Source organism: Acidovorax sp. SUPP3334, from assembly GCF_030159055.1.
Lineage (GTDB): Bacteria > Pseudomonadota > Gammaproteobacteria > Burkholderiales > Burkholderiaceae_C > Paracidovorax.
Map to the genome: position 1 here is coordinate 1 of NZ_BQXQ01000022.1, position 89087 is coordinate 89087.

Here is an 89087-nt window from a genome sequence, read left to right on the forward strand (position 1 = left end):
CGCCGCCCTTGCTCGATTTGGTCTTGATACCCGACTGCGTGGCGTTGCCGGGCAGGCCCCAGGGAGGCATGTTGTCGGCGTTATAGACGCAGCCCAGGATGATGGGGTAGTCGGGATCGCCGTTCAAAAAATCGACGATCACCTCCATGCCGATGCGCGGGATGAACACGTTGCCGAACTGCGGCCCGGCCCAGGTGGAGGACACGCGCACCCAGCAGCTGGAGTTTTCGTTCATGGCGCCGATGCGGTCCCAGTGGAACTGCACCTTGACGCGGCCGTATTGGTCGGTCCAGATCTCCTCGCCCGGCGGGCCGACGACCACGGCCGTCTGCGGACCCGTGGTGCGGGGCCGGGGCGTGGCGACGACGGGGCGGTAGGGCATGGCGGTGGGATGCACCTCCATCGAAAAGCGCTGGATGGAGCCGCCCTGGGTCTGGCCCACGCCATTGAGGCCCTGGCTGGCCTGGGCGTTTTCTTCCAGGTAGTACTCCACCGACACCACCAGGTACTGCTGGTTCTGGTCTTCGCGCGGGTAGTTGTCCAGCACGATGGTGTAGCCGGGGGCGATGCTGCGTTTGTTCAGCCTGGCCTGGGCGCGGTGGTGGCCGGCAAGGCCGGTTTCCATCTGCAGCCGGGTGTAGGTCTCGCCATCGGAAAACTCGGTGTAGCCACCCGGCCATTCATACATCTCGTAGCTGTCGTGCGCGTGGCCAGGAGGCGACTGGCGCATGTCGGACAGGTCGGCACGGGGTTTTTTGAAGTCGTAGTCGTTCAGGTAGGCGCGCCCGGGCTGCACGGCCTGGCCCATGTGCCAGGAAAAGATGTGTTCCCGGTCTGCCAGCGCGGTCTTTCCCGGCGGATGGAAGGGAATGACATGGCCGCCCGGCAGCGGGCTGTGCGAGCCCATCACGTCGTCGGCAAACACCAGCGTGTGGCTGCCGGCCTGGTGTTCGAAATACCAGTAAATGCCTTCCGATTCGCACAGCCGCGCAATGAACGCGAAATCGGTTTCATGGTATTGAACCGTGTAGGGCCGCACACGATAAGCCCGCGAGAGCTTTTTCTGCATCGGCTGCCCATATTTCTGCAGCACGTTTTCGACGATATCCGGGACGGTCATTTCCTGGAAGATCTTGAAATCGCTGCGCCGCGTGGCAAGCCAGAGCCAGGGTCGCAGCACCAGCCGGTAGGAGTAATTGGACGAGGTGTCCTGGCCCTGCATTCCAAAACCCGTGGCAATGCCGTCCAGATACCGCCTTCCCAGCCCCTCGGTTTCCACCACCACCGTGCTGCCCAGGCCCAGCAAGGCTTTCGGGTCGATGCTCCTGCTCTTGGAGATCAGGTCGATCTCGAATTCAAACAACCCGGACAGCGCCTCGCTTCCTTTCAATTGCCTGAATTGCAGCGCCTCTCCCAAAGGCGTTTGAATTGTTACGCGGCGATTGGTCATGCGAAAAAATGTTTCTGAGCGTTGAATCGGGTCCGAATTATGCAGTGCCGTTTTCAGTGACAGCGCACGCCGTTTGTGCAGCGCAACACCCTAATTGCATCCAGATGTATTTCATTGATGGATGCTTCGTGCCGGTTGTGATTTACGCCGCGTTGTGGTGGACTGCGGGGCGCCCGATGGCACCTTTTTTTGAACGCCTCGCCATCACAACGAAGGGATATCGATGAGCGCAGTTTTCGGACCGCAGCGGACCTGCTCTGTGGAACTCAATGGCGACAGCATTCTTTTCGGGTTCGACCCGGCCTCGGCGACCGGGCGGCATGCGCAGACCCCGGCGCAGCGCATCGTTTTCAAGCGGCCGGGCTGGGTGGTCGATGACCGGACTGCCGCGGGCCTCAGGGTGTATGACCTGGTGCGGGGCTACGAGGAACCCTTCGAAGGCGCTCCGCCCAACCTCTTTCCGCGTGGCCCGCAGGGGCCTTTCGACACCGAACCCCATGCCTCGCGGATCGTGGTCTTCCAGGCCGGTGTGAACGACCATGCCCGCCCGGGCTTCGATCTGGAGCAATTCGAGGCGGATTACCGCGGCCTGATCCGGGTGGCTCGCTCGCTGGGGCGCGCTGCCGTGGTCACGGGCCTCACGCCCGTATCGGACAAGATCTTCGGCCCCGAGGCGCTGGCCACCATGCACGCGATCAACGGGGTGATCCACCAGGTGGCCACCGACACCCGTACCCTGCATGCCCGATGGGATTCGATGCCGTTTTCGGTCGATGCGGATACGACCGATGGCATTCACCCGACGCAGGCCGCCTCCAACCGGCTGGCCGACCGCCTGACGGCCACGCTCGACCGCGCCTTTCGCCTCGGGGCTTGATTCGTGTCTGCGTTGCCAAACCGGCACAAACCCGGGGGCTGGTGAATTCCCTGCCCGGCAGGGGGCAAGACGGTGATACAAAAACACCAGCGGGCTGGAAGGCCGGTCTGCACGCAACCCCACGAAAAGGTCTTCTCGCATGCCCGCACTCGCCGCTTTCCTTCAGGAGGTCAAGCTGCCCACCATGCCCGAGGTGGCCCACAGCCTGATCCAGACCCTGCACGACGACGACATTCCCTTCGAGAAGGTGCGAACGGCCATCTCCAAGGATCCGTCGCTCACCGCCAAGCTGGTCCGCATGGCCAACAGCGCACGCTTCGGGCTGCCGCGCCAGGTGTCCTCGCTGGACGATGCCATCAACATGGTCGGGCTCAACCAGGTGCGCACGCTGGCCCTGGCGGCGTGCATGACCGGCTCGTTCGCCGATGCGCCGGGCGTGGACCGGCAGGAGTTCTGGAAGGAAAGCATGGCCTGCGCCGGCTACGCGCAATGGCTGGCGCGGGCCCTGGGCACCGATGTGCAGCAATCGTGGCTGACCGGCTTCATGGTGCGGCTGGGCGAACTCATCATCGCGCAGAAGGCGCCGCGCGAGATCGTCGAGATCGAACGCCTGCCCCATCTGCCCGGCGGCCGCTGGCAGCGCGAGCAGAGCCTGCTGGGCTTCACGGAGGGGCAGATCACCGCCGAACTGGCGCGGCAGTGGAGGTTTCCGGACGAGGTGGTGCGCGCGCTGGAAACCGCGTCCGACCCGCTGGCCAGTCCGTCGTTCTGCCGGCTGGGGGCCATCGTGCACGTGGCCACGCTGCTGGCCGAGATCGCCGTAGGCCCCAAGGCGACGCTGGCCGAAACGATCGGCGCCCTGCCGGACGAACTGCTGCAGGCGCTGCAGCTCGACCCCGGCTGGCTGGCCGACCATCTGCCGGACCCGGCCGTGTTCACCGACACTTCGGCGTTGTAGCCGCCTGCATCCCGACGACAGCCCCCAATGAAAAAGGCCGGCGAAAGCCGGCCTGATGGGATGGGTGACACCCGAGGGGGTGGGGCGGCAGCGCGTGCCGCCCTGAAGCCTTGGCGGCACTTCAGCGGGGGCCGCTCGTGTCCATGCGCTCGGTCTTGGCGTCCAGCAGCACCTCGGGGGCGTCGGCGTCCACCCAGTTGGGATCGTTCAGGCGCTGCTTGAGCTTGTTCTCGTCGAGGTCGCCGGTCCATTTGGCGACCACGATGGTGGCCACGCCGTTGCCCACCAGATTGGTGAGCGCGCGCGCCTCCGACATGAAGCGGTCGATGCCCAGGATGAGGGCCAGTCCCGCCACCGGCACATGGCCCACCGCGGACAGCGACGCTGCCAGCACGATGAAGCCGCTGCCCGTGATGCCGGCCGCGCCCTTGGAGGTGAGCAGCAGCACCAGCAGCAGCGTGATCTGGTGCGTGATGTCCAGCGGCGTGTTCGTGGCCTGCGCGATGAACACCGCGGCCATGGTCAGGTAGATGGACGTGCCGTCCAGGTTGAACGAGTAGCCGGTGGGAATGACCAGGCCCACGGTGGTCTTCTTGGCGCCCAGGTTCTCCATCTTTTCCATCATGCGCGGCAGCACCGATTCGCTGGACGACGTGCCCAGCACGATCAGCAGCTCTTCCTTGATGTACTTGATGAACTTCCAGATCGAGAAGCCGTGAAAGCGCGCAATCGAGCCCAGCACGATGAAGATGAACAGCAGGCAGGTCAGGTAGAACGAGCCCATCAGCTTGCCCAGCGACAGCAGCGAACCCACGCCGTACTTGCCGATGGTGAACGACATGGCGCCGAACGCTCCGATGGGCGCCACCTTCATGATGTAGCCCACGATGGTGAACAGCACGTGCGAGGTCTTCTCGATGAAGTCGAACACCAGCGTGCCGCGGCCGCCGAAGCGGTGCAGCGCGAAGCCGAACATCACGGCGATCAGCAGCACCTGCAGGATCTCGCCCTTGGCGAACGCATCGACCACCGTGGTGGGGATGACGTTCATCAGGAAGTCGGTGGTCGTGCCCATCTTGCCGGGCGCGGTGTAGGCGGCGATCGACTTGGTGTCGATGGTGGACGCATCCACGTTCATGCCGGCGCCGGGCTGCAGCACGTTGACCACGATCAGGCCGATGACCAGTGCGACCGTGCTCAAGATTTCGAAATACAGAAGCGCCAGGCCGCCGGTGCGGCCGACCTTCTTCATGTCTTCCATGCCCGCGATGCCGATCACCACGGTGCAGAAGATGATCGGCGCGATGATCATCTTGATCAGCTTGATGAAGCCGTCGCCCAGCGGTTTCATCTGTTCGCCCAGCGCTGGGTAGAAGTGCCCCAGCAGCACGCCGACGACGACGGCGAACAGCACCTGGAGGTACAGCGAGCGGTAGAAGGGCTTCTTGCGAGGGAGAGTGCTTGTCTCTTGCATGGGTTCTGCGCGTACCGTCGCCAGCAGCGCTCGTTTTTGAAGGTGGGTGAATGTATCTCTAGTCAAGGCCGTTTCGATTGTGGAAAGCCACATTCTGGAAACTACTTACGAATTTCGCCACTCGCCCCGTTTCGAGAAAATGCTTGCGGGCGCAAGAGAGCGCAGGACTCCGCTTCGGTGAACGAAGGGGGCCTTCTGCAGGCCGTACTGGTGAGCGCACCGGCGCCGTCGTCAGCCGCGTGACAGCCTCCGGTGGGCACTGCTCGCCGGCACCCAGAGGCGCATGCATGGCTTCAGCGGGCCGGGCACTGAGCCTGGTGCGCAGGGGAATCGCATGAAATTAGGCTCCAGCGCAATGAATACGGCGGTGTATAGCTATTTATTTGATAGCAATGGAGCGTGGGCCTGTTTGCCACCCGGCCATTCGTTCGAAGCCCGCGTGCCCGCCAGCCCGAGCCCCCCGCGTACGCCACTTGGCGTATTGGCGGCGCGGGGTGCGGTCTCCAGAATCCATTCCATCGACCGATCACAGGCCCCGTCCGGGGCCCCGGGCGAAGCGGTTTGACCCCCATCCATTGGAGATGCACCCCATGCAACGTCGTTACTCTCTCAAGGCCCTCGCGGCCGTCGCCACGCTGGCGGGCCTGTCGGCACTGCCGGCCCATGCCGCCGACACCATCAAGGTCGGCGTGCTGCACAGCCTGTCGGGCACCATGGCGATTTCGGAGACCGTGCTGAAAGACACGGTGCTCATGGCCATCGACGAGATCAACGCCAAGGGTGGCGTGCTCGGCAAGAAGCTGGAACCCGTGGTGGTGGACCCGGCCTCCAACTGGCCCCTGTTCGCGGAGAAGACCAAGCAGCTGCTGGGCCAGGACAAGGTTTCGGTCATCTTCGGCTGCTGGACCTCGGTGAGCCGCAAGTCGGTGCTGCCCGTGGTCGAGGAAATGAACGGCCTGCTGTTCTACCCCGTGCAGTACGAAGGCGAAGAGCTGTCCAAGAACGTGTTCTACACCGGCGCCGCGCCCAACCAGCAGGCCATTCCCGCGGTGGACTACCTGATGAGCAAGGACGGCGGCGGTGCCAAGCGCTGGGTGCTGCTGGGCACCGACTACGTGTACCCCCGCACCACCAACAAGATCCTGCGCGCCTACCTGAAGTCCAAGGGCGTGAAGGACAGCGACATCGACGAGAAGTACACCCCCTTCGGCCATGCCGACTACCAGACCATCGTGGCCGACATCAAGAAGTTCAGCCAGGGCGGCAAGACGGCGGTGGTCTCCACCATCAACGGCGACTCCAACGTGCCGTTCTACAAGGAACTGGGCAACGCGGGCCTGAAGGCCAAGGACGTGCCGGTCGTCGCCTTCTCGGTGGGCGAGGAAGAGCTGCGCGGCGTGGACACCAAGCCGCTCGTGGGCCACCTGGCGGCATGGAACTACTTCATGTCCATCAAGAACCCCACCAACACCGCTTTCATCAAGCAGTGGAGCGACTATGCCAAGGCCAAGAAGATCCCCGGCCACATGGACAAGCCGCTGACCAACGATCCGATGGAGGCCACCTACATCGGCATCCACATGTGGAAGCAGGCCGTCGAGAAGGCCAAGAGCACCGATGTGGACAAGGTCATCGCCGCCATGGCCGGCCAGACCTTCCAGGCGCCCAGCGGCATCGTGAGCAAGATGGACGAGAAGAACCACCACCTGCACAAGAGCGTGTTCATCGGCGAGATCAAGGCCGATGGCCAGTTCAACGTGGTGTGGAAGACGCCCGGCCCGGTCAAGGCCAAGCCGTGGAGCCCGTACATCGAAGGCAACGACAAGAAGAAGGACGAGCCGCAAGGGAAGTGACACCCCCCTGAGGCGCTGCTCGCCTTCACCCCTCCTTCTCTCGCTGCGCTGCGCTGCGCGGGAGGGGGGACGACGCCAGCGGCCCGGCAAAGCCGGTTCCGCGGCGTCTGCTGGCTTCGGGCCGCGCGGGTGCACGTGGCATGACGAAGCAGTCCGTGATCGCAATCCTTTCTTGTTCGTGACGACCTTCCCCTCACCATGCTTCCCACCTTCTTTCACCGCCTGATCGCCTGCCTGCTGCTGTGTGCGGCGGTGCAGGCGCACGCGCTCACGCCGCAGGCCGCGCGGGCCATGGCGGCGGGCGATACCGACGAGCGCATCGCCGCGCTGCAGCAGGCCACGGCCACGCCCGACGATGCGACGCTGGCGTTCATCCGCGCCATGGCCGACGACGCGGTCAAGATCGCGGGCGACCGGGCCATCGTGTTGAAGGACGGCAAGGGACTGGACCCCGCCACCGGCGCCCAGGTGCCGGTGCCCGACGATGCAGAGGACATCGTCAACAACAACCGCATGCGCGGCGAGTTCGACGCGGCGCTGGCCTCGCTGCAGCTGCTGTCGCCCGATGCGGCCCAGCGCCGCGCCGCCATCGAGTCGCTCAAGGAAGAGACCGACGCCGCGCGCCTGCCCCTCATCGAAAAGGCCCTGGCCGCCGAGAAGGACGCCGGCCTGCGCGGCCGGCTCGAAGCCATTCGCGCGCGGGTGCTGCTGGCCAGCAGCGATGCGGGCCACCGCCTGGAAGCCGCCCAGCACCTGGCGGCCAGCGGCAACCCCGCCACGCGCACCGTGCTGCTGGAGCAGTTGCGCCAGGAGGCCGACCCGAAGGTCAAGGCCGCCATCCAGTCCGCGCTGGCCTCGGTGGAAGGCCGGCTGCAGTGGGGCGAAAAGCTCGCCGCGCTGTTCTCGGGCGTGAGCCTGGGGTCCATCCTGCTGCTCGTGGCGCTGGGCCTGGCCATCACCTACGGGCTGATGGGCGTCATCAACATGGCGCACGGCGAGCTGATGATGATCGGCGCCTATGCCACCTACGTGATGCAGGGCCTGTTCCAGAAGTACCTGCCCGGCGCCTTCGACTGGTATCTGGTGGCCGCCGTGCCCGCCGCGTTCTGCGCCTCGGCACTGATGGGCGCGGTGCTGGAGCGCAGCGTGATCCGCTTCCTCTATGGCCGGCCGCTGGAGACGCTGCTGGCCACCTGGGGCATCAGCCTGATGCTGCAGCAGCTCGTGCGCACCGTGTTCGGCGCGCAGAACGTGGGCGTGGAAAACCCCGCGTGGATGAGCGGCGGCGTGCAGCTCATGGACAACCTGCAACTGCCCTGGAACCGCGTGATCATCGTGGCGTTCGCCTTCGCGGTGCTGGGCGGCGTGGCCTACCTCATCGGCCGCACGCGGCTGGGCCTGTTCGTGCGCGGCGTCACGCAGAACCGCCCCATCGCCTCGTGCATGGGCGTCAATACCGCCCGCGTGGACACCTATGCCTTCGCGCTGGGCTCCGGCATCGCCGGCCTGGCCGGCTGCGCCCTGAGCCAGGTCGGCAACGTGGGGCCCGACCTGGGCCAGGGCTACATCGTCGATTCGTTCATGGTGGTGGTGCTGGGCGGCGTGGGCCAGCTGGCCGGCACCGTGTACGCGGCGCTGGGCCTGGGCGTGCTCAACAAATTCCTCGAAGGCTGGACGGGCGCCGTGCTGGCCAAGATCGCGGTGCTGGTCTTCATCATCGTCTTCATCCAGAAGCGCCCGCAAGGCATCTTCGCCATGAAAGGGCGTGAAGCATGAACGCCACGACCCGTCTTCCGATGGCCTTGCCCGGCGCCGCGCCGCTGCTCACCCGCTCCGGCTGGTCGGCCTTCATCGCCGCGCTGATCGCCGTGTGCGCCGTGGCGCCCGCTCTCAACCTGTGGCTGCCCGCCGGCAGCCCGCTGCACCTGTCCGACTATGCGGTGGCGCTGCTCGGCAAGATCATGTGCTACGCCATCTGCGCGCTGGCCATGGACCTCATCTGGGGCTACACCGGCATCCTGAGCCTGGGCCACGGCCTGTTCTTCGCGCTGGGGGGCTACGTGATGGGCATGTACCTCATGCGCCAGATCGGCCGCGACGGCAACTACCAGAGCGACCTGCCCGACTTCATGGTGTTCCTGGACTGGAAGGAGCTGCCCTGGCACTGGGCGCTGTCGGACAGCTTCATCGCCACGCTGGTTCTCGTCGTGGCCGTGCCGGGGCTGGTGGCCTTCGTGTTCGGCTACTTCGCCTTCCGCTCGCGCATCAAGGGCGTGTATTTCTCGATCATCACGCAGGCCATGACGTACGCCGCCATGCTGCTGTTCTTTCGCAACGAGACGGGCTTCGGCGGCAACAACGGCTTCACCGATTTCAAGCGCATCCTGGGGCAGCCGATCGCCACGCAGAACATGCGCATGCTGCTCTTCGTGCTCACGGGGCTGGCGCTGCTGGGCGCGTTCCTGCTGGGGCGCTGGCTGGTGCGCAGCAAATTCGGCCGCGTGCTTCAGGCGGTGCGCGATGCGGAAACGCGCGTCATGTTCTCGGGCTACTCGCCGCTGCCCTACAAGCTCACCATCTGGACCATCAGCGCCATGATGTGCGGCGTGGCCGGCGCGCTGTACGTGCCGCAGGTCGGCATCATCAACCCGGGCGAAATGAGCGCCGCCAACTCCATCGAAATCGCCGTGTGGGCGGCGGTGGGCGGGCGCGCGACGCTCATCGGCCCCATCGTGGGCGCCTTTCTGGTGAACGGCGCCAAGAGCTGGCTCACCGTGACCGCGCCGGAGTTCTGGCTGTACTTTCTGGGCGCGCTGTTCATCGCCGTCACCCTGTTCTTGCCGCAAGGCGTGGTGGGCCTGCTGCGCAAGCCGGGCGGCGCCATCGACGGGGTCAAACGCCTGCTGCGGAAAGGCGGTGCGCGATGACCCCCGACCTGATGGAAGCGGGCGCGCACCGCCTGAAGGCCCCCGCCCGATTCGCCCCCACCGGCCAGACCGAATCGGACGGACGCGCCGCCGGCTTCTCGCGCGTGGCCGTGCCCGGCGAGGTGGACGTGGTCCACGGCCGCATCCTGTACCTGGAAGACGTGCACGTGAGCTTCGACGGCTTCAAGGCCATCAACGGCCTGAACCTGGACATCGCCCCCGGCGAACTGCGCTGCGTGATCGGCCCCAACGGCGCGGGCAAGACCACGATGATGGACATCATCACCGGCAAGACCCGCCCGGACCGGGGCACCGTGTTCTTCGGCAGCACCATCGACCTGCTGCGGCACAACGAGCCGGAGATCGCAGGGCTGGGCATCGGCCGCAAGTTCCAAAAGCCCACGGTGTTCGAGCAGCTCACCGTGTTCGAGAACCTGGAGCTGGCGTTGAAGACGCACAAGGGCGTGGCGTCGAGCCTGTTCTTTCGCCTCGACTCCGCCCAGGCGGACCGGCTGGCCGAGGTGCTGCACACCATCCACCTGGCCGATAGCGTGTCGCGCATGGCGGGGAACCTGAGCCACGGGCAAAAGCAGTGGCTGGAGATCGGCATGCTGCTGATGCAGGACCCCAAGCTGCTGCTGCTGGACGAGCCGGTGGCGGGGATGACCGACGAGGAGACGGCGCGGACCGCGGAGCTGTTCCTGACGCTGAAGGGGCGGCATTCGCTGATGGTGGTGGAGCATGACATGTCGTTCATCCGGACGATTTCGGAGAAGGTGACTGTTTTGTGCGATGGGGCGGTGTTGGCGGAGGGGACGTTGGATCAGGTGCAGGGGGATGAGAGGGTGATTGAGGTTTATTTGGGGCGGTGAGGCCGTGAGCTTTTTTGCAAAGTTGCTTGCTGGTTACGTTCCGGGGCCGGGTCTCGGCCCGGCGGCCGAGGTACTTTTCTTTGCTTCGCCAAAGAAACGTACCCAAAAGAAAGGCGACCCTACTGTCCGTGTCCCCTGCGCTGCGCTCCGGGGCAACCTGCGGTGCTCGCGGTTGGCGGGGTCCGCGCAAACTCGCTTCACTGCGTTGCGCTCAGACAGCGCGCGGCCCTTTTTCCGCCAGCCGCTGCGCTCCTCGGCACGGCCAGAAGGGAACCCTGCAGTCCGACATCCCACACGGGCCATCGCTGCGCTCGGCCAGGTGTGCGCGGCGCAACGCGCTCGCGCACCGAGGGCCGAGCGAAGCAATGGCCCGCCTGCTGAGTGCCCTTCTGGGTGCGCCGAGGAGCGCAGGGTGCGGGGTGGGCAGGTGTGCCGCAGGACACACCTGCTTCGTGAACTGACTCGCCGTGGCTGTCCGAGCGCAGCGCGCAGCGCGAAGCGAGTTCCACGGCGCACCCCGCACCCGAGCACCACAGGTTGCCCGAAGCGCAGCGCAGGGACGCACCCAGCAGGGTCGCCTTTTCTTTGCTTACTTTCTTTTGGCGAAGCAAAAGAAAGTGAGTGCGCCGCCGGGCGCATACCCCGGCCCCGGAACACAATCATCCAAAAGCTACAAAAACAATAGCAACAAGGCCAATCAACACTAGGGCATCAAACCCAAAAGACATCAAAAACCCATGCTCACCGTCCAAAACCTCCACCAGTACTACGGCGGCTCCCACATCCTGCGGGACGTGAGCCTCACCGCCTCCCCAGGCCAAGTCACCGTCCTCCTGGGCCGCAACGGCGTCGGCAAGACCACCCTGCTCAAAAGCCTCATGGGCCTCGTCCCCATCAAGAGCGGCACCATCACCTGGGAAGGCCACCCCATCCAGACCAAGACCCCCTACGACCGCGCCCGCGCAGGCATCGGCTTCGTCCCCCAGGGCCGCGAAATCTTCGGCCGCCTCACCGTCGAGGAAAACCTGCGCATGGGCCTGGCCTACCAGAGCGGCTCCACACCCATTCCCAGTCACCTGTATGAACTCTTTCCCGTGCTCAAGCAGATGCTCGGCCGCCGCGGCGGCGACCTGTCGGGCGGGCAGCAGCAGCAGCTCGCCATCGCGCGGGCACTGGCGCCCAGCCCGCGCCTGCTGATCCTGGACGAGCCCACCGAAGGCATCCAGCCCAGCATCATCAAAGACATCGGCCGCGTCATCCGCCAATTGGCCAGCGACGGGCTGGACGGGCACCCCGTGTCCATCCTGCTGTGCGAGCAGTACTACGACTTCGCCGAGGAGCTGGCCGACGAGTACCTCGTGATGGAGCGCGGCGAAGTCATCGCCCGGGGCCCGGGCAGCGAGATGCAGGCCAAGGGCATTCGCAACCTCGTGGCGATCTGAACCCCGGCCCTGGCCCTGCGGCGCCGCAGCGGCACCCGCAACAGCATCTTCATCCGCATCCCCGGTGGAGGAAACCAGCGCCTCCACAGGAGCTGCGTGAACGTACCGTGCAGTGGCGATGATGCCGCCGTGGGGGAGAATGGCTGCGCGCCTTGACCATGGCAACGCGGGCCCTCTATGCTTGCCGTGCGAGCGCCTGCCGCGCGGCGGCGTGCCGTCCCGCCCCGACTGCCGGGCAGGCCGGCGCGTCGCCCGCAGTTCCAAAAGGCCACCCCGAAGAGAAAGCACCGCGCTCCCATGTCCTCTTTTCCCCCTGGCGACTCCCCGGCAACCACCCCGCACGCGCTGACCTCCGCTTCGCCTTCTCTGCCATCCGCCGCCGGGCCGCACCTGCAGCCGCGCGAGGTGACCCTGCTGAAAATCGGCCTGCGCGACTTTTCCCAGATGGCGGCGCAGCTGCCGCCCGAGCAGTCCCTGCCGTGGGTGGAGCGCATCCTGGCCTGCCTGCACGGCGTGATGGCCCGCTACGGCGCCGAACTGGATCACCTGACGGGCGACGCGGGTGCCGTGGTCTTCGGGCTGAACGGTGGCGGCAGCCCGGCCGAAGACGACGTGCATCGCGCCGCCATGTGCGCCCTGGCCCTGCAGATGGCCGTGCGCGATTTGAACGACGCTTTTCTGCAGGACCGCCTGCCTTGCATCTACCTGGGCATCGGCATCGCTTGCGGTCCCGCGCTGGTGGGCGGCTTCGGCCGGCCGGCCGGTGTGCGCCAGTCGCCGGTGCTGCTGGGCGACGTGGTCATCGAGGCCCAGCAGCTGCGCGCCTTCGCCCTGCGCGGGCAGGTGCTGGTGAGCGAGGCGGTGTACCAGCGCTGCTGGAGCATGGCCTCCGTCGCGCCGCCCGTGCAGGTCTTCGTGAAGGGGCGCTCCGAGCCTTTGTCCATGCGCGAACTCGTCGCCGTCCCCAGCCGCAAGCTCAAGGTGCCGCGCCAGGAGTTCCGCCGCAGCCACCGCGTGGAGGCGCGCCTGCCGTGTACCTGGCAACGGGTGCAGGACGGCATGGTCATGCCCCACGCAGAGCCCTGCATCCTGCGCGACATGGGCTACCACGGCGCGCTGCTGGAACTGAGCGGCGCTGCGCCGCTGCTGCACGGGGAACTGCGGCTGTCGTTCGACCTGCCTCTCGTCCAATACCAGGCCCGCGATGTCTATGCCCGCGTCGTCACCCTCAAGCCAGCGGGCGACCAGGTGCTGGCGGGAGTGGAGTTCACCGCGACGAGCGCGGAGTTCGATGCGCGGGTGCAGCGGTTCGTGCAGGGGATGGTGGCGGGTTGAGCATCGGGTGATCCCAAAGAGGCCGCAGCCGGCAATTCATCCGCCGTCTTTGTCTTGGTCCAAAAGGTGGCCAAAACTCTGCGAAAGAAGATAAGGAACCATGGACCCCGCCACCCACCACCAGCTCGACTGCCAGTAGGCAATGGCCCAGCAAGCCCAGGCAAACCAGATCGTTGCCGTTTGAAGAGAGTCGGAGGGTTTCCGTTTGCTCATCGGGCGACCTTAACGCCGTTGAGTCCCCATCTCACATACACCAGGTAAGGAAGGATACGTGCCGTGCCCGCTGGCGTTGCCAGCATGATCGGAATCCGGGCCTGCGCTGCCACGATCAGATTGATGGGGCGCCCGATGCGCGCCATATAGACACCTGGGCCATAGATGCCATGGCGGGGGAAAGCGCTGGCTCGGATCACTCCGGTGCGCGCTATCCCTGCAGCACCGGCTGTCGTCGTGAAGTGAATCAGGTTCTTGGGCAGAGCGGCGAAGCCATAACCTGCTGTTCCGAGCGTGAGCGCGGTGGTTGGTGCTATTTCGGGTGTCCATAGCACCGCGACAGCGCCGGGGATGTGTGCCAATGGAGCCCACGGGCTCCTGGAGTTCACCGCGATGTTGGCCCAAGTTGGCCCAATACTGTGCCGCGTTGTCACCGGCCAGCGTCGAGGCCTGGTACAACTGCTGGAGTTGGAGGATGAACCGGCGCATCGGGCCTGGATCGGATATTTCAACGGGTTTGCTGCAGCCGTCGCGTCGACACATCAACGTTTGTTCGGTCATTCATCCCTCGGCACTGTGGTTATGCGGCGAGTTTACCTGCCGCGTCCCACAAGCGATGCTGGCGCCTCGCATGCCCGCTTACGCGCCCAATCGCTCCGCCAGCCCCACCAGACTCTCCGCGTGCCAATCATTCCCCGCATGCGGTGACACGTCCTTCGGCCGTGCCTTCCCGAATTCCCAAGGCCGTTCGATGTAAGCGGTTCGCAGCCCGCATTCCCGCGCCGCCGCCAGGTCGTCGTGGTGGGCTGCCACCAGCATGACCTGATCCGGCGCGAGGTCGAACGTGCGGGCCACGCCCAGGTACACCTGCGGGTCGGGCTTGTAGGCGCGGAACACCTCGGCGCTCAGGATGCAATCCCAGGGCAGGCCGGCGCGCTTGGCCATGTGGGTCAGCAGGCCGATGTTGCCGTTGGAGAGCGTGGTGATCGTGTACTGGCGCTTCAGGCGCTGCAGCCCCTCCACGCTGTCGGGCCAGGGGGCGAGCCGGTGCCACACGCGGTTCAGGTGCTGGCGCTCGGCCTCGGTCAGGTGCTGCAGGCCGAAGCGCGGCAGCAGGCCATCGAGGATGAGGCGATGCAGTTCGTCGATGCGGGTCCAGCCCAGTTCGCCGCTGCGCACGCGCTGCATGGCAGGCTGGTAGCCGTCGCGCCAGGCGAGGGCGAAGGCGTCGGCATCCACTTGCGGGTACAGGGCCTCGACTTCCCGCACGATGCTGCCGTGCCAGTCCACGACGGTGCCGAAGATGTCGAAGGCCAGCACGCGCACGCCGTGCCAGGGATGGTCGCTCATGGGGGTTCCTTGGTTGGGGTCGCGGTGATGAACAGGACGATCCGCAGCCGCTGCCACAGCTTAGCGGCGGTCGGCGAAACCGGCTGTTCCCTGGGCAAAGTCTGCCGGCCCTGGCGCGCAGGCCTGGCGTGATATGGTCACTGGCCTGCGGGTTTACCCTGATTTTTTATCCCGCCTGCCGCCCGGATCGCTTTGACGGATGGGCATGCAGGCATGCACGCCGCGCTTTCCATGACCACGCCTTCCCTGCCTTCCCGCTCCGCCGATGCCACGGCGACCGATTCTTCCGCCGCCCCGGCGCGCGACGACCGCACGCTGATGCGCGCCGTGCTGGCGCTGGGCCTGGGGGGCTTTTCCATCGGAACGGGGGAGTTCGTCATCATGGGTTTGCTGCCCGAGGTGGCGCGCGACATCGGTGTGAGCATTCCGCAGGCGGGTCACGTGATCAGCGCCTACGCGCTGGGCGTGGTGATCGGAGCGCCGGTGCTGGCCGTGCTGGCGGCAGGCTGGGGCCGGCGGGCATTGCTGATCGCGCTGATGGGGGTGTATGCGCTGGGCAATTTCGCATCGGCGATGGCTCCGGGCTACCTGTCGCTGAACGTGATGCGCTTCGTGACCGGGCTGCCGCACGGCACGTATTTCGGCGTGGCGGCGCTGGTGGCGGCGTCGCTGGCGCCACCCGGCCGGCGCGCCCGTGCGGTGGGGCTGGTGATGCTGGGGCTGACGGGCGCCACGCTGCTGGGCGTGCCGATCGCGGCGTGGCTCGGGCAGGTGTTCGGGTGGCGAGCGGCTTTCGTGTTCGTGGGGCTGATCGCGGTGGCGGCCATGGCCATGGTGCGGCGGGGCGTGCCCTACCAGGCGCCGGCCGAGGGCGCCAGCCCGTGGCGCGAACTGGATGCCCTGCGGCGCAAGCAGGTGTGGCTCACGCTGGGGATCGGGGCGATCGGCTTCGGGGGCATGTTTTCGGTATTCAGCTACATCAAGCCCACGCTGACGGAGGTGGCCGGGCTGCCGGTGTCCGGCGTGCCGTTCGTGCTGGCGCTGTTCGGCGCGGGCATGGTGGCGGGCAACCTGGTCGGTGCGCGGCTGGCCGACAAGTCGCTGATGCGCACGATCGGCGGGCTGCTGCTGTGGTCCATCGCGGTGCTGGGCGGCTTCGTGTTCGCGGCGCACCATGTCGCGACGGTGGCGCTGGCCACGTTCTTGCTGGGCACCATCGTCGCCATCGGCCCGGCGCTGCAGATCCGCCTGATGGATGTGGCGGGCGACGCGCAGACGCTGGCTGCGGCCCTCAACCACTCGGCGTTCAACTGCGCCAATGCGCTGGGCGCCTGGCTGGGGGGCGTGGCGATCACGGCCGGACTGGGCTGGACGTCCACCGGCTGGGTGGGCGTGCTGCTGGCGCTGGGCGGGCTGGCGGTGTTCGGGCTGTCGCTGGCGGCAGACCGGTCCGGGCGCGCCGCCAGTTGACGGCTTGGCGACGCAGGCTGCAGGCGGCCTGTTGCGTTACCGGCCCGTCAAGCCAAGGTGGCCGACCGGGACCGGGACCGGTGCCAGTGCCCCACGCCGGACATCACCATCACGCAGCAGGCCAGCCATGCGCCGCCGGTGAGCCAGCCGGCGAGCACGTCGCTCGCAAAATGCACCTGCAGCACCACACGGCTCCAGCCCACGGTGAACACGGTGGCCACCGCCAGCAGCACGGCGGGCAGATGCCATCGCGCGGGCAGCAGGCGCAGGACCAGATAGGCCAGCATTCCGTAGGCCACGAGCGAGCTGCTGCTGTGCCCGCTCGGAAAGCTGAAGCCGTCTGCCACGGCGATCTCGTGCGTGTGCACGGGCCGCACCCGTTCGAAGGTGTGCTTGAACCCCCGCGTGATCAGCCCGTTGCCGGCCAGCGCCGCCGTCCAGCCCAGTGCGAGCAGGCGGTACCGGCGCAGCCATAGAGCGGCTGCCACGGCCACGGCCAGCACCGCGAGCATGGCCGTGTCGCCCGCGTGGGTGAGGGTGGCGAACAGCGTCAATGTGGCCACGCTGGCGGTGGCGCGCAGCGTGTCGGCCAGCGTCTGGTCCAGCAAGGCCCAGACGGTGGGAGCCGCCCATTCTTCGGCCAGTGCCGCAAGGGCCTGTGCGCAGGCCAGCAGCAGCAGCGCCGCCACGAGCAAGGTGCCCAGCAGCCGCAGGCCCGCATTCCGGGGCGCGGTCCAGCGGTCCGCCCAGGGCGCTGTCCATCGGGCGCCATGGGTGTGCAGCGGCCCGGCGGCGGCCCAGGCCGCAGCGGCCGCCATCAATGCGATGGCCATGCCGCCTGCCCAGACGGTCAGCGGGTGCGATGCGGCCCACAGGGCGATGGCGTGCGCGTCCATCAGGCATGCCTCCCGAGCACGGGCGGCGGTGTGTCGTGAAAGCCTGGCGAGCGGGCAGGGCGGTGGCGGCAAGGCAAGGGCATGGATCGCGCGAAAAAGAGATGGACAGGGCGCCAATGGTGGCAGGCACGGATGCGTGAGCGCCCGTAATTCCCGGCGCCGCGCCGGGGTTTGCCGGCACGGCGGACGAGGGCGGGACGCCTGTCGGCCATGGCTGACAAGGGGTGCGCCTGCCTGCCGATGCATGTGCGGGAGCGGCTGTGTGCAGAATCGGGCGTCCCGCCCCGCAGGTGTACGCTGCGAGCCCGGTGCGGTTCAGCCCCGCCTGCGGATCTTCTCCCCCGAAAGCCTTCTCACATGCCATCCAACGACCTGCCAGCGTCCATGCCCCGAGGGCGCCGCCCGATCCACCTGGTGGTGCCCCACCGGCCCGGTGCCGATCACGGCCAGTTGCGCGCCCGGCTGGAGGCCCTGGCGCCCTTGCAAGGCAATGCCGTGCAGTGGCATGTGCCCGCGCTGCGCGCCGGCATCGTGCAGGCGGCCGAAGAGGCCGCGCTGGCCGCCAAGGCGAGCGGGGGGCTGGTGGTGGCCGCCGGCGGAGACGGCACCATCAACGCGGTGGCCACCGCCGCATGGAAGCACCAGGTGCGCATGGGCGTGATTCCGGTGGGCACCTTCAATTATTTCGCGCGTGAACAAAGCCTGTCGCTCGATCCCGAGCAGGCCGCCAACGACATCTTCGATGCGATGGATGCGGGCGATGTGCGGCCGGTGAACGTGGGCTTCGTCAACGACCGCATGTTCCTCGTCAATGCCAGCGTAGGGCTGTACCCGCGCCTGCTGGAAGAGCGCGAACTGGCGTCGCGCCGCTTCGGGCGCTCGCGCTGGGTGGCCATCGTGTCGGCGGTGTGGAGCTTTTTCAGGCCGGCCTCCGCAAGGCGCTGGCGCGTGGCGCTGCGCCAGCACGGCGTGGCAGCGCCCACGCGGGAAGAGTTTTTCGCCTCCACGCTGTTCGTGGGAAACAACCCGCTGCAACTGGAGCGCCTGGGCATTCCCCAGGCGCAGGACGTGGCCGAGGGCGACCACCTGGCCGTGCTGCTGCTCAAGCCCCAGAGCCGAGCGGCCACCGCCCGCACGGTGTGGAACGCGGCCATCGGCCAGTTGGCGCGCGATGAAGCCGTCATCAGCCTGGCCTGCGCCGAGATGGTGGTGGAGCCCACCTGGCGCCCGCACCGCGTGAAGGTGGCTTTCGACGGGGAGCGCGAATGGATGGTGCCGCCGTTGCGTTTTCGGGTGGAAGACCGGCCGCTGTGGCTGGTGGCTCCCACCGCCACCGTGCGCGACGACGACCCCGCCATGCAAGGCGCCGTTCCGGTCGCTGCCACTACCGCCCCGGCCACCGAACCCGAGCCGGAACCCGAAGCAGCTCCGGTCCCCGCACCGGGCCTGGCCCCGGCGGGCTGAATGCGCAGCGCCTGCGAGCCGCGATGAGCGTTCTCATGCACTTGTCGGACCTGCACTTCGGTGCGCACGACCCGCGCGTGTGCGCGGCGGTGGGCCGGCTGGTGCAGACGCTGGACGTGTCGCTGCTCGTGGTGTCGGGCGACCTCACGCAGCGCGCCACGGCGCGGCAGTTCGCGCAGGCGCACGAATTTCTGACCGGGCTGGGCGTGCCGCAATTGCTGGTCATGCCCGGCAACCACGATGTGCCCCTCTTCGCCTGGTGGGAGCGCCTGGGCCGGGCATACCGCCGCTACGAGCGCTGGTGGGGCCGCGACCTGGAGCCGGTGTGCGACGTGGCGGGCTTCCTCGCCGTGGGGGTGAACACCACGCGCCCCTGGCGGCACGAGCGCGGCAGCCTGTCCCACGCGCAGATCGATGCGGTGGCCGAGCGTTTGGCTGCGGCGCCCCGCGACCGTTGGCGCATCGTGGTCACGCACCACCCGCTGGTGGTCCACCCGACCAGCGACACCGAACACCGGCCCCACCGCGCCGGCGAGGCGCTGGCGCGCTGGCGCGAGGCCGGGGCGCAACTGCTGTTGTCCGGCCACGCGCACGAGCCCGGGCTGGCCGAAGTGCTGCCGGGGCTGTGGGCGGCGCGGGCGGGAACGGCCGTGTCGGTGCGCCTGCGCGCCCATGCGCCCAACAGCCTGGTCACCCTGGAACGGCGCGATGCCGGCCCGCCCGGGCTGGGCGCGTTGCCGGCCCGCCACCGGCTGACGCGATGGGATTACGACGCCCGGGTGCAGGCGTTTTTGCCGCTGCCTGCGCGCGACCTCGCAAGCTCCGGAACCTAGCGCCGGCATGGCAAGATCCAGCCTGTTGCCAAGGAACTGGACTGCCCCCCGATGCTGATCAATTGCGTTGCCTACCAAAACGGGGCCAAGCTGGCCGATATCTCGGTCGACCACATCAGTGATTACGTTTCCCTGCCCGGATGCTTCGTCTGGGTGGCGCTGGCCGATGCCACGCCGCAGGAACTGGACGAGATGCAAAAGGAGTTCGGCCTGCACGAACTCGCCGTGGAGGATGCGCAGCACGGCCACCAGCGACCCAAGATCGAGGAATACGGCAACTCGCTGTTCGCGGTGCTGCACCTGGTCGAGCCCGATGCCGGGCACGGTGGCGTCAACGTGGGCGAGGTCGATGTGTTCGTGGGCGCCAACTACGTGCTCTCGGTGCGCAACCGCAGCAAGCTGGGTTTCCTGGGCGTGCGCGAGCGCTGCGAGCGCCAGCCCGAACTGCTGCGCACCGGTGCGGGCTTCGTTCTGTATGCATTGATGGACGCGGTGGTGGACCGCTACTTTCCGGTGATCGATGCGCTGGAGGTGGAGCTGGAGCAGATCGAGCAGCAGATCTTCACCAAGGGCGCACCGCACAACAACATCCAGCGGCTGTACGAGCTCAAGCGCCGCGCCATGGTGCTCAAGCGCGCCGTCGCGCCGCTGCTGGAAGGCGTGGGCAAATTGCACGGTGGCCGGGTGCCCCAGGTGTGCATGGGCTCTCAGGATTATTTTCGCGACGTGCTCGACCACCTGAGCCGCATCAACGGCTCCATCGACGCGATGCGCGACACCATCGGCACGGCCATCCAGGTGAACCTGTCGATGGTGACGATCGAAGAGAACGAGATCACCAAGCGCCTCGCGGCCTGGGCCAGCATCTTCGCGGTCTGCACCGCGTTCGCCGGCATCTGGGGCATGAACTTCGAAGGCATGCCCGAACTGAAGTGGACCTATGGCTACCCGGCGGCGCTGTTGCTGATCCTGGGCGTGTGCGGCTACCTGTATTACCGCTTTCGGCGGGCGGGCTGGCTCTGAGCCGCGGCCGGGCCGGGAACGCCGTCTGCCAGGGTGTTGTAAACCACGGCGCGCCGAGAGCACGCCCCCATTGGTCAAATCGAAGCAAGATGGTACAAAAGCCGGGGATGGAGAAATCTCTGGCGGCGACACGGCAACAAGAACTACGGCGTTCCTTCATGCAACACCATTTCCTGACCCGCGCACTGTGCCGCCTGGCACTGGCCTGGCTCTGCTGCACCCCTTTGCCGGGAGTCGCGCAAAGCCCCGCGCCGGCCAAGGCCGGTACGGGGGAGGGCTCCACGGCGGCGAAGGGCCCGGCGCCCGCGCCGGTGTCGGCACCCTTCATGCTGCGGGTGGTGGGCAGTCTCGGGGCGTTGTCCCAGTATCAGGAGCGCGAGGCCCCGTTCTGGACGCAGGAGCTGGCCAAACTGAGCAACGGCCGGTTTTCCGCCACCATCGTGCCGTTCGATCGGGCAGGCGTGCCGGGCATGGAGATGCTGCGGCTGGTCGAGCTGGGCGTGGTGCCCTTCGGCACCACCCTCATGAGTTCCCTCACGGCGCAGTACCCGCAGTACACGGCGCCCGATCTTCCCGGCCTCAACCCCGACATCGCCAGCCTGCGCGCCACGGTGGCGGCCTTTCGCCCCTATCTGCAAAGCGCGTTGCGGCAGGAGCACGGCATGGAGATGCTGGCCATCTATGTGTATCCCGCCCAGGTGATCTTCTGCAAGAACGCCATGACCGGGCTCTCCGACCTGTCGGGACGCCGCATCCGGGTGGCGTCGGCCTCGCAGGCGGACTTCATCAGCGCCCTCGGTGGCATTCCGGTGCACACGGGCTTCGGCCAGATGGTGGCGAGCCTGAAGGCCGGCGACAGCGAGTGCGCGGTGACCGGCACCATGTCGGGCAACACCATGGGCCTTTATGAAGTGACCCAGTACGTCTACCCGATGCCGCTGACCTGGGGCCTGTCGATCTTCGGCGCCAACCGGGACATCTGGAACTCGCTGCCTGCCGACCTGCGCGCCCTGCTGCAACGCGAGCTGCCCCGGCTGGAGGCCGCCATCTGGGCCGATGCCGAGCGCGAAACCTCCGAAGGCCTGGCCTGCAACACCGGCCGTCCCTCGTGCCAGAAGGGCGCTCGCGGCTCGATGATGGTGGTGCCGGTTTCGGCGGCGGACGACATGCGCCGCGCCGAGATCCTGCGCACCACGGTGCTGGCGAACTGGCAGCGGCGCTGCGGCCCGGCCTGCGTCGATCTGTGGAACCGTACGGTCGGCCCTGCGCGCGGCATCCCCGCTCCCCGGGCGCCTTGATGAAGGCCGTTCCCCGACACATTCAGGCGGCCATCAGCGGTGTGGTGGCCGTCTTCCTGCTCGCCCTCGCCGTGTCCGCGGTCTGGCTGGTGTGGACCACGCGCCACTCCGCGCTCATGGAGAGCGAGGCGCAGGTCACTCGCTTCACCACCGGCGCCGAAGCCGCGGTCAACCGCGCGCTGCTCGGGCTGGACGTGCTGCTGGCCAGCACCGCCGACTTGATGGCGCTGCGCGAACAGATGCACGAGCCCGGCGGGCCCGGCTCGGTGAGCCAGCTGCTGCGCACGGCGGCGCGCCAGAACCTCATGGTGCGCTACGTGGCGCTGATGGACGGGCAGCGCAAGGTGGTCGCCTCGTCGGACGCGGCCGGCGTGCGCGTGGGGCTGGACCTGCCTTCGGGATTTTTCGATGAGGTCATGGGGCAGGCCGTGCCCACGCTCGCCATCAGCGTGCCCACGGTGAGCTTCTCCAGCTCCGAGCGCGTGGTGTACGTGGCCCGCCATGTCCGGTCGCCGGTCGGCACGCGGCTGGTGGCCATCGCCCAGGTGCCGACGAGCATGCTGGTGTCGGTGCTGACGCAGGCGGTGGACATCTCGGGCCTGGAGATCACGCTGGAGCGGGGGCAGGGGCAGATGCTGCTGGGCTTTTCGGGCCGGGGCGATGCACGCCACCGTGCCCGCGTACACCCCTTGAGCGAGGTGGGAACGCCGATCAGCGCCTGGGGGCAGGGCGCGCGCATTACCGGCGTCTCGGCGCTGGTGGTGGCGCGGCCCATTCTGTATCCGGACTTCTGGATTTCGGCCAGCCTGCCGCAGGAAGCGGCGCTGGCGCCGTGGCGCAGCGAGCGCAATGCCATCGTGCTCGTGGCCGTGCTGTTCGGCGCCACCGTGGCGGCTGCGGGGCTGGCCACCATCGCGTACCTCAACCGCATGAACCGCGCGCGGTTCGCCCTGGCCAGTTCCAAGTCCACGCTCGACCAGGCGCTCGGGTCCATGGTGACCGGCTTCGTGCTGCTGGGCCGCCAGCAGGAGGTGCTGCAGTGGAACCGCCGCTTCGAGGAGATCTTTCCGTGGCTGCGCGGCGTCATGGCCGAGGGGCTGCCGTTCCGCACCCTGCTGGAGGCGACCGTGCTGCACCACCTGCCCGACAGCGGCGAAGGCCAGCGTCGCGAATGGGTCGAGCAGCGCGTGGCCCTGCAGCACCACCCCGACGGCACGCACGAGCAGATGCTGCCCAACGGCCATTTCATCCAGATCACCGAGCGCGCCACGCCCGAAGGCGGGCTCATGATTTCGTACCACGACGTCACCGACCTGCGCCTGGCCAGCGCCGAGATCGAGAACCTCGCCTTCTACGACCTGCTGACCGGCCTGCCGAACCGGCGCCTGCTGCTGGACCGGCTGAACCAGGCCGCCGCCACGGCATCGCGCTCGCGCGAACTGGGGGCGCTGCTGTTTCTCGATCTGGACCACTTCAAGACCCTCAACGACACCCAGGGCCACGAAGTGGGCGATCTGCTGCTGCAGCAGGTGGCATTGCGCCTGAAAGAGTGCGTGCGCACCACCGACACCGTGGCGCGGCTGGGCGGCGACGAGTTCGTGGTCATGCTGTGCGACCTGGCACGCGATCCGCAGGAAGCCGCCACGCTGGCGCGGCGCATCGGCGAGAAGATCCTGCTGGCGCTCAGCAAGCCCTACCAGCTGCGGTCGCAGACGCACCACAGCAACTGCAGCATCGGCGCCACCGTGTTCGGCGATTCGCGGCAATCGGCGGCCGAGCTGCTCAAGCAGGCCGACATCGCCATGTACCAGGTCAAGGCCCGCCGGGGCCATGGCCTGTGCTTTTTCGACCCGCAGATGCAGGTGGTCATCACCCAGCGCGCGCAGCTCGAATTGGACCTGCAGACCGCCATCCAGCAAAACCAGTTCGTGCTGCACTACCAGCCGCAGTTCACCTTGCCCGGCACCGTGGTGGGCGCCGAAGCGCTGCTGCGCTGGCAGCACCCGGAGCGCGGCCTGGTGGCGCCCGGGCACTTCATCGCCGTGGCCGAGGAAAGCGAGCTGATCGTGCCCATCGGCATGTGGGTGCTGCGCACGGCCTGCGAACAACTGGCCGAGTGGCAGCGCGACCCGCGCCTGCGAAACCTGCACGTGTCGGTGAACGTGAGCGCGCGGCAGTTCCGCCATCCCGACTTCGTTGCGGGCGTGGTGGAGGTGATCCAGGAAACCGGCGTCCGCCCGCACCTGCTGGAACTGGAGCTGACCGAATCGCTGGTGCTGGACAACGTGGAAGACTCGGTCGCCAAGATGCACCTGCTGCGCACCAAGGGCGTGCGGTTCTCGGTGGACGATTTCGGCACGGGCTATTCCTCGCTGGCCTACCTCACCCGGCTTCCGCTGCACCAGCTCAAGATCGACCAGTCGTTCGTGCGCAACCTGGGCGTGCGGCCCACCGACGACGTGATCGTGCAGACCATCATCGGCATGGCCCGCAACCTGGAACTGCAGGTGATCGCGGAAGGCGTGGAAACCGCCGAGCAGAAAGACTTTCTGGCCCAGCACGGCTGCGATCTCTACCAGGGCTACCTGTTCGCGCGCCCCCTGCCCGTGGCCGAACTGGTGGAGCGCTTCGGCGACAGCGCCACGCCGATCTCACCGGCGCCCGGTCCGCTCTGAGCGGCCTGGCGGCAGGCCATGGACCCACGGCATCACAGAGATTTGCTATTTTTTATATAGCAATATGCCGTTGATTTGATTGCGCTGGAGGCCTTTTTGACTCCAAGTCTCAAACTCCAGCCCTCCAGCCCTCCAGCCCTCCAGCCCTCCAGGCGCTGTCAGGCCTTCAAGGCCTCGCCCCCCGGTACCTTCTGCGGCCGTGACGAAGCCACGATGCCGCTCACGATCAGCAAAAACGCCAGCGGCAGCAACACCAGAAACGCCAGGGCCCAGCGGATGAAGTTCAGCGTGACGGGAGGCACCAGGGTGTGGACCATCCGCCCCACCACCGCATTGCCGGCCCACAGGAGCGGCGCGGTGGCCAAAAGGGCGATGGTGCCGGGGGTGAGTCGTTGCGTCATGGGGCTGGACTGTAGCGTCTCGCCTTCGGCAAAACGGGGGGAAACATGGCAGGATTCGCGGGCTTTCCGTTGCCCGGTTTTTCATCTTTCCTCTTTCTCGCAGGAGTGTTTCCATGAGCCTTGCCGTTCAGATCCGCCAGCATGGCGGCCCCGAAGAACTTCAGATCGTCGATGTCACCGTCGGCGAGCCCGGTCCGGGCGAAATCCGCATCCACCACCATGCCGTGGGCCTGAACTTCATCGACGTGTACCACCGCACCGGGCTGTATCCGCTGCAGATGCCGGCCGCCATCGGCATGGAAGGCGCCGGCATCGTGGAAGCCGTGGGCGAGGGCGTCACCCACCTGAAGGCCGGCGACCGTGCCGCCTACGCCAGCAACCCGCCCGGCAGCTACGCCGAAGTGCGCCTGATGCCCGCCAAGACCGTCTGCAAGCTCCCCGACGCCATCGGCTTCGAGACCGGCGCGGCCATGATGCTCAAGGGCCTGACGGCGCAGTACCTGCTCAAGAAGACGCTGCCCGCCGAGGGCCTGCAGCCGGGCGATCACGTGCTCTTTCATGCTGCGGCCGGGGGCGTCGGCCTCATCGCCTGCCAGTGGGCCAAGGCGCTGGGCCTGCAGCTCATCGGCACCGCCGGCAGCGACGAGAAGTGCCGGTTGGCCCTGGCCAACGGCGCGGCGCATGCCATCAATTACCGCACCGAGGACTTCGCCGCCCGCGTGAAGGACATCACCGGCGGCAAGGGCGTGAAGGTGGTGTACGACTCGGTGGGCAAGGACACCTGGGAGAAGTCGCTCGAATGCCTGCGGCCGTTCGGCCTCATGGCCACGTTCGGCAATGCGTCGGGCCCCGTGGCCCCATTCGCGCCCGGCGCGCTGGGCGCCAAGGGATCGCTCTACGTGACGCGGCAGACCCTGTTCACCCACATCGCCACGCGCGAAGCCACGCAGGCCATGGCGGACGATTTGTTCGCGGTGGTGCAAAGCGGCGCCGTCAAGATCCACATCGAGCAGCGCTATGCCCTGCGCGACGTGGAGCAGGCACACCGCGACCTGGAAGCGCGCAAGACCACGGGCTGCACCGTCCTCACCCTGTCATGAGCGCCCTCGCGCCCACCGCCCCGGGCTGGCTGCCGGCCGCGCGTGCGCTGGCCCAGCGGCCTGCTGCGGCAGCGCGCCTGCCCTTCGCCGTGGCCGGCCGGATCGTCGGCAGCGTGGCCGAGGGCGTTCTGGATGAAATCATCGCCATGCCGCCGGAAAACATGCCTGTAATGCTATCGAAAAGAGAGCATTACGGTGTGGCAGGCTGGCACCTCGACAGCGCGGCCGGTGACGCCAGCGCCGCCCTCGCGCTGCTGGCCGATGCCTTGCGCCGCGCAGGGCGCTGCGGCCCCTGGCGCGATGAGCAACTGGCGGTGTGCAGCGCGGCGGGCGAGCGCATCGGCACGGTGGAACGCGGCGCAGTGCGCGTGCTGGGCATCGCCACCCGCGCCGTGCACCTCGTGGCCATCGCGCCGGATGGCCGCATGTGGGTGCAGCAACGGGCCTTCGACAAGCCCACCCACCCCGGCCGATGGGACACGCTGATGGGAGGCATGGTCAGCGCCGCCGATACCCTGGATACCGCGCTCGAACGCGAAACCTGGGAAGAGGCGGGCCTGCGCATCGCTGCGTTGCAAGACGTGGTCCACGGCGGCCATGTGGACTTCGCCCGGCCCAGCGACGACGGCGAGGGCGCGGGCTACATGGTCGAGCGCATCGACTGGTTCCACGCCACCGTGCCCGAGGGCCTGGCACCCGAGAATCAGGATGGGGAAGTGGAGCGGTTCGAGCTGCTGGCCGCTGCCCAGGTGCATGCGCGGCTGGCGCGCTGCGACTTCACGCCGGAAGCGGCGCTGGTGCTGGCAGGGTTCTACTGGCCGCAGAAGTGAGGCCAAGCCCAGCCGGCTGCGTTTGGCAATGCACTGTTTCGCATGGCCTCAGCGCTCATCGGGCGCATGCATAAAGTGAAGGCATGTTCCACACTCCGCGCAAGGATTCCCATGTTCAACGGCATCACCCATAAGTTAGGCATAGGCCGCAAGTCGAGCGACACGCAGGCCCATCCGAAAGAGGGGTCGGGCAAATCCTCCGGGAGTTCGTCGGGAAAGACATCGCGCCATTCGCATGCCGCTCCATCGGGAATGCCCTCTTCTCGTGCCCAATCGGGCGTCATCGCGTCGGAGCAGGGTGCTCGCCCCCGCACGCGGATCGATGGGGAGCCGTCTTCGGACCGCCCGCTCAGCGTCAAAGAGCAACGGCATCAGCAGTTGATGGCGCAGGCGGCCGCGATGGGGGGTGAATATGCGCCCAGCAGCTATACGCCCAAACCGAAAACGGAAAGGCCGACGGCCTCTGTGCCTTCTGCGCCGCCGAGGCTCGAGCGTCAGGATTCTTTCGACCCCAACCTGCAAACCATGATGTTCGACACGCCCGCTGCAAAGGAGTTTTATCAACACATGGTGAACCCAGGCGCGAACGCCCAAGGCGGCGCTTCCGCCGAAGCCGCCACGCCAGCGAGCGGGCGTACCTTTGGACGCAGCGGGCCCATCCAGGACCGCAATTACGACGCGGGGCCTGCGCCTCGGCGTTAGGGGGCCGACGCAAACGGTCGAGAGCGGGTTTCGAAGGCCTGGCGCTGCAGGTTTTACGGCGTCGCGCGGGTCGAATGCCTCGGCTCTGCCCGGGACGGATTTTTTGCCTGCCGCTCCTGAGCCACCGTTCGCACCAAGTCCCACGCGGCCTTCGCCACCGGCGCCAGTGCCCGGTTGCGGCGGTGGATGAGCACGATTTCCCGGTCCACGCGCGGGCGCAGCGGGCGCACGGCCACGCCGGGCAGGCCCTCGGGCGGCAGGGCGAGCGTGGGAACCACCGAAATGCCCAGGCCCGCACCCAGCATGCGAAAGATCGTGGTCGGGTGGCCGACTTCCTGCGCCACGGTGGCCGTCACGCCATGCGCGGCCAGCGCCTGGTCGATGAGGCGGCGGCTGCCGGAGGCGTGATCGAGCAGCACCAGCGGCTGGCCTTCCAGGTCGGTCCAGCGCACGCTGCGCCTGCGTGCCAGGGCGTGCCCGGGCGGGCAGGCCACGCAAAAAGGCTCGGTCAGAATCGCCTCGCAGGTGAGCGCCTCGCGGTCGCCGGGATCGACCACCACGCCGAAATCCACCTCGCCCGACAGCACGCTGGCCAGCACGTCGTTCTGGATGCGGTCCAGCAGCACGATCTGCAGGCCCGCAATCTCGCGCTGGCAGCGGGCGATGCAATCGGGCATCAGGTGCGCCGAGAGCGTGGGGCTGCTGGCCACGCGCACCCGGCCCCGCCGTTCGGACGCCATCCCGCGAACGTCCAGCAGCACGGTGTCCAGGTCTTCCAGCACGCGCTCCAGGCGGGCCGCCAGGCTGCGGCCCGCTTCGGTCAGTTCGACCTCGCGCGTGGTTCGGTTGAGCAGTTGCAGGCCCAGTTGCGCTTCCAGCTCGGTGATGCAGCGGCTCACGGCGGGTTGCGTGAGGCCGATCTGCTCGCCCGCACGGCTGAAGTGGCGCGTGGCGGCGACCGCGCGAAAGACATGGAGTTGGCGCAGCGTGATATTCATGATTCGGAATCATAAAACCATCAGATAAATCCATTTCTCTTTGGATGGTTGCGCTGGCCTAATGGCGGCCAATTCGATTGCAAAGGCTCCGCTCTCCATGGCCCGCTCCCGCTTCCTTCCCGACAATTTCACCCTCGCGCTGCTCGGCACGGTGGCCCTGGCGAGTCTGCTGCCCGCCTCAGGGGGCGTGGCCCACGGCTTCGAACAGGCCACGGTGGCTGCCGTGGCGCTGCTGTTTTTCCTGCACGGCGCCAAGCTGTCTCGCGAGGCCATCGTGGCCGGGTTGTCGCACTGGCGCCTGCACCTCGTGGTGGTGGCCTCCACCTTCGTGCTGTTTCCGCTCATCGGTTGGGCGCTGCGCCCCGTGTTGCAGCCGCTGGTGACGCCGGAGCTCTATCTGGGTGTGCTCTTTCTTTGCGTGCTGCCCGCCACCGTGCAGTCCGCCATCGCCTTCACGGCCATGGCGCGGGGCAACATGCCGGCTGCCGTGTGCGCCGCGTCGGGCTCGACGCTGCTGGGCATCGTGATCACGCCGCTGCTGGTGGGCGTGCTGCTGCCCGGTGTTCCGGCGGCGCACGGCGCTGCGGGCGGCGCTGGCGGCTCGCATGACCTGCTGGCCAGCATCGGACGCATCACGCTGCAGTTGTTCATGCCGTTTCTGGCGGGCCATCTGATGCGCCCCTGGATCAGCGGCTTCATTCAGCGCCGGGCGGCCGTGCTGAAGTTCGTGGATCAGGGCTCGATCCTGCTGGTGGTCTATACCGCCTTCAGTGCCGCCGTGATCGAGGGCCTGTGGCGGCAGATTCCGCTGCCGGCTCTGGCGGGCCTGCTTGCCGTGTGTGCGGTGGTTCTGGCGATTGCTCTGACGGCCACGACCTGGATCAGCCGGCGCCTCGGGTTTTCGAAGGAGGACGAAATCACCATCGTGTTCTGCGGCTCCAAGAAAAGCCTGGCGAGTGGCGTACCCATGGCCAAGGTGCTGTTCGCCTCGCATGCCGTCGGCGCCATCGTGCTCCCGCTGATGGTGTTCCACCAGATGCAGCTCATGGTGTGCGCGGTACTGGCCCAGCGCTACGCCCGCCGGCCGGAAGGGATGGCCGCCGCGGACCGCATCGCCGCCAATGCGGCGACGGTCCGCGCGGCCGAAACCTCCAAGGCCCCGTAACGGGATGAGTGGTGTGCCAGGGCCTGCACCGCTCAAACCCCGTCAGTCCTGTTCTTCGCCGGGCGGCACCTTCAGGCGGTCGTTGCGGACCTGTTATAGCGCAGTGCCACCACGGCGCTGAACCTCGCCGGCGGCATCGTCGCCAACGGTTCCGACGATGGCTTCACGGGGCCTGCCGCAGGCCGCTGCTGCTGCGGCGGCGGTGGCCATCGGAGGGGTGCTTGCCCTGGGGCGAACCCGTCATTTTCCGATCGCGGCATCCTGCGCCGCGCCAGTGGCCGTGCGCAGGCGGTTGGGCGCGAGGGCGCCGGCCGAGTCCAGGATGGGGTAGGCGATGGAGCAGATGTGCGAGTTGATGCGCTTGAGCTCGCTGATCAGGTCGATGTGCAGCGAACTCGTCTCCATGCTTTGCAGCGTCTTGTCGGAGAGTCTGACCAGGTGGGTGGCCGCATACGCGCGCTCCAGGTCCCGAAAGCGGGCTTTTTCTTCCAGCAGCTTTTGCGCATCGCGCACGGTGCCGTTGAGGAACACGCTCATGCCCAGCCGCAGGTTGTTGATCAGACGCTCGTGCAGCTCGGTGATCTCGGCCATGCCGGCTTCGGAGAACTGGCGGCCCTTCTTGATCTTCTTGTCTTCGATGTCCAGCAGAACGCGTTCGATGATGTCGCCGATCTGCTCCATGTTGATGGTGAAGCTGATGATGTCGGTCCAGCGGCGGCTTTCTTCCTCGCCCAGGGCTTCGCGAGAGATCTTGGTCAGGTAGTACTTGATGGACGAGTAGAGCTCGTCCACCTCGTCGTCCATCTTGCGCAGCCGCTCGGCCAGCTGGACGTCGTTTTTCTTGATGACGTCGAGCACGCCCAGCAGCATGGTCTCGACCACGTCGGCCTGGTGCAGAGCCTCTCGGGCAGCGCAGGAAATGGCGAGCGAAGGCGTGGAAAGGGCGGACGGGTCCAGGTGATGCGGCCGCAGGCTCTGGGCGCCCGCCGGCTTGGGCAGCAGCCGTGTCACCCAGGTGGCCACCCACTGCGTGAACGCGATGAACCCCAGGCTGATGATCACGTTGAAGCCCAGGTGGAACAGCACCACACCCTGTGCCGTGCCCGGCATCTGGGGCTGTACGTAGCGCAGCCACAGCCCGACGAAAGGCGCCACCAGCACGACGCCCATCAGCTTGAACACGAGATTGCCCACCGTGACCTGCCGCACTTCGACGGCCGACTTGGCGGTGGTGAGCACCGCCAGCAGGCCGCTGCCCAGGTTGGCTCCGAGCACCAGGCCCAGGGCCACGTCCAGCGGCACCACGTGCGAGGCCGCCATGGCCGAGATGAGCAGCACGATGGCCAGGCTGGAATAGGCGATCACCGCCAGCACCGCACCCATGACGATCTCCATCACGATGTCGCTGTTGAGCGAGCCGAGCATGGCCTTGATGATGGGTGACGCGAGCATGGGGCCGCTGGCCTGCACGACCATTTCAAGCGCCAGCAGCATCAGCCCCAGCCCGATGAGCACGCGCCCCACGCGCCCGGCCGAGCTGGACTGGCGGGTGATGAACAGCACCACCCCCACGAAGATGAACAGCGGCGACAGCCAGGAGAGATCGGTGGAGAACAGCACGGACATGAGCGCCGTGCCCACGTCGGCCCCGCGCATCACCGCCAGTGCGGCGGGCAAGGTGATGAGCCCCTGGCCCACGAACGACGAGGTCATGAGCGAGGTCGCCGTGCTCGACTGGACCAGGGCCGTCACGCCGATGCCCGAGAGCGCCGCCGTGAAGCGGTTGCCCATGCTGCGTGCCAGCATGGTGCGCAGGTTCGCGCCGAACACACGCAGCACGCCGGTGCGCACCAGGTGGGTGCCCCAGACCAGCAGTGCCACGGCGGCCAGCAGATTCAACAGGTGCTTCATGAAATGGGTCGGATGCTTCATCCGGGGGCGCTGCGCAGGGCTCCTCGCCCGGCTGCCTTCCCGAGAGTGACAGCATACTCCTGAATCCATAGCAATCGGCCAGCAACCGCAGGCTGCGCCGGGTCTGAGGCGCGGGCGCGCGGCGGTGAAGTGGATTCGCCTTTCCGGCATCGGCTTCGGGGTTGGGGTGCGGTTGGGAATCCTTGTTCCTACGCTCGGCCTTCCAACTCAAACATTCAAAGGGAGAAGCACAAGCCATGGTCCACATCGTCGATATCACACCGTCCAAGCCGGTGGTACGTTCCGACCCGGTGCGCGGCAAGGAAGCCGTTTCATCGCGCAAATCCAGTTCCATGCCAGGGGCGGGGCCCTTGAAGGGGCGGGTCGGTGCGCAGGGCACGCCAGCCAAGGACTCCGGGACGGCCACATTGCACTCGGCGCCCCATTCCCGCCCCCGGTCGAATACCGGGATCTGGATTCAGTCTCCGAAGTCGGGGGCCGAGCAGGCTTCGAAAACGCCTGCGGTCGGCGTAGCGAAGCCGTCGGCAAATGACATCCCCCGACTGGACCTGGCTGCAAAGGGGATTCTCAAGATATCGGGACAGCCGATGCGGTATGTCGATGACAAGGAGAAATCGGCTCAGGAAAACTTTGCGGCCTTGCGGGGCCATGTCGAGAATCTGCAAGGCATGCTGAAGCAAAGAGACGCAGCCTTCACGGCGCAGGCAAAGCTGCGCATGCAGCTGAATCACCTGGACGGCCACGCGGAACCTGAGCGATATGAAAGCTGGGCTCAGGCGGCGTCGGTCGAGCTGGAAGCGGCGTTCCAGGCGGCTGCGGCAGCCGTCAGCAGCATGCAGGTACGTCTTGATGCAGGTCCTGACTCCGGCGGCGATGGGTCGGATACCGAGGACTATCTGGACGCTCAGGCGGACTGGAGTTCTGACGTGGACAGCGATACCGAAATCGCTACGCCAGCCAAATCCGAAGTCAGCCCTCAGAAGAACGAGGATGCGCCAGTGAAGGCGGATGCCTTGGCAGCGCGTTTAGAGCCACAGACAAAGGCTGCCGATCTGGCTGCCGTTGAAACATCACTTCCCAAAGGGCCCGAGTCCACACCGATCGATAAAACGACAGCGGCTGAATCTCCCGCCGAGTTGGCCTTGGAGGAAGCCGACAGAAGCCGGCATGAAATGGCCACGGACCTGCTGGCGCTGAGCCGCTTGAACATGGGCCACCACACCAGTGGGGCGCTGGACCTCGTTGGAAACGTGCGTGCGATGCGCCGGAAAATCGATGCGCTGGAAAAGGTGCTCGCCACGAAAAGCCACGTACTGCAAGGCCATGCCGATCTGGTGGCGCAGTTGAACGGTGAAGCGCCGGCAGGCCGATTGGACTGGCCTCAGTTCAAAAAGTGGGAGGCCGCCGCCGCCGTCAGGCCCGATGAAAAGTTCGATGAACTGGCAAAGTCGGTCAGTGCGATCAAAGCCCGGATGCGCAACGGTATGGAACATCTGACTAGGATCGAAGGCTACACCGAGGCTGAAATTTTTTCGAAACCATGATGAACGGCCGAGTTTTTTTGAAAGCCTCGTCCAGCCGCTGCGGCCTGGACGCCGAGGCGCTTCATCGACCAATCGATCAATCGATCAACTGCCCCGCTTCGTGGAACGGGTAAGGCCCAGGGTAGGAACCGCTGGCCACGGTATGTCTCACCATGCGGCTGCCTCGGGGCAGGGCATGCAGCGCAAAGCCAGGTGGCTCCAGCGTCCAGGCCGATGCCGCATCCTCCGCCAGGTCCAGGCAGACCTGGTGCGCGGGCCAAGGCACGGTCGTTGCCAGGGTGCCCCGAACCTCACCTGGATGGCGCGGTGCAGGTGGCCGCAAACGACCCGTTCCACATTGGGGTGCCGTACCACGATGGCCTCCAGGGCCTGGGCGCCTTCGAGCAGGCCGATGGCGTCCATGTGGCCGATGAGCGTGCGAAAGGGCGGGTGTGCATTGCGATCACGACCGGCTGTCCGTGGTACGCCTCCAGCTGCTGCTCCAGCCAGGCGAGCCGTGCCTGGCAAAGGCCTCCTTCGCTGGCGCCCGGCACCACGGTGTCGAGCGCGATGAGCTGCAGTCCGCCCACAGGCACCCTGTATTGCACGAACCCTTCTTCGCCCAGGTACGCGTGCTCGGGAAAGCTCGCGCGCAGTTGGGTGCGGTCGTCATGGTTGCCGGGCAGCAGGTAGAGCGGCACGGCTCCGAGCGGTGCCAGCAGCTCGCGCAGGTGGGCATACTCCGCCGACCGCCCGAAGTCGGTGAGATCGCCGGTAATGACGATGGCGTCGGGCCGCTGCGGCAACCGCAGCACCGTTTCCACCGCCTGGTGCAGATAGGGCGCGGTATCCAGCCGCCCGTAGGCCAGCCGTTCGGCCACGCCGAACACCAGGTCGCGTGTGGCGGGGATGACCTTGTCCGGCAGGTTGAAGGCGCGGGATACGGTGGCGACCGAAACCCCTGCTTCGCGGGCGACGTCCTGAATGGTCAACGGGGAAGAGCGGGGTGAGGTCATGCCATGTAATCGATTTCATGGTGTTGGAGCTGGGCGGCGTGACGGCGCTATGACAGCGTGGGTGCAATCAAGCAATTTCACTTCGCAAGGGAGTGGGCGCGTTCGCAGGATCGCTTTCGCGAAAGTCCCCATTGGGGCCAAGCTCATGCGGCACTGAGCTATTTACGAATCGGAGCAGCCATGGTCACGCCTCTTTCGGCCCGCAACGCACAGCATGCACACCGTGCTGCAGCCCCTGCTGCCGATACGGCGCGAGCCCTCACTTCGGCCCCTGCCGCGCCTGCCGCCCCTGCCCGCGCTGCTTCTGCTGCAGCGCTGTCTGCGCGCGCGCCCTCGTCGGAAGGGCTTCCTCCGCGTCAAACCATTGCCCCGTCCCGCGAGCTGATGCCTCCGCGAAATGATGCCCGGCTGCGCGCCTACGTGATGGCCCGCGCCATCGACGGCCGGGTGGTGGAAGGCCAGGATCTGGCACGGCTGCGGCTGGCCAATCGCACGGTCGATATGGTTCGCGGCATGCTGCCCTGGGGACGAGGCAACGTGGCCGCCGATGTCGAGCGCACATGGGGCGAGAGTTCACGCAGAAGTCTGGCGTGCCACTCCATGACCTATCACCTGACGCAGTTCGCCGGATGGCCGCCTGTTCAGGCACGGGCGACGGCTGCACTGTTTGCGCAGGCGGGCACATGTGACGATCAAGCTGCGCTGAGCGTGATGTTGCACGCACCGCACCTGCAGCAAAATGAGGCGCTCTACCAGGTGATTTCTCTCCAGATCGGCCATGTCTGGGCGGAGTGGCGCGAAGAAACCCACCCCGGCAATGCGTTCGCGCTGGTCATGGACCCCTGGATGGACGGTCCAGCGGTGTTCGCGTCCGACGGCCAACTGTCGGACATTCCCCGAAGCACCCGGCCTCAATTCAACTTTTCTCAAGCCTCCGGACTGGCTGCCAAAGCCGAGACGGATTGGCTCATCGCGAATTCTGCCAATGGGTTGAGCGCGATGTTTTTGCAAGCCCGCACGACGATTGCGCCCGATTACCGCTGTCCCCCCGAGCTCACCTATCGAGGCATGCCGGTCATCAGCCGGGCTTTCGAGTTGAGGGTTCAGACGAAGCTCGACCGAACGGTCGACACCGCCAAGGCTGTGCGATTCGGAGTACCCAGCGATGCGCTGGCGGCATCTCCCAGCCTGCTGAGGGCTCGGCGCAGCCTGCTCAATGACACGCTGGCCGTGGGTGTGGCCCGCGAGATGACGCCCGGCCTGAGCCTGCGGGCTGCGCAAGAGGAAGTGCCTGAGCTGCTGGACGGCGCAAGGCACCGGCTTCGCAAAACGCTGTGAGCCCGCAAGGACAGGCGCCGCACTTGGGCGCCGACCCGGTCACGGCTTCAGGAGGACCGTTTCACCCGCAGCAATTCATCCAGGATCAGGCAGGTCGCCCCCACCGTGATGGCCGAGTCCGCCAGATTGAAGGCCGGAAAGTGCCAGCCGCGGGCGTGGAAGTCGAGAAAATCGACCACATAGCCGTGCATCATGCGATCCACCACGTTGCCCACCGCACCGCCCAGAATGCTGGACAGTGCAAAGCAGAACAGCTTCTGCCCCGGGTGCGCACGCAGTTGCCACACGATGAACAACGTGGCCGCTACGCCGATCCCGGTGAACACCCAGCGCTGCCAGCCGCCGGCATCCGCCAGGAATGAGAAAGCCGCGCCCGTGTTGTGCGCACGCACGATGTTGAAAAAGCTGGTGATGTAGGTCGCATCGCCCAGCCGGTAATAGCCCAGGATCAGCGTCTTGGTGAACTGGTCCGCGATCAGGATCAGCACGGCCCAGAGGAGCCAGGGCCACATCTTGCCGCCCGAGGCGGACGACGACGAAAAGCTGCTGCGGGCCATCACGCGTGCTCCCGCGCTTCGCCGGCGCCGAACAGGTTGCTGGTGCAGCGGCCGCACAGGGTGGGATGGGCCGGGTCCTGGCCCTGGCCCACATCGCCTCGGTAGTGCCAGCAGCGCTCGCACTTGGTGTTTGAACTGGGCTTGACGCTGATATGCAGCGCTTCTCCAGATACCAATTCAATAGCAGACGTGATGAACACGAACTTCAGGTCTTCACCCAGGCTTGCCAGCAACGCGTGGTCCTCGGGGGCAGCCGCCAGCGTGACGGTGGCTTGCAGCGACGAGCCCACCTGGCCTGCGGCGCGCAGTGCTTCGATCTCCTTGTTCACCGCATCGCGGATCGCACGCAGGCGGGCCCACTTGGCCAGCAGCCCTTCGTCGGTACCCGCGATGGAGCCGTAGGTTTCCAGGAAGATGGATTCGGACGCGCCGAACACCTTCCACGCCTCTTCCGCCGTGAACGACAGGAAGGGCGCCATCCAGCGCAGCATGGCATGCGTGATCTGGTAGAGCGCGGTCTGTGCGCTGCGGCGCGCGAGGCTCTTGGGCGCCGTGGTGTACAGGCGATCCTTCAGCACATCGAGGTAGAAGCCGCCCAGGTCTTCCGAGCAATACAACTGCAGCTTGGCGACCACGGGGTGGAACTCGTACACCTTGTAGTGGGCCAGTACCTCGGCCTGGAACTCGGCGGCGCGCGTCAATGCATAGCGGTCGATCTCCAGCATCTGGTCGAACGGCACGGCGTCGGCCTGGGGATCGAAATCGCTCACGTTGGCCAGCAGAAAGCGCAGCGTGTTGCGGATGCGGCGGTACGCATCCACCACGCGCGCCAGGATCTTGTCGTCGCCCGCGATATCGCCCGAGTAATCGCTCGCGGCCACCCACAGGCGGATGATTTCGGCGCCGAGCTTCTTGTTGATTTCCTGCGGATCGATGCCGTTGCCCAGCGACTTGCTCATCTTGCGGCCCTGGCTGTCCACGGTGAAGCCGTGGGTCAGCAGGCCCTTGTAAGGCGCGCGGCCCTCCAGGGCGCTCGCCAGCAGCAGCGAGCTGTGGAACCAGCCTCGGTGCTGGTCGTGGCCTTCCAGGTACAGATCGGCTTCGGGGCCGGTGTCATGGTGCACGCCGGGGTGCGTGCCGCGCAGCACGTGGAAGAACGTGGAGCCGGAGTCGAACCACACTTCCAGGATGTCGGTGCTCTTGGTGTAGCAAGCTGCGTCCTCGGCCCCCAGGATTTCTTCCGGGGTCACGCGGCTCCAGGCCTCGATGCCGCCCTTTTCCACGATGTCGGCCGCCTGGTCCATGATTTCCATGGTGCGCGGATGCAACTCGCCCGAATCCTTGTGCAGGAAGAAGGGGATGGGCACGCCCCAGCTGCGCTGGCGCGAGATGCACCAGTCGGGCCGGTTGGCGATCATGTCGTGCAGGCGGGCCTTGCCGTTCTCGGGATAGAAGCTGGTGTGCTCGATGGCTTCCAGCGCGGTCTGGCGCAGGGTCTTGGGCGCCTTGTCCTTGGTGAACACGCCTTCGCCTTCGTCCATGCGGATGAACCACTGTGCGGCCGCGCGGTAGATCACCGGCGTCTTGTGGCGCCAGCAGTGCGGGTAGCTGTGGGTGATGTCCTTGGTGGCCATCAGGCGGGAGGCTGCGCGCAGCGCCTCGATGACGACCGGCACGGCCTTCCAGATGTGCTGGCCGCCGAACAGCGGAAAGTCGGCCGCGTAGGTGCCGTTGCCCTGCACGGGGTTCAGGATGTCGTCCAGCGCCAGTCCATGCGCGCGGCAGGAGTTGAAATCCTCCAGGCCGTAGGCGGGCGAGGAGTGCACGATGCCGGTGCCGTCGTCGGCCGTGGCGTAGTCGGCCAGGTACACGGGCGACAGGCGCCGGTAGCCGTAGCTGCCGTCTTCGTTCTTCACGTCGTACAGCGGGTGTTCGAATTCCAGCCCGCCGAGCTTTTCGCCCAGTGCCGTGGCCAGCACCTGGCCGGTGAGGCCGTAGCGCGCCATGCAGTCTTCGACCAGGGATTCGGCCAGCACCAGCAGGCCGCGCTCCGTGTCCACCAGCGCGTAGGTGATTTCAGGGTTCAGGTTCAGCGCCTGATTGGCCGGGATGGTCCAGGCGGTGGTGGTCCAGATCACCACGAACGCGTCTTTGGACAGGCTACCGGAGGGGCCTTCCTGTCCTTGCAGGCCGAAGGCGGCGGCCAGCCTGGTGGGCTCGTGCGCCTTGAAGGCCACATCCAGCGTGGTGCTCTTCTTGTCCTGGTACTCGATCTCGAACTCGGCCAGCGAGGAGCCGCAGTCGAAGCACCAGTACACGGGCTTCAGGCCCCGGTACACGAAGCCGCGCTCCATCACGCGCTTGAATGCGCGGATCTCGCCTGCCTCGTTGGCGAAGTTCATGGTCTTGTAGGGGTTGTCCCATTCACCCAGCACGCCCAGGCGCTGGAAGTCGGCCATCTGCTGGGCGATCTGCTCGCTGGCATAGGCGCGGCTCTTGGCCTGCATGTCGTCACGGCTCAGGTTGCGTCCGTGCTTTTTCTCGATGGCGTTCTCGATCGGCAGGCCGTGGCAGTCCCAGCCTGGCACGTACAGCGCATCGAAGCCTTCGAGCTGGCGCGCCTTGGTGATCATGTCCTTCAGGATCTTGTTGACCGCGTGGCCCATGTGGATCTGGCCGTTGGCGTAGGGCGGGCCGTCGTGCAGGATGAACTTCGGCGCGCCGCAGCGGGCGTCGCGCAGCTTTTTGTAGATGCCTTTTTCGTCCCATTCCTTCACCCAGCCCGGCTCGCGCTTGGGCAGGTCGCCACGCATCGGGAAGGCGGTGTCGGGCAGGTTGAGCGTGGCGCGGTAGTCCTTGCCGGTGGAAGGGGTGGGGTGGGCGTTCGTGTTCTCGGACATGGCGGGACCTAAGGAGCGGGCCGTTCCGGGCCATGGCCCGGAACGCTGGGAGACAAAAAAGAGAGAGGAGCGGACGGGGCCGCAGGGCTGCGCTGCGGCACGGGGACCGTCAAATTCGGTCGCGCGTGGTCTGGCGACGGGTCTCGGCGTGCGTGGAGGCGGAGAAATACGCCCGCGCGTCATCGCAGTCCTGGGCGATGCCGCGGGTGAGGGCGTCGAAGCTGTCGTATTTCAGCTCGTCGTGCAGTTTGTGCAGAAGTTCCACGCGGACGATTTTACCGTACGCCCCTTCGGGCCCCAGATCGTCCGGCCACTCCAGGCAATGCGTTTCCAGCAGCACGCGGCCGCCGTTGACATCCTGCGGGTCGAGCGATGGGCGCACACCCAGGTTGGCCACGCCCGGCAGGGGATCGGCAGCCAGGCCGTGCACCCGCACCACGAAGATGCCACCTGCAGCGGGCTTCCAGTGGGCAAAACGCAGGTTGAGCGTGCGAAAACCGTCGCCCGCACCTTCGCGGCTGGCGCCCAGTTCACGGCCGAGCTTGCGCCCGTGCACCACGTGGCCCGAGATGGCATAGGGCCGGCCCAGCAGCCGTGCAGCGTCTTCCATGCGGCCGGCGGCCAGGGCCTCGCGCACGGCAGAGCTCGATACGCGCAGGCCATGGACCTCGTAGCTGTTCATGCGGGCCACTTCGAAACCCTGGCTGCGTCCCGCGCCGTCCAGCATGGCGTAGTCGCCCGCGCGCTGCGCGCCGAAGCGAAAGTCGTCGCCCACCAGCACGTAGCGTGCGCCCAGGCCGCGCACCAGCACGTCTTCGATGAAAGCCTGCGCAGGCTGGCTGGCCAGCCGCTCGTTGAACGGCAGCACCACGGTCTGCTGCACGCCGCAAAGGCTCAGTTCGTCCAGCTTGTCGCGCAGGGTGCCGATGCGGGCGGGCGCCAGTTCGGGGCGCTGGCGGGCGCCCGCGAAGTAATCGCGCGGATGGGGTTCGAACGTCAGCACGCAACTGGGCACGCCGCGGTGCGCCGCTTCGTTGTTCAGCAGTGCCAGCATCGCCTGGTGCCCCCGGTGCACGCCGTCGAAATTGCCGATGGTGAGGGCGCAGGCCGATGCGATGTCGGGGTGATGGAAGCCTCGGAAGATCTTCATCGGAGTGCTTTACTTTTGATAGCGCCTTGCGCAGGTGCAGCAAGCGCTGGACGCCAATTTGTCATGAACGGAGTATATTGTGAGCCACTGCGCGGCCTTGGCACGCCGCCCGTGAGACATCAGCGTTCCGAATCCTTGTGTGCATCGTTGTAGCAGGAGGCGAGTTGTGAAGGTCTTGAAGTTGTCGGCCCAGGGGTTGCCCCAATCGTGGATTTCGCTCGAGCAGGCGGTCATTCACTATGCCGCGGGCGAGGTGCGCTGGGAATCCGGCGGCCAGATCGCACGGTTTCGCGGCGGCCACAACGCGGTGACGGGCGAGCAGTCGGTCATCGGCATCAACAGCATCATCGGCACCAAGGGCGTGCCGGCCATCAATCCGTTCAACCTCAAGCCCAGCCTCACCAACAGCAAGCTCTTTGCGCGCGACCGCAACATCTGCGCGTACTGCGGCGGGCATTTCCACGAAGAAGACCTGACGCGCGAGCACATCGTGCCCTACGCGCGCCAGGGCGTGGACCACTGGATGAACGTGGTCACCGCCTGCCGCCCCTGCAACCACCGAAAGGGCCCGCGCACGCCCGAACAGGCGCACATGCCGCTGCTCTACGCCCCCTATGTTCCCAGCCTGTGGGAAGACTTCATCCTGCGCAACCGCCGCATCCTGGCGGACCAGATGGAGTTTTTGATGGCGCACGTGCCCAAATCGTCCCGCCTGCTGGACTGATCGAAAAAAAGCGCCCGCGCAGGTATTTTCCCCGAGGGCAGGGCGAAGTGGCTGCGGGAATAATCCCTGCCTCGTTTGCCACAACGCTCCCCGGGGCCCAAGATCGGACCGTTCCCATGCGCATTGCCTCCCGCCGCCTGTTGTTGGCCGCCGCCGTCGCCGGCCTGCCCGCCATTTCCGCTTTCGCCCAGCAGGCCAAGGAAGTCAAGGTCGGCTATGCGCTGGCGATCAACTCGCACTACGGGGCTGCGGCCCAAGCCTGGGCCGATACGGTCGAGAAGGGCACCAACGGGGCCTTCAAATTCAAGCAGTTCCCCTCCAGCGCCCTGGGCGGCGAGCGCGAATTGATCGAGGGCCTGCAACTGGGCACCGTGGAGGCGGTGATCGTCTCCACCGGCGCCTTGAGCAACTTCGTGCCCGATGTGGGGGTGGTGGACATTCCCTTCCTGTTTCGCGACACCGCCCACGCCCGCGCGGTGCTGGACGGCCCGTTCGGCCAGGACCTGCTGGGCAAGTTCAAGGCGCGCGGCCTGATCGCCCTGGCCTGGGGCGAACAGGGCTTTCGCCACCTGACCAACAACAAACACCCGGTGAGCACGCCGGCAGACCTCAAGGGCCTCAAGATCCGCGTGACCGAGAACCCCGTGCACATCACGGCCTTTCGCACGCTGGGCGCTTCGCCCACGCCGATGTCCTGGCCCGAGGTGATCGGCGCACTGCAGCAGGGCACGATCGACGGACAGGAAAACCCCATGTCGGTGATCGTTTCCGCCAAGCTGCCGCAGGTGCAGAAGTACCTTTCGCTGACCGGCCACGTCTATGCACCCATGGCGCTGATCGTGTCGCCCAATTTCTGGTCGGGCCTCACCGATGCGCAGAAGGCCACGTTCACCCAGGGCGCCAAGGCGGGCGCGGCGGCCTCGCGCAAGTTCGTGGACGACGTGGAGCAAAAGGGCCTGGCGGACGTCAAGGCGGCTGGCATGCAGGTCGTGGAGTCGGTGGACAAGTCAGCCTTCCAGAAGGCGCTGGAGCCCGCCTACAAGCAATACGCCGCCAAGTTCGGCCAGAAAACGCTGGACCACATCACCGGCACGAAGTGATCGAGGCCTGCACGCCCCGAGCCCTGGGCGGCGTGCTTTTCCTTCTGCCCGGTCTGTCCGGGCTTTTTCCTTTTATGACCATTGGATTTCTGCCCCCATGCTGAACCGATTCGAGCGCGTTCTGGTCGCCGGCAATCGCTGGCTGCTCATCATCTTGCTGCTGGCGATGGCCTGCATCGTCTTCGCCAACGTGGTGCTGCGCTACACCACGGGCGACTCCATCGTGTGGGCGGAAGAGGTGGCGCGGCACCTGATGATCTGGGGCACATTCCTCGGCGCGGGGCTGGTGCTGCGGTTCGGCGGGCATGTGGCCATCGACAATCTGCACCACACCCTGGGGCCGGCCGGCGCGCGCTGGATGCGCGGGCTGATCGTGGTGGGACTGGGAATTTTCTTCCTCGTGATGGCGTGGTTCTCGATGCAATACGTGTGGGCCACGCGGTTCCAGACCACGCCGGCCACCGACATCGCGTTCGCCTGGATCTATTCGGCGATGCCGGTGGGCTTTCTGCTGCTGTTCGCTCATTTGCTGTTCATGGCGCGGGGCTACGTGCGCGACGGGCGCTATGTCGAGTCCGACGAAATGGACGCCGAGTCCGCAGCCTCGCTGTGATGTTCACGAGAACCTGACCCATGGCCATCACCCTGTTCGTTTCCGCCATCGTCCTGATGGCGCTGGGCTTTCCCGTCGCGTTCGCGCTGGCCATGTCGGCCGCCATCGCCGTGTTCGTGGGCGGGCGCTATCCGCAGCTGATCGTGTTCAAGGAGATGTTCACCGGCATCGACAGCTTTCCGCTGATGGCGGTGCCTTTCTTCATCCTGGCGGCCGAGATCATGTCCGGCGGTGCGCTCACCGTGGTGCTGCTGCGCTTCGCGGCGCAGTTCGTGGGCCATCTGCGCGGCGGGCTGGGGCACGCCAACATCCTGTCGCTCACGCTGTTCTCCGGCATCTCGGGCTCGGCGCTGGCCGACGCGGCAGGCCCGGGATCGATGATGGTCAAGATGATGGACAAGGCCGGCTACTCGCGCGCCTATGCTGCCGCGCTCACCGCCAGCACGGCCATCGTGGGCCCCATCATTCCGCCTTCGATCATCATGATCATCTACGCGCTGCAGGACGAGCAGGTGTCGGTGGGCGGGCTGTTCATCGCCGGCTTCGCGCCGGGATTGCTGATTGCCGCCGCCATGGCCTTCGTCAACTGGCGCGTGTGCGTGCGCCGTGACTACCGCTCGCGCGAGCCGCGGCCGAGCCGGGCGGAGATGCTCACCAACAGCATCCGGGCGATCCCTGCGCTGATGCTGGTCGTGCTGATCCTGGTGGGTATCCGCTTCGGGATCTTCACGCCCACCGAGGCTTCGGTGGTGGCGGTGTTCTATGCGCTCATCTGCGGCAAGTGGATCTACCGCACGCTCGAGTGGAAGGCCCTGCCGCACATCGCCGCACGCTCGGCATTGCTCACCGCGTCGGTGCTGCTGGTGGTGGCCGCTTCGGCCGCGTTCGCCTGGGTGCTGACGATCGAGGGCATTCCCCAGCAATTGGCGGAAACCATCGTGGGATGGAACCTGTCGCCGGTCACCTTCCTGATCGCGGTCAACATTCTGCTGCTGCTGTTCGGCATCTTCATGGAGCCGCTGCCGGGCGTGATGATCCTCGTGCCGATCCTGGCACCCATCTCGGCGGCGCTGGGCATCGATCCGATCCACTTCGCCATGGTGGTGATCGTCAACCTCACGCTGGGCATGATCACGCCGCCCGTGGGCGGGCTGCTGTTCGTGACCTCCGTGGCCACCAAGGTGCCGCTGGCGGCCCTCACGAAAGAGTTGCCGCCCTTCTTGCTGGCGCACCTGGTGGTGCTGATTTTGCTGACCTTCGTTCCCGCGATCTCGACCTGGCTGCCGCACGCACTGGGGTTCTGACCCTGCGGCGGGCATGAAAAAAGCGCGGCATTGGCCGCGCTTTTTTTTGGAAAGGCGCCGTGGGCACCCCTTCGTCAGACCGCCTTGCGCGCCGTGACGATGAAGCCTTGCACGGGCTCGTTGTTCTCGTAGCGCAGCACGGTGTCTTCCACTTCCACGGTTTCGAAGCCTGCGGCCTTGCACAGCGCCACCACATGGCTGCGCTTGTGGGCATAGCGCCCATTCAATTGCAGCACCATGTCCGGGCCTGTTTCGTCCGAGGTCTCGCACGAGAAGATCAACTCGCCCTGGGGCACCAGGATGCGCAAGGCATTCGGAATGGTTTCGGCCAGGTCGCCGGTGTAGATGAACACGTCCAGCGCCGCCAGAACGTCATAGAGCGAGTCCGGAGTCTCTTGCAGGGCGTCCAGCAGATTGACGTTGTGGAAACGGTCGTACACGTTGTGGCGGCCGGCCTGCTCGATCATCTTCATCGAGATGTCCACGCCGATCAGGAACCCGTCGATGCGCCCCAGGCAGACGCCCAGCAGGCCCGTGCCGCAGCCCAGGTCCAGCACGTTGAGCTTCTTGTCTGGAAAGCGCCCGAGGATCTTGTCGGCCACCCGCTTGGGCAGCTGGTAGCGCAGGCCGCGCACCATGTGCTGGTCGTACATCTCTGCCAGGCTGTCGAACAGGCCGCGGTTCAGCTCCGGGGGCTGGTGCCTGGGCGTCACGCCATGGGCCAGAGCGGCGTAGTAGGCATAGACCGAGTCCCCCGGCGCCAGCTCCAGCAGCGTGGTCGTGTCGGCGATGGCGCGCGATGGTGTGCCGGCGGCGATATGGGCGTTCACGCGGCCGAGTAGCGATTCGGTGTCGGCGGCGTTTTCAGCGATCAGGCCGCTCCACATTTCGATGGATTCGGCATGCGCTCCCTGGCTGCTGAGGTCGCGCGCCAGCAGGCGGCGCAACTGCGGATCGCCAGGCACCAATTCGAGCCCGCGGCGCAGGTGGCGAATCGCCATTTCCAGATGCCCTGCGCGGTGCGCGATGTCGATCACGCCGGCCAGTGCCACCAAATTGGTGGGCTCGAGTTCTGCGACCTTCTCGGCCGTGCTCAGCGCTTCTTCGAACTGGTTCTGGCGGGCCAGGAGCCCGCCCAGTTCCAGCAATCCGGGAGCCCAGTCGGGAGAGATGGCCACGGCATGGCGCAGTGCTTCGAACGCCTTGGGCAGGTTGCCGGCCTTCTCCGCCATCAGGCCGGCGAGCATGAAGACGCGCGGGTCGTTGGGGGATTGCTTCTGGGCCTTGTTCAACGTGAGCGCTGCTTTTTGCAGCTCGCCCTCAAGGATCTGCGTCCTGGCGGTTTCAAGGTGTTTGCGATTGGGGTCTGCGAGGGGTGTTGCGCTCATGTCGGGAGGGGCAATTTGAGGGATGCGCGCGATGCTCGGCGCCTTCGGAATGGTGGGATTATCCCGGATTCGCCGTGCGCCCCTCCTGGGCCTCGGCCACATGGCGGCGAGGGCGGCGCGAAGGGGTGTGAAGAGGGGCGAAGAGGGGCGAAGAGGCGCTAGGAGGCGTGAATCGCGCCGTGAGTGCCCCGCCCGTACCCCGCCAACCCTTGCGCTGGCATGGCAACAACGAAAAGGCCGCTGGCACCAATCGCTGGCTGCGGCCTTCGGCCGGCTGGGATCAGTGGTCTGCCCGGTGCGAAAGCTCGTTCGCCACGGCACGAACCAGCTCGCCGCCGTCGCCGGACAGCTCCCAGAACATCATGCCGCGCAGGCGGGCCAGTTTCACGAAACGCGCCTTCTCACGCAAGGTCTGTGCATCGTCGAAGGTCCAGAACGTGGTGCCGTCGAACAGCCAGGCCGAGCGTGCATGCGCATCCCAGTAACGGGTGAAGCCTGGCTTGGCCTTGAGCGTCTGGTAGTCCTCGATGCCCGCTTCGTAGGTGCCGGCGGGAATGCCCGTGGCTGGCTGGTACAGGCCGCGCTGCGCGTTGTTGACGCCCGTCCAGCCGCGCGAATACAGCGGCGCACCGACGACGATTTGGTGAGCGGGCACGCCTGCCTGCAGATAGCGGCCCACGACTTCGGCCACCGAGAGCTTTTGCGCGCGGGCCGGATCGTTCGGGTTCGGCGCGAGCGCGGCCTGGTGGTTGGTGGTGGTCTCCCAGGAGCCATGCAGGTCGTAGGTCATGACGTTGATGAAATCGAGCGACTTCGCGACCTCGGCCAGTTCGATCTTGGCGGCGGTCTGCGGACCGGCCGGCGCGGCGATGGTCAGGCGCAACTGCGGATCGATCGCATCGAGCTGGCGCCGGAACTCCTGCAGCAGCAGCGTGAAGTTTCGGGTGTCTTCGGGCCGCACGGTGTTGCCCTCGGCGCCTTCTGCGGCTGGGTATTCCCAATCGATGTCGATGCCGTCGAACACCCCGGCGGCCGGGCCGTCGCCCGTCGTGGTGCCGTCGGTGCGGCCTTTGATGAAGAGGTCGATGCAGGAGGTGACCAGCGCGCTGCGGGACTCGGCCGTCAGGGCGGCGTCGGAGAACCACTTCGAGCCGCTCCAGCCGCCCAGCGCGATCAGTACCTTGGTGCCGGGATGAATGCGCTTGAGCGCACGCAGTTGCTGGAAATTGCCGCGCAGCGGCTGGCTGGCATCGACCGCCTGGCCGTCCACGCTCTCTTCGGCGGTCCACGCGCGCTCCACGTCGGCGTAGGCATCGCCCAGTTGGCAGACCACCGGGCCGGTGCCGCCGGCCTGCGCGGGCTGCACGTTCCCGAACGCGTAGTTGATGGTGGTGGCCGCGGGAACGCCGCCTTGTGCAGCCAGGTCCTTGACCTTGAAATTGCGCGCGTAGATGCCCCACGAGGTGAAGTAGCCGACGACTTCGCGCGGCGGGGCGTTGTCACCCGCGCCCGGACCATGGCCCGGCCCGTGGCTCCAGGCATTCGTGGCCATGAGGGCCATCAGTTGGATGGCGGCGATCTGCTTGATCAAGGTGCGCATGGCGGGGAAACCTCCGGAAGATGTGTTGATCGGGGCGGCTACTATAGCCAAATTCCGTCCTTTGGAATTTAAGAAAATCCCTGCGGCTGGCTGCCACGCCTTTCGGGCGGTGAGCGCCATCAGCCTGTCATGCGCGGCCGCTAAGGTGCGGCGCTGTCATCCCCTTGCTCCTCCATCCGTCCAAAGAGCCGCCCATGTTCCGATCCCTTGCCTGCGCTGCCGTCCTCTCCGTGTGCCTTGCCGCTTGTGGGGGCGGCGACGGCGGCGCCCGTGACATCAGCGTGCGCCTGATCGGCGAGCAGACGGTGCCGAACACGTTGCAGGTCGGCGGCACCCTGGTCGGAGGCCTGTCCGGCATCGACTACGACGCGGCCCGCGATACATGGGTGCTGGTCAGCGACGACCGGTCCGATAAGAACCCCGCCCGGTTCTACACGGCGCGCCTGCAGTTCGACCAAGCCACGTTCGCGCCCGTGCAGTTCCTCGCAACGGCGCCCTGGCGCCAGGCGGACGGCAGCACGTATCCCGCCCGCACCGCTTCGACAGCGGCCAGCCCGGTTCCCGACCCCGAGGCGATCCGCATCGACCCGCGCGACGGCAGCCTGTGGTGGACCAGCGAGGGCGATCGCGCCCTGGGCCTGGACCCGTTCGTGATGCATGCGGATGCCAGCGGCCGTGCGCTCGGAGCGCTGCCTCTGCCGCCCGCGTTCCGGATGTCGCCGACGCAGGCGACCGGCACCCGCAACAACCTGGCGCTGGAGGGGCTCAGTTTCTCGGCCGACGGTTCTTCGCTGTGGGCTGCCATGGAGGCGCCGCTCTATCAGGACGGCCCGGTGCCCACGCCCACGGCGGGCGCGTATTCACGCATGCTGCAATACAGCCGCAACGGCGCACTGCTGCGGCAGGTGGCCTATCCGGTCGATCCCATCCAGGCGGTGCCGGGCACGGGCAAGAACGCGGACAACGGCGTGTCGGAAATGCTGGCGGTGGACGACCACCGCTTTCTGGTGCTGGAGCGCTCGGGCGTACAGGGCAGCGACGACCAGTACCGCATGTACATCCGCCTGTACGAGATCGACACCGAAGGCGCGAGCGATGTGAGCGGCATGGCCTCGCTGGGTGCGGGCGGCTTCACGCCGGTGCGCAAGCGGCTGGTGCTCAACCTGAACACGCTGGGCCTGCGCACGGTGGACAACATCGAAGGCATGACCTGGGGGCCACGGCTGGCCAACGGCCACCGCAGCCTGGTGATGGTGTCCGACAACAATTTCAACGACACGCAGATCAGCCAGTTCCTCGCATTCGAGGTGCTGTCCGAATAGCCGGCCGCGCGGGCCGGCCCCTGGCGGTCAGGCGTCAGGCGAAGACGCCGGCCGAGTCCTGCATGCGCACCGACACCTCGCCCAGGTGGTGCAGCGTGTCGCCGTAGGTCATCTCCAGCTGCGTGAGCCGCTTGAAGTAGTGGCTGCCGATGTACTCGTCGGTCACGCCGATGCCGCCGTGCAGCTGCACCGATTGCTGGCCCACGAAGCGCATCGACTGGCCCAGCTGCACCTTGGCGCGGGCGATGGCGCGGCGGCGCTCGTCGGGCGGGGCGGTGAGCTTGAGGCTGGCGTAATAGCTCATCGAGCGCGCCAGTTCCAGCTGCATCTTCATGTCGGCCACCCGGTGGCGCAGGGCCTGGAAGCTGGCGATCACCACGCCGAACTGCTTGCGCTGGTTCATGTAGTCCACGGTGAGCGACACGGTCTGGTCCATCACGCCCACCGCTTCGGCGCACGCGCCGGCAATGCCGGTGTCCACCGCCAGTGCCAGCGCGGCCAGACCGTCCGTGGTGACGAGCGTAGCGGGCGCGTTTTCCAGCTGCACTTCGGCCGCGCGGCTGCCGTCCTGCGTGACATGGCCGCGTGTGGACACCCCCGGCGCGCTGCGTTCGACGAGGAAGAGGGCGATGGCGCCCTCCAACTGTGCGGGCACCAGGAAAGCATCGGCCTGGTCGCCGGCCGGTACTATGCTTTTAATAGCTGTCAGTGCATGTCCTGATTGCGCTGGAGCCGCTTTTGCCTCGCACACGTCCAGGCGATAGCGGGCCTTGCGTTCCTGCTGCGCCAGCACCACCAGCGCCTCGCCGCTGGCGATGCGCGGCAGCCAGTCGGCCTGCACGGCTTCGGGGGCGCAGTGGCCCAGCACCGTGCTGGCGATGAAGGCCTGCGCAAGCGGCTCCAGCACGATGCCGCGGCCCAGTTCTTCCAGCGCCACCATGGCGTCCACCGGGCCCTGGCCCAGGCCGCCGTGCGCCTCGGGCACGGTCAGGGCGGTGAGGCCCAGCTCGGCCAGTTCGTTGTAGGCCGCGCGGTCGAAGCCGCCGGCGGCCACGATGCCGCGGCGGCGCTCGAAGGTGTAGCCCTTTTCGACCCAGCGGCGCACCGCGTCGCGCAGCGATTGCTGGTCATCCGAGAAATCAAAGTCCATGTTTTCTACTCCTGGCGGAAGCTCTTGCGGCGGGTGCCGGGATCAGCCCAGAACGGTCTGGGCGACGATGTTGCGCTGCACTTCGTTGGAGCCGCCATAGATGGTGGTCTTGCGCAGGTTGAAGTAGGTCGAGGCCAGCGGCGCATTGGCCACCGCGCCGCCCGGGAAACCGCCCAGGGCCCCGGCGGCGGCATCGCCTTGCCACCCGGCCTCCATGGCCTCTTCGATGAAGGGCAGGCTGAAAGGGCCGGCGGCCAGCATCATCAGTTCGGCATAGCGCTGCTGGATCTCGCTGCCGCGGATCTTGAGCAGGCCCGCGATGTCCAGCGAGTTCTTGCCGGATTTCTCGGCCGACAGCACCCGCAGCACCAGCATCTCCAGCGCGACGATGTCCACCTCCAGCAGGGCGATCTGATCGCGAAAGCGCAGGTCGTCGTACACGCCTTCGGCGCGGGCGATGCGCTTCAAGCGCTCCAGCTCGCGCTTGCTGCGGTTCACGTCGGCGATGTTGGTGCGCTCGTGGCTCAGCAGGTGCTTGGCGTAGGTCCAGCCCTTGTTCTCTTCGCCGATGAGGTTCTCGGCGGGCACCTTCACGTTGTCGAAGAAGACCTCGTTGACCTCGCACTCGCCGTCCAGCAGCTTGATGGGGCGCACCGTGACACCGGGCGACTTCATGTCCAGCAGCAGGAACGAAATGCCAGTCTGCGGCTTGCCCTCGTTGCTGGTGCGCACGAGGTTGAACATCCAGTCGCCGTACTGGCCCAAAGTGGTCCAGGTCTTCTGGCCGTTGACCACGTAATGGTCACCCACCCGTTCGGCCCGCGTCTTGACCGAGGCCAGGTCCGAGCCCGAGCCGGGCTCGCTGTAGCCCTGGCTCCACCACACCTCGCCGCTGGCGATGCCGGGCAGGAAGCGCTTTTGCTGCTCGGCATTGCCGAAGGCCATGATGACGGGCGCCACCATCACCGGGCCGAAGGGAATGATGCGCGGCGCGCCAGCCAGTGCGCATTCCTCCTCGAAAAGGTGCTTTTGCACGGCGGTCCAGCCCGGGCCGCCGAACTCCTTGGGCCAGCCGAAGCCCAGCCAGCCTTTCTTGCCCAAAATCCTGGCCCAGCCCTGCATATCGTCGCGGCTCAGGCGCAGGGCGTTGTGCACCTTGTGGGAAATCTCCTGGGGGAGATGCTCTTTGACCCAGGCGCGAACCATTTCGCGGAAGGCCTGTTCTTCGGGGGTGAATGCGAGATCCATGCGGTGTGTCTCCTCAGGCTGCCGGTTCGAGCCCATCCGGCGGTTGTAGCACGGTCGTGCTTTTTACGCCTGTCCGGGCGGCGACACGGGCGCGGTGGGCTCGGGCGGCAGTCCCAGTTCCTGGCACAGCCGCTGCACGGTGGCACGCAGTCCGGCCACCTCCGCCTCCAGGGCTGCCACGCGGGAGGCCAGGCCCTGCGCCGCAGGGCCGTCGGCGGCCGCCGAGGCCATTGCGGCCCCTGCGGCATATTGGCTCGCGTCCACGGGGCCACACAGCAGGTGCGCCCAGCGCTGCTCGCGGGCGCCGGGTGCGCGGGGCAGCTGCATGACGAGCGGACCGCCCTTTTCGTCGCTGCGCGACTGCAGCTCGTCCAGAAAGGCCTCGACCGAGGAAATGTCGGCGAACCGGTGCCAGCGCTCGGAGGTGATGCGCAATTCGCCCGCCGTCTGCGGCCCGCGCAGCATCAGCAGGGCCAGCAGCACCGCCGACTGGTCGGGCACGCCGATGCCGCGCGGAAAGTTGTGCTCGAACTTCGTCGCCCGGTTGCCGCCGATCTCCACGGCGAGCGTGCGCAGGCGCAGCGCATCGAGCGCCTCCTGCACCTGGGCATCGGTCAGCTGCATCACCGGGTCTCGGCTGCTCTTTTGGTTGCAGCCGGTCACCACGGCATTGAGCGTGAGCGGATAACTGTCGGGAACGGTGCGGGCTTTTTCCATCAGCGTGGCGAGCACGCGGGCCTCGGTGGGCGACAGGGGGCGGGTGCGGGGATCGAAGGGCATGGCAGGGGATAATTTCCGGCAATGAAGAACATCGTGATTTTGATCTCCGGCAGCGGCTCCAACATGGCAGCCATCGTGAATGCCTCGCGCCAGCAAGACTGGGCCGGCCGCGACGGCGCCCGCGTGGTGGCCGTCCTGAGCAACAAGGCCGAGGCGGGGGGCTTGGCCTGGGCCCGGTCGGAAGGTATCGCCACCGGGTCGCTGGACCACCGGGCGTTCGAGTCACGAGAGGCATTCGATGCGGCACTGGCCGGGCTGATCGACGCGCACGCACCGGCGCTGGTGGTGCTCGCGGGGTTCATGCGCATCCTCACCCCGGGGTTCGTTGCGCGCTACAGCGGGCGGCTCGTGAACATCCATCCCTCGCTGCTGCCGGCCTTTCCGGGGCTGCACACGCACCAGCGCGCGATCGATGCGGGCTGTGAGGTGGCCGGGGCCACGGTGCACCAGGTCACCGCCGAACTGGATGCCGGGCCCATCCTTGCGCAGGGCGTGGTGCCGGTGCTGCCCGGCGACACGGCCGCGGCGCTCGCGGCACGCGTGCTGGCGCAGGAGCACGCCATCTACCCCCGCGCCATCCTGAAGCTGCTTCGCCAGCAGGGCTGACCGCGCGGCTGCGGGGCCTTTTCAGGACCAGCCGCTGAACACGCTGACCCGGTTGCGCCCTTCGTCCTTGGCCACATAGAGCGCGCGGTCGGCCCGCGCCAGCAGGGCGTGCGGATCGCTCACCTCTTCGAACCCCGCCGTGGCGACCCCGAGGCTGGCGGTGACCGGCCGGTGGGGCCAGTCGCTCGCGGCCAGGGCGGCGCGCAACTGGTCGGCGACGGCCCGGGCGCCCGCCGCGTCGGTGTGCGGCAGCACCACGCAGAACTCTTCGCCGCCGAAGCGGGCCGCGAAGTCCCCGGCCCGCACGCTGGCGCGGATCACCCCGGCCGCGTGCCGCAGGATTTCATCGCCTGCCGGATGGCCCAGGTCGTCGTTGACGCGCTTGAAATGGTCCAGGTCCACCATCACGAGGCTCAGTGGCAGCCGTGCGCGCTTGCATTCGTCCCAGCTGGTGCGCAGATGGCGGTCCAGGCAGCGCCGGTTCCACAGCCCCGTGAGCCCGTCGGTCATGCTCTCCAGTTCGAGCCCTGCCATGGCCTGGCGCAGTTCCAGCTGGGTCACCACCTGGCGGGCCAGCGACTGCAGGGCGCGGCGCTCGGCGTCGGAGAGCGTGCGCGGTTCGCGGTCGATCACGCAGACGGTGCCGATCGGCATGCCGTCCGAAGTCACCAGCGGCGCGCCCGCGTAAAAGCGGATGCCAGGTTCGCCGGTCACCAGCGGATTGCCGGAAAAGCGCGGGTCGAGGTTCGCGTCCGGCACTTCGAACACATAGTCGGGCTGCAAGATGGCATGGGCGCAGAAGGCCAGCTCCCGGGGCGTCTCGGCGGCGTCGAGCCCCACCCGTGATTTGAACCACTGCCGCTCGGTGTCGATCAGCGAGATCAGCGCGATCGGCGCCTGGCAGACCGCGGAGGCCAGCGTGGTCAGATCGTCGAAGGCCTGCTCGGGGGCCGTGTCCAGCACCCTCAGCTTTTCGAGGGCCTCCAGGCGCTGCGGCTCGTTGAATGGCAGCGGCGCGCCTTGGGGCAGGTCTTGTTGCGCGGAAGGCGCGGCGTCGGCAGGAACTTCGGGTTTCAGGGTGACAGGCATCTTGGGCTTCACTTTTCGGGACGACACAGAGTGTGTACGCAGCATGCCGATGTTCTGTTGTATCCATTTGCTACAGCCAAGGTCATCCCCTGGGGTTGACGGGCGGCAGCGACGCTGGCACGGTTGTGTTTTTGCTATGAAAAATATAGCTATGTGCCTTAGAAGATATTGCGCTGGAGCCGTTTTTGACGCAAAGACTGTCGGCGCGGGGTGCCGGTCCGCGCAGTTCGTCCACTGACGGGCTGCGCAGCACTGCGTGGCCCGGCGAAACCACGGGGCGGGCGCCCCCCGTGCCTGCGGGCTCGGCCGGCCGGAGCTGCCTCCGCTCCGGCTAGGCCCGTTGGAAGAAATGGCGCAGCCGCTGCGCGAATCCTCCGGATGAAGACTTTTCCGGCGTGGTGGGGGTAGGGGCCGCGCTGGCCGCCGCCGGCACAGTGGCCTGCGCCTTGGCGCGCGCCTGGTCCTCGGCGTCGAACAGGTCTTGCAGGGTGACTCTCGTCGCTTGGGCCTCCAGCTCGGGCTCCTCTTCGATGGTGAAAAGGGTTCGGTCTTGCAATCGGGCCATGGCCGCTTGGACCTCGAGGCTGTCTGCGTCCTCGATTTCCCCGGCGTGTGCCGGGTCCGGCGCCGGCTGTGTTGCGGGCGCAGGCTCCTGCTGGATTTCGGGGCGTGTCTCGGAAGGGGTGGGCGCCGCCTGTGGCTCGGGTGCGGGACGGTGCAGCGAGGCGGCAAAGGCCGGCCCTGCGCTCGCGTTCATGTAGCGGATGGCGGAGGCCACGTCGGACGCCTGCTGGCTGGCGGTGCCGTCCTCCAGGGGTTGGCGTGGCTGGGGCGCGGTCGCGGGCTTGGAATGGCGCCCCATCAGGCCGGACAGCAGGCCGCCACTGTGGCGGCTGCTGCTGGTGCTGCTGCTGGTTTTCGGCGCCGAGCCCGCTGTTTTCCCGGGCGCGGCCGATGTCGGCGCATTCGGGGTGGGACGGGAGTGCGTCAGTAATTTGGAGAATTTCACGGCCAGACCTTTGTTTCCACTGGCTCAGGCCAGAGGAATGAAACAGGATGGTGTGACGGGTGCCGTGGAATTTGATTTACCGCGCGAACATTCGATGGGTCACCCGAAGCCACCACATCGCAACGAGCATTAGGTTGGGGTGCTATCTAATTAATAGCTTAAAAGGCATTCGGAACTAGGGCGCAGGGCCTTTTTGACTCGCTACGGCGTGGCGTCTGGTCATGCTTGCACCGGCTGAAAGCGCGGCTGCTCGCGCCCGTCGATCACCACGGTTTCTTCGAACATCGCGGCGGGGCGCACCCACAGGCCGCGATCGCCGTACAGCGCGCGGTACAGCGTCATGGGCTCCAGCGTCTCGCTGTGGCGCACGGTGTCGATCACTTCGTACATCAGGCCCTTGTAGTGGCGGTACAGGCCGGGCGGGGTGCGGTGCAGCGCGGGGAGTTCGTCGTTCATGAATAAGATCGGCAGCTTGTCAAAAAGAGGGTGCGGGGCGATGGATCAGGCGGATTTCGTGCACATGGTCCGCATGAGCGGAGCATGCGAGCGCCGAGGACTCCAGCGCGTAACGGCGCAGTGTCGCCGCTTTCGCGGCCCTGGGCTATGCCTGGGTGGTGGGCTGCCTGCTGCTGGCGGCCGGGTGGCTGGCCTGGGTGGTGCCGCAACTGCTGCATGGCCGGTTTCGCATCGCGTACGTGTGGGTGGTGCTGGGCGCGGGCGGCCTGCCGTGGACCTGCCTGCGGGCGCTTTGGGTGCGCATCACGGCGGCCCACGCGCCCGGCCTGTTCGAAGCGCTGGAGCGCATCCGCGCCAAGGTCAAGGGGCCGACAGAGCTTTCGCGCTGCTGGATCGTGTGCAAGGCCCTGCGCGAGTTTCCACAGCGGCGGGCCTGCCTCGTCTTCGTCGAATTGCCCGGCCTGGACGATGACGATGACGGCCGCGCCAGCCTGTGCCGCTGGCTGGAGCGCCATCTGAGCCTGCCCGGCCCTGGCCCTTTGGGCAGGGGAGTCGCCCGCCCTGCAGGAGATCGAACGCTCGGCCTTCGCGCCGGTGCTGTCGCGGTAGCCGCAGACGGGCTCGGGCAGGGATCGGCGGGGCCAGGCGGCGCCAGTGGGACAATCGGGCGATGCATCCCAAAGCCCTTCTGGACGCCTGCGCTGAACTCGTCAGGCTGACCTTGACCCTCGAACACCCCGCCGACGCGGTGGTGTCCCGTTTTTTCCGTGACCACCGCTCCCTCGGCCCGCGCGAGCGCGCCACCCTGGCCGAGACCGCCTACACCGTGCTGCGCAAGAAGCTGCTGTTCGAGCAGCTGGCCCGTTCGGGCAGCGGCCCGAAAGAGCGGCGCCTGGCGATTCTCGGCTTCGCCCACAGCCAGGACGAACAGGCCCGCCGCACGAATGGCGGCAATGCCGCCGGCGCGCGGGACTTTCTGCGCGGCGCGTTGAGCGATGTGGAAAAGAACTGGCTCGACCAGTGCGACGCCGTGCCGGCCGACGACTTGATGGAGCGGCACCGCCACAACCTGCCCGAATGGCTGGTCGCGCCGCTCAAGAGCCAACTGGGCGACGGCTTCTGGCCACTGGTGGACAGCCTCTCCCAAAGCGCGCCGCTCGATCTGCGCGTGAACGCCCTGCAGGACAAGCGTGCCGAGGTGCAAAAGGAACTGGCCAAGGCCGGCATCCGCGCGGTTTCAACCCCTTATTCGCCCTGGGGCTTGCGCGTGGAGGGCAAGCCCGCGCTCGCCAAGCTCGACGCCTTTACCTGCGGTGCCGTGGAGGTGCAGGACGAAGGCTCTCAGTTGCTCGCGCTGCTGCTGGACGCCAAGCGCGGCGAGATGGTGGTCGATTTCTGCGCGGGCGCCGGCGGCAAGACGCTGGCCATCGGCGCGTCGATGCGCAACACCGGGCGCCTGTATGCCTTCGACGTGTCGGCCCACCGGCTCGACGCGCTCAAGCCCCGGTTGGCGCGCAGCGGCCTGTCGAACGTGCACCCCGCCGCCATCGCGCACGAGCGCGATGACCGCATCAAGCGCCTTGCCGGCAAGATCGACCGCGTCCTGGTGGACGCACCGTGTTCCGGCCTGGGCACGCTGCGCCGCAACCCTGACCTGAAATGGCGCCAGACGCCCCAGGCCGTGCAGGAACTGATCGCCAAGCAGACGGCGATTCTCGCCAGCGCCGCACGCCTGCTCAAGCCGGGCGGCCGGCTGGTGTATGCCACGTGCAGCGTGTTGCCGCAAGAGAATGAAGGCATCGCCGAGGCGTTCAGCGCGGCGCATGCCGACTTCGTCCCCGGCGACGCGGGCGAACTGCTCACGCAGCTCAAGGTGGAGCAGGCCCAAGCGCTGTGCAGCGGCATGGCCTCCGGCACTGGTTATCTGCGCCTTTGGCCCCATGTGCACCAGACCGATGGCTTTTTCGCCGCGGTCTGGACGCGCAAGCCCTGAACTTCGACCCGCCCGGAGCCTTCGCCCCAAGACACCTGTGGTGTCCTGGGTATGCGCGGCTTCGTGCCGATATCGCCTTTTAAAATCTGCCAGTTGCCCCGAACGGGGTGGCAATTCACTTTAGCTAGCGAAGGCTCTTCACCATGTTGTTACCCGATTGGGCTGTTTTGAACGCCGCCATCGACTGGCTGGGCCACGGCTTGTGGAACCTGAGCTGGTGGCAGGTGGTGCTGTACACCCTGTTCACCACGCACATCACCATCGCGGCGGTGACCATCTTCCTGCACCGCGCGCAGGCCCACCGATCGGTGGAACTCGGGGCCGTGCCTTCGCACTTCTTTCGCTTCTGGCTCTGGATCGGCACGGGCATGGTCACGCGCGAATGGGTGGCCATCCACCGCAAGCACCATGCCAAGTGCGAGACCGAAGACGATCCGCACAGCCCGCAGACCCGGGGGCTGGACACGGTGATGTGGCGCGGCGCCGAGCTGTACCGTGCCGAGGCGAACAATGCCGAGACCGTGCGCAAGTTCGGCCACGGCACTCCCGACGACTGGATGGAGCGCAAAGTCTACAGCCGGTTCGCCTGGCAGGGCGTGGGCCTGATGCTGATCATCAACCTGGTGCTGTTCGGCGGCCTGGGCGCCACCGTGTGGGCGGTGCAGATGCTGTGGATTCCCTTCTGGGCGGCGGGCGTGGTCAACGGCATCGGCCACTTCTGGGGCTACCGCAATTTCGAGGCGCAGGACGCCAGCACCAACCTGGTTCCCTGGGGCCTGGTGATCGGTGGCGAAGAACTGCACAACAACCACCACACCTATCCGACGGCCGCCAAGTTCTCGGTCAAGCCTTACGAGTTCGACATCGGCTGGATGTACATCAGCCTCATGCGCAGCGTGGGCTGGGCCACCGTCAAAAAGGTACCCCCGAAACTGCGGCTGGGCGCCGTCAAGCCGGTGGCTGACGAACACACGCTGGAGGCCCTCATCGCCAACCGCTACGAGGTGATGGCCGGCTACGCGCGCGGTGTGCGCCAGGCCTGCCGCGAAGAACTGGCTGCGCTCAAGGCCCGCAAGGCCGACGTGTCCGTGCTGCGCGCCGCGCGCCGCTGGGTGCACCGCGATGCCGAAAAGGTGCCTGCGCGCGCCAAGCCGCACCTGGCCCAGGCCCGCGAGGCCCATCCGGTACTGGACAAGATGATCACCATGCGCGAAGAGCTGCGCCAGTTGTGGCTGAACACCTCGCAATCGCGCGAGCAGCTCACGGCGGACCTGCAAGCCTGGTGCCGGCGTGCCGAAGAAAGCGGCGTGACCGCGTTGCGTGAGTTCTCGCTGCGCCTGCGCGCGGCACAGGTCTGAGGTTGCCGGGCCCCAGGCCTTTGTGATCGGTTTCCGCCTGCCGCACTGACCGATCCGTTGGCTGAAGCGGGCAGGGCTTTTCGGCCGCTGCAGGATGCCCGCCCAGCAGGCCTCAATGGGCTGCGCCGACACGGCTTTCTGCGCTCGCCCTGTTTTCGCCCAACGTTCTGGTCCACCGGGCAGCCACCCAGGCCCAGGCATGCGCGAGGGCGCTGCGTTGGGGCGCAGCCTCCGTCAGCACGGCACGGGCCGCCGTAAGGCCGGGATTGTGCAGTCGCACCCAGGCAGCGCTGCCTCCCTGCGTCAACGTTTGTCCAGCCACCAGGCTTTGCCGGGCCGCATGCAGCACCTGCCCGCAGATCAGCGGGCCAAAGCCCAGCCGAAGATCGCCTTCCAGCGCCTGGAGCGTGCTGGCGGCAGGCAGGCACACCAGCACATGCTGCCCGGGGGCGATGTCCAGCACCAAACGGCAGGCATTGGCAGAAGCGGAGGCGGGGCGGCGGGCGTGTGTCGTGGCGGTCATGGCGGACTCCTTCGGATGAACGCCCAAGCGTAAGAAAAGCCGGCCCCGAAAGGCAGGTACACGCGGCTCGGGCGGCAGGTAGAACAGCCGCGATCGGCAGGGGCCTGTTATGGTTCGCCAGGTTCCATCCTGTATCTGTTCCGGTGCCATGCGCCGGGGCATGATGGGTCTCCCGCATGCCGCGCGCGGGCCTGGTGTGCGCGGGTTCTTTTGATGCTGCGCCATGCCCCGCTCCGCCGATACCCGAGAGACTCCTCTGTACCGCCAATTGGCGGCCCTTTATGTGCAGGCGATCGCCGCTGGCAGCCTGCGGCCCGGCATGCGCATGCCCTCCGTTCGCGAGCTGTGCCAGCGCCATCAGGTGAGCCTGACCACCGCGCTGCAGGTGCTGCGGCATCTCGAATCCCAGGGCGCCGTGGAGGCGCGCGAGCGCGTGGGCTACTTCGTGCGGGAGCCTGGCGGCGTGGTGCTGCCCGGGGCGCGCGAGCCCGAATTGCTCGAACCGCTGCCGGACGATCCGGGCGTGTTTGCCGGCATCAACGAGCGCATTTCGATGTTCCTGGAAAAAGCCCGCCGCGCCGGACGCGTGCCGCTGGACCTGGGAAGCGCCATGCCGGCACCCAGCCTGTTCGACGCCCGGGCGCTGAACCGGTTGGCGCAAAGCCTGTTGCGCGAGCAGCCCGACATCCTGGTCTATGGGCCTTCCGCGCCCACCACCCACCCGGAATTCCAGCAGGCGATGGCGCGCCATGCGCTCACCTTCGGCGTGTGCCTGTCGCCTGCCGACATCGGCGCCACCCACGGCAACTCCGAAGCCGTGACGCTGGCGCTCGACGCCATTGCCGAGCCCGGCGACGTGATCGCGGTGGAGTCGCCCACGTTCTTCGGCATCCTGCAGGCCATTCAGGTGCGCGGTCTTCGTGCGTTGGAGATTCCGTGCAGCCCGCACACCGGGATATCGCTGGAGGCGCTGGAATTGGCGGCGCGCAACGAGCCCCGCCTGAAAGGCGTGGTGGTCGTGCCCCACCTGCAGATGCCCCAGGGCAGTGTGATGCCCGACGCGCACAAGGAGCGCCTGGTTGCGCTGTGCGTGGAATACGGCCTGGCACTGATCGAAGACGACATCTATCGCGAGTTCGTCGAATCGCCCCGCGCGCTGCGCCCTGCCAAGGCCTGGGACAAGGTGGGCGATGCGGGCCAGGTCATCTATTGCGCCTCGCTCAGCAAGAGTTTTGCGCCTGGCCTTCGGCAGGGCTGGATGAGTGCGGGGCGCTGGCAGGCCCGGGTGCAGATGCTCAAGTTCGCACGCACGCGCAACATGCAGACGTGGTCCCAGTTGCTGGCCGCGCGCAGCGTGGATTCGCCGGCCTACGAGCGCCACATGCGGCGCATGCGCATCCAATTGCGGCAGCAGCGCGATCAGTCCGCACGCGCCGTGGCGAGGTACTTTCCTGTCGGCACGCGGCTGAGCTTGCCGCCGGGAGGCATCAGCCTGTGGCTGGAACTCCCGCCCGACCTGTCCACCACGCGCCTGTACGACCAGGCCCTTCAGTGCGGCATCCGCATCGCGCCCGGGCCGATGTTCTCCAACACCGGGCGCTATGAGAACTTCTTGCGCCTGAGCTGCGGCATGCCGTTCACCCCTGAAGTGAAGGAGGCCTACCGCACGCTCGGCATGCTCATGGAGCGCCAGCGCGCAGAACTCCCGTTGCGCCGGGCTGCGTGATGTCGATGGGGCCGGTGTCCGTGCTGGCGGTGCGATAGGGCGCGGCATGAATTGCGCCAACCAGGGCGTGGACCGCTGCCGACAGCGAGCCGGCCATAAAAAAACCGCCCGGGGTGAGCGGGCGGTTTTTTGAAGGACCGAGGCTGAATCACTTCAGCTTCATTTCCTTGTATTCGACGTGCTTGCGAGCTTTTGGATCAAATTTCATGATCAGCATCTTCTCGGGCATCGTCTTCTTGTTCTTGGTCGTGGTGTAGAAGTGGCCGGTACCCGCAGTGGATTCCAGCTTGATCTTGTCGCGTCCGCCTTTGCTTGCCATGGTGCTTCTCCTTAAGCTTGGCCACGTGCGCGCAGGTCTGCGAGCACGGAGTCAATACCGTTCTTGTCGATCAAACGCAGGCCGGCATTGGAAATGCGCAGACGAACCCAACGGTTTTCGCTCTCGACCCAGAAACGGCGGTATTGCAGGTTCGGCAGGAACCGGCGCTTGGTTTTGTTGTTGGCGTGGGAAACGTTGTTCCCAACCATCGGGCCTTTGCCCGTGACTTCACATACGCGTGCCATGAGGACACTCCAGTATTTTCAACGGCCTTCGAGCGGGTGCCCTGCGGATTCGCCAGCGAACGACGCCGTGGATCGCAAGGCCTGTCGTCGGCCTCACCTCGCCAGTTCAGGGTGGCGGTAACCCGATCGCCTCATAAAAGCGCCGGCGCAAGCCGGCCTTCAATTTCAGCAAAGCCGCAGATTATAGCCCGCTTTGTTCAGATGACGCCATCCTGCTCCAGGAAGCGCTGCGCATCGAGCGCAGCCATGCAGCCCGTGCCGGCGCTGGTGATGGCCTGGCGGTACACATGGTCCTGCACGTCGCCGGCGGCGAAGATGCCTGGCACGCTCGTCTGCGTGGCGAAGCCCTTGAGGCCGCCCTGCGTGACGATGTAACCGTTTTCCATGGTGAGCTGGCCTTCGAAGATGCCGGTGTTGGGCGAGTGCCCGATGGCGATGAAGCAGCCCTGCAGGGCGATGTCTTCGGTGCTGCCGTCCACGGTGCTCTTCACGCGGATGCCCGTCACGCCGCCGTCGTTGCCCAGCACCTCGTCCAGCGTGTGAAAGAGCTTCAGTTCGATCTTGCCGGCCGCCACCTTCTCGTTGAGCTTGTCCACCAGGATCGGCTCGGCCTTGAACTTGTCGCGACGATGGACCAGCGTGACCTTGCGAGCGATGTTCGACAGGTAGAGAGCCTCTTCCACGGCCGTGTTGCCGCCACCCACCACGCAGACGTCCTGCTCGCGATAGAAGAAGCCGTCGCAGGTCGCGCAGCCCGAGACGCCGCGGCCCATGAAGGCTTCTTCGGAGGGCAGCCCCAGGTATTTGGCCGAAGCGCCCGTGGCGAGTATCAGCGCATCGCAGGTATAGGTGCCGCTGTCGCCCGTCAGCGTGAAGGGGCGCTGGCTGAAATCGACCTTGTTGATGTGGTCGAAGATGATCTGCGTCTTGAAGCGTTCTGCGTGCTCCAGGAAGCGCTGCATCAGGTCCGGGCCCTGCACGCCGTGAACGTCCGCCGGCCAGTTGTCCACTTCGGTCGTGGTCATCAGTTGACCGCCCTGGGCGATGCCCGTGATGAGTACCGGGCTCAGGTTGGCGCGCGCTGCGTACACGGCGGCGGTGTAGCCGGCGGGGCCGGAGCCGAGGATCAGGACTTTGGCGTGTTGCGTGTTGGACATGGAAGGTAAATCTTTGTTGCGCCCGCGGCCGGGCTGGAATGGCAGATGTGGCCGCGACCGCGGAGTATCAACCCGCGGGCGCAGGTGGAAGGCGCCGCTTTTTCAATCGCGCCCATTGTAAGAAGCGATGAAAAGCCGGGCCTGGGAGGAGGGTGCTCTGCCGATGTTTCCGGTGCATGCCCCGCAATGCGCATCGGGTAAGCTTGGCCGCGCACTTTTATGACCTATTCCCTCAATACCCTCAATGCTTCCTCCGCGGGCAAATCGCAGCCACGCAGCGGGGCAGCCCGTTTCGGCCACGAGATCAGCCTGGTAATCGGTCTCGTGGCGCTGGTTTTCTGGCTCCTGGCCCTCGCAACCTATTCAGGGCAGGACGCTGCCTGGTCCACCTCCGGCGTCGGCGACGGGCGCGTGATGGCCAACTGGGCTGGCCGCCTCGGGGCGTGGCTGGCGGACAGCAGCTATTTCGCGCTCGGCTTCTCGGTGTGGTGGTGCGTGGCAGCCGCCGTGCGTGCCTGGATCGCCTCTCTGGCGCGCTGGATGCGCGGCGGCGAAGACGCATCCGCCAATGCGCACAGCCCGATGGTGCGCCGTGCCATGTTCTGGGGCGGCCTGGTGCTGCTGATGGCAGCCAGCACCGGACTGGAATGGTCGCGGCTGTACCGGCTGGAGTCTTTGTTGCCTGGCCACGCGGGCGGCGCGATCGGCTACATCACCGGGCCCGCCGGCGTGAAGTGGCTGGGTTTCACCGGCTCGGGGCTGGTGGGCGTGATTCTGGTGGTGGTGGGTGCGGCGCTGGTGTTCCGTTTTTCGTGGGGCCATGTGGCCGAGCGGCTCGGCGGACGCATCGACGCGCTGGTGCAGATGGGTCGCGCCAAGCGCGAAAAAGCCAAGGACTTGGCCGTCGGCAAGCGCGCCGCGCGGGAGCGTGAAGAGGTGGTGCTGGAAGAGCGCCACGAGGTCGAGCAGCACCACCCGCAGCCGGTGCAGATCATCGAGCCGGTGCTGTCCGATGTGCCGCAAAGCGCCCGCGTGGTGAAAGAGCGGCAAAAGCCCTTGTTCACCGAAATGCCCGACAGCCGCCTGCCGCAGGTCGATTTGCTGGACGGCCCGCCCGCGCAGCGCCAGGAAACGGTCTCGCCCGAAACCCTGGAAATGACCAGCCGCCTGATCGAGAAAAAGTTGAAGGATTTCGGTGTGGAAGTGCGCGTGGTCGCTGCCATGCCGGGCCCGGTCATCACCCGCTACGAGATCGAGCCGGCCACGGGCGTCAAGGGCTCGCAGATCGTCGGTTTGGCCAAGGATCTGGCGCGCTCGCTGTCGCTGGTGTCCATCCGCGTGATCGAGACGATTCCGGGCAAGAACTTCATGGCGCTGGAGCTGCCCAACGCCAAGCGCCAGTCGATCCGGCTGTCCGAGATCCTCGGGTCGCACGTGTACCACGAGGGCAAGAGCATGCTCACGATGGGCCTGGGCAAGGACATCGTGGGCAACCCCGTGGTGGCCGATCTGGCCAAGATGCCGCATGTGCTGGTGGCCGGCACCACCGGCTCGGGCAAGTCGGTGGGGATCAACGCCATGATCCTGTCGCTGCTCTACAAGGCCGAGGCGCGCGATGTGCGCCTGCTCATGATCGACCCCAAGATGCTGGAAATGTCGGTGTACGAAGGCATTCCGCACCTGCTGGCGCCCGTGGTCACCGATATGAAACAGGCGGCCCACGGCCTGAACTGGTGCGTGGCCGAAATGGAGCGCCGCTACAAGCTCATGAGCAAGCTGGGCGTGCGCAACCTGGCCGGCTACAACGTGAAGATCGACGAGGCCAAGGCGCGCGAGGAGTTCATCTACAACCCTTTCAGCCTGACGCCCGAAGAGCCCGAACCGCTGCAGCGCCTGCCGCACATCGTGGTGGTGATCGACGAGCTGGCCGACCTGATGATGGTGGTGGGCAAGAAGATCGAAGAGCTGATCGCCCGACTGGCGCAAAAGGCCCGCGCGGCCGGCATTCACCTGATCCTTGCCACGCAGCGCCCCAGCGTGGACGTGATCACCGGGCTGATCAAGGCGAACATTCCCACGCGCATCGCCTTCCAGGTCAGCAGCAAGATCGACAGCCGCACCATCCTGGACCAGATGGGCGCCGAAGCCCTGCTGGGCATGGGCGACATGCTCTACATGGCCAGCGGCACCGGCCTGCCCGTGCGCGTGCATGGCGCCTTCGTGTCCGACGAGGAAGTACACCGCGTGGTGAGCTACCTCAAGAGCCATGGCGAGCCCGACTACATCGACGGCGTGCTGGAAGGCGGCACGGTCGATGGCGACGACGGTGCGCTCGGCGACTCGGACGGCAACGGCGGCGAGAAGGACCCCATGTACGACCAGGCCGTGGAGGTGGTGCTCAAGGACCGCAAGGCCAGCATTTCGTACGTGCAGCGCAAGCTGCGCATCGGCTACAACCGCTCCGCCCGCCTGCTCGAAGACATGGAAAAGGCCGGCCTCGTGAGCGGCCTGACCACCAGCGGCCAGCGCGAAGTGCTCGTGCCCGCCCGCGGCGGCGCCGAATGAGCACGGGCCACGCCGGCGATCCCCGTCAACGCGTCAACGCTCCAGCTTTCGCACCAGCGACCGAGAAACCATGAAAAAACTGATCCTCACCGCCCTGATCGCCGCCGCAGCCCAGTGCGCCAGCGCTGACGGTCTCCAAAGCCTCGAATCGTTCATGAAGGGCGCCGCGGCCGGCCGCGCCGACTTCACGCAGACCGTCACGTCGCCGCCCAAGGACGGCGAAACGGCCCGCACCAAGACGTCGAGCGGCACCTTCGAGTTTCAGCGCCCGGGGCGTTTTCGCTTCGCCTACAAGAAGCCGTTCGAGCAGACCATCGTGGCCGACGGCAAGACGCTGTGGCTCTACGACGCCGACCTGAACCAGGTCACCCAGCGCTCGCAGGCGCAGGCCCTGGGCACGACGCCTGCCGCCCTGCTGGCCTCGGCGCCCGATCTGCAGGCGCTGCGTGCCGATTTCACGCTCGAATCCTCGCCCGAGCAGGACGGCCTGCAGTGGGTGCTGGCGACCCCGAAGGCCAAGGACGGGCAACTCAAGAGCGTGCGCGTGGGTTTTCGCGGTGAACAGCTGGCGGCGCTCGACATCCTGGACAGCTTCGGCCAGCGCTCGGCGATCCGCTTTGACAACGTGCAGTCGAGCCCATCGCTGCCGGCTTCGACCTTCGAATTCAAGCCGCCAGCGGGTGCGGACGTGGTCCGGCAGTAAAGCGGCAATACCTTTACGCGGCAATGGATCAGCAGTTGGGTGCTATAAATTTAGTAGCATACTGCCGTTGATTTTATTGCGCTGGAGGCCTAAAAGGCTTTAAGGCCCCAGGGGCGGGCGACCGCAGCGGTGGCGCCGCGGCGTGCCCTTCCTCAACGTCCGGCCAGCAGCACCAGCGCCAGGCCCACCGCCGCAGGAATGGCCTGGATGAACAGGATTTTCCGGGCCGCCGTAGCAGCGCCGTACAGCCCCGCCACCAGCACGCACACCAGAAAGAACACCTTTACGCCCAAGCCGGCATCGCCCAGCCACAGGCCCCAGAAAAGCCCGGCCGCCAGGAAACCGTTGTACAGCCCCTGGTTGGCCGCCAGCACTTTGGTGGCGGCAGCCCGCTCGGGCGTTTGCCGGAAGGCGCGCAGGCCGGCGGGCTTGTCCCACAGAAACATCTCCAGCACCAGGATGTAGATATGGAGCAGGGCGATCAGGGCGACGACGGCATTGGCAGCGATGGACATGGGGGGCTCATCCTCAGGTGTTTGAATCGTTCGGGCGCCGCGGCATTGTGCGTGACATTCCCGCGACCGCACTGGGGCGAAGCGCTGGTGGCGGCTGGCGCAGAATAATCAACCGGCAATACGCGGTTGGCGGTTTGGCGGGTTGGCGGATTCGGGCCTTTCCCGTTGCCGCCGTCGGCTCGAGTAGGCCGGCCGCCTTGGCCGCCTCGGTGCCGCACCTTGCAGCGCATTCATTGACACTTCATTCCACGGACCTCTCTCGTTGACCTCCAAGCCCATGGCCGATCTGTTTTCTACCGCCCCTTCCGCACCGCTGGCCGAAGCCTTGCGCCCGGCCAGCCTGGACGAGGTCATCGGCCAGTCGCACCTGATCGGTGCAGGCCGGCCGCTGCGCCTCGCGTTCGAGTCGGGCAAGCCGCATTCCATGATCCTCTGGGGGCCGCCGGGCGTCGGCAAGACCACGCTGGCGCGGCTCACGGCCAGCGCTTTCGGCTATGAGTTCATCGCGCTGTCGGCCGTTTTCTCGGGGGTGAAGGAAATCCGCGCGTCGATGGAGCAGGCCGAGCACAACCTGGCGCTGGGCAGGAAGACCATTTTGTTCGTCGATGAAATCCACCGCTTCAACAAGAGCCAGCAGGACGGCCTGCTGCCGTTCGTGGAGTCCGGCCTGGTGACCTTCGTGGGTGCGACCACCGAGAATCCGTCGTTCGAGGTCAATTCGGCGCTGCTGTCGCGGGCGCAGGTCTATGTGCTGCAGGCCTTGAACGATGAAGAGCTGAAGCAGCTGGTGCATCGCGCGCAGGAGAAGGTGCTCACCCACCTGCGGCTGGACGATGCAGCGGTGGACACGCTGGTGGGCTATGCCGACGGCGATGCGCGGCGCCTTCTGAACCTGGTCGAACAGACGGACACCGCGGCCCGCGCCAGCGGCGTGCAGCAGGTCGATGCTGCCTTTTTGGAAAGCGCGCTCACCCTCAACGCGCGCCGCTTCGATAAAGGCGGAGACAACTTCTATGACCAGATTTCGGCCCTGCACAAATCCGTGCGCGGATCGCACCCCGACGCGGCGCTGTACTGGCTCAGCCGCATGCTGGACGGCGGGGCGGATGCGCGATACCTGTCGCGCCGCATCGTTCGCATGGCGTGGGAAGACATCGGGCTGGCCGATCCGAGGGCCATGCAGCTCGCCAACGACGCGGCGCTCACGTACGAGCGGCTGGGCTCGCCCGAGGGCGAACTGGCGCTGGCCCAGGCCGTGATCTACCTGGCCGTGGCGCCCAAGAGCAACGCGGGCTACATGGCCTACAACCAGGCCAAGGCGTTCATCAAGAAAGACAAGTCGCGCGAGGTGCCCAACCACCTGCGCAACGCGCCCACCAAGCTCATGAAGGAGCTGGGCCATGGCAAGGCCTACCGCTATGCCCACGATGAGCCGGGAGGCTATGCGGCTGGCGAAACCTATCTTCCCGAAGGCATGCCGGAACCCGGCTGGTACCAGCCCGTTCCTCGCGGTCTGGAGGCCAAGATCGCCGACAAGCTTTCGCAGCTTCGCCAACTGGACCGGGACGCCGGCAGCGAGTGAGCCCGTCAGTGTGGTGGCTGAATATCGATGCCGTGCCTGAATGGCGCGTGGCGTTCTTGCGCCGCGAATATCGTCCAGCATGCGGTCGTCTGAATGTCGTGCCGTGCCGCTGGTGCAGCGCCGATTTTGTGTAACGGACGACGTTTTACAGTGAATCAAATCATGAATAAACCATCGGTCAAGCTGGGGTGTCTGGCATCGTATAAGTCGTCGGCCCCAATCCTGCCGCTGCATCACGGTGCCTAATGCAGGCGCCGCCCCGCTGATGACGCTCCACTCCAAGGGAAAACCCCGCCAAACGTGCTAAAGGCGCGGGGATTCAACTGGCTACAATCCCGTCCACCAAACCCGCACAGCTTCGCTCCTGGCGGGTTTTTTGCTAGGTGGCACTCGGGGCTCACGAGGCGGTGCCGATTCCGGCCTGCGAAGTGCGCGCGTTACAAACGAAGGACTTTTTTATGGACATCTTGCTGCAGCAGATCATCAACGGTCTGGTACTCGGCAGCATGTACGCCTTGATAGCCTTGGGCTACACAATGGTGTACGGCATTATTCAGCTGATTAATTTTGCCCACGGAGAAGTGCTGATGATCGGCGCTTTGACCAGTTGGAGCTGTATCGGCCTCATGCAAGAGGCCATGCCCGGCGCCCCGGGCTGGGTCATCCTTCTGCTGGCGACGATCATCGCCTGCGTCGTGGCCGCCGCCCTGAACTTCGTCATCGAGAAGGTCGCCTACAAGCCGCTGCGCAGCAGCCCGCGCCTGGCTCCCCTGATCACCGCCATCGGCATGTCGATCCTGCTGCAGACGCTGGCCATGATCATCTGGAAGCCCAACTACAAGCCGTATCCCACCCTGCTGCCCACGACGCCATTCCAGGTCGGCGGCGCAGTCATCACCTCCACGCAGGTGCTCATCCTGAGCGTGACCGTAGTGGCGCTGGCCTCGCTGGTGTATCTGGTGAACTACACGAAGCTCGGCCGTGCGATGCGTGCCACGGCGGAAAACCCCCGTGTGGCGTCCCTGATGGGCGTGAAGCCCGACATGGTGATCTCGGCGACCTTCATCATCGGCGCCATCCTGGCGGCCATCGCCGGCATCATGTACGCCTCCAACTACGGCACCGCACAGCACACCATGGGCTTCCTGCCAGGGCTCAAGGCCTTCACGGCAGCGGTGTTCGGCGGCATCGGCAACCTCGCCGGCGCGGTGGTGGGCGGCATCCTGCTGGGCCTGATCGAGGCCATCGGCTCGGGCTACATCGGCACCCTCACGGGCGGCCTGCTGGGCAGCCATTACACCGACATCTTTGCATTCATCGTGCTCATCATCATCCTCACGCTGCGCCCCTCGGGCCTGCTGGGCGAGCGTGTGGCCGATCGCGCCTGAGGAACCCATCTCCATGAAGAACAACAAACCCGCACAGTGGATCGTCGGCGGCATCGCGCTGCTGCTGCTTCCCTTCATGCTGCAGTACTTCGGCAACGCCTGGGTGCGCATCGCCGATCTGGCCCTGCTGTATGTCCTGCTGGCCCTGGGCCTGAACATCGTGGTCGGCTACGCCGGCCTGCTCGACCTGGGCTACGTGGCGTTCTACGCCGTGGGCGCCTACCTGTTCGCCTTGATGGCGTCGCCGCACCTGTCGGAAACCTTCGAGTCGTTCGCAGCCATGTTCCCCAACGGGCTGCATACCTCGCTATGGCTGGTCATACCGCTCGCGGCGCTGGTGGCCGCCATCTTCGGGGCGGTGCTGGGGGCTCCCACGCTCAAGCTGCGCGGGGACTACCTGGCCATCGTGACGCTGGGCTTCGGCGAAATCATCCGCATCTTCCTGAACAACCTGGACCACCCCGTCAACCTGACCAACGGCCCCAAGGGCATCGGGCAGATCGACTCGGTGAAGGTCTTCGGGCTGGACCTGGGCAAGCGGCTGGAGGTGTTCGGCTTCGACATCTCTTCGGTGACGCTGTATTACTACCTGTTCCTCGTGCTGGTGGTGCTGAGCGTCATCATCTGCTACCGCCTGCAGGACTCCCGCATCGGCCGCGCCTGGATGGCCATCCGTGAAGACGAGATCGCCGCCAAGGCCATGGGCATCAACACCCGCAACATGAAGCTGCTCGCCTTCGGCATGGGCGCTTCGTTCGGCGGCGTGTCCGGCGCCATGTTCGGTGCGTTCCAGGGCTTCGTGTCGCCCGAATCGTTCAGCCTGATGGAGTCGGTCATGATCGTCGCCATGGTGGTGCTGGGCGGCATCGGCCACATCCCCGGCGTGATCCTGGGTGCCGTGCTGCTGTCCGCTCTTCCCGAGGTGCTGCGCTACGTGGCCGGCCCGCTGCAGGCCATGACCGACGGCCGCCTCGACTCCGCCATCCTGCGCCAGTTGCTGATCGCATTGGCCATGATCATCATCATGCTGCTGCGTCCCCGCGGCCTGTGGCCCGCGCCCGACCACGGCAAGAGCCTGACGCAAAAGACCTGAACAGCACTGAAAGTTAGAAATGGCAGAGAAATCCAACGATGTGGTGCTGAAGGTCGCCGGCATTTCCAAGCGCTTCGGCGGCTTGCAAGCCCTGTCCGATGTCGGCATCACCATTGAACGCGGTCAGGTCTATGGCCTGATCGGCCCCAACGGCGCGGGCAAGACCACGTTCTTCAACGTGATCACTGGCCTGTACACCCCCGACAGCGGCAGCTTCGAGCTGGCAGGCAAGCCCTACCAGCCCACGGCCGTGCATGAAGTGGCGAAGGCGGGCATTGCCCGCACGTTCCAGAACATCCGCCTCTTCGCTGAAATGACGGCGCTCGAGAACGTGATGGTGGGGCGCCACATCCGCACCAAGTCGGGGCTGCTGGGCGCCGTGTTGCGCACCAAGGCCTTCAAGGCGGAAGAAGCCGCGATCGCACGCCGTGCACAGGAACTGCTCGACTACGTGGGCATCGGCAAATTCGCCGACTACAAGGCCCGCACCCTGAGCTACGGCGACCAACGCCGCCTGGAGATCGCCCGCGCCCTGGCGACCGATCCCCAATTGATCGCGCTCGACGAGCCTGCGGCCGGCATGAATGCCACCGAGAAGGTGCAGTTGCGCGAGCTGATCGACCGCATCCGCAACGACAACCGCACCATCTTGCTCATCGAGCATGACGTCAAGCTGGTGATGGGTCTGTGCGACCGCGTTACCGTGCTCGACTATGGCAAGCAGATCGCCGAAGGCACGCCTGCCACCGTGCAGAAGAATGAAAAAGTGATTGAGGCCTACCTGGGCACCGGAGGACATTGAGAATGGCCGAAAAATCCAACAACGTGTTGCTCAAGGTCTCTGGCCTGAAGGTGGCATACGGCGGTATCCAGGCCGTGAAGGGTGTGGACTTCGAGGTGCGCGAGGGAGAACTGGTGTCGCTGATCGGCTCCAACGGCGCCGGCAAGACGACCACCATGAAAGCCATCACCGGCACGCTGCCGTTCGCCGATGGCGACATCGAGTATCTGGGCAAGAGCATCCGTGGCAAGGGCGCCTGGGACCTGGTGAAGCAGGGCCTGGTGATGGTGCCGGAAGGCCGCGGCGTGTTCGCTCGCATGACCATCACCGAAAACCTGCAGATGGGCGCCTACATCCGCAACGACAAGGCGGGAATCGCGGCCGACATCGAGAAGATGTTCACCATCTTCCCGCGTTTGCGCGAACGCAAGGACCAGTTGGCCGGCACCATGTCCGGCGGCGAGCAGCAGATGCTGGCGATGGGCCGCGCGCTCATGAGCCAGCCCAAGGTGCTGCTGCTGGACGAGCCTTCCATGGGCCTGTCGCCCATCATGGTCGACAAGATCTTCGAGGTGGTGCGTGACGTGTACGCCCTGGGCGTGACCATCGTCCTGGTGGAGCAGAACGCCAGCCGCGCCTTGGCACTTGCCGACCGAGGCTACGTGATGGAGTCGGGCCTCATCACCATGACGGGCCCGGGCCAGCAACTGCTGAACGATCCGCGCGTGCGCGCTGCCTATCTGGGCGAGTGAACTGAAACCGATGCAGCACCGATTCGTCGGTGCAACGAAAAAAGGGCCTTGCAAGGCCCTTTTTCTTTGTGCGCGGTAATCGCTCAGTAGCGGTACTGAACGCCCACCGTGGTCATGTCCACGTCCGACTTGCCGTCGGCAAAGTTCATGCGATGGCGTTCCCATTCGACCACTGCGGCCCATTGAGGATTGAAGGCCCAGCGCACGCCTGCGCCGTACGACAGACCGAAGCCGTTGTCGTCGCCCGTGGTGACGCCGAAGCCTGGATTGCCAGACGTCTTGGTGCGGCCGTAGGTGGTCCCGACCTTGCCGAACACATCGAATTGCTCGCTCAATGGCAAGCGGCCGACCAGGCTGAGGTTCAGGCCCTGCGCCTTGGTTTCGCCGCCCACGCGGGTGGCATTGCCGAAGTTCAGATAGCCGAACTCGATGCCGAAATTCTGGTTGAAATAGCCGCCGGTGTAGATCTTCCAGGCGGTGTCGTTGTCATCGAACGAGAAGCCTCCCGTGCCGCTGCGCAGGTCGTACTTGGACTGGCCGCCGCTCAGGCCGACGTAGCCTTGTTGCGTGCTGGGAATGAACGAGTCGCGGTTGGACGATGCGCGATTGGCCGTTTGCGCCTGGGCGGCAACGGCGCCGAACGCCAGCGCGAGAACGCACGGAAGAACGCGAAGCGTGGTTTTCATGGGTAAATCCTTTGGCATGAAAGCATGGAAGAAGAAGGACGATGCGTCTGAACAGGTGCAGATCAGGATCACGGGATGCCGATTCAATGTAAGACGCACCTTTTGGGTGCCTTGTGGGCTGGAATGCGAGATGCCTGTAGGAGTCGCCTGACGCAGGGGCGGCATGCCGGCCACGCCCTGGCGCCGGACTGTGCAGGCCGCGCGGTTAAACTCCCGCCTTTCGCAAAGTGTCATCGTCCTGTCACATCCGTGGCATTCCCGCGGCGATGGGTGTGTTTGTTCAGGAGCCCGCATGTTTTTTGGAAAGCTGTTGCCCCGAGAGGGCAATTTTTTCGAGATGTTCAATCAGCATGCTGACCGCATCGTCGAGGCCGCCCGCGCGTTTTCTCAGCTGGTCGCCAATTACAACGATCCGCACCTGCGCGACAAATACAACCAGGACGTGGACAACGCGGAGCGCGCTGCCGACCGCGTGACCCACGAGGTCAACCGCTCGCTGCACAAGACCTTCATCACGCCCATCGACCGCGAGCAGATCCATTCGCTCATCAACACGATGGACGACGTGGCCGATCTGATCCAGGACTCGGCAGAAACCATGGCGCTGTACGACGTGCGCCACATGACCGAGGAAATCACCCGCCTGACCGATATCAGCCTCAAGTGCTGCGAACGGGTCCGCGATGCGGTCAAGCTGCTGGAAAAGATTGCCGACCCGGCTGTGGCCGAGGCCGCGCTCAAGACCTGCGAAGAAATCGACCGGCTGGAAGGCGATGCCGACCGCGTCATGCGCAGCGCCATGAGCAAGCTGTTCCGCGAAGAGCCCGATGTGCGCGAGGTGCTCAAGCTCAAGGCCATCTATGAGCTGCTGGAGACCATCACCGACAAGTGCGAGGACGTGGCCAACCACATCGAGGGCATCATCCTCGAGAACTCCTGATCCTGGCCACAAGAAGAAACACACGCTCTAACGCATGGAAACCGTCCAAACCGCCCTGTGGGTCGTGATGCTCCTGGTGGCGCTGGCCATCCTGTTCGACTTCATGAACGGGTTTCACGATGCCGCCAACTCCATCGCCACCGTGGTCTCCACCGGGGTGCTCAAGCCGACGCAGGCCGTTCTCTTCGCTGCGTTCTTCAACGTCATCGCCATCTTCATCTTCCACTTGAGCGTGGCGGCCACCATCGGCAAGGGCATCGTGCAGCCCGGGGTGGTGGACACGCATGTGATCTTCGGAGCCCTGGTGGGCGCGATCACCTGGAACGTCATCACCTGGTACTACGGGATTCCCAGCAGCTCATCGCATGCGCTGATCGGCGGCATCGTGGGCGCGGTCATCGCCAAGGCGGGGGCGGGGGCGTTGCTCTCGGCTGGCATTCTGAAAACGGTGGCCTTCATCTTCGTCTCGCCGCTGCTCGGGTTTCTGCTGGGCTCGCTGATGATGGTGGCGGTCGCATGGATCTTTCGCCGTTCGCGGCCGAGCAAGGTGGACAAGTGGTTCCGCCGCCTGCAACTCATATCGGCTGGCGCCTATAGCCTTGGGCATGGCGGCAACGATGCGCAAAAGACCATCGGGATCATCTGGCTGCTGTTGATCGCCACCGGCTATGCGTCCGCATCCGACACCTCGCCGCCCACCTGGACCATCGTGGCGTGCTATCTGGCCATTGGGCTGGGCACCATGTTCGGCGGCTGGCGAATCGTCAAGACCATGGGGCAGAAGATCACCAAGCTCAAGCCCGTCGGCGGCTTCTGTGCGGAAACGGGCGGGGCGATGACGCTGTTCATCGCCACGGCGCTGGGCATTCCGGTCTCCACCACCCACACCATCACCGGCGCCATCGTCGGCGTGGGTTCCACCCAGCGGGCCAGTGCGGTGCGCTGGGGCGTTGCGGGCAACATCGTTTGGGCATGGATCTTGACCATTCCCGCCAGCGCGTTCGTGGCCGCTATCGCGTACTGGGTCAGCCTGCAGCTCTACTGATCGACTGCGGGGTAGGTTGATGGGGGAGGTTTGCTATATTTTTTATAGCTTTCACCACAATATTCTCTAGGGCATAAGGCACTTTTGATGCCGAATCCCACTACTGGGAAATCTTGCGGGCTTCCTCGATCTGGTATTCGAAATAGCGCTGAAAGCTGAAGGCCAGGCTCGCCATCAGTACGGCGGTGCCCACGAGCAGCGACAGCGCCATGGCAAAGATCGTGAACCAGTGCGTTCTCCCGGGGGGGGCCTCTGGTGATGCGGCTGGATTGAAGCGGGCATTCCATTTCTCCGGCGTCATCAGCCCGTACAGAATCGCTCGCAGGGCACAGCCCGCAATGGTGAAACCCAGCAGCGGGATGAGCAGCCAGCTTGCATGGTCGTCCTGTCCCAGTTCCTGCACGCGCTGAATGCCGTAGATTCCCAGCGCCGTGGGAATGGGCAGCAGCCAGCCCGCCATGTCCGACAGGCCATGCAGATAGAAGCGGTGCAATCCCAGAGGTCCGCCCACAAAAGCCAGCCAGGCGGCGACGGTTTTGTTCTTCATTGCCGTCCGATCATTCCGGCGAAGTGGTGTCGCCTGCACCCAACGCCTTTTCCATGAGCACGATGTCGCGCCACGCGCCGAATTTCCAGCCCACCGAGCGCATCACGCCGACTTCGGTGAAGCCGGCGGCACGGTGCACTCCGATGGAGCCGGCGTTGGCCGAATCGCCGATCACCGCGAGCAACTTGCGGACACCCGCCGCTTCCGCCTGCAACGCCAGCGCATCGAGGAGCTTGCGGCCCACGCCCAGGCCCCGGGCCGTGTCCGCCACGTAAATGGAGTCCTCTGCCGAGAAGCGATAGGCTGGCCGGGGCTTGAACCAGTTGGCATAGGCGAACCCGAGAATCTGGCTATCCTTTTCCGCCACGATGTAGGGAAGCCTGCGGGACAGCACGTCGGCGCGGCGGCCAGCCATGTCGGATTCGGTCGGTGGATCCACCTCGAAAGTGCCTGTGCCGTGCAGAACGTGGTGTTGGTAAATGGCGGTGATGGCAGCGATATCTTCGCTGCGGCTGTCGCGGATGGTAGGCATGCGGGGTGAAGTGGCTATAATCGCGGGCTTTGCAGCGTGTCGCTGGCCGGGTGGCCATGTCGCGTGTCTCAAACGCAGCAAAAAACCATGCAGCTTTACGCTGCGACCACCCGAAGGATTCATTATGGTCGTTATTCGACTCTCCCGCGGCGGCTCCAAAGGTCGTCCGTTCTTCAACATCGTCGTGGCCGACAAGCGCGTGCGCCGCGATGGCCGATTCATCGAGCGCCTGGGTTTTTACAACCCCACGGCCAAGGAAAGCGAAGAAGGCCTGCGCATTGCGCAAGACCGTCTGACCTACTGGCAAAGCGTGGGCGCACAATCGTCGCCCACCGTGGACCGTCTGATCAAGCAGGCTGCCAAGAAGGCTGCCTGATCCGCGTCCTCCGGACAGAAGGCGGGTTCCGTTGGTTTTGCTGACGGACCCCGCCTTTTTTCTTTTTTGAAATCCTGTTGCACACCATGCCTAACCTGCCCGTTCTTGAACCCGCCGAATTGCCGCCCGACTCGGTGGAGATCGGCCGCATTGCCGATGCATGGGGCGTAAAGGGCTGGTTCAAGGTGATGGCATACAGCGCCGACCCCGAGGCGTTGTTCTCTTCCAAGCGCTGGTATCTGCAGCCCAGCGAAAAAGGCGCAAAGAGCTTTTTCGAGGGCACCGTGGCGCTCGCGATCCGGCAGGCGCGCCCGCACTCCGACACGGTCGTGGCCTGGGCGCAAGGCGTGGACGATCGGGATGCCGCCGAGGCGTTGCGCGGCGCGCGCATCTTCGTGCCTCGCTCGAGCTTCCCCACGGCTGCCGAGGACGAGTATTACTGGGTCGACCTGATCGGTCTGGCCGTCGTCAATCGGGAGGGCATCCCCCTTGGCCACGTGCGCGAACTGCTGTCCACGGGGCCGCAGACCACCCTGGTGCTGGCCTATCAGCACGAGGGCAAGGAGCAGGAGCGCATGATTCCATTTGTCTCTGCGTTCATCGACAAGGTGGAACTGTCCGAGCGCCGCATCACCGTCGATTGGCAGCCTGATTACTGAAATTGATCGAGAACTTGCGCCGCTCACCTGTCTGCGGCGCAGCCCATCGCCATGCGTTTCGACGTCATCACTCTCTTTCCTGAGTTGTTCGCCCCGTTTCTCGCCAGCGGGGTGACCCGGCGTGCCTATGCGTCGGGCCAGGTCGAGGTGCGACTGTGGAATCCGCGCGACTATGCCGAAGGCAATTACCGTCGGGTGGACGATCGGCCCTTCGGTGGCGGACCTGGCATGGTGATGATGGCCGAGCCTCTGGCGCGATGCCTGGGGGCCATCCGTGCCGACCGGTCAGAAGATGCTGGGCATTTAGCGCCGCTGGTTTTGTTTTCGCCGATCGGGCAGGTTCTGAACCACGCCGGCGTGACGCGCTGGTCCGGTAGCGCGGGGGCGATCTTGCTGTGTGGCCGGTATGAGGGCATCGATCAGCGATTTATAGACGCGCATGTACAGATGCAACTCAGCCTGGGTGATTTCGTGCTGTCCGGCGGCGAGATACCCGCCATGGCCTTGCTGGATGCGGTAGCCCGGCTGCAGCCTGGCGTGTTGAACGACGAAGGCAGCCACCAATTCGACAGCTTCAACGATGCCCTCGACGGGCTGCTCGATTGCCCGCATTACACCCGCCCCGAAGAATGGAATGAACGCCGGGTTCCCGCTCCATTGCTGTCGGGGCACCATGTCCAGATCGAGCGCTGGCGCAGGGATAAGCGCCTGGCCATCACCGCCCAGCACCGCCCGGAACTCATCGAGGCAGCCCGCGTGCAGGGGGTGTTGGACAAGGCCGACGAATCTGCTTTGGTCAAAAACGGCAACTTGCTATAATTGTGGGCTTTTCGATCCTCTGGCCGGCCGCTTTCGCCCTTCGTTGCGATAGCACCTACGTCAATCCCGACGCTTGCCAATATTGGCGCGGACATGATCGTTGGATGCAAACATGAATCTGATCCAGACTCTCGAGCAGGAAGAAATCGCCCGCTTGAACAAGACCATTCCCGAATTCTCCCCTGGCGACACGGTCATCGTGAGCGTGAATGTGGTGGAAGGTACCCGCAAGCGCGTGCAGGCTTACGAAGGCGTTGTGATTGCCAAGCGCAATCGCGGCCTGAACAGCGGCTTCACCGTGCGCAAGATCTCCAGCGGCGAAGGCGTGGAGCGTACGTTCCAGACCTACAGCCCACTGATCGCCAACATCGAAGTCAAGCGCCGCGGCGACGTGCGCCGTGCCAAGCTGTACTACCTGCGTGAGCGCAGCGGCAAGTCGGCACGTATCAAGGAAAAGCTGCCTTCGCGTGTCAAGCCAGCAGCGGCACCTGCAGCAGCAGCAGCGACCGCCGCATAAGGCAGTTCGCGATCTGCCTCCAAGCCGCTACAGCGCATGCCGTAGCGGCTTTTTCTTTGGTGGCCCGATTGCTGGGCCCGCATCCATGACGCAGCCTCCCTTACCGTCTTCTGCGATGCCATCGGTGATCGCACCTCTGTCCTCCCTGCCGCAGTTCGATCCGCGCCAAGTGCCGGTGCTGGGAGTGGACTCCCATCTACCGCCAGTTCCCGCGACCGCGCAGACGGCCAAGGCGCTGCGTCTTCGATTCACTTCGCCACCATCGTGGACGCCCGAAGTCGTTTACGAACGTGCCTTCACCGAACGGCCACTGCGGCATGCAGCCGTGCTGATACCGATCGTGATGCGCGAACGCCCCACGGTTTTGCTGACGGAGCGCACGACGCACCTGTCCACGCACTCAGGACAGGTCGCTTTCCCTGGCGGAAGTGCCGATCCGGAGGATGCGAATCCCGCAGCCACCGCTTTGCGGGAAGCTTGGGAAGAGGTGGGGCTGGAGGCGCAATACGTGGAAGTCTTGGGCGAGTTGGCGACTTACCGGACAGGTACGGGGTTCAGCATCACGCCCGTCGTCGCGCTGGTGCAGCCTGGGTGCACCTTCCACCCCAATGCCTACGAAGTGGCGGATCTCTTCGAGGTGCCTCTGGACTACCTCCTCGATCCTGCGCACCACCGGCGCCACGCGTTCGAGTGGGAGGGCGTGACCCGTGAATGGTTTTCCATGCCGTATGAAGACGAGGCCGGCAAGACCCATTTCATCTGGGGAGCGACGGCAGGCATGCTGCGCAATTTCTACCGGTTCATGCTGGCCTGATCTGCGATTATTTTCCGCATGAATGGCCGGCCGCATGCTGAACCGGGCCGCTATCATTGCCCACCATGAGTTTCTTTGCCATCCTGTTCGCGTTGCTCATCGAGCAGGCGCGCCCTCTGGCGCGCAGCAACCCCATTCACGCGGGTGTCCGCGCGTGGGCATTGTCGATCAGCCGAAATTTCGATGCGGGCAAATCCCATCACGGATGGGTGGCATGGGCGCTCGCAGTGCTGGCTCCTTCACTGGCCGTGCTGGCGGTTCACTGGCTGTTGTTCTATGGGATCGGCTGGCCTGCGGTCGTGGTTTGGAGCGTTGCGGTGCTGTACGTCACGCTCGGGTTTCGCCAGTTCAGCCACCATTTCACCAACATCCGCGATGCTCTGGAAGAGCGCGACGAGGACAGTGCGCGGGCGCGGCTCGCCGCCTGGCAGCAGGTCGACGTTGGCCAACTGCCGCGCAGTGAAATCGTGCGGCACGTCATCGAGTATTCCGTCATCGCCGCGCACCGCCATGTCTTCGGTGTGCTGGCTTGCTTTTCGGTGCTGGCGGCGTTGGGCATGGGCCCAACGGGCGCGGTCTTGTACCGGCTGGCCGAGTTCGTCTCTCGGTATTGGAAGGCCGGCAGTGCGCACCCTGCCAGCGCTTCGCTGCAACGCGCCTCCGCCCAATCCTGGACCGTGATCGACTGGCTGCCCGCCCGTCTGACGGCGCTCAGCTTCGCCGTGGTGGGCAGCTTTGAAGAGGCCATCGATGGCTGGCGTTTCCATGCCCAGCGCTTTCCGAATGACAACGACGGCGTAGTGCTCGCCGCGACGTCCGGCGCCATCAATGTGCGGTTGGGCGGAGAAGCACTGCGCGCAAAAGTGGATCCGCTGTCGCCTGCTGGCTTCGATGCAGACATCGAAGCTGCGAGCAGCGACGTCACGCCCGGCCGTGAGCCGGAAGTCGGCCACCTTCGCAGTGTGGTCGGCTTGGTTTGGCGCTCGGTGGTGGTGTGGATGCTGCTGCTGGCCCTTCTTACTCTGGCGCGTCTGCTGGGTTGATCGCGTCGGTTCACCGTCGGGTGGTCCGGGCTATTTCCGTTGCTGCACAGGCCCGGCACGCTGCCCGTTAGTCCAATGGCCTGCAGGCAGGCTCTGAGAGAACTTTCCATGACCCGATCCGAATCCCTGTCCCAAGAGCCACTCACCCAGGAGATGGCTGCCACAGCATCGCGATTTTGGTCGGCCGTCTTGGCAGAGCAGTCCGAATTGCAGGCGCTGGACTCGGTGCCGTTCATGGAGCGACTCAATGTCTTGCTGGAGCCCTGCGTGCCCGGTGTGACTGTAGAGGTGGCAGGGGCCGGCAAGGACGGCTCGGTCGAAGGGGCGCGGCTCGTTTTTACCGCCCATGGCAGTGCCGAGCGGTTTGCGGATGTGCAGGCGTTGACCACCCAGGCGCCGCCACAATTGCCATGGCGCGTGGAGGCATTTCGCCAGAGGATGTCCGGCGGCTTCGGGATGCGCATGGACGGGTTCGATCTGGCCACCCATGAATTGCTGGTACGCGTCGGCCAGCTCGATGGGCGCATTGCGTTGGCGCTCTCGTTTTCCAAGCCGGTGCCCATGGATCTGCAGGACCATGCGCGTCACATGGCGTTCATCCTGCTCGACCACATGCTTGGCGAATACGATTTCTCCGTCAAGGTCGGCGTGGTGGAGTTCGAGGCCGACGGGGTCAGCGATGACGCGGGCTTCGAAGATTGGCAACCTGCATCGCTGGATGACAGCGTGGCGCGCATTGATGTCTTTTGGCGGGAAAACCTGGGCCGCTCGGCGATCTACCCGGCAGAGCCAGTACGCTGGGCTGCGCTGGAAGGCCGTGACGCCAACGGCGATCCCATCATGGCTCAGGTCAACCTGAGCGCCAATGCGCTGGTATCCCGTGCAGACTTCGGGTGGCGGGTGCAGGCAAGTCTTCCTGCAGATGACAAATCCGCGCTGCAGCAGGCGCAGGATTTCGAAGATGCCTGGATCGGCGCCGCGACGATGTACCAGCAAGGTATTTGCAGCCACATTGTTCTGCGGGGTGGCGCCCGCACCGTGCACTGCTATGTCACCAATGCCGACCATGCCCTGGAGGCCGCGCGCCGCGTAGCACAGGCTTTCCCCGGGATGGAGGCGCCAGTTCTGGAAGCCCGGCATGAACCCGCATGGGGCGATTACCTGACGTGGTACGTGGAATGCCGTGAATGATCTGGCGCGTGCTGCTGAACGCGCGTCACCAGTGCCTGTGCTCGCTCAGTTCGGCAAACAGGTTGCTATAAATTTGATAGCGATTGGCGCTGATGGAACCTGCGCCAGAGCGCGATTCGCCTTGCAGCCCGTCCACCTGCGCCATCACGGCGCAGCCAGGCTCGTGCAGATGGGTGCAGTTGTAGAACTTGCAGTCCTGGGCGAATAAACCAATGTCGGGCATGTAGCGCGGCAGATCGGCCGGGCCGATATGGTGCAAGCCAAATTCCTGAAAGCCTGGCGAGTCGATCAGTGCGGTGTGCCGCTCTTCGTCGACCCAGTACCAGGTCGTCGTGGTCGTGGTGTGCTTGCCGGAGTTGAGCGCTTGCGAAATCTCGCCCGTGAGCGCGGTCGCGCCTGGGACCAGAAGGTTGATCAGCGTGCTCTTTCCCGCGCCCGAGGGACCCAAAACCAGAGTGGTTTTACCAGCCAGGCGCTCCATCAGCGCTGTCTTGTCCACTTCGCCCGATTCGGACAGCGACAGCGGCATCACGCCATAGTGATGTCCGTCCGCTTTGCTGCCGCCCATGTGGCGATAGGGCATCAGGCGTTCCCATGCCCGCGCAAAGGGCTCGATCAGATCGCTTTTGTTCAACGCAATGATGGGCGTGATTTGCTCGGCTTCCGCTGCGATGAGTGCGCGAGCGAGCTGGCTTTCCGAAAACACCGGCTCGGCAGCGATCAGGATCAGCACTTGGTCGAGATTGGCGGCAAAGGATTTGGTCCGTATTTCGTCCTGCCGGTAAAACAGGTTCCGCCGTTCCTTGACCTTCTCGATGGTGCCCTCATCGCCCTGGCCGGGCGGCGCTGCCTGCCAAAGAACATGATCTCCCACCACGGCCTGGCTTTTCTTGCCTCGGGGGTGGCAGATGCGGCGCTGGCCGTCGGGAGACTCGACCAGGCAGTGCCGGCCATGGCTGGCGACCACCAAACCGTCGAACAAGGCGCTGCGCTCAGCCATGGCGGGCTCGGGAAGCGATCATGCGGCCAGCAAGGCGTCGAAGTGCGATGCACACTCGAGGTCAGTCGCCGAGATGCCATTCACATCGTGCGTGTTCAAGCGAACGACGCAGCGGTTGTAGTGCACAGACAGGTCGGGGTGATGGTCCTGGGCATTCGCAATGAAAGCCACAGCGTTCACGAACGAGATCGTCTCGTAGTAGTTGGAGAAGCGGTAAGTCTTTTCGACGGCCACGTCGGCGCCATCGCCAGTCAATTTCCAGCCTTCCAGATCAGCCAGTTTCGCGACGATTTCAGTGGCCGTCAGTGCACGTCGTGTTTGCGTGGACCAGTCTTTTTTGGGAAGCATTGAAGTCATGGTGTTGGAACTGGGTTGGGCATGCGTGCCAGCCGTTCGGTGGCGGGCGGATGCGAGTAGTAGAACCTCACGTACACCGGGTCGGGCGTGAGGGTGGAGGCATTGTCTTCATACAGCTTGAGCAGGGCGGAGGCGAGGTCGCTGCCGTTGGTTTGCCCCACTGCGTAGGCATCTGCCTCGAACTCATGGCGACGCGACAGTTGTGCGAACAACGGGGAGATGAAAAACGTAAACACCGGCACTGCGAGAAGGAAGAGCAGCAGTGCCAATGCATCGTTGGGAGCAGAGCCTGCGATGCCTTCAAGCGACAGATTGGGCAGCACGCCCAGGCCTGTATAGAACCAGCCTTGTGTGGAAAGCCAGCCCAGCAGCGCAAAGCCTGCCAGGCTCAGCGCGAAGAGGCTCACGATGCGCTTGACGATATGGCGGTGCTTGAAATGGCCCAGTTCATGGGCCAGCACAGCTTCGACCTCGCCAGGAGACAGTTGCCGCAGCAAGGTGTCGTAGAAAACCACCCGTTTGGCCGCACCGAAGCCCGTGAAATAGGCGTTGGCATGCCCACTGCGGCGGCTGCCATCCATCACGAAAAGCCCTTTGGCGGCGAAGCCGCAGCGCTGCATGAGGGCCGTGACGCGGGCCTTGAGGGACTCGTCTTCGAGCGGTTGAAATTTGTTGAATAGCGGCGCGATAAAAACCGGGTACACCACCATGAGCAACAGGTTGAAGCCCATCCACGCTCCCCAAGCCCAGAGCCACCACAGCGGGCCAGCGGCGCCCATCAGCCATAGGATCATCGCCGCGATCGGCAGGCCAATGAGCGCACCCATGAGCGTGGATTTGGCGAGATCTGCAAGCCATAGGCGGGGAGTCATCTTGTTGAAACCAAACCGCTGCTCGATCACAAAGGTTTGGTAGAGCGCGGCAGGCAGATCGATCAATCCGCTGATGGCCGCAAACACGGCCAGTAGCGCGAGTTGCTGGAGCATTCCTCCGCCCAGGGCGGTCAACAGTCGCTGGTTCAATGCATCCAGGCCACCCAGCAAAGTCCATCCCAGCAGCACGGCAGCACCCAGCGCCATTTCCAGCAAACCGAAACGTGCTTTGGTGATGGTGTAGTCAGCGGCTTTCTGGTGCGCGGCGAGCGAAATGCGGTGCGCAAAAGCGGCGGGCACCGCATCGCGATGCCGTGCCACATGGCGAATCTGGCGCGATGCCAGCCAGAACCGCAGTGCGAGCCCGACCACCAAGAATGCTGCGAAGAGCAGCGTGAGCAGAGTCGAGGGCGTCAGCAGCGAGGGTGGGGCAGGAATGGGCATGTGCGGCGAGTTTAGGCCATCAGCGACAATGCCGGCCATGTCCGATATCGCCAACCCCACTGTGCCTGTGCTGCCCAAATCCGACCAGAATCTTGTCTGGCTTGACTGTGAAATGACCGGACTGAATCCGGAAACCGACCGGCTCCTGGAAATTGCTGTCGTGGTGACAGGGCCAGGCCTTTCTCCAAGGGTCGAAGGCCCGGTGTTTGCGCTGCATCAGTCGGATGCCTTGCTGAACGGTATGGATGCCTGGAACAAAGGAACGCATGGCCGCAGCGGCTTGATCGAGAAGGTCCGCGCATCGACCGTGACCGAGGCCGAGGCCGAGCAGGAAATCATCCAGTTCCTCTCGCGATACGTGCCCAAGGGCACCGCGCCGATGTGTGGCAACAGCATCGGGCAGGACCGCCGCTTTCTCGTGAAATACATGCCGAAGCTGGAAGCGTTTTTCCACTACCGAAATCTGGATGTCAGCACTCTGAAGGAACTGGCGAAGCGCTGGAAGCCTGAGGCATACACCACCTTTAAAAAAGCGCAGCGGCACACCGCACTGGCCGACGTGCATGAATCCATCGACGAATTGGCCCATTACCGCACCCATCTGCTGGCGCTTTGATTCTTAGCGCTGGAATCAACGGAATGCATTGCGGGAAAACCCCAGCCATGCAATAATCGCTGGCTGCGCGGAAATCTCGCGCAGTTTGTGCATCTCCCTTCACACACTGGGTCTGCGGCCTGCTGAATGCTTCAGTTTGGATCCCGCGCTAATGCCCACCTGCCCAGCAACATGCTGGTGCTGGTTTCGTTTGATGGTTGATGTTTTTTAACCATTGACGAAGCCACCGCGTGCTACGCCCGCGGACGTTTTCGTGTGAGAAAAATATGACCGACACTTTTCAAGTGCAGGGCGAATTCGCGCCTGCTGAATCTTCCATGGCCGTTGAAACGCTGGAATCCGCAGCGATCGAGACTGGCGAATCCATTCAAACCGCTGAATCCGGCGAAGCCGTTCTGGTTGCCGAAGACGCAGCGCCGGCCCTGCCCAACGGCTTCGTTCGCCTGGGTCTGGCACCCGAGCTGGTGCAGGCCGTGGCCGATCTGGGCTATACCCAGCCTACCAGCGTTCAAGAGCGTGCCATTCCTCTGGCCATGGGCTCGGGCGATGAGTCCAGCCAGTTCATTGATTTGATGGTTTCCAGCCAGACCGGCAGCGGCAAGACCGCCGCGTTCCTGCTGCCTGTGCTGCACACGCTGATCCGCCAACAGGCAGAAGCCGAAGCCGCAGCCCGCGACGAGTACGACCTTGCCGCTGCTGAAGCGGTGGCCCGCGGCGAACCGGCTCCCAAGCGCAATAAGCGCAAAGACCCTACCAATCCTCGCAACTTCAAGGCTGCAGCACCCGGCGCTCTGATCGTGTGCCCCACCCGCGAACTGGCCCAGCAAGTGGCTCACGACGCCATCGAACTGGTGAAGCATTGCCGTGGCCTGCGTGTCGCCAATGTGGTGGGTGGCATTCCTTACCAGCTCCAGATCGCCAAGCTGCAGAACGCCAACCTCGTGGTGGCCACGCCAGGCCGACTGCTTGACCTGCAGCGTTCGATGCAGATCAAGCTCGATCAAGTGCAGTTCCTGGTGGTGGACGAAGCCGATCGCATGCTCGACCTCGGTTTCTCCGATGACCTGGCCGAGTTGAACCAACTGACCGCACAGCGCCAGCAGACCATGATGTTCAGTGCCACATTCGCACCGCGCATTCAGCAACTGGCCATGCGTGTCATGCACGATAACGGCGCTTCGGTGAAGAAGATCCAGATCGACTCGCCACAAGAAAAGCATGCCAACATCAAGCAGGTGCTGTTCTGGGCGGACAACGCCCAGCACAAGCGCAAGCTGCTGGATCACTGGCTGCGTGACACCACGATCAACCAGGCGATCGTTTTTGCCAGCACGCAAGTGGAATGCGACGGCCTCGCCAACGATCTGCAGCAAGAAGGCTTTTCTGCCGTCGCGTTGCACGGTGCTCTGAGCCAGGGCCTGCGCAATCGCCGTCTGATGGCGCTGCGCAGCGGCCAGGTGCAGGTGTTGGTGGCCACTGATGTGGCTGCCCGCGGCATCGATGTGCCCACTATCACCCACGTCTTCAACTACGGCCTGCCGATGAAGGCTGAGGATTACACCCACCGCATTGGTCGTACCGGCCGTGCAGGTCGTGATGGCCTGGCGGTGACGTTCGCCGAGTTCCGCGATCGCCGCAAGATTTTCGACATCGAAGGCTACAGCAAGCAGCAGTTCAAGTCGGAAGTGGTTCCTGGCCTGGAGCCGCAACAACGTGCATCGCAGGCGCGGCCTGAATTCGGTGGCCGTGGCCGCCAGGGTGGCTACGAGAACCGTGGTGATGGGTTCTCGCGCGATCGCAAGCCAGCAGGCGCAGGCCGTGGTGGTTTCGGTGGCGGTTTCGCCGGCAACGACCGCAGCGGCTTCGGTGGACGCGGTGCTCCCGCTCCCCGCGCTGCTGGTGGCGGTTACCAAGGTGCCGGCGGCCATGGAGCTCCGCGTGATGAGCAGCGTGGCTTTGGCAGCAATGGCCCCCGTCGTGACGGCGACAGCTATGGCCGCAAGCCAGGCTTTGGCGAACCTGCCCGTGGCAATGGCTTCGGTGGCGGTCGCAACGAAGGCGGTGGCGCTCCCCGTGGCGACTTTGCACCCCGTGGCGACTTTGCACCTCGCAAGCCTGCATTCGCCAAGCCCGGCGCTGGCGGTGGCAAGCCGTTCGTGCCCCACGATGCACGCAAGCGCCCAGCACGTCCTGCACGCTGATCTGATCGCCCGCTGCGGCTGACATGAAAGCCAACCCTTGCGGGTTGGCTTTTTTTGTTGGCGGGCCCGCAGTATGGAAAAAGGACTGGCGGCGCGTGCCTGACAATCACCGGCTCGGATTGGAGGTTTCACATGCCGTCTTCTTTGTCCTCGGGTGCCGATTTCGAGCATATGTTCGACATCGCTCCCGTCTCGCTCTGGCTGGAGGACTACAGCGCACTCAAGCAATTGTTTGACCAATGGCGCGGCGAGGGTGTGCAGGACATCACAGAGCATGTTCGGCAGAACCCGTCGTGCCTGCGGCAGTACGGCGAGTCTCTGAAGATACTCAAAGTGAACCAGCGCACGCTGAACCTCTTCGCTGCGCCGGACCAGGCCACGCTGGAGGCTTCGCTCGGTCAGGTGTTCCGCGACGATATGCACGAGCAGGCATTGCCTGAAATGCAGCAACTGTGGTCCGGCGCCACGGAGTTTTCCAACCAGGCGGTGAACTACGCGCTCAATGGCCGGCGGCTCGACGTGCAACTGCGGGGGCGCATCCTTCCCGGGCATGAGCATGATTGGAGCCGTGTTCTCGTGTCTTTGGAAGACAACACCGAACAGCTCCAAGCCCGTCATGCGCTGCAAGAGAGCGAGCTTTATGCACGCGGCCTCTTCGAAAATTCACCGGTGTCGCTCTGGGTCGAGGACTTCAGCGCTGTCAAGCGGCTGCTGGACGAGGTGAGGTCTCAGGGCATTCGCGATTTCAAGACCTTCCTGAAAGTCCATCCTGAATTCGTGGTGCGGTGCATGCATGAGATCCGGGTGATCGATGTCAATCGGGAAACCCTGTCGATGTTCGGGGCCGACTCCAAGGAAATGCTGCTGCACCACATCGGCAAGGTGTTCCGCGGCGAAATGCAGGAGTCCTTTGCGGAGCAGCTGCTGGACCTTTGGGACGGAAGGCTCTTGCAGCAGCGCGAAGTGGTGAACTACTCCCTTTCCGGTGAGGCGGTGAATATTCACATGCAGTTCGCCATCCTGGCTGAGCATGCCCACGACTGGGGCGTGGTCCTGCTGTCGCTTGTGGACATCACCGCGCGCAAGAAAGCCGAGGCTTATCTGGAATATCTGGGCAAGCACGATGTGCTCACCCAGCTTCGCAACCGAGCGTTTTATGTCGAGGAGTTGAACCGGCTCACGCGTAAAGGCCCGTGGCCCGTTGCCGTTCTGGTGATCGACATGAATGGGCTGAAGGCCATCAATGACGATGAAGGCCACGCGGCCGGCGACGCCATGTTGCGCCGTGTCGGCGAAGTGTTGGCCAAAGCCGTCGATGCACCCGCTTGTGCGGCACGCATCGGTGGCGACGAGTTCACGGTACTGATGCCTGCCACCGATGAGCGTGGGGCCCATTCGCTCATGGAGCGCATCAACTCACTGCTGGACCTGAACAATCAGTTCTACCCTGGCAGGCCGCTCAGCCTGTCCATGGGGGTTTCCAGTGCTGCCTCAGGGGATCAGTTGGAGGCAGCGGTGAACCGGGCGGACCAGGCCATGTATGCCGAAAAGATGCGCTACTACCAGGCGCGTGATACGGACTGCCGTCGCGGCGATTGAGCGAACTGCCGCGCAATGTGGCCAGCGCTCAGCCTGTGGTGGCGGTGCGGCCGACATCCGGCCAACGGTGGTGGAGATAGACCCAAGCCACAAGGCCCACGCACATCATTCCCAACGAGGCGCCCGCAAGCCACAGCGTCGAATGCATGACCAGGGGGGCGATCACGCCTGCCACGAGCCCGTTGGCCGTCGATCCCACGAAGGCCTGCAGTGAAGACGCCATGCCCCTTCGTTCAGGATGCAGGTCGAGCACCAGCAGCGTGACCACCGGCACCATCAGTGCCCAGCCGAAGGCAAACACGGCAATCGGTATCAGTGCCCACGACACATGCGCGGTGAAGAGCCCGTTGGCCAGCAGGTTCACGATGGACATCGAAAACATGATCAAAAAACCGTGGCGGATCTGCTGCTTCGGAGCGATGCGCCCCGCCAGCCGCCCGCTGAGCCACGCGCCACCCATGATTCCGGAGATGGTGAGGATGAAGAACCAGAAGAAATGGGTCGGCGCGAGCCCCAGGTGATCCCCTAGAAAAGCCGGTGCAGCCAATACGTACAGGAACATGCCGTTGAAAGGCACGCCGCTGGCCAGGGCCAGAAGCAGAAAGCGGGGACTTGAACCCAATTCCCAGTAGCCGCGCAACAGATGGCGCGCATTGAAGGGCTGGCGCTGGTCGGCATGCAGGGTTTCCGGCAGCAGGCGGTAGTTGGCGAGCCACAGCGCGCCGCCGATGCCCGTCAAGAACCAGAACACGCTGTGCCACCCGGCGTGCACGAACAACCACCCTCCGATGATGGGCGCGATGGCTGGCGCCACGCCGAAGTAGATGGTGACCTGGCTCATCACCTGTTGTGCCTGGGCCGGTGGGAACATGTCGCGGATGACAGCGCGAGACACCACGATGCCAGCGCCTGCGGAAAGCCCCTGTAACGCCCGAAAGACCACCAGTTGCCCAATGCTCTCTGAAAGCGCGCAACCCGCGGATGCCAGCGTGAAGATGGCAATGCCCCACAGCACCACAGGCCTGCGGCCGAAACTGTCCGACAGTGCGCCGTGGAACAGCGTCATGAAGGCGAACCCGAACAGGTAAGCCGACAGCGTTTGCTGCATTTCCACCGGCGACGCGCCCAATGCTGCCGCGATGCCCGAGAACGCGGGGATGTAGGTGTCGATGGAAAAGGGCCCCAGCATGCCCAGCAGCGCCAGCAGGACGGCGAGGGCCCAGCGCGGTGCGCGCCAGATGTTGTGGGCTTCAGGATTCATGGAGTTTTCGTGGGATGGGCGGACGGACCGGCTGCGCTGCACTGTTCTGGAGCGGGAAAACGCATCTGCCGCCGTCAGGCACGTGCGCGCGATTATGGGCCAGCTCCCGCTGAAAAGGCGAGGTGCCGCCACTGTCGTGTCCGGTTGGGGACGCGCAGGCTGATCCCGGATAATCCGCCCAGAGGATTGCAGAGCACGACGCACAGCAGTTCTCCATGGTGAGAAGGTGCCCGCAGGCTGTAATGTCTGGGGGTTCAACGGGAAGCAGGTGCGTGCATGCGTCGCTGGCGCTGCCACAAATCCTGCGCTGCCCCCGCAACGGTCAGCGGACTAGATGTGAAGTTTCAATAGGTTGTATCCGGTGTTCATCCGGATTGGGTTTGAGAGACTGGAAGTCGCCAAACACCCAATCCGCTCAGGACACCCAACCAGATGAACAGCCATAAGCATGCCCGAC

The 89087-nt window shown here is 65.6% G+C and carries 78 protein-coding genes, 4 pseudogenes and 1 riboswitch; of the genes and pseudogenes, 49 read left to right on the forward strand and 33 right to left on the reverse strand.

Going from position 1 to position 89087, the window contains the following annotated elements; genetic code table 11:
* Positions 1-1450: type VI secretion system Vgr family protein (locus AVHM3334_RS13685; RefSeq protein ID WP_284413090.1), on the reverse strand; the 1450-nt coding region annotated here is incomplete at its 3' end.
* Between the two features lie 223 nt (positions 1451-1673).
* Here AVHM3334_RS13685 and AVHM3334_RS13690 point away from each other — a divergent pair.
* On the forward strand, positions 1674-2327 hold the full coding sequence (locus AVHM3334_RS13690) for an SGNH/GDSL hydrolase family protein (protein ID WP_284413092.1): 654 nt from the start codon (positions 1674-1676) through the stop codon (positions 2325-2327).
* A gap of 139 nt (positions 2328-2466) precedes the next feature.
* Positions 2467-3285, forward strand: coding sequence for an HDOD domain-containing protein (locus tag AVHM3334_RS13695; protein ID WP_284413093.1), 819 nt, complete (start codon positions 2467-2469; stop codon positions 3283-3285).
* Positions 3286-3406: 121 nt separating this feature from the next.
* Here AVHM3334_RS13695 and AVHM3334_RS13700 read toward each other — a convergent pair whose 3' ends face one another.
* Positions 3407-4759, reverse strand: coding sequence for a dicarboxylate/amino acid:cation symporter (locus tag AVHM3334_RS13700; protein ID WP_284413095.1), 1353 nt, complete (start codon positions 4757-4759; stop codon positions 3407-3409).
* 590 nt (positions 4760-5349) lie between these two features.
* On the opposite strand from AVHM3334_RS13700, the gene urtA reads away from it, so the two are divergent.
* From urtA to AVHM3334_RS13730, 6 genes are all read left to right on the forward strand, one after another.
* Positions 5350-6612: an urea ABC transporter substrate-binding protein gene (gene urtA, locus AVHM3334_RS13705; protein WP_284413097.1), complete on the forward strand. Its 1263-nt coding sequence runs from the start codon at positions 5350-5352 to the stop codon at positions 6610-6612.
* Positions 6613-6810: 198 nt separating this feature from the next.
* Positions 6811-8388 carry an urea ABC transporter permease subunit UrtB gene (gene urtB, locus AVHM3334_RS13710; RefSeq protein ID WP_284413099.1) on the forward strand — a complete coding sequence of 526 codons (1578 nt, stop codon included), beginning with the start codon at positions 6811-6813 and terminating at the stop codon, positions 8386-8388.
* Positions 8385-9539, forward strand: a complete 1155-nt coding sequence (urtC, locus tag AVHM3334_RS13715) for an urea ABC transporter permease subunit UrtC (protein WP_284413101.1) — start codon at positions 8385-8387, stop codon at positions 9537-9539. Before urtB ends, urtC begins: the two co-directional genes overlap by 4 nt.
* A complete protein-coding gene (urtD, locus tag AVHM3334_RS13720) occupies positions 9536-10411 on the forward strand; it encodes an urea ABC transporter ATP-binding protein UrtD (RefSeq protein WP_284413103.1) in 876 nt (291 codons plus the stop codon). Before urtC ends, urtD begins: the two co-directional genes overlap by 4 nt.
* A gap of 737 nt (positions 10412-11148) precedes the next feature.
* Complete coding sequence (urtE, locus tag AVHM3334_RS13725) at positions 11149-11853, forward strand: urea ABC transporter ATP-binding subunit UrtE (RefSeq protein WP_284413105.1); 705 nt, start codon at positions 11149-11151, stop codon at positions 11851-11853.
* Positions 11854-12150: 297 nt separating this feature from the next.
* Positions 12151-13188: an adenylate/guanylate cyclase domain-containing protein gene (locus AVHM3334_RS13730; protein WP_284413107.1), complete on the forward strand. Its 1038-nt coding sequence runs from the start codon at positions 12151-12153 to the stop codon at positions 13186-13188.
* A gap of 209 nt (positions 13189-13397) precedes the next feature.
* On the opposite strand, the gene AVHM3334_RS13735 is transcribed toward AVHM3334_RS13730, so the two are convergent.
* Positions 13398-13763 (reverse strand): hypothetical protein, encoded by a 366-nt coding sequence (locus tag AVHM3334_RS13735; protein ID WP_284413109.1) that lies wholly within the window; start codon positions 13761-13763, stop codon positions 13398-13400.
* Between the two features lie 277 nt (positions 13764-14040).
* Positions 14041-14751, reverse strand: a complete 711-nt coding sequence (locus AVHM3334_RS13740; protein ID WP_284413111.1) for a haloacid dehalogenase type II — start codon at positions 14749-14751, stop codon at positions 14041-14043.
* Between the two features lie 231 nt (positions 14752-14982).
* Between AVHM3334_RS13740 and AVHM3334_RS13745 the strand changes: the two genes are divergently transcribed.
* The gene (locus AVHM3334_RS13745; protein WP_502869911.1) at positions 14983-16221 is read left to right on the forward strand and encodes an MFS transporter; all 1239 of its coding nucleotides are present in this window, start codon (positions 14983-14985) and stop codon (positions 16219-16221) included.
* A 47-nt stretch (positions 16222-16268) separates the two neighbouring features.
* On the opposite strand, the gene AVHM3334_RS13750 is transcribed toward AVHM3334_RS13745, so the two are convergent.
* On the reverse strand, positions 16269-17117 hold the full coding sequence (locus tag AVHM3334_RS13750) for a phosphatase PAP2 family protein (protein WP_284413113.1): 849 nt from the start codon (positions 17115-17117) through the stop codon (positions 16269-16271).
* Positions 17118-17474: 357 nt separating this feature from the next.
* Between AVHM3334_RS13750 and AVHM3334_RS13755 the strand changes: the two genes are divergently transcribed.
* From AVHM3334_RS13755 to AVHM3334_RS13775, 5 genes are all read left to right on the forward strand, one after another.
* On the forward strand, positions 17475-18581 hold the full coding sequence (locus AVHM3334_RS13755) for a diacylglycerol/lipid kinase family protein (protein WP_284413115.1): 1107 nt from the start codon (positions 17475-17477) through the stop codon (positions 18579-18581).
* 23 nt (positions 18582-18604) lie between these two features.
* The gene (locus AVHM3334_RS13760; RefSeq protein ID WP_284413118.1) at positions 18605-19414 is read left to right on the forward strand and encodes a metallophosphoesterase family protein; all 810 of its coding nucleotides are present in this window, start codon (positions 18605-18607) and stop codon (positions 19412-19414) included.
* 51 nt (positions 19415-19465) lie between these two features.
* Positions 19466-20437, forward strand: coding sequence for a magnesium/cobalt transporter CorA (gene corA / locus AVHM3334_RS13765; RefSeq protein ID WP_284413119.1), 972 nt, complete (start codon positions 19466-19468; stop codon positions 20435-20437).
* Positions 20438-20595: 158 nt separating this feature from the next.
* A complete protein-coding gene (locus tag AVHM3334_RS13770; protein WP_502869912.1) occupies positions 20596-21735 on the forward strand; it encodes a TRAP transporter substrate-binding protein in 1140 nt (379 codons plus the stop codon).
* Positions 21735-24410, forward strand: coding sequence for a bifunctional diguanylate cyclase/phosphodiesterase (locus AVHM3334_RS13775; RefSeq protein WP_284413121.1), 2676 nt, complete (start codon positions 21735-21737; stop codon positions 24408-24410). Before AVHM3334_RS13770 ends, AVHM3334_RS13775 begins: the two co-directional genes overlap by 1 nt.
* Before the next feature lie 236 nt (positions 24411-24646).
* On the opposite strand, the pseudogene AVHM3334_RS13780 reads toward AVHM3334_RS13775, so the two are convergent.
* Positions 24647-24811 (reverse strand): annotated as a pseudogene (locus AVHM3334_RS13780) (EamA family transporter); the annotation flags it as partial.
* Positions 24812-24924: 113 nt separating this feature from the next.
* On the opposite strand from AVHM3334_RS13780, the gene AVHM3334_RS13785 reads away from it, so the two are divergent.
* The 3 genes from AVHM3334_RS13785 to AVHM3334_RS13795 all read left to right on the forward strand — a co-directional run bounded on the left by AVHM3334_RS13785 (position 24925) and on the right by AVHM3334_RS13795 (position 27443).
* Entirely contained in the window at positions 24925-25911 is a 987-nt protein-coding gene (locus AVHM3334_RS13785) for a quinone oxidoreductase family protein (protein ID WP_284413123.1), read from the forward strand.
* Complete coding sequence (locus AVHM3334_RS13790) at positions 25908-26741, forward strand: NUDIX hydrolase (protein WP_284413125.1); 834 nt, start codon at positions 25908-25910, stop codon at positions 26739-26741. Before AVHM3334_RS13785 ends, AVHM3334_RS13790 begins: the two co-directional genes overlap by 4 nt.
* A 111-nt stretch (positions 26742-26852) precedes the next feature.
* Positions 26853-27443: a hypothetical protein gene (locus tag AVHM3334_RS13795; RefSeq protein WP_284413127.1), complete on the forward strand. Its 591-nt coding sequence runs from the start codon at positions 26853-26855 to the stop codon at positions 27441-27443.
* 53 nt (positions 27444-27496) lie between these two features.
* On the opposite strand, the gene AVHM3334_RS13800 is transcribed toward AVHM3334_RS13795, so the two are convergent.
* Positions 27497-28441, reverse strand: coding sequence for a LysR family transcriptional regulator (locus tag AVHM3334_RS13800; protein ID WP_284413129.1), 945 nt, complete (start codon positions 28439-28441; stop codon positions 27497-27499).
* Positions 28442-28538: 97 nt separating this feature from the next.
* Here AVHM3334_RS13800 and AVHM3334_RS13805 point away from each other — a divergent pair, with 97 nt between their 5' ends.
* A complete protein-coding gene (locus AVHM3334_RS13805) occupies positions 28539-29606 on the forward strand; it encodes a bile acid:sodium symporter family protein (RefSeq protein ID WP_284413131.1) in 1068 nt (355 codons plus the stop codon).
* A 240-nt stretch (positions 29607-29846) separates the two neighbouring features.
* Here AVHM3334_RS13805 and AVHM3334_RS13810 read toward each other — a convergent pair whose 3' ends face one another.
* Positions 29847-31517 (reverse strand): Na/Pi cotransporter family protein, encoded by a 1671-nt coding sequence (locus AVHM3334_RS13810; protein WP_284413134.1) that lies wholly within the window; start codon positions 31515-31517, stop codon positions 29847-29849.
* Between the two features lie 257 nt (positions 31518-31774).
* Between AVHM3334_RS13810 and AVHM3334_RS13815 the strand changes: the two genes are divergently transcribed.
* On the forward strand, positions 31775-33082 hold the full coding sequence (locus tag AVHM3334_RS13815; RefSeq protein WP_284413135.1) for a hypothetical protein: 1308 nt from the start codon (positions 31775-31777) through the stop codon (positions 33080-33082).
* A 76-nt stretch (positions 33083-33158) separates the two neighbouring features.
* Here the strand turns inward: AVHM3334_RS13815 and AVHM3334_RS13820 are convergent.
* Together AVHM3334_RS13820 and AVHM3334_RS13825 are read right to left on the reverse strand one after the other, a co-directional pair.
* Positions 33159-33972 (reverse strand): annotated as a pseudogene (locus AVHM3334_RS13820) (phosphodiesterase).
* Between the two features lie 9 nt (positions 33973-33981).
* Positions 33982-34077 (reverse strand): annotated as a pseudogene (locus AVHM3334_RS13825) (LacI family DNA-binding transcriptional regulator); the annotation flags it as partial.
* Between the two features lie 384 nt (positions 34078-34461).
* On the opposite strand from AVHM3334_RS13825, the gene AVHM3334_RS13830 reads away from it, so the two are divergent.
* On the forward strand, positions 34462-35415 hold the full coding sequence (locus tag AVHM3334_RS13830; RefSeq protein WP_284413137.1) for a hypothetical protein: 954 nt from the start codon (positions 34462-34464) through the stop codon (positions 35413-35415).
* 47 nt (positions 35416-35462) lie between these two features.
* Here AVHM3334_RS13830 and lspA read toward each other — a convergent pair whose 3' ends face one another.
* The 3 genes from lspA to AVHM3334_RS13845 form a co-directional block, all read right to left on the reverse strand.
* The gene (lspA, locus tag AVHM3334_RS13835; RefSeq protein WP_284413139.1) at positions 35463-35972 is read right to left on the reverse strand and encodes a signal peptidase II; all 510 of its coding nucleotides are present in this window, start codon (positions 35970-35972) and stop codon (positions 35463-35465) included.
* Entirely contained in the window at positions 35972-38872 is a 2901-nt protein-coding gene (ileS, locus tag AVHM3334_RS13840) for an isoleucine--tRNA ligase (protein ID WP_284413141.1), read from the reverse strand. Before ileS ends, lspA begins: the two co-directional genes overlap by 1 nt.
* 109 nt (positions 38873-38981) lie before the next feature.
* The gene (locus tag AVHM3334_RS13845; RefSeq protein WP_284413143.1) at positions 38982-40022 is read right to left on the reverse strand and encodes a bifunctional riboflavin kinase/FAD synthetase; all 1041 of its coding nucleotides are present in this window, start codon (positions 40020-40022) and stop codon (positions 38982-38984) included.
* A 166-nt stretch (positions 40023-40188) separates the two neighbouring features.
* Here AVHM3334_RS13845 and AVHM3334_RS13850 point away from each other — a divergent pair, with 166 nt between their 5' ends.
* From AVHM3334_RS13850 to AVHM3334_RS13865, 4 genes are all read left to right on the forward strand, one after another.
* The gene (locus AVHM3334_RS13850) at positions 40189-40746 is read left to right on the forward strand and encodes an HNH endonuclease (protein WP_284413145.1); all 558 of its coding nucleotides are present in this window, start codon (positions 40189-40191) and stop codon (positions 40744-40746) included.
* 116 nt (positions 40747-40862) lie between these two features.
* Positions 40863-41846, forward strand: a complete 984-nt coding sequence (locus AVHM3334_RS13855; RefSeq protein WP_284413146.1) for a TRAP transporter substrate-binding protein — start codon at positions 40863-40865, stop codon at positions 41844-41846.
* Positions 41847-41943: 97 nt separating this feature from the next.
* Complete coding sequence (locus AVHM3334_RS13860) at positions 41944-42459, forward strand: TRAP transporter small permease (RefSeq protein ID WP_284413148.1); 516 nt, start codon at positions 41944-41946, stop codon at positions 42457-42459.
* A 20-nt stretch (positions 42460-42479) separates the two neighbouring features.
* Entirely contained in the window at positions 42480-43763 is a 1284-nt protein-coding gene (locus AVHM3334_RS13865) for a TRAP transporter large permease (protein WP_284413150.1), read from the forward strand.
* Positions 43764-43837: 74 nt separating this feature from the next.
* Here the strand turns inward: AVHM3334_RS13865 and AVHM3334_RS13870 are convergent, their stop codons facing one another.
* Both AVHM3334_RS13870 and AVHM3334_RS13875 read right to left on the reverse strand, forming a co-directional pair.
* Entirely contained in the window at positions 43838-45151 is a 1314-nt protein-coding gene (locus AVHM3334_RS13870; RefSeq protein ID WP_284413151.1) for a tetratricopeptide repeat protein, read from the reverse strand.
* A gap of 280 nt (positions 45152-45431) precedes the next feature.
* Positions 45432-46751 (reverse strand): glycoside hydrolase family 18 protein, encoded by a 1320-nt coding sequence (locus AVHM3334_RS13875; protein WP_284413152.1) that lies wholly within the window; start codon positions 46749-46751, stop codon positions 45432-45434.
* Positions 46752-46945: 194 nt separating this feature from the next.
* Here AVHM3334_RS13875 and AVHM3334_RS13880 point away from each other — a divergent pair, with 194 nt between their 5' ends.
* On the forward strand, positions 46946-48073 hold the full coding sequence (locus AVHM3334_RS13880) for an esterase-like activity of phytase family protein (protein WP_284413153.1): 1128 nt from the start codon (positions 46946-46948) through the stop codon (positions 48071-48073).
* 34 nt (positions 48074-48107) lie between these two features.
* Here AVHM3334_RS13880 and AVHM3334_RS13885 read toward each other — a convergent pair whose 3' ends face one another.
* From AVHM3334_RS13885 to AVHM3334_RS13895, 3 genes are all read right to left on the reverse strand, one after another.
* Positions 48108-49223, reverse strand: a complete 1116-nt coding sequence (locus AVHM3334_RS13885) for an acyl-CoA dehydrogenase family protein (RefSeq protein ID WP_284413155.1) — start codon at positions 49221-49223, stop codon at positions 48108-48110.
* A 42-nt stretch (positions 49224-49265) separates the two neighbouring features.
* A complete protein-coding gene (locus tag AVHM3334_RS13890; RefSeq protein WP_284413157.1) occupies positions 49266-50471 on the reverse strand; it encodes an acyl-CoA dehydrogenase family protein in 1206 nt (401 codons plus the stop codon).
* Positions 50472-50534: 63 nt separating this feature from the next.
* Entirely contained in the window at positions 50535-51251 is a 717-nt protein-coding gene (locus tag AVHM3334_RS13895; RefSeq protein ID WP_284413159.1) for a YceH family protein, read from the reverse strand.
* A gap of 21 nt (positions 51252-51272) precedes the next feature.
* Between AVHM3334_RS13895 and purN the strand changes: the two genes are divergently transcribed.
* Positions 51273-51857, forward strand: a complete 585-nt coding sequence (gene purN, locus AVHM3334_RS13900; protein ID WP_284413161.1) for a phosphoribosylglycinamide formyltransferase — start codon at positions 51273-51275, stop codon at positions 51855-51857.
* 21 nt (positions 51858-51878) lie between these two features.
* On the opposite strand, the gene AVHM3334_RS13905 is transcribed toward purN, so the two are convergent.
* The 3 genes from AVHM3334_RS13905 to AVHM3334_RS13915 all read right to left on the reverse strand — a co-directional run bounded on the left by AVHM3334_RS13905 (position 51879) and on the right by AVHM3334_RS13915 (position 54411).
* Positions 51879-52946 (reverse strand): sensor domain-containing diguanylate cyclase, encoded by a 1068-nt coding sequence (locus AVHM3334_RS13905; RefSeq protein ID WP_284413163.1) that lies wholly within the window; start codon positions 52944-52946, stop codon positions 51879-51881.
* Between the two features lie 331 nt (positions 52947-53277).
* Positions 53278-53955, reverse strand: a complete 678-nt coding sequence (locus AVHM3334_RS13910; protein WP_284413165.1) for a hypothetical protein — start codon at positions 53953-53955, stop codon at positions 53278-53280.
* A 219-nt stretch (positions 53956-54174) separates the two neighbouring features.
* Positions 54175-54411, reverse strand: a complete 237-nt coding sequence (locus tag AVHM3334_RS13915) for a DUF1653 domain-containing protein (protein ID WP_284413167.1) — start codon at positions 54409-54411, stop codon at positions 54175-54177.
* Between the two features lie 40 nt (positions 54412-54451).
* Between AVHM3334_RS13915 and AVHM3334_RS13920 the strand changes: the two are divergent.
* The 3 genes and pseudogenes from AVHM3334_RS13920 to AVHM3334_RS13930 all read left to right on the forward strand — a co-directional run.
* Positions 54452-54782: pseudogene (locus AVHM3334_RS13920) on the forward strand (peptidase M48); the annotation flags it as partial.
* A 299-nt stretch (positions 54783-55081) separates the two neighbouring features.
* Positions 55082-56404, forward strand: coding sequence for an RsmB/NOP family class I SAM-dependent RNA methyltransferase (locus AVHM3334_RS13925; RefSeq protein WP_284413169.1), 1323 nt, complete (start codon positions 55082-55084; stop codon positions 56402-56404).
* Between the two features lie 143 nt (positions 56405-56547).
* On the forward strand, positions 56548-57762 hold the full coding sequence (locus AVHM3334_RS13930) for a DesA family fatty acid desaturase (RefSeq protein WP_284413171.1): 1215 nt from the start codon (positions 56548-56550) through the stop codon (positions 57760-57762).
* A 112-nt stretch (positions 57763-57874) separates the two neighbouring features.
* Here the strand turns inward: AVHM3334_RS13930 and AVHM3334_RS13935 are convergent, their stop codons facing one another.
* Positions 57875-58285, reverse strand: a complete 411-nt coding sequence (locus AVHM3334_RS13935) for a hypothetical protein (protein ID WP_284413172.1) — start codon at positions 58283-58285, stop codon at positions 57875-57877.
* Positions 58286-58508: 223 nt separating this feature from the next.
* Between AVHM3334_RS13935 and AVHM3334_RS13940 the strand changes: the two genes are divergently transcribed.
* A complete protein-coding gene (locus AVHM3334_RS13940; RefSeq protein WP_284413174.1) occupies positions 58509-60011 on the forward strand; it encodes an aminotransferase-like domain-containing protein in 1503 nt (500 codons plus the stop codon).
* A 148-nt stretch (positions 60012-60159) separates the two neighbouring features.
* Here AVHM3334_RS13940 and rpmG read toward each other — a convergent pair whose 3' ends face one another.
* The 3 genes from rpmG to trxB all read right to left on the reverse strand — a co-directional run bounded on the left by rpmG (position 60160) and on the right by trxB (position 61732).
* A complete protein-coding gene (rpmG, locus tag AVHM3334_RS13945) occupies positions 60160-60330 on the reverse strand; it encodes a 50S ribosomal protein L33 (protein ID WP_008904999.1) in 171 nt (56 codons plus the stop codon).
* An 11-nt stretch (positions 60331-60341) separates the two neighbouring features.
* A complete protein-coding gene (rpmB, locus tag AVHM3334_RS13950) occupies positions 60342-60575 on the reverse strand; it encodes a 50S ribosomal protein L28 (protein ID WP_087496789.1) in 234 nt (77 codons plus the stop codon).
* A gap of 197 nt (positions 60576-60772) precedes the next feature.
* Entirely contained in the window at positions 60773-61732 is a 960-nt protein-coding gene (trxB, locus tag AVHM3334_RS13955; protein ID WP_284413177.1) for a thioredoxin-disulfide reductase, read from the reverse strand.
* Positions 61733-61951: 219 nt separating this feature from the next.
* Here trxB and AVHM3334_RS13960 point away from each other — a divergent pair, with 219 nt between their 5' ends.
* Positions 61952-64297: a DNA translocase FtsK gene (locus AVHM3334_RS13960; RefSeq protein ID WP_284413179.1), complete on the forward strand. Its 2346-nt coding sequence runs from the start codon at positions 61952-61954 to the stop codon at positions 64295-64297.
* Positions 64298-64367: 70 nt separating this feature from the next.
* Entirely contained in the window at positions 64368-65000 is a 633-nt protein-coding gene (lolA, locus tag AVHM3334_RS13965) for an outer membrane lipoprotein periplasmic chaperone LolA (protein WP_284413181.1), read from the forward strand.
* A gap of 152 nt (positions 65001-65152) precedes the next feature.
* Here the strand turns inward: lolA and AVHM3334_RS13970 are convergent, their stop codons facing one another.
* Positions 65153-65515, reverse strand: a complete 363-nt coding sequence (locus tag AVHM3334_RS13970; protein ID WP_284413183.1) for a DUF1304 domain-containing protein — start codon at positions 65513-65515, stop codon at positions 65153-65155.
* 277 nt (positions 65516-65792) lie between these two features.
* Here AVHM3334_RS13970 and AVHM3334_RS13975 point away from each other — a divergent pair, with 277 nt between their 5' ends.
* The 5 genes from AVHM3334_RS13975 (at position 65793) to AVHM3334_RS13995 (ending at position 71111) form a co-directional block, all read left to right on the forward strand.
* Positions 65793-67097, forward strand: coding sequence for a replication-associated recombination protein A (locus AVHM3334_RS13975; protein WP_284413244.1), 1305 nt, complete (start codon positions 65793-65795; stop codon positions 67095-67097).
* A 458-nt stretch (positions 67098-67555) separates the two neighbouring features.
* Complete coding sequence (locus AVHM3334_RS13980) at positions 67556-68485, forward strand: branched-chain amino acid ABC transporter permease (RefSeq protein ID WP_092740856.1); 930 nt, start codon at positions 67556-67558, stop codon at positions 68483-68485.
* Between the two features lie 13 nt (positions 68486-68498).
* The gene (locus tag AVHM3334_RS13985) at positions 68499-69578 is read left to right on the forward strand and encodes an ABC transporter permease subunit (RefSeq protein ID WP_284413185.1); all 1080 of its coding nucleotides are present in this window, start codon (positions 68499-68501) and stop codon (positions 69576-69578) included.
* A gap of 19 nt (positions 69579-69597) precedes the next feature.
* Entirely contained in the window at positions 69598-70380 is a 783-nt protein-coding gene (locus tag AVHM3334_RS13990) for an ABC transporter ATP-binding protein (RefSeq protein ID WP_284413187.1), read from the forward strand.
* 2 nt (positions 70381-70382) lie between these two features.
* On the forward strand, positions 70383-71111 hold the full coding sequence (locus AVHM3334_RS13995; protein ID WP_284413189.1) for an ABC transporter ATP-binding protein: 729 nt from the start codon (positions 70383-70385) through the stop codon (positions 71109-71111).
* Positions 71112-71194: 83 nt separating this feature from the next.
* On the opposite strand, the gene AVHM3334_RS14000 is transcribed toward AVHM3334_RS13995, so the two are convergent.
* Entirely contained in the window at positions 71195-71797 is a 603-nt protein-coding gene (locus AVHM3334_RS14000) for an outer membrane beta-barrel protein (RefSeq protein WP_284413191.1), read from the reverse strand.
* Between the two features lie 292 nt (positions 71798-72089).
* On the opposite strand from AVHM3334_RS14000, the gene AVHM3334_RS14005 reads away from it, so the two are divergent.
* Together AVHM3334_RS14005 and AVHM3334_RS14010 are read left to right on the forward strand one after the other, a co-directional pair.
* The gene (locus tag AVHM3334_RS14005) at positions 72090-72737 is read left to right on the forward strand and encodes a DUF47 domain-containing protein (protein WP_092740846.1); all 648 of its coding nucleotides are present in this window, start codon (positions 72090-72092) and stop codon (positions 72735-72737) included.
* 34 nt (positions 72738-72771) lie between these two features.
* Positions 72772-73782, forward strand: a complete 1011-nt coding sequence (locus AVHM3334_RS14010; RefSeq protein WP_092740844.1) for an inorganic phosphate transporter — start codon at positions 72772-72774, stop codon at positions 73780-73782.
* Between the two features lie 100 nt (positions 73783-73882).
* Here the strand turns inward: AVHM3334_RS14010 and AVHM3334_RS14015 are convergent, their stop codons facing one another.
* Both AVHM3334_RS14015 and AVHM3334_RS14020 read right to left on the reverse strand, forming a co-directional pair.
* Complete coding sequence (locus AVHM3334_RS14015) at positions 73883-74329, reverse strand: TM2 domain-containing protein (protein ID WP_284413194.1); 447 nt, start codon at positions 74327-74329, stop codon at positions 73883-73885.
* A gap of 10 nt (positions 74330-74339) precedes the next feature.
* Complete coding sequence (locus AVHM3334_RS14020) at positions 74340-74861, reverse strand: GNAT family N-acetyltransferase (protein WP_284413246.1); 522 nt, start codon at positions 74859-74861, stop codon at positions 74340-74342.
* A gap of 124 nt (positions 74862-74985) precedes the next feature.
* On the opposite strand from AVHM3334_RS14020, the gene rpsP reads away from it, so the two are divergent.
* From rpsP to AVHM3334_RS14055, 7 genes are all read left to right on the forward strand, one after another.
* On the forward strand, positions 74986-75237 hold the full coding sequence (gene rpsP, locus AVHM3334_RS14025) for a 30S ribosomal protein S16 (protein WP_092740838.1): 252 nt from the start codon (positions 74986-74988) through the stop codon (positions 75235-75237).
* Positions 75238-75323: 86 nt separating this feature from the next.
* The gene (gene rimM / locus AVHM3334_RS14030) at positions 75324-75896 is read left to right on the forward strand and encodes a ribosome maturation factor RimM (RefSeq protein WP_284413196.1); all 573 of its coding nucleotides are present in this window, start codon (positions 75324-75326) and stop codon (positions 75894-75896) included.
* A 51-nt stretch (positions 75897-75947) separates the two neighbouring features.
* On the forward strand, positions 75948-76715 hold the full coding sequence (gene trmD, locus AVHM3334_RS14035; RefSeq protein WP_284413198.1) for a tRNA (guanosine(37)-N1)-methyltransferase TrmD: 768 nt from the start codon (positions 75948-75950) through the stop codon (positions 76713-76715).
* Between the two features lie 112 nt (positions 76716-76827).
* Positions 76828-77232 carry a 50S ribosomal protein L19 gene (gene rplS / locus AVHM3334_RS14040; RefSeq protein WP_284413200.1) on the forward strand — a complete coding sequence of 135 codons (405 nt, stop codon included), beginning with the start codon at positions 76828-76830 and terminating at the stop codon, positions 77230-77232.
* Between the two features lie 85 nt (positions 77233-77317).
* Complete coding sequence (locus AVHM3334_RS14045) at positions 77318-78046, forward strand: CoA pyrophosphatase (protein WP_284413202.1); 729 nt, start codon at positions 77318-77320, stop codon at positions 78044-78046.
* A gap of 65 nt (positions 78047-78111) precedes the next feature.
* Positions 78112-79089: a CobD/CbiB family protein gene (locus AVHM3334_RS14050; protein ID WP_284413203.1), complete on the forward strand. Its 978-nt coding sequence runs from the start codon at positions 78112-78114 to the stop codon at positions 79087-79089.
* A gap of 207 nt (positions 79090-79296) precedes the next feature.
* Entirely contained in the window at positions 79297-80280 is a 984-nt protein-coding gene (locus AVHM3334_RS14055) for a hypothetical protein (protein WP_284413205.1), read from the forward strand.
* Between the two features lie 25 nt (positions 80281-80305).
* Here AVHM3334_RS14055 and rsgA read toward each other — a convergent pair whose 3' ends face one another.
* The 3 genes from rsgA to AVHM3334_RS14070 are packed head-to-tail and all read right to left on the reverse strand — an operon-like array spanning position 80306 to position 82953.
* Positions 80306-81280 (reverse strand): ribosome small subunit-dependent GTPase A, encoded by a 975-nt coding sequence (gene rsgA, locus AVHM3334_RS14060; RefSeq protein ID WP_284413207.1) that lies wholly within the window; start codon positions 81278-81280, stop codon positions 80306-80308.
* A gap of 18 nt (positions 81281-81298) precedes the next feature.
* Positions 81299-81637, reverse strand: a complete 339-nt coding sequence (locus AVHM3334_RS14065; protein ID WP_284413229.1) for a 4a-hydroxytetrahydrobiopterin dehydratase — start codon at positions 81635-81637, stop codon at positions 81299-81301.
* Positions 81634-82953: a M48 family metallopeptidase gene (locus AVHM3334_RS14070; RefSeq protein ID WP_284413231.1), complete on the reverse strand. Its 1320-nt coding sequence runs from the start codon at positions 82951-82953 to the stop codon at positions 81634-81636. The genes AVHM3334_RS14065 and AVHM3334_RS14070 overlap by 4 nt, the downstream gene beginning before the upstream one ends.
* 37 nt (positions 82954-82990) lie before the next feature.
* Here AVHM3334_RS14070 and orn point away from each other — a divergent pair, with 37 nt between their 5' ends.
* The 3 genes from orn (at position 82991) to AVHM3334_RS14085 (ending at position 87369) form a co-directional block, all read left to right on the forward strand.
* Positions 82991-83569, forward strand: a complete 579-nt coding sequence (gene orn / locus AVHM3334_RS14075) for an oligoribonuclease (RefSeq protein ID WP_284413232.1) — start codon at positions 82991-82993, stop codon at positions 83567-83569.
* A gap of 266 nt (positions 83570-83835) precedes the next feature.
* A complete protein-coding gene (locus AVHM3334_RS14080) occupies positions 83836-85770 on the forward strand; it encodes a DEAD/DEAH box helicase (protein WP_284413234.1) in 1935 nt (644 codons plus the stop codon).
* A gap of 132 nt (positions 85771-85902) precedes the next feature.
* The gene (locus AVHM3334_RS14085) at positions 85903-87369 is read left to right on the forward strand and encodes a sensor domain-containing diguanylate cyclase (protein WP_284413236.1); all 1467 of its coding nucleotides are present in this window, start codon (positions 85903-85905) and stop codon (positions 87367-87369) included.
* Between the two features lie 28 nt (positions 87370-87397).
* On the opposite strand, the gene AVHM3334_RS14090 is transcribed toward AVHM3334_RS14085, so the two are convergent.
* Positions 87398-88630 (reverse strand): multidrug effflux MFS transporter, encoded by a 1233-nt coding sequence (locus AVHM3334_RS14090; protein ID WP_284413238.1) that lies wholly within the window; start codon positions 88628-88630, stop codon positions 87398-87400.
* A gap of 208 nt (positions 88631-88838) precedes the next feature.
* Positions 88839-89076: riboswitch (cobalamin riboswitch) on the forward strand.
* The last annotated feature ends 11 nt before the right edge of the window (positions 89077-89087 follow it).

What these genes read in the sequence shown, in the direction of transcription:
- AVHM3334_RS13690 (WP_284413092.1), top strand. Translation starts at nt 1,674, where the DNA reads ATGAGCGCAGTTTTCGGACCGCAGCGGACCTGCTCTGTGGAACTCAAT.
- AVHM3334_RS13695 (WP_284413093.1), top strand. Translation starts at nt 2,467, where the DNA reads ATGCCCGCACTCGCCGCTTTCCTTCAGGAGGTCAAGCTGCCCACCATG.
- AVHM3334_RS13700 (WP_284413095.1), bottom strand. Translation starts at nt 4,759, where the DNA reads ATGCAAGAGACAAGCACTCTCCCTCGCAAGAAGCCCTTCTACCGCTCG.
- urtA (WP_284413097.1), top strand. Translation starts at nt 5,350, where the DNA reads ATGCAACGTCGTTACTCTCTCAAGGCCCTCGCGGCCGTCGCCACGCTG.
- urtB (WP_284413099.1), top strand. Translation starts at nt 6,811, where the DNA reads ATGCTTCCCACCTTCTTTCACCGCCTGATCGCCTGCCTGCTGCTGTGT.
- urtC (WP_284413101.1), top strand. Translation starts at nt 8,385, where the DNA reads ATGAACGCCACGACCCGTCTTCCGATGGCCTTGCCCGGCGCCGCGCCG.
- urtD (WP_284413103.1), top strand. Translation starts at nt 9,536, where the DNA reads ATGACCCCCGACCTGATGGAAGCGGGCGCGCACCGCCTGAAGGCCCCC.
- urtE (WP_284413105.1), top strand. Translation starts at nt 11,149, where the DNA reads ATGCTCACCGTCCAAAACCTCCACCAGTACTACGGCGGCTCCCACATC.
- AVHM3334_RS13730 (WP_284413107.1), top strand. Translation starts at nt 12,151, where the DNA reads ATGTCCTCTTTTCCCCCTGGCGACTCCCCGGCAACCACCCCGCACGCG.
- AVHM3334_RS13740 (WP_284413111.1), bottom strand. Translation starts at nt 14,751, where the DNA reads ATGAGCGACCATCCCTGGCACGGCGTGCGCGTGCTGGCCTTCGACATC.
- AVHM3334_RS13745 (WP_502869911.1), top strand. Translation starts at nt 14,983, where the DNA reads ATGACCACGCCTTCCCTGCCTTCCCGCTCCGCCGATGCCACGGCGACC.
- AVHM3334_RS13750 (WP_284413113.1), bottom strand. Translation starts at nt 17,117, where the DNA reads ATGGACGCGCACGCCATCGCCCTGTGGGCCGCATCGCACCCGCTGACC.
- AVHM3334_RS13755 (WP_284413115.1), top strand. Translation starts at nt 17,475, where the DNA reads ATGCCATCCAACGACCTGCCAGCGTCCATGCCCCGAGGGCGCCGCCCG.
- AVHM3334_RS13760 (WP_284413118.1), top strand. Translation starts at nt 18,605, where the DNA reads ATGAGCGTTCTCATGCACTTGTCGGACCTGCACTTCGGTGCGCACGAC.
- corA (WP_284413119.1), top strand. Translation starts at nt 19,466, where the DNA reads ATGCTGATCAATTGCGTTGCCTACCAAAACGGGGCCAAGCTGGCCGAT.
- AVHM3334_RS13770 (WP_502869912.1), top strand. Translation starts at nt 20,596, where the DNA reads ATGCAACACCATTTCCTGACCCGCGCACTGTGCCGCCTGGCACTGGCC.
- AVHM3334_RS13775 (WP_284413121.1), top strand. Translation starts at nt 21,735, where the DNA reads ATGAAGGCCGTTCCCCGACACATTCAGGCGGCCATCAGCGGTGTGGTG.
- AVHM3334_RS13785 (WP_284413123.1), top strand. Translation starts at nt 24,925, where the DNA reads ATGAGCCTTGCCGTTCAGATCCGCCAGCATGGCGGCCCCGAAGAACTT.
- AVHM3334_RS13790 (WP_284413125.1), top strand. Translation starts at nt 25,908, where the DNA reads ATGAGCGCCCTCGCGCCCACCGCCCCGGGCTGGCTGCCGGCCGCGCGT.
- AVHM3334_RS13795 (WP_284413127.1), top strand. Translation starts at nt 26,853, where the DNA reads ATGTTCAACGGCATCACCCATAAGTTAGGCATAGGCCGCAAGTCGAGC.
- AVHM3334_RS13800 (WP_284413129.1), bottom strand. Translation starts at nt 28,441, where the DNA reads ATGAATATCACGCTGCGCCAACTCCATGTCTTTCGCGCGGTCGCCGCC.
- AVHM3334_RS13805 (WP_284413131.1), top strand. Translation starts at nt 28,539, where the DNA reads ATGGCCCGCTCCCGCTTCCTTCCCGACAATTTCACCCTCGCGCTGCTC.
- AVHM3334_RS13810 (WP_284413134.1), bottom strand. Translation starts at nt 31,517, where the DNA reads ATGAAGCACCTGTTGAATCTGCTGGCCGCCGTGGCACTGCTGGTCTGG.
- AVHM3334_RS13815 (WP_284413135.1), top strand. Translation starts at nt 31,775, where the DNA reads ATGGTCCACATCGTCGATATCACACCGTCCAAGCCGGTGGTACGTTCC.
- AVHM3334_RS13830 (WP_284413137.1), top strand. Translation starts at nt 34,462, where the DNA reads ATGCCTCCGCGAAATGATGCCCGGCTGCGCGCCTACGTGATGGCCCGC.
- lspA (WP_284413139.1), bottom strand. Translation starts at nt 35,972, where the DNA reads ATGGCCCGCAGCAGCTTTTCGTCGTCGTCCGCCTCGGGCGGCAAGATG.
- ileS (WP_284413141.1), bottom strand. Translation starts at nt 38,872, where the DNA reads ATGTCCGAGAACACGAACGCCCACCCCACCCCTTCCACCGGCAAGGAC.
- AVHM3334_RS13845 (WP_284413143.1), bottom strand. Translation starts at nt 40,022, where the DNA reads ATGAAGATCTTCCGAGGCTTCCATCACCCCGACATCGCATCGGCCTGC.
- AVHM3334_RS13855 (WP_284413146.1), top strand. Translation starts at nt 40,863, where the DNA reads ATGCGCATTGCCTCCCGCCGCCTGTTGTTGGCCGCCGCCGTCGCCGGC.
- AVHM3334_RS13860 (WP_284413148.1), top strand. Translation starts at nt 41,944, where the DNA reads ATGCTGAACCGATTCGAGCGCGTTCTGGTCGCCGGCAATCGCTGGCTG.
- AVHM3334_RS13865 (WP_284413150.1), top strand. Translation starts at nt 42,480, where the DNA reads ATGGCCATCACCCTGTTCGTTTCCGCCATCGTCCTGATGGCGCTGGGC.
- AVHM3334_RS13870 (WP_284413151.1), bottom strand. Translation starts at nt 45,151, where the DNA reads ATGAGCGCAACACCCCTCGCAGACCCCAATCGCAAACACCTTGAAACC.
- AVHM3334_RS13875 (WP_284413152.1), bottom strand. Translation starts at nt 46,751, where the DNA reads ATGCGCACCTTGATCAAGCAGATCGCCGCCATCCAACTGATGGCCCTC.
- AVHM3334_RS13880 (WP_284413153.1), top strand. Translation starts at nt 46,946, where the DNA reads ATGTTCCGATCCCTTGCCTGCGCTGCCGTCCTCTCCGTGTGCCTTGCC.
- AVHM3334_RS13885 (WP_284413155.1), bottom strand. Translation starts at nt 49,223, where the DNA reads ATGGACTTTGATTTCTCGGATGACCAGCAATCGCTGCGCGACGCGGTG.
- AVHM3334_RS13890 (WP_284413157.1), bottom strand. Translation starts at nt 50,471, where the DNA reads ATGGATCTCGCATTCACCCCCGAAGAACAGGCCTTCCGCGAAATGGTT.
- AVHM3334_RS13895 (WP_284413159.1), bottom strand. Translation starts at nt 51,251, where the DNA reads ATGCCCTTCGATCCCCGCACCCGCCCCCTGTCGCCCACCGAGGCCCGC.
- purN (WP_284413161.1), top strand. Translation starts at nt 51,273, where the DNA reads ATGAAGAACATCGTGATTTTGATCTCCGGCAGCGGCTCCAACATGGCA.
- AVHM3334_RS13905 (WP_284413163.1), bottom strand. Translation starts at nt 52,946, where the DNA reads ATGCCTGTCACCCTGAAACCCGAAGTTCCTGCCGACGCCGCGCCTTCC.
- AVHM3334_RS13915 (WP_284413167.1), bottom strand. Translation starts at nt 54,411, where the DNA reads ATGAACGACGAACTCCCCGCGCTGCACCGCACCCCGCCCGGCCTGTAC.
- AVHM3334_RS13925 (WP_284413169.1), top strand. Translation starts at nt 55,082, where the DNA reads ATGCATCCCAAAGCCCTTCTGGACGCCTGCGCTGAACTCGTCAGGCTG.
- AVHM3334_RS13930 (WP_284413171.1), top strand. Translation starts at nt 56,548, where the DNA reads ATGTTGTTACCCGATTGGGCTGTTTTGAACGCCGCCATCGACTGGCTG.
- AVHM3334_RS13935 (WP_284413172.1), bottom strand. Translation starts at nt 58,285, where the DNA reads ATGACCGCCACGACACACGCCCGCCGCCCCGCCTCCGCTTCTGCCAAT.
- AVHM3334_RS13940 (WP_284413174.1), top strand. Translation starts at nt 58,509, where the DNA reads ATGCCCCGCTCCGCCGATACCCGAGAGACTCCTCTGTACCGCCAATTG.
- rpmG (WP_008904999.1), bottom strand. Translation starts at nt 60,330, where the DNA reads ATGGCAAGCAAAGGCGGACGCGACAAGATCAAGCTGGAATCCACTGCG.
- rpmB (WP_087496789.1), bottom strand. Translation starts at nt 60,575, where the DNA reads ATGGCACGCGTATGTGAAGTCACGGGCAAAGGCCCGATGGTTGGGAAC.
- trxB (WP_284413177.1), bottom strand. Translation starts at nt 61,732, where the DNA reads ATGTCCAACACGCAACACGCCAAAGTCCTGATCCTCGGCTCCGGCCCC.
- AVHM3334_RS13960 (WP_284413179.1), top strand. Translation starts at nt 61,952, where the DNA reads ATGACCTATTCCCTCAATACCCTCAATGCTTCCTCCGCGGGCAAATCG.
- lolA (WP_284413181.1), top strand. Translation starts at nt 64,368, where the DNA reads ATGAAAAAACTGATCCTCACCGCCCTGATCGCCGCCGCAGCCCAGTGC.
- AVHM3334_RS13970 (WP_284413183.1), bottom strand. Translation starts at nt 65,515, where the DNA reads ATGTCCATCGCTGCCAATGCCGTCGTCGCCCTGATCGCCCTGCTCCAT.
- AVHM3334_RS13975 (WP_284413244.1), top strand. Translation starts at nt 65,793, where the DNA reads ATGGCCGATCTGTTTTCTACCGCCCCTTCCGCACCGCTGGCCGAAGCC.
- AVHM3334_RS13980 (WP_092740856.1), top strand. Translation starts at nt 67,556, where the DNA reads ATGGACATCTTGCTGCAGCAGATCATCAACGGTCTGGTACTCGGCAGC.
- AVHM3334_RS13985 (WP_284413185.1), top strand. Translation starts at nt 68,499, where the DNA reads ATGAAGAACAACAAACCCGCACAGTGGATCGTCGGCGGCATCGCGCTG.
- AVHM3334_RS13990 (WP_284413187.1), top strand. Translation starts at nt 69,598, where the DNA reads ATGGCAGAGAAATCCAACGATGTGGTGCTGAAGGTCGCCGGCATTTCC.
- AVHM3334_RS13995 (WP_284413189.1), top strand. Translation starts at nt 70,383, where the DNA reads ATGGCCGAAAAATCCAACAACGTGTTGCTCAAGGTCTCTGGCCTGAAG.
- AVHM3334_RS14000 (WP_284413191.1), bottom strand. Translation starts at nt 71,797, where the DNA reads ATGAAAACCACGCTTCGCGTTCTTCCGTGCGTTCTCGCGCTGGCGTTC.
- AVHM3334_RS14005 (WP_092740846.1), top strand. Translation starts at nt 72,090, where the DNA reads ATGTTTTTTGGAAAGCTGTTGCCCCGAGAGGGCAATTTTTTCGAGATG.
- AVHM3334_RS14010 (WP_092740844.1), top strand. Translation starts at nt 72,772, where the DNA reads ATGGAAACCGTCCAAACCGCCCTGTGGGTCGTGATGCTCCTGGTGGCG.
- AVHM3334_RS14015 (WP_284413194.1), bottom strand. Translation starts at nt 74,329, where the DNA reads ATGAAGAACAAAACCGTCGCCGCCTGGCTGGCTTTTGTGGGCGGACCT.
- AVHM3334_RS14020 (WP_284413246.1), bottom strand. Translation starts at nt 74,861, where the DNA reads ATGCCTACCATCCGCGACAGCCGCAGCGAAGATATCGCTGCCATCACC.
- rpsP (WP_092740838.1), top strand. Translation starts at nt 74,986, where the DNA reads ATGGTCGTTATTCGACTCTCCCGCGGCGGCTCCAAAGGTCGTCCGTTC.
- rimM (WP_284413196.1), top strand. Translation starts at nt 75,324, where the DNA reads ATGCCTAACCTGCCCGTTCTTGAACCCGCCGAATTGCCGCCCGACTCG.
- trmD (WP_284413198.1), top strand. Translation starts at nt 75,948, where the DNA reads ATGCGTTTCGACGTCATCACTCTCTTTCCTGAGTTGTTCGCCCCGTTT.
- rplS (WP_284413200.1), top strand. Translation starts at nt 76,828, where the DNA reads ATGAATCTGATCCAGACTCTCGAGCAGGAAGAAATCGCCCGCTTGAAC.
- AVHM3334_RS14045 (WP_284413202.1), top strand. Translation starts at nt 77,318, where the DNA reads ATGACGCAGCCTCCCTTACCGTCTTCTGCGATGCCATCGGTGATCGCA.
- AVHM3334_RS14050 (WP_284413203.1), top strand. Translation starts at nt 78,112, where the DNA reads ATGAGTTTCTTTGCCATCCTGTTCGCGTTGCTCATCGAGCAGGCGCGC.
- rsgA (WP_284413207.1), bottom strand. Translation starts at nt 81,280, where the DNA reads ATGGCTGAGCGCAGCGCCTTGTTCGACGGTTTGGTGGTCGCCAGCCAT.
- AVHM3334_RS14065 (WP_284413229.1), bottom strand. Translation starts at nt 81,637, where the DNA reads ATGACTTCAATGCTTCCCAAAAAAGACTGGTCCACGCAAACACGACGT.
- AVHM3334_RS14070 (WP_284413231.1), bottom strand. Translation starts at nt 82,953, where the DNA reads ATGCCCATTCCTGCCCCACCCTCGCTGCTGACGCCCTCGACTCTGCTC.
- orn (WP_284413232.1), top strand. Translation starts at nt 82,991, where the DNA reads ATGTCCGATATCGCCAACCCCACTGTGCCTGTGCTGCCCAAATCCGAC.
- AVHM3334_RS14080 (WP_284413234.1), top strand. Translation starts at nt 83,836, where the DNA reads ATGACCGACACTTTTCAAGTGCAGGGCGAATTCGCGCCTGCTGAATCT.
- AVHM3334_RS14085 (WP_284413236.1), top strand. Translation starts at nt 85,903, where the DNA reads ATGCCGTCTTCTTTGTCCTCGGGTGCCGATTTCGAGCATATGTTCGAC.
- AVHM3334_RS14090 (WP_284413238.1), bottom strand. Translation starts at nt 88,630, where the DNA reads ATGAATCCTGAAGCCCACAACATCTGGCGCGCACCGCGCTGGGCCCTC.